Below are 115,343 nucleotides of genomic sequence, written 5' to 3'. Positions count from 1 at the left end.
TCGTGAAAAAATTGATTTAACCGAGAACGTTTCTTTAGCCTATGGGTATGAAGGATTCTATTGGACACAAGAAAAAGATTGGCTGTACATTACTTATGATTATAATGAGGGCGATGTGGAGTTAGATAGTGATCAAAAAGCACAGTTGTATTCAAATGAAGTCCGTAATCATTTACGTCGTTTGCTAGTCCCTTTCTATGAAAAAATGGCTAAAGCTGAAACAGCTATAGATGGGGCGACGATTCTTTATGAATTTTTAGTTGAAAGTGGCGTTGAACAAGAAGTTAATTTCTGGCGTCGTTTCGCGATTGAAGAAGGAAATCTTGAAGAAGCCAAAATTCATGAACAAACTTGGCAAGCATTAATGAATTTGCTAGATGATTACGTGAATATCTTAGGCGATATGCCATTTGATTTTAAAGAGTTCACAACAATTGTGACGACTGGTTTAGAAGGTCTGACGTATAGTAAAGTGCCGACAACGTTAGATCAGGTGACATTATCATCCATTGATATGATTCATGAACAAAAAAATAAAGTGACCTTCATGGTAGGGATGACAGATACCACTTTCCCTAAAAAGATTGAAAATAAAACATTGTTATCAGATGAAGAACGTCAGTTGGTTTCAGGACATCTAGAAAATGGTAAATATTTAGCGAAGGAGACAAAGGCGGATTTAGCTAAGGAACCGTATATCGCTTACTTAGCTTTTCACTCAACGGCTGATAAACTTTACTTAAGTTACCCAATGGGGATAGAAGGCAGTAAAGATGTCAAAGTTTCACCTTACATGCAACTGATTGCTAAAGGATTATCTATTCCGATAGAGCGAAAAGGGAACCAAGTAACTCCTGAGAAGTTTGAAATAGAGCGCATTAGCACGTATCGTAATTTAATTAGTGACTTACTGCGATTAAAGAAAGAGGCACAAGCAGCAGGTGAGTTTTTAGCGCCGGAGTACGTTGCCTTGGAGAAACAATTATTGAAAGACCCTGAGTATCAACAGTTGAGTCAGAAATTATTTGCTAGCTTGGTAGCTAAGAATATTACTGAAACCTTAAATCAAGAGATGGTGGATGCGTTGTATAGTTCAACTATCCACGGCTCTGTCTCGAAAGTTGAGAATTTCCACCAATGTCAGTACAAATACTTTATGACCTACGGGTTGAAGCTGAAAGAACGAGATACATTTGAATTAAGTCCAGCAGCTACTGGAGATTTTTATCATGATGCATTGGATCAATTATTCAAAGTCTTGATTCGTGAGAAATTAATGCTTAGTGAGTTAACTAGTGATGATTTAAACAGTCTAACAAACGAAGTGTTAGAAAATGTGTTAGGTGAAGATAAATTTACTATCTTGTCAGCAAGTCCAAGAATGAATTATATTCGTTACCAACTAAGTCAAACAATTAAACGTGTTAGTGAAACCTTAAGACAACAAAGTTTACGTACTGGCATGACAACAGTTCAAACTGAAGTCATCTTTGGTCAAATTGCACAAACAAAAGGATTAGAAGGATTGAAGATTGACCTACCTAATAATAAAGCTTTAGATATTCGCGGGAAAATTGATCGTTTAGATCAAATTCAAGTAGGCGATCAAAACTATTTAGCTGTAGTCGATTATAAATCAAGTCGTCATAGCTTCGATTATCGTGATGCTTATTTTGGATTAGCGATGCAGATGATTACCTATTTAGATGTGGCACTTCAAAATGCCGCTACATTAGTAGGAAGCGAGCAAGCTAAACCAGCAGGTGCATTTTATCTTCAAGTGAAGAATCCGACAGTTGATGGTAGTTTAGCCCCTGAAAAAGCTCAAGAAGAGTTATTAAAAGAGTTTAGTTATAAAGGGCTATTACTAGAGGATGAGCAACTATTAAATAATTTAGACCGAACATTAGATGAAAATCCTCGTTCAAGTGTTTTCCCGTATTACGAGAAGAAGAATGGTGATTACTCATCAAGTCAATTTGTTTCGGAACAAGATATCCAATTATTAATTGAAAAGAATAGAGAAAACTTTAAAGAAGCAGGAACCGAGATTTTCAAAGGTGAAACAAAATTGAATCCAGCTTATCGAGATAAAACCCGCTTAGCATGTCAATTCTGTAATTACCGTAGCATTTGTCAGTTTGATGTCTTGTTAAAAGAAAACAACTACAATCGTGTGGAGCCGTTAAAAAAAGAGGATGTCATGGCTCGTTTAAAACCAAAAGAAACTGAAGAATAGAAAGGAGAGGAACCCAATGTTAAATCAGCAAAAAGAAACACTAGGGGGAATCCCTTTAAAACCTGATAATAGTCACTTTACTGATGGTCAGTGGCAAGCTATTTATGATGCAGGAGATAATATCTTGGTATCTGCTTCAGCAGGATCTGGTAAAACAACGGTTTTAGTCCAACGCGTGATTGAAAAAATCAAGAGTGGCACGAACGTTGATGAATTGTTAATTGTGACTTATACAGAAGCGGCAGCTAAAGAGATGAAAGGTAGAATCCAAGCGGCTGTTCAATCAGCAATTACGGATGAATCAAACCAGGAGTTAAAACGTCATTTGGTGGAACAATTAAGTTTAATTCCAACTGCCCACGTAAGTACCTTACATGCTTTCTGTTTACAAGTGATTCGCAAGTATTATTATTTGATTAATATCGATCCCGTCTTTCGTTTGTTGACAGATGAGACAGAAATGATTTTACTAAAAGAAGACGTTTGGGATAAAGTTCGGAATGACTTGTATGCTGACCAACAAGAAGCCTTCTATCAATTGACAGAGAACTTCTCTAATGACCGTAATGATGACGGCTTAACGAAGTTGATTTTTGCCTTATATGATTTTGCACGCGCTAATCCAGACCCGCAAGCGTGGTTGGAGTCTTTAGGCAAAGCTTATAAATCTTCTGGTAAAATGGCAGATTTAGGCATCTACCAAGAAATCTTAAAACCGAAGATTTTACTGGAAGCCGAGCAGTTAGTCGTTCAAGGACAAGAAATGGTGAGATTATCTGAAGGGGAAGAAACTCTTCAGAAGCCATTTGAATGCGTGAGTGAAGAATTACCTGTTTATCAGCAATTACAGACATTGTTACTTGCTGATGATCTTGAGGCTGTGTACAGTCTAATCAATGAAGGTGTCGTGACAAAACGCTATCCTGGTTTACGTAATTTAGAACCAGAAGAAAAAGCAATTAATGAGCAAATTAAACAGTTGAGAACTAGCAATAAAGACATCATCAAAAATTGGCAGGAGGGGATTTTCAGTTTAGAACCTTCTGTTATGCTTACAGTGATGAAAGAATCGCAAGAACTGGTTGATTATATGGCAGGAGTTGCTAGTCAATTCGACATGGCTTATCGAGCACGTAAAGAGGAGCTAAACTTAGTTGATTTTAATGATTTAGAACACTTTACCTTACAAATATTAGCTGAACTAAAAGATGGTGAGTGGCAAGGGACAGAAGCTTCAAATTATTACCGTAGCCTCTTTAAAGAAGTCTTAGTGGATGAATATCAAGATATTAACCAATTACAAGAAAGTATTCTGTTTTGGTTGCGACAACCGACTTCAGGATCAGGAAACTTGTTCATGGTGGGGGATGTTAAACAATCTATTTATTCATTCCGTTTAGCTGATCCAACCTTATTCATTAATAAATATAATAAATTTGGTGAAGGTGAAGACGGACGTCGAATTATTTTGGCAGAAAATTTCCGTTCTCGCGGTGAAGTGTTAGATTTTACCAATTTAGTTTTCCAACAATTAATGGATCCTAAATTAGGTCAACTGGCTTATGATTTACCTGCTCAATTAGTGACAGGCTTTACAGGTTATCCTGAAAACGATCAATTTAAACCGGAGGTCTTAATCTTTGAAAGCCAGACTGATGATACAGAGCAAGACGTCTTAGATGTGGATGACAGCTTTCAAATTGATGATAAGACAGAAGGTGAACTTCGTTTAGTTGGGAATAAGATCAAAGAGTTATTCCAACAAGAGTTTCCAATCTACGATAAAAAAACTCGAGAAACGCGTCCGATTAAATATAGTGATATTGTCTTGTTATCACCAACTAAAAAGAATAATCTAGTTCTTTTGGATATTTTTAAAGAACTGGGAATCCCATTACAGGTGAATGATACTCAAAATTATTTTCAAGCCACAGAAATTAAAATTATGATGGCACTGTTAAATGTTATCGATAATCCGTATCAAGATATTCCGTTAGCAGCCGTCTTGCGTTCGCCAATTGTTGGTTTGAAAGAGAATGATTTAGCCTTTATCCGTTCACAAGATGCAAAAGGGACGTTCTACGAAGCCTTCAAAGCTGCTTTGAATATGGAAGAGGATCGCTATAATAATGAACTGTTAGAACAGCTAAATTTATTCAATAGCCAATTATTGATGTGGCGTGAAATGGCTCGTCGTAAAGAGTTAGTTCAGTTAATTTGGTCAATCTATAATGAAACAGGCTTCCTGGATTATGTTGGTGGAATGCCTGCTGGGAAACAACGCCAAGCTAATTTGCATGCTTTGTATCAACGAGCCGCTAGCTATGAAGAAATGAGTTTCAAAGGCTTGTTCCAATTCGTACGGTTCATTGAAAAGATGGCTGAAAAAGATAAAGACTTAGCAGAGCCAACTGATTTAAGTGATAATCAAGATGCTGTTCGTGTTATGACGATTCACGCTTCAAAAGGATTAGAGTTTCCTGTTGTCTTTGTCTTAGATTTAACTCGTCGTTTTAACTTGATGGATTTAAATCAACCTTACCTATTCGATGTGGAATTGGGGGCTGGAATTAAATATCTAGATTCTCGGGACCGTCTAGTTTATAAAACATTACCATTCCTTGCCATTCGTGAGGCTAAACGCAATAAGTTGTTATCAGAAGAAATGCGTAAGCTATACGTGGCCTTAACGCGTGCGGAAGAAAAATTATTCCTCGTTGGGTCATATAAGAATCAAGAAGAAACCTTTAAAAAGTGGTCACTAGCAAACGAGAGTGAATCATTAGTATTATCTGAACCAGCTAGACTGAAAGGTCGCTCTTTGATGGACTGGATTGGTCTTACATTAATGAGACACCCTAAAATGTCTGAGTATCAATCAGAATTTGCGAGTCCCAAGATTTCAGAACTTGAAAATCATTTAGGAACTTTTGAGTTAACCTTCAGTAATCTAGATGATTTACGAGTGCAGTCGCAAAAATTAGACAGAACTAAAAATGAAGAACAGATCTTAACAACGGCTGAGAAAATTACGAAACTAGATACGCAAGCTTTAGAATGGGCTAAAAACCATTTAGCTTATTCTTATGAGTTAGAACCAGCTACTCGTACAGCTAGTTACCAATCCGTTTCTGAGATTAAGCGTGTATTTGAAGATCCAGATAACGCTGAGTTGTTAACGTTAGATTTAAGCGAAGATAAACCACAACATGTGAACCGCTACGTGAATGATGAGCTAGCTAAACCCGCCTTTTTATCAGAAGTGCAAGAGGCGACAGGCGCTGAAGTAGGAACTGCTACGCACTTATTGATGCAGTTATTACCGTTAGATAGCACTCCAACGATAGATTCTATTGAGTTGCTAATAGCTGATTTACAAACAAAAGAGCTGATTTCAGAGGTAGTTGCTAAGAAAATAAATCGTCAACAGATAATCAACTTTTTCCAAACGGATTTTGGTCGTCAATTACTTGAGCGACACGACAACGTCAAACGAGAAGCGCCATTCTCCTTGTTGTTAAAAGCCAATGACATTTACCAAGACTACCCAAGTCAAAGTGAGGACACTCTGTTAGTTCACGGGATTATCGATGGTTATATTGAAACAGAAGAGGATTTAATTCTTTACGATTTCAAAACCGACTATGTTCCTAATCGTGAAGACCTTACTGAATTTAAAAATAAATACAGTGGTCAAATGAAGCTGTATCGTCAAGCTTTAGAAGAATCTAAAGGACGTAAAGTAACAGCTATAAAATTAGTTTTATTAGGAGTCAATCAAGTAATCGATATGTAAAAGGATGAGCTGACAGCTCATCCTTTTTTGTGTTGTAACTGATGACTAGACCAGTTATAATTATTTATAAGACAAAGTCAACCTATCAGTTATTTACTATTAATAAATCATTAGACCAATTGAAAAAGAGAGTGAGGAGTAAACATGACGAATAAAAACATACCCATTTATATTCAAATTCACGATCAGATACGTGAGGAAATTGAAAAAGGAAAGTGGGCTGTCGGTGATCGTTTGCCTTCAGAAAGAGAACTAGCGCTTGCGTTTAATGTTAGTCGCATGACTTTGAGGCAGGCCGTTCAAACATTAGCTGATGAAGGGATACTCGAAAGAAGAATCGGCTCAGGAACCTATGTCGCTAGAGAAAAAGTCCAAGAAAGAATGACTGGTACGACTAGTTTCTCTGAGATTATGTTAGAACAAGGGAAAAAACCTTCAAGTAAGACAGTCTCTTATTTTGTGACAACTCCGAGTTCTAGTGAAATGGAAAAATTAAACCTTGCTGCCGATGAACCTATTGTTAGAATGGAGCGGATTCGTTATGCTGATGGCTTACCGATTTGTTTTGAAGTCGCCAGTATTCCAGCGAGATTGGTAGAGGAGTACCCGAAAAAAGCTATCACTGATTCCTTATACCAAACATTGACAAAAGATGGGCAACATTCAATCGGGAAAGCCGAACAAAAAGTTACTGCTGTTGTTGCCTCAGAAAGAATAGCAGAGTTATTGGAAATAAAAAAAGGGGAACCAATTTTACGAGTGAAACAAATTTCATTTTTGTCAGAAGGAGAAGCTTTCGAGTATGTTAGGTCACAATACGTGGGAAGTCGCTTTGAGTTTTTCTTAGAACGTTAATTATTAAGCACCTGAAAAGGTGTTTTTTTGTTATCGAAATACAAGAAAACCCTTTCATTCTCAAGAAATGTTTTGTATAATATGTTTGAGTTTAGGTTTACCTAAAAATATTTCTTGGAGGACTTACAATGATTTTATCAGATATGACATTACGACAGAAAGCAGTAGTTTCGGAAGTGAATCACCCTGATAAACAAATGCAACAACGATTAATGGATTTAGGATTTTACCCTGGTGGAAAAATCAAGCTAGTTTTAATCAGCCCAAAAAACGATCCGAAAGCCTATGAAGTGAGAGGAACTGTCATAGCGATTAGAAATGAAGATGCAAAATTTATTAAAGTGAAAGTTGGCGAATAAACAAATGGTTGAACAATTAACATTAGTCAATGAAAACAATGGCCATGTGGTCGCTTTAGCAGGGAATCCCAATGTTGGTAAAAGTACGGTCTTCAATCAATTGACAGGTTTGAAACAACATACGGGTAACTGGCCAGGTAAGACAGTCGGAATTGCTGAAGGAACCGTGGAGCATGAAGGTGAATTTTATTGTCTGGTCGATCTACCCGGAACGTATTCTTTATCATCAAATTCAGAAGAAGAAGAGGTTGCCCAAGATTTTATTCAATCAGAGCAGTCTGTCGCAACAATTTGTGTTTGTGATGCCACATCTCTTGAGCGTAATTTAAACTTAGTCTTACAAATTATGCAGATGTCAGATAAAGTCGTTGTCTGTATCAACTTAATTGATGAGGCACGTAAAAAAGGGATTCATATTAATATCGATAAGCTACAATCACTACTTGGTGTCCCTGTTGTCGCAACAGCTGCGAGACAGAATGAAGGTCTAGATGATTTAATGGTGGCTTTAAGTGACGTGGTTGTTGGCGACATTAAGATGAACCCTTATATGAAAGAAGCTCTGGCATCGTTATCTGATGACCCAGAAGAAAACACTAAAGCTTTATTGGATCGCGCTACAGTAATCGCGGATGACGTCATTGAATTAGATAATGAAGATTACAATAGACGCGACCGGAAATTAGACAAGATTCTAACACAACGAGCAACAGGGTTACCGATTATGATTTTATTATTAGTGGTTGTTTTTTGGTTCACTATACAAGGTGCTAACGTTCCGTCAGACGCTTTAGCTAAAATGTTTAGTACGATTGGGGACTATTTAAATCAATTCGCTCATTATATTCACATGCCAGAGTGGTTGAGAGGCGCATTAATTGATGGGGTGTACAATGTTCTATCAACTGTTATTTCAGTAATGCTACCACCAATGGCAATCTTCTTCCCAATTTTTACTTTATTAGAGGATTTTGGCTATTTACCACGTGTTGCTTTTAATTTAGATAGCTTCTTCGCTAAAGCAGGCGCTTGTGGTAAACAAGCATTAACAATGTGTATGGGATTCGGTTGTAATGCAGCTGGTGTGACAGGTACAAGAATTATTAATTCACCACGCGAAAAATTAATTGCTATTGTTACGAATAATTTTGTTCCGTGTAACGGGCGTTTCCCAATCTTGATTTCGATCATTACAATGTTCTTCGTAGGGAGTTCAGTCACACTGGGTAACAGTTTAAAATCAGCCTTTATGTTGGCAGCTGTGGTTATTCTTGGTGTGTTTTCTACATTTTGGATATCCCAATTACTATCAAAAACCATTTTAAAAGGGATCCCTTCATCATTTACATTAGAGTTGCCGCCTTACCGTAAGCCGCAAGTAGGTTCAGTGATTGTGCGATCAATCTTTGATAGAACATTATTTGTCTTATGGCGTGCTATGGTTGTTGCAGCACCGGCTGGTTTAGTTATTTGGGTAATGGCCAACATTATGGTCGGTGATCAAAGTATTCTTGCGTTGATTACCGATACAATCGATCCTTTCGCTCGCTTAATGGGCTTAGATGGAACCATTTTAATGGCCTTTATTTTAGGCTTGCCAGCCAATGAAATTGTTATTCCAATTATGGTGATGGGATACTTAAGCAAATCAACATTATTTGAATTTGAATCACTGGATCAATTTAAACAATTATTATTAGATAATGGTTGGACGTGGTTAACAGCTGCGAACACAATTCTTTTTACGTTATACCACTGGCCTTGTTCAACAACCTTGATGACTATCTACAAAGAAACGAAAAGTCACAAGTGGACATGGGTTTCATTCTTAGTTCCAACAATTATGGGTATTGTAGTGACGATGCTGACAACTTTCTTAGCACATTTATTCAATCTAGTATAAATAAAAAAAGGCCACCTGAGAGGGTGGTCTTTTTGTTTAGTTAATCAATTAGTAATTCTGGTTTAACATATTCTTTACCAAAGGCTTCTGCAACACCTTCGAAAGTAACATAACCTTGTTCAGTATTTAATCCTAACATCAATGCAGGATTATCACGTAAGGCTTGTTTATACCCTTTATTTGCTAATTCTAAAGCAAATGGTAATGTTGCATTTTCTAAAGCTAGTGCTGAAGTTCTCGGTACAGCACCAGGCATATTGGCAACAGAGTAGTGGACCACACCATGTTTTTCAAACGTAGGTGCTTCATGGGTTGTGATGCGATCTGTTGTTTCAAAAATTCCTCCTTGGTCAATAGCGATATCGACTAGGACTGAACCTGGCTTCATTTGTTCAACCATGTATTCTTTAACTAGTTTAGGCGCTTTAGCACCAGGAATTAAAACGGCACCGATAACTAAATCGCTATTACGAACTTCTTCTTCGATGGTTGCTTCGTTAGAAATCTTTGTTTTAATCAGGTTGCCAAATTCCATATCTATTTCACGTAAACGTTTTGGTGAAATATCCATAATAGTGACATCAGCACCAAGACCAATGGCAACTTTCGCTGCATTTGTACCAGCAACGCCACCGCCAACGATAGTTACTTTTCCACGATCAACCCCAGGAACACCTCCAAGTAAGATACCTTTACCGCCGTGTACTTTTTCAAGGAATTGTGCGCCAATTTGTGAAGCCATACGACCTGCTACTTCTGACATTGGAGCAAGTAGAGGAAGAGAACGGTCTGGTAATTGAACAGTTTCATAGGCAACACCCGTTGTTTTTGCCTGTAACAAAGCTTCTGTCAGTTCTGGTTCATTTGCTAAGTGTAAGTAAGTGAATAAAAGCAAGTCTTCTCTGAAAAATGGATATTCAGCAGGTAGGGGCTCTTTTACTTTAATCACCATTTCTTGTGACCAAGCTTCCGCAGCAGTTTCAACAACTGTTGCTCCAGCTGTTTGATAATCTGCATCAGTAAAGCCAACGCCCGCACCAGCTTGTGTTTCAACGAATAGTTCGTGGCCGCTACGTATTAACGTTTTAACACCAATAGGAGTTAAGCCAACTCTATTTTCGTTGTTTTTGATTTCTTTCGGTAATCCAATTTTCATATCTTCGCCTTCTTTCTTTTTATGGTAGGTTAAGTATACTTTTTTTACACTGAAAAAGAAAGCGTTTTCACAAATTGATCTATATATTTATAATAAAAAAACACCTCCGCAAAGGGATGTGCTTTTTATTGACGTTTATTTAAACCAAAAGGGACGCGGTTTTCGGTACCAGCTTTAATTCGTTTAATATTTTCACGATGACGCATAAAGATAAAGATTGTGATACCAAAAGCAAATAATGTCAGTGATAAATTGAACTCAGGTAAAATAGTTGGCCAAACAAATGGCAAAATAATAGTTGATAAAGTAATTAAGACAGCACTGATCATGCTAGTTAAACTAACCATACTAGTAATCATTAGCGTTATAATAAAAATGCTTGATGACCAAATAAAGAACAGCGGACTAAATCCGAGTAACATGCCTGCGCTAGTTGCAACAGCTTTTCCACCTTTGAAGTTAGCAAAAATAGGAAACGTATGACCTAATATTGCTGCTAAACCAACCCATAAAGGATTGATATTTAGACCAAAAATCATAGGTAAACAGGTGGCTAGTGTCCCTTTTAAAATATCCATTATTAAGACAGCTGTTCCAGCTTGCCGACCTAACACTCGAAACGTATTGGTTGTGCCTGAACTTTTACTGCCAAACTCACGTAGATCTTTATTAAAAAACAACTTCCCAACCCATACGCCAGAGGGGATTGAACCTAATAAATATGCTAGTAAAAAAATAGCGATTAATTTCATTTGAATAGACTCCTTAACTTATAAGACTGAAAATTATTTTAACATGAAAAGGATTGCTAAACAATTGAATTAAGAGTATTAGATAACGGTAATTTAATTTCTGCGAGGAAAACTAGTTTAAAATTGTTACTCTGTGTTAAAATAGAGCAATAATAATTAAGGGGGAGTGAGATGAAGGAAGGTTTAATTAATCAGTCTACGTCAAAGGCTATAAAAATCAGTCAATCCACAATAACAACCTATTTCTCCTGTTGGATAGTGATGCCTATATTGATTTATGGAACCTCTCTGGGATTTATTAATCAAACTCCTATCTTATTAGCTGCGGAACTTATCGCTATCAGTTCCTTATTGTTATTGGCAGATGTAGTGAACGATCCATCTAGAGTTAAGACTTTATCGTTTGGCTTTATTTTATTAGGTGCAGCTATTTTCAGCCGCTTGTTATCGGTTTGGTTACCAGGAGTAAATGCTATGGCTGCTATTGTTATGTTGACAGGTATTTATGGAGGTAGCCGTTTAGGACTTTCAGTAGGTATGGCTGCACCATTCTTAACAAACATGTTCTTTATTCAAGGAGCTTGGACACCGTTTCAAATGTATGCTTACGGAATGCTGGGGCTAATAGCGGGAATTCCTTGGATTGCTAGGCAATCACGAACAAGTATAGTGATTATGACATTGTTTGCAATTATTATGGGAGTTGCTTTTTCATTATTTATGGATTCTTGGACATTGATTTCTTTCGGATCAACAGGTTCACTCAATTATTATTTAGTCTTGGTGATGCAAGCTATTCCCTTTACAATAAAATATATGATTAGCAATGGTATTTTTATCAATCTATTAAATCGACCAGTCCAATGGCTAGTTAAATTTATAGAAAAACAATAGAGGAGTGTTGAATAAAATGAAAAAAGTAGTAACAGGGTTATTTAGTTTAGTAGTAATCTTTATGATGGTTGGGTGTCAACCTAAAACAGAAAATAAGATGACTGAAAATGATATTTCAATTAAAGTATCTCTTGTTGAGGACGGCAAGGAGTTTAAATCAGAAACAATTAAAGTAGCTGATGGCGAAAATTTAGAAACAATTATGATGGATCATTATGATGCTAAGTCAGAACAAGGAATGGTAACAGAAATTAAAGGACGCCAACAAATTGCTGATGATATGAAATACTGGATGTTCGATGTTAACGGTAAACCGTCCGCAGTAGGAGCAAATGCTTATGAAGTAAAAGATGGCGACTTAATCGAATGGAAATTAAATAAATTAGAAATGTAAAAAAAGACTGTCCATTGACAGTCTTTTTTCTTAACTTCTTTCTTGAATGGTAAGAGAACGAATTAATTGTGGGAACCAATCATCTAATTGACTTGTTTGATAACCAAGTGACGTTAAATATGCCGCAGATAATGGTTCATCATACTTTGATAAAGGAGCAGCTTCTTGTGTTAAGTCGTAACAAATATTCAAAGATGATAACTCTGTCCCTGAAAGTAAACGAGATAGAAAGTCTTTTGTTGTATAGATTTCATCCGAGGCGACATTAAGTGGACCGCTAGTTTTATTTTCAACAATAAACTGAATAACTTTTGGGATTTCTGATGCTTCAACAAAACTATAACGACCATCTTGACGCTTAAAGTTGATTTCTTCATTTTGCAAAGCGTGACGAACATAGTAGTGTAAACGTTCAGTATAATCGTCGTCATCTAGAACTACCGGGAAACGTAAGTAAGTTTTCAAACCGTGGTAGTTAGTTTCTAAGTAACTTTCACATTGGCGTTTGCCTTCGCCGTAGCTCACATCTGATGTAGGGGTGAAGTTATAATTAGTTGGATCAAAGTCTTTTTCAGTGAAACCTGCTTCAGGAGCAGCTCCTTCATAAACAGCTAAACTAGAAGTGAACAGGTAATGACCAATATTGTCAGCATCTAGTTGATCGCAAATGATTTTGCTATCTTCCCATGTAAAAGAGATATTATCAAAAACCACATCCCATTTCTCTTTATTTAAAGAAGCCCAACCTGGGTGAGTGGCATCACTACGATCAAGCACCACACGATTGACTAATTCTCCTAAGTCATCTGTTGATTTCCCACGAGTTGCGATTGTCACGTCATAACCAAGGTCTAGAAAGTGGTGAACGACTTTCTGTCCGAAGAAACGTGTACCGCCAAAGACTAACATTTTTTTCATCTTAACAGCTCCCTTTTGATTGATTACTTCTATTATACAAGATAACTTGCAGTTGGACAGTATCTACTCTATAATAAGTTTTTTCTTTTCAATTTTAACTAATTAGAGTATGATAAATCATGGTGTAGCTAAAGCCTACGTATACTGTGCTATGATAGACAGTAAGTTAGAAGTAAGGGAGAGTACTGTAATGAGTAAAAAAGTAACGAATGATTATAATGATTCTTCCATCCAGGTTCTAGAAGGACTAGAAGCAGTTAGAAAGCGTCCAGGGATGTATATTGGGTCAACTGACTCACGCGGATTACATCATTTGGTTTATGAAATTGTTGATAACGCAGTGGATGAGGCCTTATCAGGTCATGGTAACGAGATTGAAGTGACAATCCATAAAGATAATAGCATTAGCGTGCAAGACTATGGACGTGGAATGCCAGTAGGAATGCATGCCTCTGGAGTCCCAACTGTTCAGGTTATTTTCACTGTGCTGCATGCCGGTGGTAAATTCGGTCAAGGTGGTTATAAAACGTCAGGCGGTTTACATGGTGTGGGTGCCAGTGTAGTAAACGCCTTATCATCTTGGGTTGATGTTAAAATCGTTAGAGATGGCATTGAATATGAAATGAGCTTTAAAGATGGTGGGAAACCAGTTGGCACTCTGAAGAAAGTTGGTAAAACGACTAAGAAAAATGGAACATTTATCCATTTCTTGCCAGATGCAACTATTTTCTCAACAACTAAATTTTCATATGATACATTAGCTGAGCGTTTACGCGAATCAGCCTTCTTGTTAAAAGGTGTTAAAATCACTATTCGTGATGAACGACCTGAAGAAGTGGTGGAAGAAGTTTTTCATTACGAAGAAGGAATCAAAGAATTCATTGCATATTTAAATGAAGATAAAGACAACTTAACCCCTGTTATCTATTTTTCTGGTGAAAAAGAAGGAATCGAGACTGAGGTTTCTTTCCAATACAATGATGGTTACTCTGAAAGTATTTTGTCATTCGTAAACAACGTTCGTACAAAAGATGGTGGTACCCATGAAGTTGGGATGAAGACAGCCTTAACTAAAACCTTTAACGAATATGCTCGTAAAGTTGGGTTATTAAAAGAAAAAGATAAGAACCTAGAAGGTAGTGACTTCCGTGAAGGATTGACGGCAGTTGTTTCAGTGCGTATTCCGGAGAATTTACTGCAATTTGAAGGTCAAACGAAAGGTAAACTCGGAACACCGTTAGCACGATCAGTAGTCGAATCGACTATTAGTGAACAAATGGTCTTCTATTTACAAGAAAATAGCGAAATGAGCCAAATGTTGGTTCGTAAAGCAATTAAAGCTCGTGAAGCAAGAGATGCTGCCCGTAAAGCTCGTGAAGAAAGTCGTTCAGGCAAGAAAAAACGTAAAGGCGAATCATTATTATCTGGTAAGTTAACGCCAGCTCAATCACGTAATCCAAAGCGCAATGAATTGTACTTAGTAGAGGGTGACTCTGCCGGTGGTTCAGCAAAACAAGGACGCGACCGAAAATTCCAAGCAATCTTGCCGTTACGTGGTAAGGTTATTAATACAGAAAAAGCTAAATTACAAGATATCCTGAAAAATGAAGAAATCAATACAATGATTTACACAATTGGTGCCGGCTACTCGCCAGATTTCTCATTAGAAGATTGTAACTATGATAAAGTTATCATCATGACCGATGCAGATACCGATGGTGCGCACATTCAAACACTATTACTAACATTCTTCTATCGCTTTATGAAACCTTTAGTTGAAGCTGGGAAGGTTTATATCGCTTTACCGCCGCTTTACAAGGTATCAAAAGGTGTAGGTAAAAAAGCGCAACAAGAATACGCTTGGACTGAAGATGAGTTAGCAGCTATTACTGAGAAGTACGGTAAGGGCTATATGATTCAACGTTACAAAGGTCTTGGTGAAATGAATGCGGATCAACTATGGGAAACAACCATGGATCCAGAAACTCGCACCTTAATTCGTGTGACCTTAGATGAAGATGAGGGTGAAGCAGGAAGTAATGAACGTATTGTATCGACCTTAATGGGTGATAAAGTGGAGCGTCGTCGTAACTGGATTGAAAATAATGTTGCTTTCACTTTAGAAGAAGAAGGTAGTATTTTAGATACCGTTGATGAAGACGAGCATGATGTAGTTGGGACACCAACTATTGAGAACGAAGAAGATATTTTTGATGATGCTCGCGAAGAAACATTGGAGCACATTGAAGAAGATAACGAAGATAAAAATGAAGAGGTTGAGAAGCCTATCTCAGAACGTGTTATTATTGAAAATTACCGCGACACAGTCGTGGAAGAATTAAGTCTATTTGATTTAGATGAAGAGTAAGGAGGCCAAAAATACGATGAGCACACGCGATGATATACAAAATTTAGCATTAAAAGATGTTATGGGCGATCGTTTTGGTCGTTACTCTAAATACATCATTCAAGAACGTGCTTTACCAGACATTCGTGACGGGTTAAAACCCGTTCAACGACGTATCTTGTTTGCTATGGACCAAGATGGTAATACCTTTGATAAAGGATTCCGTAAGTCGGCCAAATCCGTTGGTAACATCATGGGTAATTACCATCCACATGGTGACAGCAGTATTTACGAAGCGATGGTTCGAATGAGTCAGGACTGGAAGTTACGTGAAGTCTTGATTGAAATGCACGGTAATAACGGTAGTATGGATGGTGATCCGGCTGCCGCAATGCGTTATACAGAAGCACGTTTATCAAAATTAAGTAATGAATTATTGGAAGATATCGAAAAAGAAACAGTCGATTTCGTCTGGAACTTCGATGATACTGAAAAAGAGCCAACCGTTTTACCTGCTAAATATCCAAACTTGTTAGTTAACGGATCAACGGGTATCTCTGCTGGTTACGCGACAGAAATTCCAACACATAACTTAGGTGAAATCATTGATGGGACAATCCATTTAATCGACCATCCTAATGCAACGCTAGATAAGTTAATGACCTTTATTCCTGGACCTGATTTTCCAACAGGTGGAATTTTGCAAGGTAAGGAAGAGTTGAAGAAAGCTTATGAAACAGGAAAGGGACGTGTTGTTGTCCGTTCTGTCACTAAGATTGAACCACTTAAAGGTGGTAAACAACAAATTGTCATTAATGAAATTCCTTATGAAGTTAATAAAGCGAATTTAGTTAAGAAAATGGATGAAATCCGTATCAACAAAAAAGTTGATGGGATTGCTGAAGTTCGTGATGAAAGTGACCGTAATGGTTTACAAGTTGTTGTGGAATTGAAAAAAGACACAAATGCAGAAGGTATTTTAAATTATTTATTTAAAAATACTGACCTGCAAGTCAACTATAACTTCAATATGGTAGCGATTGATAATCAACGTCCGCATCAAGTGGGATTAAAACGTATTTTAGAATCGTATATTGGACATAGACGCTCGGTAATTTACCGTCGTAGTGAATTTGAATTAGCAAAAGCTAACAAACGCCAACACATCGTATCTGGTTTAATTAAAGCTTTATCGATATTAGATGAGGTCATTGCAACAATTCGTAGCAGTAAAGATAAAAAAGATGCCAAAATGAATTTAGTAAAAGCGTACGCATTTACTGAAGAACAAGCGGAAGCGATTGTATCTTTACAACTTTATCGCTTAACTAATACGGATATTACGGCTTTAGAAGCAGAAGCGACTGAACTAGCTGAGACAATTGCTCGTTTAACTGAAATTCTAAATGACGAAAAAGCCTTGTTGAAAGTCTTGAAAGCAGAATTACGAGATGTGAAGAAAAACTTTGCCAATGATCGTAAAACAGTTATCGAAGATGAAATTGAAGAAATTGTTGTTGAAACTAAGATTTTGATTGCTCAAGAAGAAGTTGTAGCAACAGTGACTCAAGAAGGCTATATCAAACGTAGTAGCTTACGCTCATTCAGCGCTTCTAGCCCAGATGAGCTTGGCATGAAGGAAACAGACACGTTGATCTTTGCGAAGCAATTAAATACGCTGGATCACTTGTTAATTGTGACGAATAAAGGAAATATGATTTATCGACCTGTTCATGAATTACCAGACTTACGTTGGAAAGATGTAGGAGAGCATTTATCTCAACAACTATCAGGTCTTGAAGTTGATGAGAAAGTCGTAGCAGCTTTCGATTATACTGAATTAGCAACTAATAAATCATTTGTCTTTATTAGTCGTGGCGGTTTAATTAAACAAACTAAAATGAATGAATTTGATGTTTGGCGTACTTATAAAGGCCGTCCGACATTATGTATGAACTTAAAAGATTCATCTGAAGAAATTGTTAATTGTTATCTTGTTGACGAAGCCATTGAATATGATGTCTTCTTAGCTAGTCATAGAGGTTTCGGATTGCGTTATCCGCTTAACGAAGTGCCGACAGTGGGTGCCCGTGCAGCAGGTGTGAAATCAATGAATTTGAAAGATGGAGATTACGTAGTTAACGGCGTCTTAATTGAACCGGAAGCTAAAACATCAATTAGTATTGTGACACAACGAGGTTCCGTTAAACGAATGATAGCGCAAGAAATTGCACCATTAAGTCGAGCAAAACGTGGATTAATGATTATTCGCGAATTGAAAACAAATCCACACCGCATTGTTTATGTTGCTTTGAGTGATCAAGGAACATTCGAAGTAGTCATGCAAAATAACACGAAATACGAAGTTTCCAAGATGGACCATCAAATTAGTGATCGGACATCTAACGGCTCATCATTAGGTGATGAGAAAAAAGATGGCGAAGTATTTGAAGTTCATTCATTAACTGAAGTCATCTTAAAACAAACAAAAAATAATTAAAATAAGCCTCTTGTAGGCTTATTTTTTATTCTGTTATAGAAAAGGTACTGAAAACGCGGTCGTGTTATAGTACAGTTTTTCACAAAAAAGAAACAGAGTTAAGAAGGTCTGAACACCTCATCTTAAATAACGAAAAGGCTGATACAAGCGTTTTGTTTGCGTTTTCTTAAAATAATAAATAACAATTATAAAATAATACAGTTTTTTATCGGTTTATAGTTGTGATTTTTTTAACTTGTGTTATACTGAACTTGTAAACCTGTTATATATAATTTTATGATGTTTATGGATTGTATAATTTAAAGGAGGCAACAAACAATGGAAGCATGGAATGGATTTAAAGGGAAACAATGGAAAAACGAAGTAAACGTTCGCGACTTTATTCAAGCGAACTACACTGAGTACACAGGGGATGACTCTTTCTTAGAGCCAATCGCACCAAGTACTGACAAATTATGGACTAAATTACAAGTATTATTTGATGAACAACACGAAAAAAATGGTGTATACGACATGGATACTAATGTCCCTGCAACAATTACATCACATGAACCTGGTTACTTAATTAAAGAAGAAGAAAAAATCGTTGGTTTACAAACTGACGTGCCATTGAAACAAGCATTCATGCCATTCGGCGGAATCAACATGGCTAACAACGCTTTATCAAGTAATGGTTATGAACCAGATGCTGAAATGACTCACATTTTTACTGATTACCGTAAAACACATAACCAAGGTGTTTTCGATGCTTACACGCCAGAAATGCGTTCAGCTCGTAAAAATAAAATCATCACTGGTTTACCAGATGCTTACGGACGTGGCCGTATCATCGGTGACTACCGTCGTTTAGCTTTATATGGTATTGATTACTTAATGGAACAAAAAGCTAAAGATCACGCTAACACTGGTAACAAAGTAATGACTGATGACGTTGTTCGTTTACGTGAAGAAATTTCAGAACAATACCGTTCATTAGGACAAATCAAAGAAATGGCAGCAGGTTACGGATTCGATATCTCTAAACCAGCTACAAACGCTAAAGAAGCTATCCAATGGTTATACTTCGGATACTTAGCAGCAATTAAATCTCAAAATGGTGCAGCTATGTCTATCGGTCGTATCTCAGCATTCTTAGATATCTATATTCAACGTGACTTAGAAAACGGTGTTATCACTGAATTCGAAGCGCAAGAAATGATCGACCACTTAATCATGAAACTACGTATGGTTAAATTCGCGCGTACGCCTGAATACAACCAATTATTCTCTGGTTACCCAATCTGGGCTACTTTATCAATTGCTGGTATGGGATTAGATGGACGCTCATTAGTGACTAAGAACGATTTCCGTATCTTACACACATTAACTAACATGGGACCTTCTCCAGAGCCAAACTTAACTGTTTTATATTCTTCATCAGAACCAGAAGGATTCAGAACTTATGCAGCTAAAATCGCTAAAGAGTCTTCTTCAATTCAATTTGAAAATGATGACTTATTACGCGCTAACTGGGGATCAGATGATGCAGCAATCGCTTGTTGTGTATCTTCAACAGTTATGGGTAAAGACATGCAATTCTTCGGAGCTCGTGCTAACTTAGCTAAAGCAGTTCTTTACGCAATCAACGGTGGGGTAGACGAAATGACAAAAGCTCAAGTAGCTCCTAAATTCCGTCCGATGACTGGTGATACATTAGATTACGATCAATTCATCGAAAACTACAAAGATATCATGGATTGGTTAGCTGAATTATACGTTAACACACTTAACGTTATTCACTTCATGCATGATAAATATGCATATGAAGCGCCACAATTAGCCTTCATGGATAGTGACTTAAAACGTACTTTCGCGACAGGTATCGCTGGTATTTCACATGCTGCCGATAGTTTAATGGCTATCAAACATGGTAACGTTGAAGTTATCCGTGACGAAAATGGTTTAGCTGTTGATTACAAACCAACAACTGAATTCCCAACTTACGGTAACGATCAAGAAGAAGCAGATGCTACTGCTAACTGGATCTTAGAATACTTCATGACTCAAATTAAACGTCAACACACTTACCGTAACTCAACACCAACTACATCATTATTAACAATCACTTCAAACGTAGTTTACGGTAAAGCTACAGGTAATACTCCTGATGGTCGTCGTGCTGGTAAACCTTTAGCACCAGGTGCTAACCCATCTTACCAAGATGGTAAATTCCTTGGAGAGAAAAATGGTCTTTTAGCATCATTAAACTCAACTGCTCGTTTACAATACACTAACGCATTAGATGGTATTTCAAATACTCAAACAATTAACCCTAACGGTTTAGGTAAAGATGACGAAACTCGTATCAACAACCTACGTAACGTTATGGATGGATACTTCGATAAAGGTGGTTACCACTTAAACGTGAACGTATTTACTAATGAATTATTATTAGATGCGCAAGCTCACCCAGAGAAATATCCAAACTTAACAATCCGTGTATCAGGTTACGCAGTTAAATTCCGTGATTTAACTCCTGAACAACAAGCAGACGTTATCTCAAGAACTTCACATGACCACATGTAATTCTTGGTAACATCTGATATAATCAAGACATATTAGAGGGGTGGCTATCTAGTCATCCCTTTTATGATAAGGATGTGAAAGATAATGACTCAACCAGTTACAGGTCGTATCCATTCGACAGAAAACTTTGGAACAGTTGATGGACCAGGCGTTCGTTTTATCATCTTTACACAAGGTTGCCGCATGCGTTGCGAATTTTGCCACAATCCCGATACTTGGGAAATTGGCAAAGGGCGTGAAGTGACAACAGATGAGATGATTGAAGAAGCTTTAAAATACCGTAGTTACTGGGGAGATAAAGGTGGGATTACTGTTAGTGGAGGAGAACCTTTACTACAAATCCCATTTATGACTGATCTCTTCAAAAAGGCGAAAGCTTTAGGTATTCATACAACTATTGATACTTGTGGTAAACCATTTACGTTGGAAGAGCCTTTTATCAGTGAATTTGAAGAATTATTAGAGTATACTGACTTAATCTTATTTGATATTAAACATATTGACGCTGAAGGTCATAAAGCTCTTACTAAAATGTCTAATGATAATATTTTAGAAATGGCGCAATATTTATCGGATAAAAATCAGCCAGTTTGGATACGTCACGTCTTAGTGCCGACACGAACTGACTATGATGAATTCTTAATTCGTTTAGATGAGTTTGTTAAGACGCTTAAAAATGTTGATAAGTTTGAAGTGCTGCCTTATCACACAATGGGTAAATTCAAGTGGGATGAATTAGGCTTAGAGTATCCACTCGAAGGGATTAACCCTCCTGAAAAAGAGCGCGTTGAAAATGCTAAAAAATTATTGCACGTTGATGATTACAAAGGTTATGAAACCCATAAAGCTAAATAAAGACCTCAATTGAGGTCTTTTTTATTTTTGGTTATTTATAGATTGGTATAGACGTTATAAGATGATTAAAAAAGTATAGTTTACTTTTAAAATAAGAAAAATACTTGGTATAATAATTAATAACGTTTAAACTAACGAATAATGGTATAGGTGGTAATGTTGTGGATATTAAATATTTAGACTTATTAGCCAAAGAATTTCCGACTAAAAAATCAGTTATTACAGAAGTTATTAATTTGAATGCGATTTTAGCACTACCAAAGGGGACCGAACACTTTATAAGTGATGTGCATGGTGAGTTTGAAGCTTTTCAACATATTCTGAAAAACGGCTCTGGAAGAATCCGTCAAAAAATCGCTTATTTATATCATGATGAATTAGATTCTACTGAACAAAATTCCCTAGCTACACTTATTTATTATCCTCAAGAAAAAATTAACCTAACGAAAGACCTGATAGACAACGATGAAAAATTAAATGACTGGTATCAAAAACAGTTAATTAGATTGGTTACTGTTGCCCAAGAAGTGTCTTCTAAATACACACGATCAAAAGTAAGGAAAGCTATTCCGCAAGAGTATAGCTATGTAATTGAAGAACTACTGTTTACACCCAGTCGACAAAAACAAATGTCAGGTTATTACAATAATGTCATCGAAACAATTGTGACACTTGGAATCGCTGATGACTTTATTGTTGAGATGAGTTGTCTAATTCAGCGTTTAACCATCGACCATTTACATTTAGTGGGGGATATTTACGATCGTGGTCCAGAACCTGACAAAATAATCGATTCGTTAATGTCATATCATTCTGTGGATATTCAATGGGGTAATCACGATGTACTTTGGATGGCGGCGGCTTTGGGTTCAACAGTTTGCCAAGCGAATGTTTTACGCATTTCCTCGCGCTATAATAATCTGGATATCATCGAAAAACAATACGGTATGTCAATCCGATTTTTAGTGGATTTTGCTAATAAAACTTACCCTAATCCCCATGAGAGTTTTTGGCCAAAACTAGCTGATGAAGACAGTGATATGCCACATGAAAAGCAACGAGAATTAGCTAGTATTCAACAAGCAATGGCGATGATTCAGTTTAAACTTGAGGGCCAAATTATTGAGAAGCAACCTGATCTGAATATGAGTGAGCGGTCTCATTTTTCTAAAATTGATTTCAACTTATATAACTATGTTCACAACGGAAGAACTTTTCAATTAAATCAGCAAGATTTCTTATCAGTCAATCCAAAAAATCCACTGACATTGACAGAGGAAGAGTCAAAGGTAGTGAGAAATTTATCCGAATTATTCAGTTTATCGGATAAATTAAGAAAACATGTCGATTATTTGTTTTCTGTAGGAAGTATGTATCTCGTTTATAACGGAAATTTACTCTATCACGGCTGCATTCCTCTTGATAGTAAAGGAGAGTTTAAAGAATTTAAATTTAATGACGAAAGTTATTCTGGGAAAGAGTTATTCGATTTTTTTGAAACAGTATTGAGAGAAAGTTACCAAGCTTATAGTAATGGGTGCAAGTTATCCGATGACCAATTAGCTCTTCTATGGTACTTGTGGACAGGGGAGTTATCGCCATTGTTCGGTAAAGATAAAATGACAACGTTCGAACGTTACTTCATTCAAGACAAAGAGTCTCATGTTGAAGTTAAAAATCCTTATTACTTTTTGCGAGAAGAAGAAGAAACTTGCGATAACATTCTAATAAATTTCGGGTTAAACCCCGACACTGCTCACATTATTAATGGTCATACTCCTGTTAAAGAAGTTAAAGGTGAGTCACCAATTAAGAGTGATGGAAAATTACTTGTAATAGATGGTGGTTTCTCAAAACCGTATCAGTCAACAACAGGAATTGCAGGTTATACTTTATTATTTAATTCTTACGGGATGGAAATAGCAGTTCATCAAGCTTTTTCAGGGTCGGATGAAGCTATTTCAAAAGGACAAGATTTAATATCGGTTAAGCGTGATATTTATCAACCTTCTAATAGAATTTTAGTTTCCCAAACAGACATCGGACGATCGTTGCAAGAACAAATATCTGACTTATTAGATTTGAAAACAGCATACGACCAAGGTATTTTACAAGAAAAGAGTAATTAAAATAGTTGTTTATTAGTAAAATATGGTATAATTGACCCTATTAAAGGGAGGTTGAAGAACGTGAAAGACAATCCTAATAAAATGATTTCTGCCAGAGCATACGCTTATTTTTTACAATTAGCAGACACATTAAATTACACTAAAACAGCACAATTGTTAGGTATTTCTCAACCAGCATTGACTCAACAAATCAAAAAACTCGAAACTAGTCTTGATGCACCGTTATTTCAAACAATCGGCAAACAATTATGTTTGACTGAAGCAGGTGTTATCATGCGTGAATCAATCGAAACAATATATGATGTATTAACAGAAGCTAGCGAAAAAATCCATGATGAAAACTTAAGTACGAGAGGGAAGATTACGATTGGTATTTCTGCGTCAGTAGAGGACCGGGTCTTCACTAATTTTATTACGGATTACTTCAAACAATATCCTGATGTTGAAGTAACGTTGTTCATGGTTGGCCGTAAAGAAGTTTGGGATTATTTAGAAAAAAATAAAATCGACATTGCAATTTTGTATTTACCAACAGATGTCCTAAACAAGTGGAAGGGTTACGAGTCAGTGAACATTATTCATGATGAGTTGCTATTTATCCACCACAACCCAGAGCTAACTAAAAAGAAATCAATTAGTTACCATGAAGCCCAACGTTTCCCTTGGGTTACTTATCCTAAAAACTACTTTGTTTCACATGTGATTCAAACAGCATTTGAAAGGGAAGAAGTGACTCGTCCCACAAGCGTGGCACAATTTACTAAACCACAACAAATGTTTAGATTTAGTAATGAAACAAGTGTTAATACTGCTTTACCACGTTCTTTCTTTAAAGCACACCAAGAAGAAGGTGAATTACGAGCATTACCATTTAATCCACCAATCGCTATGGACTTATCATTTGTCTATCGCAAAGAAAAATTAAATGTTCCTCGTGTTAGTCACTTCTTGAAAGTATTCCAAGAGTATGTGGAAGAGGAAAGTTACTTAGATCGTTTAAAAGAAAATAATTAATTTAATTACAAAGGAGTTTTTATTATGTCAAAAGTTTTAGTTTTCGGTCATCAAAATCCAGATACAGATGCCATTACATCAGCAATCTCGTTCGCTTATTTACAAACTAAATTAGGAGTTGAAGCAGAAGCTGTTGCTTTAGGTGAAGTAAGTGAAGAGACAGCCTACGCTTTAAATCAATTTAACACGCCAGCGCCACGCGTTATTGAAAATGCTGGTTCAGAAACCAAACAAGTAATGCTTGTCGATCACAACGAAGCGCAACAAAGCGTATCAGACATTAAAGATTTAGAAGTATTAGCAGTTGTCGATCACCATAGAATTGCTAATTTCGAAACGGCAAACCCATTATTCTATCGTGCCGAACCAGTTGGTTGCACAAATACAATCATCTTGAAAATGTACAAAGAAAAAAACATTGAAATTCCACAAAACATTGCTGGATTAATGTTATCAGCAATTATCTCTGACTCATTATTATTCAAATCACCAACTTGTACTGATGAAGATGTAGCAGCTGCTAAAGAACTTGCAGAAATTGCTCAAGTTGATCTTGAAACTTACGGATTAGAAATGTTAAAAGCTGGAACAAACCTATCTGACAAATCTGCTAACGATTTATTAACAATGGATGCCAAAAGTTTCCCAATGGGGACAAAAAATGTTCGAATTGGCCAAGTAAATACAGTGGATGTTGCAGAAGTATTAGGTCGTCAAACTGAACTTGAAACAGCGATGACTGCTGTGAACGCATCAGAAGGATTCGATTTATTCGTACTAGTTATTACTGATATCTTAGAAAGTAACTCAGCTATATTAGTAGTTGGTGATGATAAATCACCTGTTGAAAAAGCGTTCAACGTCTCATTAGTCAATAACACAGCCGAATTAGCTGGTGTTGTGTCACGTAAGAAACAAGTCGTGCCACAGTTAACCGAAGCTTTTAAATAATCAACAAACAACTACCTGTTAAAGGGTAGTTGTTTTCGAGTCAAGGAAAGGAATAGGATATGAACATTCAGATGACCGCACCTAAGTTAAGTCCATTGACAGCTGAACAATTTATGCGAGTAAATGACTTGTACTATGAACTTAGTAAGTGTGACGTAGCCGAAAAGAATTTCAAAGATTTGAAACGCCGTTTTCCTGATTGGGAAACAATGGCCGAAGACCTTGATTTGTTTGTATCAGAAGGTCTTATCGAACGGTATGATCGACGTTATCGTTTTTGTATTCCAACAATACTTAGCTCGGAGTTATCTAAATTAAATAATGAAACGACGCAACTAAAAGGCGCTTGCGATCAATTATCTGAAGGGACTATTCTAAAGTTATTATTATCTTTAGATGAACAACGTTCGAACCTTTATTTTATTTCTGATAAAAAATTAGCATCTGATTTTAAGTTAGCGCAAGTTTCAGCTGAAACATACACTTTTGTTGATTTAACAAGAGACGATGAAGTAGTAGGATTAGCAAGTTACTTCGTTACCCAAAACTATGAGCATTCACCTGAAAAAGAAGTCCGTTCATTAATTGGTGATGTCGATCACGATTTCTTTTTAATATTCGCTGAACGAACTTATAAACAATCACTTGAAAAGAAACCATTTAAAGAAACTATTTTTAGTAAAATTCTAGCTTTATTTAATTACGTTAAAATAGAGCCTCTAACAGGCTTGATAAGTGCCATGGTTAATGTGTCACATTATGATGAAAGACTGTTTAAAAGCACATTAAATAATGTAATAGAAGCCTTGTTTGAACAGCCCAATCAAATGGATATCCAGTCTGAAATAAGGTACTTATTATTCCGCAATGAACTATTAAGCACCTTAGAGAAAAAGACCTATATTATAGCAACAAGAAATGAGGAACCACATGATTAAACGTGCGAGACAGCAATCAAATAAAATTGAAAACACAAGCCAAACCATTCAACACGAAGCCAAAGAAAGTTTGCGGTTGAATAAATATATTAGCGATAGCGGGTACTGTTCTCGTAGGGAAGCGGATCGTTTAATCGACGCTGGAAAAGTGACCGTGGATGGTGAGTTAGCACCGATTGGATTGCGTGTATTACCAGGGCAAGAGGTTGCGGTAAATGGAAAAGTAGTTAGAGTGCGTCAAGAAAAAGTTTATATCGCACTAAATAAACCAGCAGGAATTACTTGCACCACAGATCAAGCAATAGAAGGCAATTTAACTGACTTTATGAACTATCGTGAAAAAATATTCCCGATTGGACGATTAGATAAGGATTCAACTGGGTTATTATTAATGACAAGCGATGGTGATATTGTTAATAAAATTCTTCGCGTAGAAAATGGTCACGACAAGGAATATCAAGTTATGGTTGATAAAAAATTCGATCAAAAATTTTTAGATAAGATGACCCGTGGTGTTGAGATTTACAACCCAGTTGCTGACCGTCAACAAGTGACAAAACCTTGTGAGATTGAACCAATTGGCGCTAAAAGTTTTAATTTAACGCTACAACAAGGTTTAAACAGACAAATTCGTCGCATGTGTGAAGCTTTAGGGTATAATGTAATTAACCTTAAAAGACGTCGGATTATGTCTGTTGAATTAGGTAATTTAGCAGAAGGACAGTGGCGTTACTTGACTAAGGCTGAATTAGAAAGCATTAATAAAGCGATACAGTAATCTATATAAAACATTCAAAGGGGTCGTTAATATGTTTAAGTCTTATGCAGATGTTTCACCTGAAGAAAGAATCACCGTTTGGAATAATGGATTTTCTGATTACCTAAGACCAATCAATATGACGTCGGAACAATTAGATCACCGCTTATCAAGTCTAAAAATGTCAGAAGACGATTCAAAAATTTATTATATTGATAATCAACCAGCAGGTATTTATTTATATGCCGATGGTACCTTCAATGGAAAGAAAATTTCTTGGTTAGGTGGTATGGCAGTCGATCCAACATTCCGTGGTCAACAAGTTTCTCTGCGGATGTTAGAAGAATTTGAGCGTGTATCTAAAGAAAATAATGTCGAAACAATGTATTTAGAAGCGATTGACGGTAATGATCGTGCTATTAATATTTACTTGAAATTTGGCTTTAAAGCACTTAATAAGGTCTTGTTTTTAGACAGTGATGTGACGTACATTGCTAAAAATACTGTGACTGTTAAAGAGATCACTGACTTATCAGAAATCAATGTAGTTGAAGCTGTTGATTTAGCATGGCAAAACAAATCAATTCACGGATATGATTGTTTAGCTTGTTATAATGAGTCAGATTTAATTGGCTATGTCGTTGGAGCAAAAACCGGTGAAAACTTCGTTATCAATCAAATTGAAATAAACAAACCGGAAGTTCATACAAGTGCTGTGCTTGGCGCTTTACAAGACAAATACCAACCTGTAAAATGGGTAGGTAGTAACTTGTTAGCAGATAATGAAACGGTTCAATCATTATTAGATAACGGGTTTACTGAAACGTTGTCACAGCATCAATACATTAAAGAAGTTTAGTGGAGGGAAATACCATGTCAGAAAACCATCATGATAATCATGCACACATTGCATACAAACTAATTTGTTTAACGGTGATTCCAATTTTGGTGATGATCGGTATGTCATATTTAACCTATCAACCTAGCGAAGAAACAGTCGTAATTCCGGTTGAAAGTCCCGTTGAAGACGCTAAGTAATAGTTAGGCTGACTATCAACTATATTAAGAGATAGTCATTTATTAAAGGAGAAAAACACATATATGTTAATTGGTCGAATAGGAATCATTATTTTAATGATTGCTTTAACTGCCTTTTTCGTTGCGGCGGAATTTGGATTAGTTAAAATTAGAAAGAGCCGTCTTGAATCACTAGAACAAGGTGGTAATAAAAATGCAACTTTAGGATTATATATTATTGATCACTTAGATGAATATTTAAGTGCTTGTCAGTTAGGTATTACCTTGACATCACTTGCCATCGGTTGGATTGGTGAAAGTACTATGGAGGAGTTATTACATCCGATTCTTTCATACTTACCAGTTCCTGATAGTGTTTTAAAAGTAATTTCATTAGTCTTAGCCTTCTTATTGATTACATTTGTTCATGTGGTGATTGGGGAGTTAATTCCGAAATCATTAAGTATTACCAAAACTGAAAAAGTAGTTCTAAGTGTGGTTAAACCATTACATTATTTCTATAAATTTACTTATCCATTCATTTGGTTACTTAATTCATCAGCTAATGCTATTGGTAAAATCTTCGGATTTACATTAGCAGGAGAAGGTGAGGAAACGCATTCTGAAGAAGAGTTACGTCTGATTGCTAACCAAAGTTTCATCAACGGTGAAATTAACGAAGATGAATACGAATTTTTAAATAATGTCTTTGAGTTTGATGAATTAATCGCTAAAGAAATTATGGTCACACGTGTCGATATGGAAACAATTAACGAAGGAACCTCAGTTGAGGATGCTTTGAAGTTTGCGATTGAAAAAGGGCACAGTCGTTTCCCGGTTATTCGTAAAACTAAAGATGATGTCATCGGCTATGTTACTATGCAAGATTTAGTAAAGGTTTATTTAGATGAACCTGCAGCTATAATTGACGGCATTATGCAAGAGCCAATTATCGTTATTGATTCAATGCCAGTTAAGATGTTATTAGCTGAAATGCAAAAAGAACACAAACACTTTGCAATCTTATCTGATGAATACGGTGGTACAAGTGGTTTAGTTACAATTGAAGACATCATTGAAGAGATTGTTGGTGATATTCAAGACGAACAAGACCAGGAAGAAGATAATATCGTAGAAGTAAAACCTAAAGTCTTCATGGTTAATGGTAAAACACCGTTAACTGAGGTTGAAGATTGGTTTGAAATTGAATTTCCTGACGATCTTGATAGCAACAGTTTAAGTGGTTATATCACAGATACATATCAACGTGATGTTAAAGTTAATTTTGTGTGCCAATATGAAGGTTTGAAATTTACTGTGTTGAAAATGGATAAAGTTAATATTAGTAAATTACGGATTACAGATTTACGATCAACAAAAAAAGAAGACTAAATTAGTCTTCTTTTTTATTTAGTTATAAAGTAGAAGTTTTTAGGTTCTTAATGATAAAATAAAGGAAAAAGGGGTTGTAATATGCTAAAAACAATTGATGTCTCAAATTTATTAGGTGTTTCGGTATCCACTATTAGGTATTACGAAAAAATAGGAATTATACCACCGATTGCGCGGGATGATAGGGGTTATCGAATTTATGACACAATCACCTTAAACCGAATTTATTTAATGAAATGTTTACGTGACGCAGGCTTATCTATTCAGTCAATGCAAGAATTTTCAGAGTTAAGCCAAGGGGCTTAAATGATCGTGGTAACCAGAAAGCTGTGCTAAAAAAACAGCTGAAAGAATTAGATCAAAAAATTGAAAATCTTCAAGAAACACGTAAATTGCTAGACTATAAAATAACTACCTTTGATGAGCACTTAGCTCAATTTATTACGGGTCAACGAACAGCAGATAATAGTGAAAAATTATGGCAAATTTCTTTATAAAACGACTTGCTATAAAGTGCGCTTTAGACCTTATACTAAGCATAGCTATTAATTCAATAGCTATTTTTAAAATAAATTTGATTGGAGTGAATGAGATGAAAACACTGTATTTAATGAGACATGGTCAAACACTATTTAATCAACTTCATAAAATTCAAGGTTGGTGTGATGCCCCTTTGACCCCGCTAGGAATTGAACAGGCTAGGGTGGCCAGCAGTTACTTTAAAGAGCATCAGATTACTTTAAAAAGTGCCTATGCCTCAACATCTGAACGTGCATCTGATACTTTAGAGCTAGTGACTGATTTACCATATAAGCGCTTGAAAGGCTTAAAAGAATGGAATTTCGGTCGGTTTGAAGGCGAGCCAGAATTTTTAAATCCTAAACTGCCATATGGTGATTTTTTCGCAGCTTTTGACGGTGAAAAAGAAAATGATTTTAAAAAACGCATCAATAACACACTTTTGAAAATAATGACAGAAGATCCAAACGATAGTATTTTAGTTGTTTCACACGGCGCTGCGTGTGCACAATTCATGCGTAACTGGCAACACCTAAGTCAGATAGAAACTCCAAAAGGAATCAAAAACTGTTGCATTATGAAATTTGAGTATGTTGATGAGCAATTCAAGTTATTTGAAGTAATCAACCATGACTTTAGCCAGTTAGAGAATACTCACATTTAGTAAAGAGAAGGGCAGCTGAAAAGTTTGTCCTTTTATTCCAAATATCTAGTTTACATAATATATATTATATAAAGTTAACTAAGAATTGTGTTATTTGTGGATTGTTTAAGTGCTATTGAATAAACATCGTTAAGCAATCCGAACACCTGGGCATCAACCAGGTGTTTCTTCAGTCTTTTTAAAGGTTTTTCTTTTGATATATTTAATTTATTATTAAATGCTTTAAGTTATTGTCCGTGCAATTAAATTGCTTATCACGATATAAGGTCTTATTAAATAATGATATAACTTATTTTAGGCAAAACATTTTATGTCATTATATTGACGACGATTCTACTGCATTTAAATTTAATTTAACGCATACTTGACTGTATCATGCAATTAAAACATATTTACTAATTGCTAAGCATCTTGCAAAACCCATTAAATAACAACCTTGTTTAATTTACTATAATAAACACCTATATATAATAGATTGTTTCTGCTTAATTGTAGTTATCAATTAATCACAGTCTTAAAATTCTAGACTAAACTGTTGCGAACTTTTATTTAAAGAAATATTAGTTTACATAATATTATTATGCGGTTTTTCGTCTTTCAATTTTAACTGTTGATGTTTTTCACCCCATTTATGCATAGCATCTAAAATTGGAAATAACGTCAATCCATAACTGGTCATGCTGTATTCAACTCTAGGTGGTACTTCGGGAAAGACTTGTCTCATTATAATATTTTCGGACTCTAACTCTCTAAGTTGTTTAGTTAAAACTTTTTGACTGATCTCTGGAATACTTTTATGTAATTGATTAAATCTTACTGGTTCATCTTTTTCAATAAGTGTTAATAAAATTAAAGGTTTCCATTTGCCAACGATAATATCTAAAGCACTCCCTACCTCACAATAATTTGGTTCAATCTTCATATAATCCTATCCTTTCACATTAGTATCCTTTAGGTAACTATAGCACATTAAAGTACCTACTTACATTTTGTTAGTAATGTTTATATAATGATAGTATAAGAAATTAGAAAGAAGGTCAAGCCAATGAATAAAATGAATCAATCAATTAATACCCTACCTTTTTTTGATAAGTCAAAAGGGATGGAAATCGGAATTTATAGTTTAGGTGATCACTTACGAAACCCACACACTAACAAATTAATTTCAGCTGGAGAACGGATTAACCAAATCAAGGAGATGGCAATAATGGCCGACGATCTTGGATTGGATGTTTTCATGTTAGGAGAAAGTCATCAAGATGGCTTTGTTTCTCAAGCGCACACTGTAATTTTATCTGCAATTGCTGAAGCAACAACTAATATCAAATTATCAAGTGGCGCAAGTATTATTAGTACCTCTGATCCAGTTCGTGTTTTTGAAGATTTCGCTACAATGGATTTATTATCAGGCGGTCGTATGGAAATTGTTGGCGGTCGTGCTTCCAGAATTGGCTTATTTGAACTATTAGGATATGACGTTAAGGACTATGAAGCTCTTTTTGAAGAAAAATTTGAACTATTACTTGAAATCAATCGTAACTCTCACGTTACATGGAATGGACAGTATAGAGCACCTTTAAATAAAGCTCATGTCATTCCTCGTCCACTGACTAAATCTTTACCAATTTGGAGAGCAGTTGGTGGTGGATTGTCCAGTGCTGCTGCAGCTGGTCGAGCTGGTGTACCAATGAACTTAGCTATGTTAGGCGGACCTGCCGGCAGTTTTAAGCGTACAATAGACGTTTATAGAGAATCTGCTTCGTTAGCTGGTCACGATCCAAAAACACTTCCTATTACAACTTCAGGTTTCTTTTATACTGCTCCAACAATTGATATTGCGATGCGAGAATTTTATCCGCACGTCAACGAAGGAATGTTTCAAGCTAATGGGCAAGGCTTTTCGAAACAAGCCTTTATGCATGCAAAGGATCCCTCAAGTGTTATGAATATCGGCAGTCCTAATGAAATTATTGAAAAATTGATTTCACAACATGAATTATTTGGTAGTCAACGTTATATGGCGCAACTTGATTTTGGAGGTATTCCATTTGAAAAAATCAAACAAAATATAGAAATATTAGCAACAGAAATTATGCCCAAAGTAAAAAAATATACCGCAGAAAAGGAGTAGTTAAAATGAAAATTGCACTATTATCAGGTTCTACAGTTGGTTCTAAGACACGTATTGCGTTGGAAACTACAGCATTAAAAATTCAAGAGCAATTCCCCGATTATGAGGTTAATTTTTTAGATTTAAAAGAGTTAGACATCGAATTTAGTGATGGACGAAACTATTTAGACTATACCGGAGATACTGGGTTGCTGGTTTCAACTTTGATGACAGCAGATGTTATATTTATCGGTTCCCCTACTTTCCAAGCCTCGATACCTGGAAGTTTAAAAAATGTTTTTGACTTGTTGCCACCTAAAGCTTTTGAAAGAAAAATCATTAGCCTTATCATGACGGCCGGATCACCAAAGCATTATTTAGTTGCCGAATCACAATTGAAACCAATTTTAACTTATATGAAAGCTATTACTGTACCTAGTTATGTTTTTATTGAAGAATTAGATTTTAGTAATCAAATAATTGTCAGTGACGACGTTTTAATGCGCCTTGATAAATTAGTTGAAGATACATTTATTTTGGCCGAATCTTACCAACTAATTTGGAAAAAACAAGAAGAACAATATGGATTTTAAAAAAGCGACTAGAATTTTCTAGTCGCTTTTTGATTAGTTATGACAAATCAGCTATCCTCATTTGAAGATCATTAAAAAACTTACCTAGATGAATACCGTCAACTAGTCGATGATTAACTTCAATATTCAAGGGCATTTGCAACCGCCCCTCTTTATTGATATATTTGCCAAAAGTTACTTTTGGAATTGAATCGTCTTTATCTATGTAAAATTGGTTTTTAAACCCTGTAAAGTTAATCCAAGGTACCATAGAAAAGTGGATTAACTGATCTAATGGAAATGGAATATTAGGGAAATACTCTGTTTGTTGATTTGATTCTACTGAAGCAGCGTGACAAAATTCTTTTATATCCCCGACTTTTTTTAATGTTACACCTTTATATAGGTCGCTCCCCGGTTCTAAATCAGTAAACGAAGGAATTAACTCATCATACAAAATAACATTATCACCTTGTATCTTATAACGGAAGTTTTCAGTGTTATTTAAGGCATCTGTTGCTAAATAAACTAAAGCATAGTAGAAAGAAATATTCTGATTTTTACAATATTCCTTGAGGTTAGTAACATCAACATCTGCAGTTATACAGTAAAATGGCACATCTCGACCTGATAAGACCTTAAAATGCTCTTTTCTTGCCCATAGCTCTTGATCAATCACTTTCATAAACGTATCTCCTTGATTAATTTGTAGCTAAATTATAACACGAAAAAACCTAGTGGGGATTATTCACTAGGTCATTTTAACTTAACTATTCTTTTTGACTTCTAATCCCATCATTAATTCTTCATCTGTTGGGATAACAAGAACTTTAATTTTACTATCTTTGCTGTGAATTTCAATTTCATTATCTAGGTTGCGTTGTTCATCTAATTCTAGCCCTAAATAAGCGAATTTGCTTAGAACTGCTTTACGAATTGAACGTGAGTTTTCACCAACACCGGCTGTAAAGATTAACGTATCTAACCCTTCTAATTCAGTGATATATTTTGAAATCTCACCTTGAATACGGTTAACGTACATATCAATTGCAAGCTGACATTGTTCATTACCGTTGTTGGCTTCTGATTCGATCTCACGCAAGTCATTTGATAAACCAGAAACGCCTAATAAGCCAGATTTCTTATTGATTAATTCTACAATATCATTTGGTTGCATATCGTGTTTTTCCATAATAAACGGAATGATTGATGGATCAATATCTCCAGTTCTAGTCCCCATCATCAATCCTGCTAATGGTGTAAAGCCCATTGAGGTATTTAATGATTTCCCATCTTTAATCGCACAAATACTCGCGCCGTTACCAATGTGGCAACTGATGACTTTTGTGTCTTCAGGGTATAATTTGTTCGCCTCTAAAGAAACGAATTGATGACTGGTTCCGTGGAAACCATATTTTCTAATTTGATCTTCTTTATAATATGAAGTTGGTAATGGATATAAATAGTTATAGGCTGGTAGCGTTTGGTGAAACGCTGTATCGAAAATAGCAAATTGACGCATCCCTTGATAATTTTCTAGGAATAAACGGATTGTTTTAACGCTGACCGGATTATGTAATGGTGCTAATCCACTAACAGCTTCTAAATCAATTAAATTATCTAACGTGATTTCTGTTGTTTTTGTAAACTGTTCCCCACCATGAGCAACACGATGACCGACAGCTTTAATTTCATTGATATCTGAAATGATTTCTTGTTCTTTCATTTGTTTTACTAAAAATTCAATTGCTAAATCATGATTGGTAATTTCAAATTCTTCCTTGAATTTTTCTTCATTTTTTTTCGCAGTATAAATGCCTTGCGCTGCTCCAATCTTATCGAATAAGCCGCTAAATTCTGTTTCCATAGTTTCTGATAAAACTTTAAATTTAAGTGATGAACTTCCTGAATTGATAATTAATGTTTTCATAAGTGAGCCACCTTAAGTTCTGTTGAACTTCCTTTCAAAGTTGTATTGTGATGTTTATCACATAATATCTACCTATCTATTATTGTACTTTAACAGTGTTGTGTCAACTTGAATTGAAGCTTTTGCTATAAATTCAAATGAACTCTTTGTGATTTTTAATAATAAAGACTAAATTATCATATTCAACCTCATTTTTTTAGTTTTATCAATTTAATCAGTTCCTTCACTTCTTTATCAGAAGGTATTTTATCTAATACCCCATCAGCAAAATCAATATTCACTTCGTTTCTTATTTTAGAAAATAATTCATCAGGATCCTTTGTTTCTTCGGCAATAATTAATGCTCTTTTTATTAAATCATGATTACCTAATAACGTTTTTTTCTTTTTAAAATAGTCTAAAATACCCATACGACCCCTCTTTTCAATTGTTATTTATATTTATTGTACCATGATTTTAATGGCACTATCTGATAAAACATGATAGTATTATCGCGAAACTACTCTATATAGTTAGGAGAAAACACATGACATTCCAACGTTTTTTCGTTTTATTTATAACATATGCCTTTTCTATTGTGGTTGGGTATATTTTTGTATCACTTCTTCCAATCCATTCGATGATTGTTCAAGTCATTTTAATGACTATTATTGGTTTCATTGTCCTTGCAGCCCCTCTTACATATTTAAGTTTCAAGAAACAAAAATAGATAAAATAAAAAACACCCAATAGGGTGTTTTTTATTTTGCTTTAATTCGTCTAAATGATTGTTCAGATTTACCTGTATGCAATTGCCATGTGTGCCAGAAGACAAATGGAATAGCAATGATAAAGTTGAATGTTCCCCAATATTTCAAGAATTCAGGATTAAACCATGTTGTTGAATTCATAATTTGCGGGAATAGTGTTGGAGCTAAAGCACGGATTAATAAGTGCGTTGCTAGTGTGTAAACACGGGCAATAACATATAACTCCGGACGTCGTTTAATAATTGGGTAAAGCTCTGCTGCTAATAGAATACAAATTGAGCTGGCGAAGAATGTTGCGCCTTCGGCATAAACAAATGCTGCATTCCAAGTTGTATACAAGAAATTCCACATAACTGTTGTATAGACTAACAGATCACCATTGGGTTTATTTTCAAGTTCCCAGAACTTAGGTGCATAAGGAATTGTTAAACAGAGTACAAAACCGGCAAATGCATTTAAGTAGTTCCCCATTTCAATATCTTTAATAGTCGCTTCAAGAATATTTAAGAATAAAATGCCGTATAAGAACCATAACATCCAGTTTTTCTTTAGGGATTCCCAATATTCCCCCATTTTGTTATCAGCATTTGCCACACGAGCAAATCCAAGAACAATTGTTGGTAAGATAACACTTAAAATTTTAAACCAGCGGAACCAACCGTCCACTCCACCACTCATAATCCATAACGGAAATGTTAATAATGTCGCTAACCAGAACCAGCTAGCAAAGCGATAATTTTTTCTCATGAACTCAACAATTAACATCAGAATAATAATGTAAAGAGCCATTGTTGCGCCATACTGTAAAATACTACCTCCCATGTAAATCTCCCCCTATAATAATAATTGCTGTTACATCTTGATTGTAGCATTAATTTATATATATACAAGACAACTAGTTAAACTTTCAACAATAATTAAGTATAAAAACAAGATAAAAGACACCTTCGGACGAAGGTGTCTTTTATTCTATACGCGTTCTTCTTGCGCTTTTTTTGCTTTTGACCAACTGTATAATCCAAATAATGAGTTAATTAAATACATCGAGTACATCACACCAAGGTCAAGCCCAACTTGATTTCCTTGTGAGAAATGAACTAACCACATAGCAGTTTGTAAGAAGTTCATAGCAACCCATGCATAAAAAGTGTTTTTATAATTGATTGCTGTAAAGTACATTGATACTAATCCAAGTGCTCCGACTGCAGCATCTAACCAACCGTTTGAAATAGTTGAGAAGAAAATTAAAAATAAGCCGATGGCAACCGCTGATACGATAGCAAGTTGTTTAGTTGTTAAATCTGTTAATTTATGAGATTTACGTGCGCCAGTAAAGACTAAGTACAGACCAATAATATCAAAAATGATATAGCCGGTTTGTAGAATAGCATCGGCATTCATTCCACCTTGAAAAGCATAGTAACCGAATACTGCAGAACTGATAGCTCCTAAAACAAAATTAAAAGGATTGTTTTTGGCGATTAAATACACACATGTAATCCCCATATAAGTAGCGATAACAGATAGTGGACTTGCAAAGCCGTTAAAAATAAAAATTCCAGTTTGAACAACATACATAAATAATAGCACGAATAATGATTTATCAAATGATTTAGACATAATAATTCCTCCTTTTTTTACCGTTTAAAAGTATACCATATTCAAACAAAATAACAGAAGTAAAAGCTACTAAAAACAAAAAACCTCCCTCTAAAGGAAGATTTTTGTTTAATTATTCAAAGACAAATTGGTTTTGGTATAACTCTGCATAGAACCCTTTTTGTTCAAGTAGCTCTTCATGAGTTCCCTCTTCAATAATTTGACCATCTTTAAGTACAACGATGAAATCAGCATTTAAGATTGTTTTTAATCGGTGAGCAATAACAAAACTTGTACGTCCAGCAATGATATTTTCCATCGCTTTTTGAATACGACTTTCGGTTACCGTATCAACGTTTGAAGTTGCTTCATCCAGGATTAACAAATCAGGATTAGTGATAATTGTACGTGCGATACTAATTAGTTGTTTTTGGCCAACACTAAAGATATTGTTTTCATCGCTAACTTTTGTATCGTAGCCATCTTCCAAACTCATTATAAAATCATGAATATTGGCTTGTTTAGCAGCATCAATCATTTCTTCATCAGTTGCTTCAGGTTTACCAAAGACGATATTATCTCTGATTGTCCCACCAAATAACACAGACTCTTGTAAAACAATCCCTATTTGGTCTCTAAGGCTATGTAATGATATATCACGAATATCTTTACCGTCTAACAGAATCTCGCCGTTGTCGACGTTATAGAAACGATTTAAAAGGTTCATAACAGTTGTTTTACCAGAACCAGTTGGTCCAACTAAGGCAACCATTTGACCTTTGTTCGCTTTAATATTTACATCTTTTAAAATTGGCTTCTCAGGTGTATAAGCGAAGTCAACATGTTTTAATTCGATTGATTCATGAAGACCATCAATATCAGTAACATTTTCACGTTCGAATTCATCTTCCTGATCATAGATTTCATTTAAACGACGCGCTCCTGTAAAGGCAAGTTGCATCATGTTAAATTGTGATGAAATTTGTGTTAATGGCATATAGAATTGTTGAGAATAAATGATAAAGGTAATGATTAACCCTAATCCTTCTGCACGATCCATAGAACCATTAAGCACTAACATACTACCGAAGAAAATCACAATAGCAGAATTTAAGACTGACAACCCTTGCATTGTTGGGAAAAGTAAACCCGAGTAAACTTGTCCTTTATATGTTGCTTTTTTTACTTGGTCATTTAAGACATCGAAACCTGCAATCGTTTCTTCTTCAAGACCATTTGTGATAATTACCTTTTGACCAGAAATTCGCTCATCGATATAGGCATTTAATTCCCCTACGCTATCTTGTTGAATATCAACATTTTTACGAGCTTGTCTGATAATTGTGAAGGCCACAAGGATAGCAATCGGAGCCATTCCTAACGTCACCCAAGTCATTTGAGCGTGCTTACTAAACATCATCATCAAGACACCAATCATCATCGAGATGTTTGTTAACACTTGAATCAGAGCTTGGTTTAACGTGTTTGAAATATTATCTAAATCACTTGTAAAGCGACTTAAAATCTCACCATCTTGGTGAGTATCAAAATAGCGAATCGTCATACGCTCTAATTTTTTAAATAAAGATGTTCTCATGTTATTTGTTGAATGACCTGTCACACCCGCCATCAAGAAGTTTTGCACAAAGGTTGCAATCCATACCAATGCATATAAACTAACTAATTTAGTTAGAACATCTAAGAAAGGCGATTTATCAGCTGAACCAACCATGAAATATTGACCAGCATATTTTGCTAATTCAGTTGTAGCTTGTCCGATAAAGTCAGTTGTTTTTACTTGGCACCATGTTGAAAAGATAATGGCAATAGTAATCACAAGCAAGTGAACTTTATAAGCTTTTAAATGGTTCCAAAAGAAACCAGGAATACTATTTTTTTGTTTCATACTACTCCACCTCTTTTCCTTTCTGAGTATCATAGATTTCACGATAAACAGGACTTGTTGCTACTAATTCTTTATGTGTACCTTGGGCAACTAACTTACCATCATCTAAAACAAGAATCTTATCTGCTTGAACAACTGATGAGATTTTTTGAGCGACGATAAAGGTTGTTGTGTCGTCTAATTCTTTCGCTAATGCTTCTTTAACAAGTTTTTCAGATTTAGCATCTAAAGCACTTGTACTGTCATCAAGGACTAAAACTTTTGGTTTTCCAATGACTCCACGTGTGATAGATAGACGTTGTTTTTGTCCTCCAGAGAAGTTAGCTCCTCGTTCTTCAACGACACCGCTATAAGTATCTACTTGGCGATCGATAAATTCTTTTGCTTGAGCAATTTTAGAAGCATTTACCATATCATCACAATCAGCATCTTTCTTACCGTGACGTAAGTTTTCAGCAATTGTACCTGAGAATAAAATCGCTTTTTGTAAAACCAAAGCAACTGATTCACGTAAGTTCTCTTTCTTAGTATTACGTAAGTCAACATGACCGATCTCAATTGATCCTTCGTTCGGATCATACATTCGCGCAATCATTTGAGCTAAAGTAGATTTACCAGCACCTGTTGCCCCTACCACACCGACAACTTCACCGTGTTTAGCATCAAACGTAATATTTTCTAATGAAGGACGTTCGTCTCCATCGTATTGGAATGTCACATTGTTGAATGACACATCTCCGTTTTCAATTAGCTGACCGTTTTCTTCATCAAAAGTAATAGCAGACTCAGTTTCTAAAATTTCTTTGATACGACCTAATGATACGAAGGCACGTGATGCCATCATTGTCATCATTCCACCAATAATGATTGTCATCATAATTTGCATTAAATATTGAATAAACGATTGGAGTTTACCAATTACTTCTAAATCAACACGCGCTAAATCTGCTGAGAAGAATAAAGTACAGGCAATTGCAACACTTGAAATTAAAGTAAACGTTGGGATCATGATTGAGAATAGGCGCCCAACAATAATTGTGTGTTTCGTTAACTTATTACTAACTTCTTCAAAACGTTCCGCTTCAGCTTCTTCTTGAACGAATGATTTAACAACACGAATACCTGCTAAGTTTTCTTTAGCAATACCATTCACGCTATCTAGGTTTTTTTGGATCATACCGAAGTGTTTACCCATAACGCCGAATAAACCGACAACAGTAATTAAAACTAGAACAACTAATAGAATAATGATCCACCATAATTGTGGCAATGTCATCATTGCTAAAATAAAACTACCGACGAATAAAATTGGAATACGTAGTAATGTTTGTAAAATCATCATCACTAAGTTTTGAACTTGGGTAATATCATTTGTTAAACGAACAACAAGATTACCTGTTGAAAATTTTTCGATATTACTGAAAGAGAAAGTTTGGATTTTTTCGAAACCATCTTTCCTTAAACTAGCCGACACATCACGTGCCATTCCAGCTGAAATCAATGTATTAGCGACTCCTGCTAATAATCCCATCGCTGCAATCGCTAATAGTTTTACACCAAGCGTCATCACTGCATCTTTATCATCGTTTCCGATAGCAATAAAGATATTTTGTAAGACTTTAGGCTGCCATAATTGCGATGTCACAATAACAATTGTTAACAATAATGAGCCTAGTAAATAACTCTTTTTTTCTTTCATTTTATTGATAATTAAAGACATATATTAACCTACTTTCTAAATTGGGTTGATTATAATAGAATACCTATTTTCATGATAATTTTCAAGGATTTTGACCTGGTTTTTAATAAAAAATAAAGCTAACGTTTAAAGTTAGCTTTATTTCTTATAGATCACATAATGACCAAATAATCCAATAGCGCCATAAATTAATCCTAAGATACAAACAGCACTCCAACCACCAATTTGCCATGCGAATGACCCTAATAATGAACCACTTGCACCCCCGACGAAATATGAGAACATAAAAATTGTATTATTACGACTACGATTTTCATCTCCTAAAGATTGGATTCGAGATTGATTGGAAACTTGTGCGCTTTGGGTACCTAAATCTAATAAAATAACACCAATTACTAAACCAACAAGGCTGCTTCCAAATGCCCATAAGACTAAGTACGATCCGGTTAAAATCAAACTTCCTAACCCTACTCCAAATCGTGGACCGCGTTTATCGGATACTTTTCCCATTAAAACTGAAGCTAAAGCGCCAATAACTCCAACTAAACCAATGTAACCAACTTCTTTCGATCCCATATTGTAGACGGGACTTTCCATGTAAAAAATTAATGTTGACCAAAAAATACTAAATGCACCAAACATAAAGAAGCCATTAAACGCACTTTCACGGACAATTCGTTGGCTCGTGAATAACTTGGGTAGTGACTTTAATAACGCCCCATAAGACAAGTTTGAAACAGGTTTGTTTTTAGGAAATATAAATGTTACTAAAATAATCAGAACAACTGATAACCCTACCCCTGAATAATAAACTGAACGCCAACCGAAGTATTCACCGATAAAACCACTAAAAGTTCTTGATAATAAAATACCAATTAATAAGCCACTTGTAACAGTTCCTAAAACTGCACCACGTTCTTCTGGTTTAGCTAATTGTCCTGCAAATGGAATAATCAGTTGCGGAATAATTGATGTTAATCCGATCGCTAACATTAACGGCATTAAAACAGCGTAGCTACTGGTTAAACCTGTTGCGAGTAAAACTAAGCTGACTAAACTTAACATTAATACAATCAATTTTTTGCGTTGGAAAATATCCCCTAAAGGAACAATTAATAGCAACCCAAGTGCATAACCAATTTGGCTTAATGTTGGGGCTAGTCCCATTTGTCCCACTTGCACTCCCAGTTCATTGGCGATCATACCTTCTAACGGTTGCACGTAATAAAGACTTGCGATTGATATACCGCAAACTAAGGCCATGATAAAGGTTAACTGCTTAGTCATTGTAATGGTTTGTTTGGTCATAATAAGACTCCTTCTATTTTGCGTTTGAATGAAAAACGACTCCTAAGAGTCGTTTAATCTTTTAACTTTGGTAATGTAGGAACTGGAATTTTCTTCCGTTCCATCGATTTTACTTCTAATAAGTCTAATAGGAAGACTACTACTGGAATTCCGACTACTAGTCCCCAAACCCCAAAGAAATGCTCAGAGAACATTAAAATGATAAAGATATAAAAAACTGGTAAATCAGTTTTACTACTCATTAGTTTAGGATTTAAGAAATATGATTCAAACATATGAATAATTGCAATCATAATCAAAACATAAACAACATCTTTCACGCCACCCACTGTATAACCGATTAAGGTTAAAGGAATACATGAAATAATAACACCTGCTACAGGAATTAAACTTAATAAGAAAATCATTAATGATAAACTTAGTAATTGTGGGAAATTCATAAAATAGAGCCCCGCAACTGTTAAACCTGTATTGATTAACGCAATAACAAATTGTGCTTCTAAAACCACACCAAAGGTATTGATAAACTTTTTACCAAGATAAGCTACGTCTTTGCTAAACCAGCCAATCTTACTTTTAAAGAATAGTTGACTGAAACTCTTAACCCAATCTTCTTCCATGCAGAAGAAGAAACTTAGCACGAACGACATCACAAATGTCATCCCCATTGAACCGATACTGCTAACGTAATTTAAAATCACTTTAGCCCCAGAACTTAACTGTTTTTGTAAGTCATCAAAACTAATATTTTGACTTATCCACTCTAAAAATTCGTTATTTTGATCAGGTTTTTGATAGAACTTAATAACAGAATCAATCATCATACCAGATTGATTAATTAATTGTGGAATATAAATCGTTGCTGAGAAATAGAGCATCACGATAATCCCGACATATACAAATACAGCCAAAATTCGCTTCGGTATTTTAGTCCACTTATTAACATACCCAACTAAACGAGTAATTAAAAAAGTTAGAATAAACGTTAACAAAATTAAACTCATAATATCTTTAATTAAATATAAAATTGAACAAATTATTATTAAGACGAAGAAACGACGCCACGTGTCATTGGCCTTTATTTTTTCGATTAGCTCCAAATTATCCCCTCCAGTAAATTACTATTAATTATCGCATATTTTTTATAAAAATTATAGGCTGATGCATAAAAAAACCGTCAGTTTGTTTTACAAACTGACGGTTTAGCATTATTCTTTTTCAACTGTTTCGGCAACACCTAAATTAAGATTGTAATGATTCAATTCTTTTACATACAAATCTGCATAAGTTGGAATGCCCTCATCGGTTAAATGAATGCCGTCATCACCTAAAATTTCAGGATGACTTTTAGCGACACTATACCAATCGATTAATTGAACGTTGGAATGAGACTGACTTGCTTCTTCCAACATTTTATTTACTTCTTTTTCCCAATCTCTTGGAACACGTGTGTTCACAATGTAGACATGAGCTTTATTTAATAACTTAAGCAAAGCATTTAAATCAGATTTTTCAAAAGTACTGTTTGACCCTAATTCAATAAAGACCACACTTTCTTTATCGTTATAATTTGAGTACTTCTCTTTTATTAAATCAGACGCTTGAACTAACTGACGTCCCACTACGCCATCAACAACAATACCAGGTACTTTCTCTTCTAAGTCCTCTTTTGCACCAAGTAATACCGAATCACCCAACGCTAAAACCTTAGTAATATCTTCTTTTTTAGCAGGTTTAGTTTCGGTTTCTGTCGTTTCTGTCACTGTAGTCGTCTCTTTAGTTTTTTCAAAGAAAAATTTACCTTTTGATAAGAAATCACTATAAACAAATAATGATGTACTTAGAATCAAAGTTGGTAAAATATACTTTAAAATAGTTAAAGCAATGCGTTTTAAGTTGGATTTCAAAAGTTTAATTGTCCCACGGAAACCATGTCTAATGAACGGTAATTCAATGAATCGGTATGACATATCAGCTGCCAAAATAATTAACGCTAACTGTAGTAACATCAAAAGTGGATACAACGTACCAATTGTTTTAACAGGAGTTGTCAAAACTAAAATTGGATAGTGCCACAAGTAGATACTATATGATCGCTTACCCAACCAAATCAGCCAAGGATGTGAAAAAACTTTTCCTAGGCGACTAGATGGGTGCACAATTGTCGCTAATAATAAAGTGGCTAATAATCCAACAAGGACAAAACCACCTGGGTATAAAACTTTCTTATACTCACTTAGAACGAACGCTAAAGTAATTAAGCCAAGCAGGCTAACAACTCCAACACTATCAATGATTCTTTTTTCCTTCGTATTAAAGTTATCTTCTAATAAATAGAAAGGCCAGATAAATGCTAAACTACAACCAAAAGCCAAAGTAAATAGTCTTGTGTCCGTTCCATAATAAACACGGTCAATTGATTCTGGGTTATATAAGACCCACATTAATCCAATTGACAACAGACCGCTCACTAAGACGGCTTTTAAAACATGTTGGCGTTTTTTTAGCCACTTAAGTAGTGTTGCAAATGCAATTGGCCAGATCAAATAAAATTGTTCTTCAATCGCTAATGACCATAAGTGTTTAAAAGGTGATGGTATCCCGAATGTTTGGAAATAAGGCACATCGTTAAAAATGTACCACCAGTTACTCACATAGAAGAATGACGCTACACCATCTAACCAACTTTTCTCAAAAACTTTTGGATAAAGGAAGAAACAGACTAACAAGACAACTGCCAATAATACCGCAACAGCAGGTATTAATCGTCTAACCCGTTTAACCCAAAATCGTTTTAAATCGATTTTTTGGTGTGAACGCCACTCACTGAGGAGTTTACTAGTTATTAAATATCCGGATAATACGAAGAAAATATCAACACCGATAAATCCTCCGGTGAAAAAAGGAATTTTAAAATGATAAATTAAGACGAAAATAATAGCTAATGCCCTTAAGCCATCTATGCTGGGCAAATAGTTTGTGTGGTTACTGGGTTTTGTCACAGTCTTCCCCTCCCATATGATATTTAGACACCAGTGTCTTTGTAACCATACACATGAAGTTTTAAATTTTTAAGTTATTTTATTGGTTTATTTGTTGGCATACTAACGTGTTATGCCATTAAAAAAGAACACTTATTTAGAAAATAAGGTCCAATAGAGTTAAAAATAATTTGTTTAAGCACTTCCTGTTGTACGTGTTACAGTATATCACGTTTTTTACAATTATGTAACAAAAAATACCAAAACAATACAAAGAAATCTATAATCATTGATATTATGCGTTTTCTGTAATAAAAGACATCAAAAAAGACCTAAAATAGTTTAGGTCTTAATTATTTTCAAGATACAACTCCCAAGTTTTATCAAAAATATCCATACTAGAAAGGTAACTACTTGATAATTCAAGGTAATCACTTACTTCATCGTAATCAGAAGTATGTTTAGGGAACGTAATATCATTTCCGACATTATTTGCAAATTCAGTTATGGCATCTGTCACTTTGGGTCCTCTTAATGTGAGAATATAGTGGTAAAAACTTCGTTTCATATTATTCATCTTCCTCCGTTGCCGTTGGAATATAAACATCAAAACGAATATCATCATCAATAAGGTTGATCTTTTCTGCTTTAATCTTCATATTATTTTTCATTTGGAAATCACTCAAATGTAATACAACTGTTTCATTCTCGGTATCGATTTCAACCCAATTAGGAACGTCAAATTTTTTCTTAGCAAACTTCATAACTTGAGACACTGGCAATGGTAGCTTACCAATTGATAATTCTTTCGCTTTTAATTTAATATCACCATTCTCCATCACGAAAGGATCAAAATATAGGTAAAACTGCATGTCGTATCCTAATAAATCAAAAGTTCCGTTTAATAAGGCTTGATCTTCTAAATAAAATTTATATTTAACACCTGAATCTTTTAAAAAATCATTTAAATAATAACTAATCAAGTTATTGACTTGTTCTTTTTCAAGTTGCACAGAAAAACTTGCATCCGTTATCTCTTCTGTTGATTGTGAGCTATGATACTCTTCCTCACGGTCGCCTCCTAATTGAATGAATAGAAAGACTGCGCAGCCCACTAAAATCCCTAAGAGGACAAGAAAAGCTGTTTTCCAGATGTTCGTTTTTTTATTCTCTATCTCTGTCATTTATTTCACGTCCCATTCTGGTGTGTTTTTTACGATTACTTCTTTAAAACGATTTGCTATCAATTGATAGCCTAAATTATTAGGATGAAAATTATCTTCGGTAGAAATTAAATTATTTTTAGTTTCTTCTTCTTTAAGAGTATCAATAGAAAATTCCTGAGAATTACCCTCTTTTTTAGTATCCTCTTTTAAATCATTCCGACCGTTAGAAAGCTCCTCGTTGATTTCAACAAAGTGAATGTTTTTTTGCTTTTCCATCGCAGCTTGGGCTTGCTTATCCCAATTAGTAACAATATCTTTAAATTCGCTAATATCACTAAACGATAAATTAAAGGGATTGTAAATACCTAACTGATAAATTGGTGCATTAGGATTAAATTGTCGGATCATTTCATACAGCTCTGTTAAGTCAGCAATGTATTTCTTTCCTGGCTCAACAAAGGTTTCTTTATCTAAATGATTGGTTAACTCCTTCGTAATGACGGCCATTAAATCATTACCACCCACGGTTAAAGTGATAAAATCGGCGCTTTTAATTGCTTTTTGGATTCCTAAATCAGAACCAATCCGGTCAATGATTTGTTTAGTCGTGTCCCCTTTTTTTCCGAAGTTCTCAGTTCCTACGGATTTCAAAACAGTTTCTTCAATTAACGCTTTTTTCAAAAGTGGGACGTAGCCCCCTTCTTCAGTTGTATCTCCCACGCCTTCTGTAAGTGAGTCGCCAATAGCTACAAACTCAACTTTAGTATCAGGTTGCTTTTCTTTGCTTACTTTACCAAGTAAAGGTTGGGCTTTGGGAATAACCAGCAACAAGACTGCACAAACAACTATCGCGGGAATTAGGAATGATAGAATTTCTTTTTTGTAGTGTTTTAACTTTGTCATTTTTAACACCTTTCTCTCAACTGATGTAAAAAAGCAGACCTCTAAAGGTCTGCTTCAGCAGTCATTAATCTTTATAGAACATGATCGCGAATGCACCTTTACCAGTATGAGTGGCAATAATTGATGAAGCATCCAAAACAGGAATTTCCATATCTGGGTACATAGTTTGTAATTCTTCTTTGAATTTTGTAACAGTTTCTAAGCCGTCAGCATGTGTAATAGCAATTTTTTTAATAGCAGGTTCATTGGCTAACGTTTCTTTTAATTCGTTAAACCATTTAGTAAAAGCTTTGGCTCCACGACCTTTAACAAGAGTTTCCATGCTTTCAGGTAAGACTTGCATGACTACGCGAATGTTAAATAAGTTAGTGATGACACCAGTTGCACGACTCAAACGGCCACCTTTTACCATGTTATCTAATGAAGCTACCCCAATATATAATTCAGTATTTTCTCTAACATTTTCAACTTTAGCAATAATTTCTTCTGCTGTAGCACCAGCTTCTGCCATTTCAGCAGCTTCAATTACTTGGAATGCTAATCCTTGGTCTGTAAAGTGACTATTAATGACTGTCACATTACTTTGAGAAATTTGAGCTGCTTGTTCTGCAGTATTAACTGTCCCGCTAATTAAATCAGTCATGTGGATAGAAACGATATCACTACCATCTTCACCAAGTTTGTCATACAATTCAACAAACTCACCAATTGGTGGTTGGCTTGTCTTTGGAAGTGCTTCAGCCCCTTCCATCATTGTCATGAACTCTTTTCCTGTTAAATCCATGTCTTTATAAATAACGCCATCAATCATCGTTGACAATGAGATGATTTCAATATTTAATTTTTTTGCTAGTCCTTCAACCATGTTACATGAAGAATCCGTAACAATTTTTACCTTAGACATTTTGCATTCCACCTTTAAAAAGAAAAATTATTAATGTAGAATAGATAGTACATTAATCTGTTGCATTAAGTATAACAGAAAGCGATTTATTTTTCACATATTTGTCGCTAGAATTGGAGAAAACTATGGAAAAATATTCTAAGAAATACGAAATAACGCATGAAGTTTTAAATGCTGTGACACACGGTATCGGCTTTGGTTTAAGTGTAGCAGGACTTGTTCTCTTGATCGTTAAAGGAGTTCAACTACACTCACCAATACATATTGTTGCTTACTCGATTTATGGTGCTAGCTTGATTTTATTATTCCTTGCTTCCACTCTTTTCCATTCTTTAACCTTTACAAAAGCTGAAAAAGTCTTTCAAGTTTTTGACCATAGCTCCATATACTTGTTAATTGCGGGAACCTACACTCCTTATTGTTTACTCACTATTAAAGGAGTTCTAGGCTGGTCACTCTTTATCATCATTTGGTTACTAGCGATTATTGGCATTGTCTATAAGTCCATTTATTTAAGTAAAAAAGGGAACTCTGTTGTTATCTTATATATACTAATGGGCTGGCTTTGTTTAGTTGCTGTTAAACCATTGTATGAAGGTTTAGGATTTAACGGAACAACTTTACTTGTTGCCGGTGGCGTTACCTATAGCTTAGGAGCTATTGTTTATAAATTTCAACAAATTAAGTATATGCACTTAATTTGGCATTTCTTTGTTTTAGCAGCTGCAATCCTCATGTTCTTTTCAATTTATTTATACACATAAAAAAGCAACCACAAGGTGGTTGCTTATTTTTTGGCTTGTTTAATCGTTTCATCAATTAAAACTGATTGCGCATCAACAACTGGGTAGCGATGTTTTGTCACTTCGTTCATCAATGATAGTTCTGTACATCCTAGAATAGCTACATCACAACCTAATGTTGTAGTTACTTGTTCTAAAATATCTTTGAATAATGATTCGTTTAAGAACTTATGCTCTTTGATATCACGATAAATTAAGTTCATCACTTCTTGTTGTAAATCCTCATCAGGTAGAACTAAGTCATAACCTTCTACTGACTCAAACTCTTTAGCGTAAACGCCGGAATCAACAGTCCCTAAAGTTGCTAGTAAACAAACTTTGACTGCCTCACCCTTTTTTTTATAGTTTGCTTGAACGGTTTCAGCAGCTAAACGAGGCATGTGGAAGATTGGCGTCTCCGTCACAGCAGTCAATTCCTCATAAAATGTGTGAGCTGTGTTACATGTTAGAACAAAAAAATCCGGATTTAATTGATCTTGTTGTTTTAAATCTTCCATCAATGCAGCGACTGGACTCTCTGTCGACTTCCCTAAAATATAGGCAGTACGATCAGGAATTTTCGCATGATTAACTAAAATATAATTCAAATAATCTTGGTCAGTTTTGGCAACTGTTCGTTCATTTAGCACTCTTACAAAGCTCTCGCTTGCTAAAGTACCCATTCCGCCTAAAATAGTAAAGAAGTTTTTCATAGAATCTACCCCTTATTTTCTTTAAAGTATTGTTTATAACGCTTGTGATACAAGTGGAAGCTGTATTTCATCAATGCAAAACGTTTAGGACTAGCATCTTTTTTATAAAAGACTGTTGTCCCCCATTTACCATCTTTAATCATCTGGTTTGCTTTGTCTTTAGCTTCGCTCGGTTTAACGTATGTTGTAAAGATTTTCTTCGGAACACCCATCCATAACATGTCGCCATTTCCGTAAATTGTTTCTTCGAACGGAATATCTAAAACACGATCTTGAATGATGTAACGCGATAAGTTATAACCATTTAATGTCACATAGAAACTACTACGTCCTTGACGTAAGTTCATTTCGAATAATTTGTATTCGCCATCACGAGGGTCGTACTTCATATCGAAGTTAGCGAAACCAGTATAGTTAATCGTTTCTAAGAATGATTTAATACGTTTGTAGATATCATCATTATAATCTGGAGCAATAACAACATAGTTACCGATGGCATCTGGTGTTGGATCTTCTAATAAAGGATGACCTAGACACATCATACGAACGTTACTGTCTTTATCAACATAAGCATTTAACACGCGCATGTTTGAATCATCACCAGGAATAAAGTCTTGGCAAATCATTTCAGCCGTGTAACCAGCGTTGTAAACACGACCTAAAATTAAATCGAATTCTGCTTGATCTTTGATAGTGAACGCTTTTTTACGTCCTTCAAAATCAGCATCTAAATACATCACGCTATCAGCTGGTTTAAGCGCTACTGGGAAGTCGAAAGGAACTTTTAATGATTCACCTTCTTTAACCATGTCTTGGGTAACGATTAATGTTTTAGGATATGGTAAATTGTATTTCTCGCAAGTTTCATAGAAACTTACTTTATTTGCTAAAGTCATAAACAGTTCATGATCAATCGCTGTACAAATAAAATCTTTTGATAACTCTTCACGATGTTTAGACACTAACTCTGCATAACCATCTCCACAAGGAATTAAAACATATTGAACGTCATTTTTAGGACGTTGTTTCACAATTTTGCGAATGGTTTCAATAAATGTTGGATCTTCGTGGAAACCCGGAAAGACATTAACATTCACAAGTTTACTGTGTTTAGTTGGTGCTAAAGCAGCTGATGAATAGGCTTCAGAAATAACGCCGAATTCTTCATAAAAAGAACGAGCCATCCCATAAACATTAATATCACTACCTAATAAAATTGGTTGAAATTTATTTTTAATTGTTTCTGTCATATTATAACCCACCTTCGATTAACTTAGTTGCGATTTCTAAATCCCCTTCATAGGGCGTTCTCTCTGTTCCAATAACTTGATACTTATCTGATCCTTTACCAGCTAAAACAATTACATCTTTTTCCGTTGCTGTTTCAAGAGCATGTTTAATCGCAAAAGCGCGGTTCAATTCAGTTAGACGTTCTACCCGATCTGATAAATACGATTCAATTTCTGCCGCGATATCTTTAGCAGATTCAGTTCCTGGGTCGTCACTTGTTAAGATAGCAACATCTGCCAACTCTGATAACACATTTCCGAAATCTTTCCGACGTGATTCCCCTTTGCCACCGGTACTACCAATAACAACGACTAGTCGGCGATCAGCATGTTCTTTTTTTACGAAACTTAGTAAAGTCTGTAGACTTAACAAGTTATGTGCAAAGTCGACGTAGATTGGAACACCTTTATTAGTTGTCACTGTATCCATGCGACCTGGCACTTTAGCTAATTCTAAACCAGTTATCATAGATTCCGATGTTGCACCAACTAAGGCAGTAGCAATCATTGCGCTCAAAGCATTCCCTTGATTAAAGTCACCTAAAAGGTTGATTTGATAATCACCTGAAAGGTTTAACGAATCCTGGGTCGACGTCACAACGAATTTTCCTTTACCTTCTGCTGATGATACAAATGTGTAATCAGCTTCCACTGAGTCATCACCATACGTTGTCACATTAGCCCCTGCTTGTTGACTCACTTCTTCGATAATCTCAACAAAATCTGAGTTGCGATTAATAATGACTTCTTTAGCATGTGTCATAAGTTGACGTTTGCAATAGAAATAATCATCAAAATCTGGATGTTCAATCGTACCAATATGATCCTCTGAAATATTTAAGAAAATCGCCACATCAAAATCCAAACCATAAACACGTTGTGTTTTGTAAGCTTGCGACGATACTTCCATCACCAAGTGGGTCATGCCATTTGAAACAGCCTCTGCCATCATTCGATATAAATCGACAGCTTCTGGTGTTGTTAATAGTGATTTAGTTGCAGTTTTACCATCTAAAATTGTTTCCATTGTTGAAAGCAATGCTGTTTTTGATTGTGTCGCTACATCTAAAATAAATTTAGAGAAGTAAGCAGCTGTAGTTTTACCTTTTGTTCCCGTGTAGGCAATAATTTTTAAATCGTCTTGAGGATAATTATAAAAGGCCATACTAATAACAGCCATTGCTTTTTTGATGTCTGTTACAACAATCCCGATAGCGTCCGTCTCAAGTTCATAATTCTTTTCAGTCACATAGAAACTAGCTCCCTGCGCTAACGCTTGTTCTAAATAGTCCACCTTGAAAGCTAAACCTTTACAGAAGAACAAACTACCTTCTGTAACAGCTCGCGAATCGTAAGTGATATGTTTAATAGTTTTATCATCTAAGTCTGCAGTTGGCGTAAAGTGCCATACGCCGTTCGAAATATATTCTTTTAACAACTGATGTTCAGTTAATAAATTAATCATTTGGTTAAACGATAACATAGTGTCTTCACACCTCTCTTTATATTTCCTAATTATACCATAAGAAATCTTGAAAATAAAAGCCAAACTACTGTTATTCTATGACAATAAAAAACCACAAATCCAAAGATTTGTGGTTTTAATTAATTTAAGCAACAGTTGGTTTTTCGCCATCAATGAAATAGATTTTATACCACGTTAAGAATGTGAAGATTGTCCAAATTTTACGACGTTCATCATTTTTCTCGTTGTAGTTATCATCTAATAATTCAATAATTTTAGCTTGGTCAAAGAATTCTGAAACAAAGTCTTGAGAGAAAATCTCACGAACTTGTTGGTAGAACTTCTCTGTTCTCAACCAATCTTTGATTGGAACTGGGAAACCAAGTTTTTCACGATCCGCCCACTCATCTGGCAAGTGACGATTCGCAGCTTTACGGAATGCATATTTAGTATTTTCAGCATTCAACAAGTGTTTTGTTGGAATGCGTTGCGCTAATTCCATCATACGGACATCTAATAACGGCACACGTAACTCTAATGAATGAGCCATGCTTAATTTATCAGCTTTCAATAAGATGTCTTTCGGCATCCATTGGTGTAAATCTAAGTATTGCATTTTTTTAACTTCAGATAAGTCTTTAACTTTTTTGTATTGACGATCAACGATTTCTTTTGTCGATACACTATTTTGATAATCAGCAGTTAAGAATTCATCAGCATCATTGTTTTTGAAAACTTCCGCTTGTCCAATGAAGAAATCTTCAGCTGGCGCAAGTGATGTATACAAGTGCATACTACCTTTGAAATCAGGTGCTTTTTTAATTGAGCGCGCAATTGAATAGCGAGCTGATTTAGGTAATTTTTTCAATTGTTCTGCTAAAACACGAACAGGTTTAGAACGTGTGTTAAAACCATAATTTTGGTAACCAGCAAATAATTCATCGGCACCTTCACCAGAGAAACAAATCGTCGATGTTTTAACAGCCATTTCAGCTAAGAAATAAAGCGGCACACATGAAGGGTTTGAATCTGGCTCATCTAAGTGGTATTGGATTAATGGGAAATAATCAAAGGCTTCTTCACCGGTTACAACTTTAGATGTGTTGTTTAAACCTAATTTGTCAGATAAACGTTTCGCTTCGTGAGACTCATTATAAGACTCATCACCGAAACCGATTGAATACGTATTTTCTGGACGTAATACCGCCGCTACATAACTTGAGTCTACCCCGCTTGATAAGAAAGCTCCGATATTAACCTCACCTGTTTTATGAGCTTCAACTGATTCTGATACTGCTTCTTCAATTAAATCAACAGCTTCTTCAAATGACATCTTATCTTCAGTGAATTCAGCATCCCAATATTTTTCAATCGTTAACTGACCATTTTTATACGTGTAATAATGACCTTCTGGAATACGATAAACATCTTTGAAGAATGTTTCTTCTAAAGCTGAATATTGGAATGTCATATATGGTTTTAACGCTTCTTTATTTAATTCTTTGTTGAAATCAGGGTGTTTTAAGAAACTCTTGATCTCTGAACCAAACATAAATGTTCCATTCATTTCAGCGTAATAATAAGGTTTGATACCGAAGTGGTCACGAGCACCAAATAATTCTTGAGTGTTGCGATCCCAAATGGCAAAAGCAAACATACCACGCAATTGTTTGACAATATCAACACCATATTCTTCATATCCGTGTAAGATAACTTCCGTATCAGCCGTCGTTTTAAACGTATGGCCTTTAGCAATTAAATCTTCACGTAACTCTTTATAATTGTAAATCTCACCATTAAAAATGATGACTTTACTATCATCTTCGTTAAAAATTGGTTGTGACCCACCACTTAAATCAACAATACTTAGACGACGGAAACCTAGGGCAACTTGGTCATCACAAAATTCACCAGAACTATTCGGTCCACGGTGAACGATTGTACTCATCATATCTTCAATAATCGCTGATTTATTGTCTTTAGCATTTACAAATCCAACAATTCCGCACATATAAACATCTTCCTATCTTTGTTCATTATTTTATATTAATAATAGTTTAACTATATCTTTTGGAGTATATCATATTTTATTTTCACCATCAATTAATTGACTGGATAAGAATCTCTTAAGATTCAAGAAAAAAAGACCAAAACCGGTCTTATTTTTCAAAAATTTCAAAACGATGAGCAAATTTATTTTTCTCATCAGGTTCATTTTCAGTTGTATCTATTAATGACCAACCCATTAAGTTTAAATCAGGGAAATAAGCATCGCCCTCAAATTCCGACTCGATAACCGTCCGATACAAACGGTCACATAACGGTAAAAACTGTTGGTAGACTTTAGAACCACCTGTAATAAACGTTGTGCCATCATATTTTTCAGCATAGGCTAAAACTTCATCACTGCTGTGCATCACAATGGCATTGTCAGCTACGTATGATTTATCCGATGTTAGAACAACCGTTTGACGATTTGGTAAGGCGCGTTTGCCCATACCTTCAAAAGTCGTCCGCCCCATAACTATAGTATGACCTTCTGTCGTTCTTTTGAAGAATGCTAAATCATTCGGTAAATGCCATGGCAATTTACTTTCTTTTCCAATTAAGCCATTTAAATCTTGTGCCCAAATAGCTGCTAACATAGTTTTACCTCCTTACACCGCAATCGGTGCTTTGATTGAAGGATGTGGATCATAACCTTCAACTGTAATATCTTCTACATCAAAATCAAAAACAGATGTTTTTTCCGTGTTTAAAACTAAAGTCGGGAAATTGCGAATATCTCTTTCAAGTTGCGTTTTCATTTGTTCAAAGTGATTACTATATAAATGAGCATCACCTAATGTATGAACGAAATCACCCACTTCAAGACCTGTTTCATGAGCAATCAAATGCGTTAATAAAGCATAACTAGCAATATTAAACGGCACACCTAGGAAGACATCGGCACTACGTTGATATAGTTGACAACTCAACTTACCATCTGCCACGTAAAATTGGAACATTGTATGACATGGTGGTAACGCCATTGATGGGACATCTTCAGGATTCCAAGCTGAAACTAATAAACGACGTGAGTCAGGTGTTGTTTTAATCATTTCAATAACATCTTTCAATTGGTCAATCGTTTCACCAGTGCTTGTGCGCCAGTTGCGCCATTGTGAGCCGTAAATATTTCCTAGCTCCCCATATTTAGCAGCAAATTCTTCATTTTCAAGGATGTTATCACAGAATTTTTTTAGTTCAACTTGATAAACATCATTAAATTCAGGGTCTGTTACTGCACGACGACCAAAATCTGTCATATCAGGACCTGTATAATCAGTGCTTTTTACATAACGTTCAAAAGCCCACTCATCCCAGATGTGATTGTTGTGTTGTAGTAGATAACGAATATTAGTGTCACCTTTTAAGAACCATAGTAATTCGCTTTTAATTAAACCGAACGGCACACGTTTGGTTGTTAATAACGGAAATCCTTTACTTAAATCAAAACGCATTTGATGACCAAATATACTTTGAGTCCCCGTTCCGGTACGATCGGTCTTAACAGCACCTGTTGCTAAAATCTTTTCTCCAAGTTCTAAATAACTTTTTTCCATTCTATTCACCATCCACTTGTCATATTTTATGCAAACTCACTTAAGTATTCCCAACGAGAAAGTTTATTTTCTAGGTCTTGTTCACAAGATTCAATTTCTTTTTGCAAATCTTGTAATTTTGTAAAATCACTACCTTGATGATTCATATCTTCTGTCAATGTTTCAATTTTATTTTCTAACTCTTCAATTTCACTTTCAATGCTATCCCATTCTCTTTTTTCATGATAGGACAACTTTGTTTTTTCTTTAGGAGTATCTTCAATAACTTCCGTAATAGCTTTCGGTTGTTCTATTACCATTTCTTTTTCTTTGTTGAACTCTAAGTACTCTGACATATTGCCGTAAAAATTCGTTACTTCGCCTTCACCTTGGAAAACCAATAGCTTTTGTGCAACTTTATCTAAAAAGTACCGGTCATGACTGACAGCAATGACCGCCCCGTTAAACTGACTAATGTAATCTTCCAAAACAGTTAAAGTATCGATATCTAAATCATTAGTTGGTTCATCTAAAAGCAATACATTGGGCTGTGCAATTAATAGTTTTAACAAGAATAAACGTCTTTTTTCACCACCGGATAACTTACCAATAATTGTTCCGTGGCTTGACCGCGGAAACAAGAAACGCTCTAGCATATCAGCAATACTGGCACTAGAACCATCAGCTTGTTTGACTTCCTCAGCTACCTCTTGTAAATATTGAATCATTCGTTTATTCGGATCCATATCTTCATTTTCTTGCGTATAATAAGCTAAATTGACAGTTTCACCAATTTCGTATAAGCCATTATCCAATGGTGTACGACCTGCTAAGATATTTAATAATGTTGATTTCCCAGCACCATTTTTTCCGGTAATGCCAATTCGATCGCTACCTTGCACAAGTAAATCGAAATCTTTAATAATCACTTTTTCATCAGCAATGGTATAATCACCATTTTTTATTTCTAAAACTTTTTTACCTAGTCGTTGACTGCCTAACGACATGTCAACAGAGCCGTCTTCTTTGACTTGTTTTAGGTTATCTTTCAAGTCGTGGAATCGCTCTTTACGCGCTTCTTGCTTTGTCCCACGCGCTTTAACTCCTGCCCGCATCCATGCTAGTTCTTGTCTATACAGCTGATGACGTTTGTGTTCTTGAGCACGTGCCACTTCTTCTCTTTCAGCTTTGGCTTCTAAATAAGACTGATAATTACCTTTGTATTCATGTAAATTACCAAATGATAATTCAAAAATCCGGTTAGTCACACGGTCTAAGAAATAACGATCGTGAGTTACCAAGACTAAAGAACCGTGGTAGTGTGCTAAATAAGACTCTAACCATTCAATTGCTTGATAGTCTAAATGGTTAGTTGGTTCATCTAGTAGTAATAAGTCAGGCTCTTGAATCAAAATCTGAGCTAATCCCACACGTTTTTTCTGTCCACCAGATAATGAACCGATTGTTTGATGCAAGTCACTGATTCCTAATTGCATTAAAATTGTTTTAGCGTTGGTGTCAGCTGTCCAAGCATCTTCTTTGTTCATCCACTCTTCTGCTTTAGCATAAGCCGCTTGGAACTCAGTTGAGCTGCCATCTGTCGCTAAATTGAATAAAGCCATTTCATAATTTCTAACAGCTCTTAATAAAGGAGAATCGCCTTGGAAAACAGCTTCCGCAACTGTTAATTCTGCCGAGAATTCCGTAGCCTGTGATAAATAACCAACGTGATAATCTTGAGGACGTTTAAATACGCCTTCGTCACCACCGTCTTGATCAGCCAAAATATTTAATAAACTTGTTTTACCCGTTCCGTTAACACCGATCAAACCAATTTTATCACCTGTTCTAACAGTAAAAGAAAGTTGATTAAACAAGGTTTTCTCACCATATGTTTTTGTTAAATCCGTCACTCTAAGTTCCTTCATTTTCCAATCAACCTTTCTAATTTAGTTAATTAATTTTAACAGAAATAGACACCTCTAGCAAATTTAGAAATTACTCTGACTATTTTAAAACAAACAAAAAAAGCCTGAATTATCAGGCTTTTTTATTAGAATTTATCTGAATAAATATCTGTTACCGTCTTAGTCGGATCAATCACGATATATAATTTACCTTCAGCAGAAATCTTCGTGCTTTGGTATAAGTTATCTAGTCCTTCTTGTCCTGGTGTTGCTTTATCTTTGTATGGGAAATAAATTAAATCTTCTTCACCGTTATCAAAGATGATGACCATTTTTTCAATATCTTGATATTTAAGCGCACGTTCGAACATGCCTAGTTCTAAACCACCTAAGTTAATGTCGTCCGTTTGCACATGGTCCGCTTCTTCATGGATTTCAATCTTGAACGCTTCGCAAGGGTTAATTTTTTCAAACTCGCCACCATTGATACGGCCAAAACTTGTTGTGATTTGTTTAATCCATAAATCACCAATATTTTCTTTTTTGATTGTCCATGTTTCTTTATTTCTAAAATAAAATCTGAATCCAGTCATTTCTTTTGCCATCGTGAATCACTCCTTTATTTTGTTTACAAGTTCAGTATATCACAAAGTCAAAAGAAGTAAATAGAAATTTGATAATTTTTTCACAAAGATTTTATTTTAAATTGATTTTCGATAAAAAACGCTCTACATCAACAATTGCACGCTTGTGTGTCCCAGTTGCAATGACGTTTTCTGAAACAACAGCTTCAAATGAAAACTCGACTATACTTTTAGTTTGTTCAATTGATAAAACATTGACCACTACGGTTTCATTGATAGTTGAAGCTTTCAAATGGGCTAATTGAATATCTACGCCAACTGTTGCTTGACCTTCTTCTAATCTACCTGCCACAGAATCTTGACAGGCATTTTCAACAAAGGCGATGACTGCTGGTGTTGCAAGGACAGCCAGTGTACCTGATCCCATATTTTCTGCAGTGTGTTTTTCTTCAGGTTTGTATTTTTTTTGGAACGTCATAAAATGCCTCCTATTGATTATGATTTATAATAAACTCAACAATACTATCTTTATCATTTTTTAATTGACCAATTAAAACTTCACGTTGAATAGCAGATAGATTTTTCCCAACCCAAGGACCAGCCGGCTTTTTCAGTGCTTGAATCAAATACTGCCCATCTACATCTAAGTCTTGAATTGATTTAATTGGTAGGTTCTTGTACAGTTCAACAACGGAATTTACATCGTACTCTTGATTCAAATACATTAAACTTTCCTCTATTAACAAGGCGTCATCTAAACCAATTTGATACAACATTTCATTTGACCAAGAAGCAGCCTCTCTGTATAACAAACCAACAAGTAAATTTTGAACTGATTTTATTAGATTATTCGACAGCTTCCACTGTTTTAACCAAGGTTTAACTTCTGATTTTGATAACCCTAACGAATAAACTAAGAATAACCAAGCTTGTTTTTCTTGTTGAAAAGCAACTTCTGGTAATTGGATTAATTTTTCAAGGTCAGCTGACCTTTCTTTTAAACCTGGACAATACTGATATGCTTCACTCTTTACAAATGATTCAATTCCAGATTTCCTTCCTTTTGATAGAAGTAATTTACTAAATTCAATTTGTATTCGTTCAATCGAGATTTTTTCTAATAAAGGCGCAGCTTCTTTAATTGCTTTAAATGTTTGCTCTTCTATTGAAAATCCTAATTGACCGGCGAATCGCAACCCGCGCATCACTCTTAAGGCGTCTTCGTTAAACCTTTCAATTGGCACTCCGACCGCTCGAATAACTCGGTTTTCTAGGTCAGTCATACCATCAAATAAATCCACAACTTCACCGGTTTGATTCATTGCGAAAGCATTAATGGTGAAATCTCGCCGTTTTAAATCCTCATCAAGACTCCTAACGAAAGTTACTTGGTCTGGTCGCCTAAAATCCTGATAAGTTGACTCAGTTCTGAATGTCGTGATCTCATATTGACCATCATTAACAAGAGCTAAAACTGTGCCGTGTTCTATTCCCACATCAATCGTTTTAGGAAATATTTTCTTAACCTCTTCTGGATAAGCGCTTGTGGCAATATCAACATCATGAATAGGTTTATTTAACAAGACATCACGAACGCTACCACCGACAAAATAAGCCTCGAAACCTTCTGCTTCTAAAGCTTGTAAGACGGGTAAAGCATTTAAAAATTCGACTGGTAGATTATTGATTATCATCTATTTGACTCTTTTCCTTTATTTTTTGCTTTTGTAGTTGTTGAGTTAGTGCTCTAAACGTTTTCTGATCACCCGCATCTAAGGCTCGGTCAATCTGCTCTAGTAATTGTTTCTCATTCGCAAAATCAGTTATTTCTTTGACTGATGTTTCAATTAGTTGTTCTAACTGCTGGCTTAACTGCTTGTTCCAAGCATCAAATGGATTATCTTCTAAAACACTTAGGTACAAATCATTTTCCCAACTTTTATCAAAAATAACTTCTACATAAAGAGTTTCTTTCCAATTTAAGCGAATCTCATGAAAGATTTTTTCATGATCAGTTATTGTTTTTTTATTCAAAACTAATGAAAAACAATTATCGGGCTGACTACTTTGAATGATTGTCATGCCACGTGGTGTTTTATCAGCCTTTTCAACAAATTTAACATTTTCCAGAATAGTTGGATGGTCTTTCAAATAGGTTAATAGCCAGTAAGCTTCACGTCTGGTAAAAATACTATGGGTAATAACCCAATCGAGAAAAGCCACTTTTTCGTTTGTTTTAACCATCCAATCCCTCCTACCTTAATCTTCTAATAAATCTAAAACTTCTAAATCATTAGGCTCCATTGTCAAGTATTCTTTAAATAAGACATTCGCTTTTTCCGACTGTCCTTCTTCACGAAGGAATAAGCCATAGTCCTTCAAGAAATCTGGGTCATCTTTTAGTGTTGGGTATGCTTCTTCATAATACTTCCCTGCTTCTGCATATTTTTCCAAACCATTATGTGCTTGTGCTAACGTCCAATAAACTTGCCCTTGGCTACTATTAGCTAATTCGGATAATGTTTCAATTGATTCCTCAAAACGTTCATCAACAAGCAACAAGTTCGCTAGCTTAATCAATGAAATTTCTTTATCTTCTTCTAAAGTAATCGCTTTTCTTAAATACTCTTCCGCATCAGGAATTTTACCTAGCCTAAAAGCATTATCCGATGCCAGGTGATACAAGTCTAGCGAGTATGGGTTTTGCGTTAGGCCTTCTGCAATCACCGCCTCTGCTTCTGGGTTGCGATCTTCATCTAATAGACAACTTGCTAATGGCAAGTAGACTCCTTCATAACTTGGATTTAAAGTTTTTAATTGTTCTAATAGTTGAATCGCTTTTTCGTTTTCTTTTAATTGAATATAAGTAATCGCTAATTGGAATAAACGATGATCTGTTTGTTCTTCAGTATTCGCTTTCTCCAAATACGGTAACGCCTCTTCAAACTCACCTAACATACTTAATGCTGAACCAATACGGTCATCAACACTAACGCCTTCCGGTAATTCAGATTGGTTTAATTTTAAATATAGATCGGCAGCTTCTTGGAAACGATCCATCGTGAAATAAAGTTCTGCTAAGGCTAAATCTAAAACAGGTTCTTCCGGCAAGATTTGTTTTGCTTCTTTAATTTTTTTCTCACTAACTTCTGGAACACCAAGAACCTGATACAAGTCAGCTAACACTAACAAACTTTCAACGTAATAATTATCATCTTTTGGAATAGCTTGTAAATAACCAAATGCTTCATCTGTTTGATCATTTTCGATTGCGATTTCTGCTAATGAAATAAGCAGGCTACCTTCATTTGGGAATGATTCTAATAATTTTTCAAAAATAGTTTGTGCTTCTTCTAAAAATCCCGCTCCCATTAATTGGCCACCTAAGGCCATTAACATATCTGGTTGATCCTCTTTTAAAGCGGCTTCAAATTCTAATTGCGCTTCAACTAAATCGCCGGCTGATAACGCTTCTAACATCAATTCACTGTGTGTCATGTTTTCTATCCCCTTTTCTAAAACTACTCTTCTCAAAATTTCGTTACCGTTCTTTTCAGAACAAAAGTTTTATCATAATTCTTATTCTAGTATACGTGAAATAGCAGCTAAAAGCACTAAAAAAAGACTATCGAGAAACTCTCGATAGTCTTTTCACTGTCAATTATTTAACAGCATCTTTCAAGGCTTTACCTGGTTTGAATGCAGGTACTTTGCTTGCAGGAATGCTAATTTCTTTACCAGTTTGTGGGTTACGTCCTTTGCGGGCCGCGCGATCGCGAACTTCAAAGTTACCAAAACCGATTAATTGAACTTTCTCACCATCAGCAAGTAAATCTTGGATTGTTGAGAATACTGCATCAACTGCAGTAGTAGCATCTTTTTTAGTTAAGTCAGCTTTAGCTGCAACTTTTTCGATTAATTCTGCTTTGTTTGCCATTGTATAATTTCACCTCCTGTTTAACAGGTGTTTTTTAAACACCTCAGATAATCGTTTTTAAAAACGATTTCGAACTATTGAGGACATCAATATTTCATAACAAAATATATCATAGGAAACCTTTTATATCAAGGATAAACCTATTTTCTATAGTTTTTTTATCATTTTTTTAGATTTGATTAAAAAACATTGCAGAATAATATTTGATGTGATAGAATGCCTAACCTTACGCTATTTACGACGTCTAGCGATGATGTGAATTGGCGTTCCTTCAAAAGTAAAGGCTTTTCTGATTTGATTTTCTAAGAAACGGGCGTATGAAAAATGCATTAGTTCTTCTTCATTTACAAAAACAACAAATGCTGGCGGTTTAACCGCCACTTGTGTTGCATAAAAGATTTTTAGACGTTTCCCTTTATCCGTTGGTGTCGGATTAATCGCTACAGCATCCATAATAACATCATTTAACAATGATGACGGAATACGTAAGTTTTGGTTCATACTTACTTTTTCGATCATTTCAGGTAACTGGTTTAAACGTTGTTTTGTTTTAGCTGACACAAAAATAATTGGTGCGTAGTCTAAATACTTGAACTCTTTACGAATCTCTTCTTCAAATTCTTTCATTGTATTTGTTTCTTTTTCGATGGCATCCCATTTATTAACAACAATAACCATCCCTTTACCTGCTTCATGAGCAAAGCCGGCAATACGTTTATCATATTCACGGATGCCTTCTTCAGCGTTGATAACCATTAGGACAACATCCGAACGATCAATCGCACGCATCGCACGCATCACACTATATTTTTCAGTTGTTTCATAAACTTTACCACGTTTACGCATACCAGCAGTATCAATCATAATAAATGGCTGACCAGTATCTGATGTAAACTCAGTATCGATAGCATCACGTGTTGTACCAGCAACATTAGAAACGATAACACGGTCTTCGCCAAGCATCGCATTGATGATTGATGACTTACCAACATTTGGGCGTCCGATTAAACTGAAACGGATAATACCATCGTCTTCTTCTTCAACTTCTGTTTTAAAATGCTTGACTGCTTCATCTAAAACATCACCTAAACCAATACCATGGCTTCCTGATACTGGGTATGGATCGCCTAAACCTAATGAATAAAACTCAAAAATATCATTACGCATTTCTGGATTATCCACTTTATTGACTGCTAAAAGAACAGGTTTACCAGATTTATAAAGCATTCTTGCAACCATTTCATCGGCATCTGTGACACCTTCGCGTCCGCTAGTTAAAAGAATAATAACATCGGCTTCAGAGATAGCTATTTCCGCTTGATATTTTATTTGATCCATAAATGGCTCGTCACTTAAATCGATTCCACCTGTATCAATAATACTAAATTCACGCCCTAACCATTCACCTGTTGCATATAAACGGTCACGAGTAACACCAGGAGTATCTTCTACGATCGAAATACGTTCTCCTGCAATTCTATTAAATATTGTCGATTTACCGACATTCGGTCGGCCGACAATTGCTATTGTTGGATTTGCCATGTGACAATCCCTCCTTCTTAATTCAAAAGCTCTTTAGTAGTTTACCTTATACGGCTCTCTCTTACAAGTTAATCGGCGATAAATCGCTAGCCAAACAAATAAAAACAAGCCTAGCTTATTGCTAGACTTGTTAGATAGGTCTTATTCTTCTGTTGATTCAACTGAATCTACTACGATATCACCTAAAGTGAAACCAGAAACTGCTTCTGGCATTTCGAAATCTTCTTCCACTTCTTCCACTTGACCTTCTTCAACAGGTTTTTCTTCCAAAGCTTTAATACTTAGAGCAATACGACGATCTGCCGGACTGACTTCAAGTATTTTCACTTGGATTTCTTCCCCTTCTTTCAACACTTCATGAGGTGTTACAACATGTTGATGAGAAATTTGAGAAATATGAACTAACCCTTCAACTCCTGGTGCAATCTCAACAAAGGCACCAAAACTTGTTAAGCGTTTGATTTTCCCAGTTACAACATCACCTTCAGAAAACGTTTCTGAAACCTTTTCCCAAGGTCCTGCAACTGTTTCTTTAATTGATAATGAAATACGTTCTTTCGCTGTATCAATAGACAAAATTTTAGCTTCGACTTCTTGTCCGACTTCTAAAACATCTTCCGCTTTAGAGACGTGAGCATGAGAAATTTCAGAAATATGAACTAACCCATCAACTCCGCCTAAATCAATAAACGCACCAAAGTTCGTCAAACGTGCTACTTTTCCTTTAACGATATCACCGGCAACAAGTTTTTCCATTAACTCAGCTTTTTTAGCTGCTTGGTCTTTCGCCAGAATATCTTTACGAGATAAGATTAAACGATTTTCAGATGGTTCGATTTCTTTTACAACAAACTCTAAGGTTTGTCCTTTATAAATAGAAAAATCAGAAACAAAATTCACATCAATCATTGAGGCTGGTACAAAACCGCGAACACCAAGGTCAACAACTAATCCGCCTTTAACAGCATCAGTTACTGTTCCTTCAACTGTTTTACCAGCTTCGAAGTCAGCTTCAACCTGTTCCCAAATTTTCTTAGCTTCTAATCTACGTTTTGATAACAAATAGCTGCCGTTTTCTTTATCTTTGCCAATTGAAGTAATGACAACTAGATCAAGAATTTCACCAACTTTTACTAATGACGAAATATCATCAGTTGGGAAAGCAGATAATTCTTTAACGGGAATCACACCTTCAACACCCGTACCTAAGATACTTACAATTGCTTGTTTATCCTCAAGGACTAAAACTTCACCTTGAACTAAATCACCAACATTTACCTCTTGAACGCTTTCAAGTGCATTTAACATTTCAGCATTTTCTTGTGCTGTCAAATCTAAATTGTTTTCTGTCATGACCAATGGCCTCCTTAACAAATAAATTATTTCAATTTTCATTGTATATTAAAAATCGGAGGATTTCTAGTAAATCACTCCGATTTTTTCATTCAATAACTAAGCATTAACAACATTTTCAATGGCATTGACAACATCTTCAATACTCATTCCGGTCGTATCAATTTTAACCGCATCATCAGCTTGAACTAATGGTGAAATTTCACGTGTCGTGTCCTTAAAATCTCTTTCTTCAATTTCTTTTTTTAATGTTTCAAAATCAGTCATGATTCCTTTACTGATATTTTCTTGGTAACGACGTTCTGCACGTTCTTCAACGCTAGCAACTAAAAATATTTTAACTTCGGCATTTGGCAAGACTGCTGTGCCGATATCGCGCCCATCCATTACGATGCCACCATGTTTACCGTACTCTTGTTGACGCTTAACTAAATCAACCCGCACTGCTTCTTGCGCGGCAATTTGAGAGACGTTATTTGTTACCTCAGGTTGTCTAACCGCTTCTGTAACATCAGCCCCATTCAGGAAGACCAATTGACCATTTTTACCTTGTTCAAACCCAATTTCGATTGACGGTAATAACGCTGCTACTTCATCAGCCTTCTCAGGTGAAATACCGTTGTTCAAAACAGCTAAAGTAACGGCTCTGTACATGGCTCCTGTATCAAGGTAAATATAACACATTTTTTTTGCTAAAATTTTTGCAACAGTACTTTTACCAGCTGAAGCTGGTCCATCAATTGCAATGCTTATTTTATTCATAATTAACTCCCTTTATCATTCATTTCTTTTATTAATTATACGCTAAGCTAAAAAAAAAAGAAAGTTACCTACTGGCAACTTCCTTTTAAAGCATGACTATTTAACTCGGATAACTTGTCCGATTTGTAAACCTGTTGGGTCCACATCTGGATTTAACGCAAGTAATTCATCAGCTGTTAAACCGAATGCTGGTCCTACGGTATCGAATTGATCACCAGGCTGGATTGTATATGTTTCTTCAGCTGGTTTTTCATCTTCTTTTTTATCTTCAGTAGGTTTTTCTGTCTCAGGTTTTGTTTCAGCTTCTGTTTTTTCAGTTTCAGCTTTTTCTTTTTCGGCTTTTTCTTTCTCAGCCTTTTCTTTAGCAGCTTTATCTTCATCTTCTTTTTTCGCAGTTGTTTCTGTGATTTCGATTGGTGAAGTTTTTTCTTCTAAAGGTTTTTTGCCTTGATTAAACATGAAAATCAACAGTGCTGCAATCGCTAATAATAATAATACTAGAATTGTGATAAAGGCACTATCACCTTTCTTTTTACTACGTTGTTCTGAACGGGAAGCAGGTACTGCTGTCTCGTTATTTTCATCATAAATCGGTTGTTCCCAAGGTTCTTTTTTATCTGTCACGTGAAGCCCTCCTATTATTATATAGCCAATATAGACCTACTATTCATATTAAGCATATCCGAATCGATTGCAAAAGTATAGTAATCACTTTATATTAAATAAATTCTTTAACTTTTGCTCCCACTGTAAACTTTGATCGTCTTCGTCAAAGTTTTTATCGGAACTCTTATCTAACATTTTATCACAAAACCCACAATTGTCGCAACAATTCTCTTGTTTCAACTGTTTTTTTTCTTGGAAGTGTCTAAGTAAAAAAGATCGTCGACATTCTTTTGTATGCAAATACGTTAAAATGTTCATTAGCGCCAATTTCTTCTCTTCCAATTTTCGTTCTAATTGCGACGTTAATTCTGCTTGACTGAATAATTTTGCAACAATACTCTCCTGCCATTTTAAATATAATTCTAACTCTTCATCATATGATAACTTTGTAATATCCGGGTATATTTTTAAATGTTCAATAGCTTCAGATAATTCTTGTGTTTGAAAGGCATATAATCGTTCATCACCTGGTTGGTAAAGGATAACTGAAAAGCTTTGCTTACCATCACGACCTGCTCGACCAGACTCTTGGGCATACGCTTCTAAACTGCTTGGTAAATGATAGTGAACAACATAGCGAATATTTTTTTTGTTCACTCCCATGCCAAAGGCTGACGTTGCGCATAAAACATCTAACTCATCCTTGAGAAACTGTTGTTGAATCAAACTCCGTTCTTGAGCAGTTTGACCACCGTGATAATAGCTTACTCGCATCCCTGTCTTTTCTGACAATTCTTGGGCGACTCTTTCTGCTTCTTTTTTACTTGAAAAATAAATAATCCCAGGTCCGATATGGTAATCGATTAACTCAACAAGATAGTTAATTTTATTAACTGGCTCTTCAACTAAATAAGCGATATTTTTTCTGTTGACGGATTCACGGATAATCGCTATTTCACCATTGTCAAACAACTTATTTTCAATATCTTTTGTAATCTCATCATTGGCTGTCGCAGTCAATGCTAAAATCTTTACTGGTTTTATTTTTCGAACCGCCACATTTAATTGCTCATATTCTGGTCTAAAATCAATTCCCCATTGTGAGATACAGTGCGCTTCGTCCACAACTAATAAAGAGAGATTAATCGCCTGTAACTTTTTAATAACGTCATCCTTGTTCAAGGCTTCTGGACTAATGAAAATAAATTTATATGACGCTAGATTGTTTAATACCCATTTCTTTTCCACGATTGATAACTGACTGTTATATGCTACCACACGTTTTTCACCTTGTTGACGTAATTGCATCACCTGATCTTCCATCAAAGAAATTAGCGGAGACACTATTAATGTGAGACCTGAGAATAAATAACTTGGAAGTTGATACGTTAAACTTTTCCCGCTAGCTGTTGGTAAAATTGCTAAAGTATTTTTCGATTCAAGAACACTTAGAATAGTTTCTTCTTGGCCTGGTCGGAAGGTTTGATGACCAAAGCGCTCATTCAGCATTTTTTTATGCATACTATTTTTCCTCCCGTAACAGTTCAATTTGATAGATTCTAAATGATAAAAACGAAACGATCGGCTCTGTTTCTATGACATCACCATAACGCCATACTTTGAAATCGCTGTTTAAAGAGCGATATGCGTCTAGTTTTTCTCTTTCTTGTTTAGGGATTAGTTCAAAACTAGGAAGCGTATCAGACAAGATTAACCCTTCAATTATATGATCAACAACTGTACTTCTTTTCAATTGCCGACGTAACATAATCTCTGTCACTGATAGCCCTTTCTCATACATGCGATAACTTTCTGAGGCACTGTGATTGCCCGAAGAATCATGAGTTAATTTGAACAAACTAACAAACAACGGAAATGATTGTTTAGCCATCAAGATGGTCGTTATCATTTGATGCATCAAATTAGTTTTGGCTAAATACTGTTTTAACGGTCTGTTAGAAAGATCTTTACGAACTTGGTTATATGTCTTACCAATTTGGTTATGGCCTGTTAACAACGCTATTGTCCCCTCAGGTAAACCAGGTAACAACTCAACCCACTCTTGATAAAGTTGTCGATTAATTTCCGGGTAATTGACTATTTTAGTTTGTAACCAAAGTTTAGTGCGATGCTGTTTGAAACTATTTAATTCCACCGGTAAATACTCTTTTTCATGGTAACTAAGTTCAGAAATCACCTGAGTCGTAAATAGCAGTTGATCAAAAAACTCTTGAGCGGTATTGCAAAAAGTAACACCATTTAAAGCTGTCACTTCAAATTCTTTCTCTGTTTTCAAGCGTGAACCTGCAGCAGTGATAACCGCGACATTATCAGTAATCAGCATTAAATAATCCTTTGAAACTAATGCGTTCACCGCTGCCTGATACTGCTTAGTTGTTAGTTTAGGAAATAACCCAAAATGCTTTAATAAGCCGTTTAAATAACCAAACATCAATACTGAACTAGTTCGCTTACCTTTTAATAACTGAAATAAACTGGTGACTCTTAACTTGTCACCAGCAGTAAATAAGGATAGTATATAAGTATTCAATTCGTTCAATGCAAACACCTCATTTAGGAGTGATATTTTGAAAACAACTATTATCCCAGAAAAATGTATCGCCTGTGGCTTATGCCAAGTCTTAGCACCTTCTGTATTTGATTATACCGCTGAAGGGATTGTTATCTTTAAACAAGATTCTAACTCTTTAGACTTAGATGTCTCAGATTCCCTTCAACAAGAATTAATGGCAGCATATAAAGAATGCCCTACACGTGCTATTATCGTTGAAAAATAAAAATAAAACAAGAAAACACCTCACTTTAAAAGTAAGGTGTTTTTTGTTATTTACATTTTTTTTGTTTACTAATCAGAGGGATAACCTTCTGATGGATTAGCATAAACACCATACTCACTAATGTTCCTTTTACCAAATTGAAAGGTACAACCCCATACAAGACATATTTGCTGACACTCATGCCAATATCAAACCCTGCAATCTTGCTATACAGCGGAATAATTGCCACGGCATTTAGAACCGACATAACCACTGTCATAATAACTGTACCTGTCACAAATGATGTGATTAGATTCTTAGTCGTTTGTTTCGTCTTACTCAAATAATAAATCGGTAAAACAAAGCTTAAAGCTGCAATAAAACTCGCTGCATCTCCAATGAAAGCTGCTGGTTCACCACTTGTTAACATGTGTAGTAACGATCGGACTAAAGCTGTTAAAATGCCTGCTACTGGACCGAACACATAGGTGCTAATCAAGATAGCAATTTCGCTAAAGTCAACTTTCATAAATGGAAAAGCGGGAATAACTGGAAAGGCAATTAATAACAGGATATAAGCAATTGCTGCTAACATCGCTGTCCCTACCATTTCCTTCGTTTGATTCTTTTTCATGATATCCTCCTAGAAGGATCCATCTCAGGTGAAGCATTTGATCATTTTTCATGTGACTAACTGTTTTCCTAGAAAATAAAAAAACTACTTTCTACAGGAAAGCAGAAAATAGCATAGTCTTATCTGAAATATCATCAAATAAGCTCTATCTTCTCTTATCCAGACTTTACTGTCGGTATTGGAATTTCACCAATTCAGCCATTGCCGAAGCAACAGGTCGTGGACTTTACCACCGGTCGGGAATTACACCCTGCCCTGAAGACGAACCTTAATTATTTAATTGTTCGTTATTATTATAGCAATTACAAATCTAAAATCAATAGTTTTGCCTGAGAAAGTTAAATACATCACAATCTTTTTTGAACAAAAAAAACCACTTCTATCCCATTAGATAAAAGTAGTTAATTTTATTATAAAACATTGATACCGACAACACCATTCCCCGCGATTGAAGGAGGTAACATCATTGTAACTGCCGCATGTTCTGCAGTGATAAGTTCAACTTTATCCCCTTCGACGATTTCTTTAACATCCGTTTTGATACCACCGACTTTTAATTCGTCAGTGTAAATATTCACGCCATCATTAAACATAGCTGCTTCTTCACCTTTAACATCTGTTAAGAATAATGAATGTAATTGACCATCTTCTGTTTTATTAATTGATTTTACTACTGCTCTATAAGTGTGATCTGTTTTACCAGCTTTAATTTTAACAACCTCTTCAGTCTTAGCTTGATTACTTTGATCGGCTTTTTTATTTGTCATATACATATTAAATAATAAACTTCCACCAACACCAATTAATAAAGCAGCAAATAACAGCTTATTAATACTTGATTTGTTCATTATTTATCCTCCTCTACTATTTAGTTAATTCCATTAATGAGCTAATTTCTTTACGACTTAACGCACGGTATTGACCTGGTTTTAAACCAACTAAGTCAAGATTTCCATACAACTCACGTTTTAATTTTGTCACTGGGAAGCCCACCGCTTCTAACATTTTTTTAACTTGATGGTTACGTCCTTCATGAATGATTAACTCAACAATTGCTGTTTTCTTTTCGTTATCCGTTGAAATAATTCGATATTGAGCTGGAGCTGTTTTCCAGCCATCGATTTTAACCCCTTTAGTCAGTGGTTTTAAATCATGAGGGAATGGGACACCTTTAACTTTTGCAATATAGGTTTTATCAACTTCATGCTTTGGATGTGTCAGGGCATTGGCAAAATCGCCATCATTTGTTAATAATAACAAACCTGTTGTGTCGTAATCTAAACGACCAACTGGGTAAATGCGTTCTGAAACACCTGGTAAAAAGTCAGTTACCACTTTGCGCCCTTTGTCATCAGACACCGCAGAGATAACACCTCTAGGCTTGTACAACATAAAGTACACATTCTCTTCTTGAGTAATTGGAACACCGCTAACCGCAATTTTATCGCCCTTAGCAACCTTCACACCCATTTCAGTGACAATTTTGTCATTAACTTCAACTTGACCTTGGCGAATTAATTCCTCGGCTTTTCTTCTTGATGCAACACCGCTTTGAGCAATAACTTTTTGCAATCTTTCCATTAGTTTGTCTCCTCTACTGAACTATCAGACTCATCTGCATTTTCAGTTTTATTTTCAAGTCCGTCTAAATCTTCTTTAAAATTATCGAAGAACAAGTCGCTTGGAATTTCTTTTTCAATCTCATCTTCCATCTCTTCAATAGACGGTAAGTCTGTCATATTTTCCAAACCGAAATAATTCATAAAGTATTCTGTTGTGCCATAAAGAATAGCACGACCTGGACCGTCAACACGTGATTTTTCTTCAATCAATTGACGCGCCACTAATTTTTGAACAGCCGACGATGACTGAACCCCACGAATCTCATCAACTTGCATTCGTGTGATAGGTTGTTTATACGCAATAATCGACAAGACTTCTAAAGCTGACTGAGACAAGCTATTAGATAGTGGTGATTGAGCGTAATCTTTGATTAACTCAGCGTAATCTTTTTTAGTCGTTAAGATAAAGTGATTGCCGACTTCTAAAATATGTAATGCTGATGCATCATTATCTAAATGACTTGCTTTTAATTCTTCAATTCCTTTGAAAATCGTTGCTGTTGGCTCATCAATCAAAGAAGCAAGCTCATCTAATGAAACTCCCTCATCTCCTGCAACAAATAACAACGCCTCAATTTGACCCGTAATTTTCATCTGTGTCTCCTACTCTATATCATTCGCTTCATCAGCTGACTCATTAATAATTTGTTGATTGTACATCATAATTGGTTCGTAATTATCATCCTGTTTGGCAATAATTTTACGTGACTTGATTAACTCAAGCAATGCCATAAAGGTCGTCACAATTTCACTCTTAGTATACGTTACAAATAACGAACCAAAAGGAATACCGGTTTTAGCTGGTAATTCCTTCATCATATTCGCAATAAATGTCATCTTATCATCAACAGACTCTTGGTCGTTTGTGATAGTTGTTTCTTGTGGTCCCAAATGCTTACGACGCTCTAAGATATCATGAAAGGCTAAGAATAAATCAATGGTACTGACTTCACCTGGTTCTAACGGCTCCATCTCTTCTTTGTATTCACTTAAGTCAGAAGGTTCTTTCGTGTAATATTGACCACGCTCTTCTTCTTTAACTTGTAAGACAGTCGCTGCATATTTAAACTTACGATACTCCAGCAATTGAGCAACTAACGCCGCACGTGGATCATCTCCGTCTTCTACAAGTTCACCATCTTCATCTAAGATTAGTTCTTGCTTAGGCAGTAACATTTTACTCTTAATCGACATTAACGTCGCTGCCATGACAATGTAATCACCGGCAACTTCTAACTGTAAGATTTCCATGCTTTTTATATAATTCATATATTGAGTTGTGATATCCGCGATTGGAATATCATAAATATCAACTTCTAGTGTTTTAATCAAATGTAATAATAAATCGAGTGGTCCCTCAAAGACATCTAATTTAACATTTAATTTCTCCATGATTCCACTCCTTTGGTAAAAATTTATTATAACATAAAAAATAATGAATCCGCTATGTTTCTAAGCTCTCGGGAAGTGATCTTTATAGACATCTGACATTCGTTGTTTCGTAATGTGTGTGTAAATTTGAGTAGTGGAAATATCAGCATGCCCTAACAATTCTTGAACAACTCGCAAGTCAGCTCCGTTCTCAAGTAAATGGGTGGCAAAACTATGGCGTAACGTATGGGGTGTGACTTCTTTTTCAATTCCTGCTTTTTTAACATGTGCAACAAGATTCTTCCAAATACCTTGACGACTAAAGCCCCGACCGTGATGGTTTAAAAATAAGTAGGGTTCGTTCTGTCCTAGTCTAACCAGTAATGGACGACTCTTTTCCAGGTAGATATTAATCCAGTTAATGGCAATGTCACCTAACGGAATAATTCGTTCTTTATCCCCTTTACCGATTGTTTGAATTAAACCAAGGGATAAATGGAGATCAGATAATTTTAGGTTGATTAATTCGGTTACACGCAACCCTGTAGCATACATGACTTCCAAAATCGCTCGGTCACGAATCCCAAATTTATCCGTCGTGTCTGGCGCTTCTAAAATTTCTTCGATTTCCTTTAAAGACAAGCTCTTAGGCAACTTCTTAGCTTTCTTAGGCGTTTCAATATGTTGCATAGGATCATTATCCGTATAACGCTCTTGTCTTAAAAACTGATGGAACTTCCGTAGGCTAGTGATCATTCTTGTAATAGTGGCTGATGATTTATTTTCATCATTCATCGTCTTTAAAAAGCCTAACACAAAATAACGATCTACTTGTTCCCAACTCGTTATATTTTCTTGTTTTAAATAATCAAGATACTGCATCAAGTCACGTTGATAGCTAACGATAGTATTCTCTGATAAGCCGCGTTCAATTTTCAAATAATGCATATAATCATTTAAATTATTTTCCACAGACTCACCCCTAACTTTCTTCCTATCATTATAACGTAGTTGAATACTGGCAATCAACTTTGAAAACAAAAAAACAAGACCTAAGCCTTGTTTTGACATTCCTTACAAACACCGTGGAACGTTAGACGGTGATCGCTTACTTTAAATTTAAATTGTGATTCAACCGTTTTTTCTACTTCTAATAGTAAGTCTTCTTCGACTTCTTGAATACTACCGCATTCTAAACAAAGCAAATGATGATGGAAATGCTTGGCACCTTCTTTACGTAAGTCATAGCGTGCCACACCATCATTAAAACTAATTTTATCGACAACTTTCAATTCTGTCAGCATTTCAACTGTCCGATAGACCGTCGCCAAGCCGATTTCCGGACTCTTTTGTTTAACTAACATATAGATTTCTTCTGCTGATAAATGATCTTTATCATTTTCTAACAACACTAAGACTGTCGATTCGCGTTGCGGAGTTAGCTTATAGCCACCATCATGGAGCTGTTTTCTGATTTTTGCTAATTTTGCTGATGTGTCCATGACTTCCTCCTTAATTAGAACCATTCTAAAATAACATCTTAATTCGTCAAGCTCATTTGTAACCATTATAATCTATGGTCCACTCCAATGCAATCATTCTCAATTAGAAATTAAAACAAAAAAAGCAGAGACAAAGTCTCTGCTTTAAAATCATTAGTTAGCGTTTTTAACGTCTTGGAATGATTTAGAATCAACGTAAACTTCTTCTTTAAGAACGTTACGTTTTTTAGTTTTAATTGTGTAGATGTGGTAAACAAATACTGCAATGTTGATTACTAATGCAGCGAAGCTTAGTACGAATAATGCTGTTGTACTGTGTGAGCTCTGAACTGCAAATTGTGACTCACCTACGAACGCTGGGAATGTCATTGTAAACATCATCCAGAATGCTAATGTGTGAGCACGGTGTTGTAACCAAGCACCTTTTTTGATGAAAAATGCAGGAATAGTACATGATAATAATAACGCTAAACCAGCATAGAATGAGTGATCTGATACACAGTTATAAACATAAGCGAAGTTCCAAACATCATAAGCAATGATCCAGAACCACATTTGGTCAGCCCAAACCATGTCTTTTTGTTTGTTTTTACTTACTTGGATACCCATCCAACCACAGATAGTAACGATGTTTAAGATACCAGCGATACCATTCATAATGTTCCAGCTACCTGAAATCATACGAACGCCATCTACCATACCATCAACGTGCATGTTATAAACTTGGAAGTCACGGATAACTGCTTCCATAATGTTGAAAGCTAAAATAAACGGTGGGAACATTAACAAGTATTTGCTTGCTGTTGATCCTTTAACGTAACGGATATACCAGAAACCTAGACATCCTGCTAAAGCTGAATAAACTTTAACCCAGTGGAACCAAGTTCCTGTACTACTACCAGGACCAGCAGTTGTTGGCCAAACAAAAATCGTTAAGACGATTGGCACAACAGTGAACATAACTAATGCAACCCATTTGTTAAGGCGGCTGATTTCATTCAGTCCGATTAACGCACCTAATACGACAAACCACATAAGAGCTGATTGCCAAGGCATACTTTCAAAGAAAAACATATAAATCTCCTCCTACAAATAAAATAATGTATGTAATAATTTCTACACCCTTAGAATACGCCCTTTAAAAATAAAGAATATAGACAAAAACACGATAATGCACAGTTTTTGTGCACTATCGTGTTTTTGTACTAAAAATAGTTGATTATAAATAATGTTCTGCTACTTTTTCGATCGTCCCCACAGTCATCCGCTCAATTCGGTCGACTAAATCACGTTTCTCTTCACGTAAGTTAATAACTAGCCAATGAATAACTTGCGCGACAATCGCTCGCCCGTAAAAATCGGCAATCTCTTTGCGTGTTTGGTCTTTAACATCACACATCGCTGGATTATCAACCATGATAGATAACAGCATACTATTTGTAATTTCATACAAAAAATTCTCTAATCGATCACGACTTAAAGAGTGAAAAGTATTTAAACAAAACGCTTTATTTGCTTCAGTGTAATCCAATACTTGCATTAAACCTTCTTGCCATGTATTGATCCCTTGAAAACGACCCAAACCATTCACGACTTCATTGTCATAGGTCCAGGCTAATAGCTCATTAATATCAGAAAAATGATAATAAAAGGTATTACGAGATACTTTGGCATATTCAGTTACATGATTCACTCTGATTTTATCTAGCGGTTGTGATTTCATTAAATCTTTTAACGCTAACGACAGTGCTTGTTTCGTCACATATCCTTGTCCCATAACTACCTCCTACTACTCTTTACTCTTGTTCTTCTGTTTGTTCTAGCAAGATGGTAAAGCCATCTTCTTGTTTCACTTTACGCGCTTTTAACAATGAACCTAAAGCACGTTTAAATTGACCTTTTGAAATAGCAAACGTTGCTGTAATTTCTTCTGGTGCTGATTTATCTGTAAAAGGAATCTTGCCCTCTTTTGATTTCTCTAAGAAAGTTAAGATCATCATGGCGTCATCTGAAATAACTTCATGAGCTCTTGGTTTGAATGACACATTTAGGATACCACTTGGTGCTACACCGATCACACGTGCTTTAGCTACTTCACCAATACGCGGTTCAATATAACGCTCTGACGGGTGTAAGAAACCTAAGTAGTTATCTTCTGTAATAACATAAGTTCCAGCTACTTTTAAGCGGTACGCTGTTACCATCACATCTTTATTTTTAAACTCATCTTTGCTTGTCATTGGCACATGACGGCCAATTTCATTAAAGTAACTATCTTCAGCAAGTGTTGCCCATAAACGGTCTTTGTTATCGACGGTTAGTGACACCATTAAACGGTCTCCTTTTTTAGGCCACAACTCTTTCATCGTTGGTAATTCATCCAAAGACACAACCACTTCTTTATCCGGTAAACCAATATCAACGAATGCTCCTAAATCTTTACGCGTCGCGATGACTTCAGCAAAGCCAAAAACACCTTGTTGAATCGTCGGAATGTTTGTCGTAAATTTATTATCTTGTTTCGGTCCGTTATAACCAAAACCTTCAACGGCGTCACCTAGTTGTTGCTCGCCTTCTGTTTTATCTAATTTAAACGTCACACCGTCTTTTTGGACGAAGTATGATTTCTCATTTTCATCTGTTACTAACCCGGTGAAAACTGTTCCTAGTAAGTTTTGCATGTTAATCTCCTTTAATTCTCGATGATTTATTATAACACAGGCTAATCAGCATTTGGTAGTTACCCCAAATAAAAAAACAGCCTACAAGCAGCTGTTTTAATTTAATCCAAAGCTATCTAAATATCTAACTTCGCCAGACACATCTTTCAAACCATTGGGGACTAATTCTTTAATCAAGTAATAGTCATCAGGTACATCAAGTGTTGTTGTGACATGATATTTTTCAGCCGGCACATAGCCAAAGCGATTGTAGTACGCTGGGTCACCCAAGATACTAATGGCACGATAGCCGTTTTCTATGGCGCGCTCTTCTAAGGTTTTAATTAAGTCAGCTCCATAACCTTGATTACGTTCTGATTTTTTGACAGCTAATGGCGCTAAGGCTAGAAAACCTGTTTCATCACCAATCACAATGTCACTTAGCATGCCATGACCAACAACCGCTTTGTTCTGTTCATAGACCACTTCAAAATCTTCTTCGTAAGTAATTTCATCTCTTAATCTAGCAATTAATTGATCTTCATCAGCTTGAGGATTTTCTTCTAAAAAAGCTTCTTTCACAAGTATTCCCACTTTTTCAAATTCATTAGGTTTAATTGTTCTAATGCTCATAATACTCTCCTTTATCAAAAAACACAGACTCACAAAAGTCTGTGTTTGATTGTTTTATCTAATACCTAACGCAATACGGGCGTAACGTGACATTCTATCTGTTGTCCAAGCTGGATACCAAACAAGCTTCACTTCAGTACCAGTGATTTCCGGTACATCTTTCAATGCGTCGTAGATGTTTTGTGTTAGAACATCTGCTAAAGGACAGCCCATTGTTGTTAACGTCATTTTAACGGTACAAAAACCATCTTTCGCTAAGTCTACTTCATATATTAAACCAAGGTTCACTACATCGATTCCTAACTCTGGATCGATAACGGTTTCCAAGGCTGTTAAAATACGCTCTTGTATTTCTGCTACTTCTTCTTCTGACCAGTTGTTTTCTTCAGCCATAAAAAGCCCTCCCTTATTTCTATTCTTACTTATCATAACGGTTCTAGCACCGTTTGTAAATTCTCTTGTCTGCATTAACAAAATAAAAACTGGCAACCGAAGTTACCAGTTTAAATCTTATGAATGTAATTCTTTTAAATAAGCTCTTTGTTGATCTTCGTTCCAATATTGCCCTAAAACACGTTGTGTTGGGACGATATTAACGAACGCTTTTTCATCAATTTCATAAACATATTTTTCTAAGTCGTATAATTCATAACGGCTGACAACTGTCATGATAACTGTGCTACTACTATTAGAAAAAGCGCCTTTAGCATCTAACAACGTCATACCACGAGGGATATTCACTTTTAATTTATCAACCACTTCTTGCGATTTACTTGAAATAATGAACGCAGTGACTTTCTGACTACTAGTGTGTAATTTATCAACCACAACTGATAAACAGTAGATTGACAAGATTGTATAAATTGCTGTTTGCCAATCATACATCAACCCAGCCACGGCAATAATCACTAAGTTTTGTAAGAACATCAAGCTTGCGACTGAACGTCCTGTTGTTTTAGCAATCACTAGCGCAACAATATCCAGTCCACCTGTTGTAAAACCAAACTTTAAACACAATGCCGCACTAATCCCGACGATAACCCCACCTACAAGTGAGTTTAATAACGTGTCTTGTGTTACTGTGACAACCGGAATAATCATTGTTGACAATGACATTGCTACAACTGCTAAGAAACTATACACCGTTGCAGATTTCCCAAGCTTTAACCAACTTAATAAGAAAATTGGAATGTTTAAGACAAAGATTAAAATCCCTGTTTCAAATTGCATTCCCAAAAACTTATCAAATGCTCCAGAGACTAACTGGGCAATACCAGGTAAACCTGAAGAAAAGACGTTAGCTGGGATTAAGAACATATTTAAAGCTACACCCGCTAATATACCAGATATAACAATAACAACTAATTTAACGAATACTTCATTTTTAAAAATCCATGCAGCAGAATTTTTCATTTCTGTTTCCTCCTTTTATTTTCTCTCTCATAGCATAGAATATCAGTTTACTTATAGGAAAGAAAGGCTTTTGCAAAATAATTTGTCCTGCTTTAATCAAACGTTAATTCATGCTATATTGAAACCGTAGACAAATTAAAAATAACTCATTGGAGGCTTAATATTATGGCTAAAGATCCTAGCTTTGACATTATCTCAGAAATCAATTTAGAAGATGTAAAAAATGCTTTACAGGTTGCAAATAAAGAAATCAAAAACCGCTTTGACTTTAAAGACTCACTTGCAGAGATGTCTCTTGAAGGTGGTAAGTTACTACTTGTTTCAGAAGACGACTACAAGGTCGAGCAACTGAAAGATGTGCTTTTCAGCAAACTAGTAAAACATGGTGTTCCTATTAAAAATATTCAATTCTCTAAAAGCGAGCACGCTCTTGGTGGTAATGCCCGCCAATATGGTGAGCTTGTCAGTGGGATTGAACAAGTTAATTCGAAAAAAATTATCAAAGCAATCAAAGATTCTAAACTTAAAGTTAAAGCGACTATCCAAGATGAACAAGTTCGTGTCTCAGGTAAAAGTCGTGATGACTTACAAGCGACAATCGCGTTACTCCGTGATCTAGAGTTGCCCATCGAATTACAGTTTACTAATTTCAGATAACATTTACCTGCCAATTAGGCAGGTTTTGTTTTATAAAAGATAAGGAGTTTAGATATGCCTGTTTTAGTTTCCATATTAATCGTGCTACTCATCATTATTCTCATCGCATTATTTAGCATCAGCGGATTTTTGTTTCATCACCTAACCTATAAGAATAGTCATTGGTTTTCAAAAACAGCTCACGGTATTATTAATCCAAATGACGCCACTACTTCAAATGATACTCAGTTAATTTATAATAAAGAACTGATTCACTTTTGGGACAACTTTGATGAATCCGTCGAAATAACCTCTTTCGATCACTTAAAGCTATTCGGAAGAATCTTTTATGCTATACCTAAATCAAATAACTGGGTCATCCTTGCTCACGGCTACCGTAGTAACGGCTATTTTGATAGTGCTCCGATCGCTCAGGAATTAGTTAAGAACGGTTTTAACTGTCTAGTCATTGATCAACGCGCTCATGGTCAAAGTCAAGGAACTAGAATCACATTAGGTAAAAATGAAAGCCATGACTTGGTAGCTTGGACTACTTTTCTAAAAGATAACCAAACTGTTGAACAGTTATTCTGGTTTGGCGATTCCATGGGTGCCGGGACTGTTTTAATGGCCAGTCCTCAAGCACATACGTTAGGCATGACAGGGATTATTGCTGATTGTGGCTATTCAGATGTTCCGACTTTATTCCGAGATATTTTAACAAATCGTTTTAAAGTGCCTGATTCTCTGCCGCTGCTGACGATTATTAATCTTATCAGTCGTTTACGCTTAGGTTTTAATTTTAAAGCTATTTCACCAAAAACTAATTTAGAAAAAAATACGGTCCCTTTGCTTTTGATACATGGCCAAAAAGACCTCTTCGTTCCTGCTTATATGAGTTTGGAAAACCAAAGCGCTACTAATGGCCCTGTTGAAACACTATTTATTGAAGATGCTGGTCATTTTCAATCACACATTATTGCACGCGACGAGTACTTTAAAACTCTTATAAATTTTATAACTAAATCATCTTAAAAAGAACTCATATAACTGAGTTCTTTTTCTTTACTAAAAGTAAGCAAGATGATATATTTTATTAGTTATTTTATAACAAATGATTTAATCTAATGGAGGTTTACTATGGTAAAAAATAATAACTTCAACGAGATCGTAAGAGGTCGTCGTTCTATCCGCAAATATGATACAAGCGTTAAAATCGATCGTTCAGAGATGGCGGAAATTTTAGAACTAGCTACTACTGCTCCTTCTTCTATTAACATGCAGCCTTGGCGTTTTGTCGTTGTAGACTCTGAAGAAGGAAAAGCAAAACTAGCTCCTTTAATGAGTTTCAATTCCCAACAGCATGACACATCTGCTGCCATGATTTTAATTTTTGGTGATTTACAAAACTTTGATAATGCCGATAAAATTTTATCGCAAGCTGTTGACGCTGGCTTAATGCCTGAAGAAGTCAAAGCGAAACAACTGGCAACATTCACACCTATGTATGAAAAAATGTCACGTCAAAGAGCGACAGAAACTGTTCTAATAGATGGTGGATTGGTTTCAATGCAACTAATGTTAGCGGCGCGCGCTTTCGGATATGACACAAACGCGATTGGTGGTTTTGACCGCGATAACCTAACAGCAACATTTGACTTAGATCCTGAACGCTACGTTCCAGTAATGGTTGTGAGTATCGGGAAAGCTGATGACACTGGCTATCAATCATTAAGATTACCACTTGATGACATTACAACATGGGCATAAAAAAAGAGTTAGCAATTAATTGCTAACTCTTTTTTTGACGTTATATTTATTAATGGCAATTGTCACAATAAATGATAATGCTACAACAACTGCAAAAGCACTTGCTGGAATTTCAATACCAATACTTGGGATACTCAAGAACAATTTAATTCCAATAAAGAAAATCAGGAAGTACGCCATTCCTTCTAACTCTGGAATTTTATCCATCCAACGAGCAATAATATTTGCAATACCACGCATAGCAAGAATTCCTACGAAACCACCTATCAAGATAACAACTGGATTGTCTGCAACTGCCAACGACGCTAATACAGCATCTACCGAAAAAGCAATATCCATTAATTCAATCGACAGGACTGTTTTCCAAAAGCTTCTTTCTGCATCGCCCTCTTTAATTTCAACTTCCTTATTAGGTTTAAAAAAATGTGCATACGCTAAGTAAACTAAATACAAAGCACCTAACACTTTGATTTGCCACAGGTTAATTAAGTACGTTCCTAAGCCAATAGCGATAAATCTAAAGATGTAGGCTCCCCACAAGCCATAAGTTAAGGCTTTACGGCGATCTTTTTCATCATCTAAGGTTTTAGTCTGCGCTGCTAAAACAACGGCGTTATCTACCGATAGTAAACATTCCATAATAATTAATGTCGCTAACAACATCCACGAACTTGATGAGCTAAAAAATTCTACCCAATTAGCCTTGTCGAAGAACGGTGCATATAATTCTGTTATAATATTCAAACTCTTTCCCACTTCCTAAGTTTCTAATAAAGACGAGACTTAGTATCTCATATTTCAAGGGAAATTTCATTAAATCTGTTTATTATTTTTGATATTTATTACCTTTAATTTTATTATCAACATCAGGATACACATTAGAATTTTGCTGAACAACATATGTTGCATCCGTATTTTCCATAAATTGTAAATAGCCATTCAAGCGTAAGAATGTTTCTTTCGGGAAGCTGTAGTTCGCTACTAGTTGCTTTAATGCTTTAATTGCTTCGGCTAGTTCAAGCACTTCTTCATCAAAAAAGTTTTTCACTTTCACATCTTCTGGTTTCATAATATTAGTTAAACTTTCCAAGTATTCATAGCTTGTTTCCTCAAATAAATTGCGTTGTAAATAGGTCATTGAATATCCTGCAAAAATCGGTGTCACTAAATACTCTGTTCCTTCAAAATTTTTACGTTCGACCACTGTGTAATCATTGTCTAATAAATAAATGGTACTAAATGCTGTCATTGTCCTTCTCCTTTTTATTTCATCATAAATCTATTGTAGCGGATAATTACCTCCGACAAAAGGAAAAGAACGTCCGATTAACATCAGACGTTCTTTTATTTTATTTAGCTGTTAATGTATTGTATGTTTGTTTTCTTGAAACTGGAGCACGTAAGACTTTATCACCTTCAAATAAATCTGGTGTCATATCAAGACGTTGAATTTGTCCATCTTCAAATGTTCTGACAGTTAATGCAATATTTTTAGGGTCTAAACTATAAGCTGATGTGTATTCAGTGTAATGAACCGCATCTTCTCCTTCAATCATTTCACCTGGTGTACGAACAATTCCGTAAGGTAAATCAAATTGATTTAACAAGTTATACACGCGGTGCAACCCTTCTTCTGAATCTTTAGGTTGAACCATTAAGTTTCTTAAAACACCCGCACGAGCGAAACGTGATTGCGGTGTAAAGTCGCCTGGCAAACCAAAAACTCCACTACCTTTACCTGCTGATAAAGCCATAGTTGTTCCAATTTCACGTGGCTCATTTTTGTAATAATCTAAGCCAACATAATTTTGTAGATTTTTTAAATGCCAATCCATATGTGGTGTATTAGTAAAAACCATTGCTGTATTTTCAGTAATAGTAAAGCCGTCATAGTTATCTGGTTCCACTGCAATTGAAGCACCTGTATTATCGTAGAAAACATAATGTTGAGGTTGTGCCACACCTAAAACGTTTTTTACGTTTGCTGCTTGGACATCATTGTTGATGTTAGCTTTAACTTCTTCAACTGAACCGTAGTTAGCTAAGATGTAAGTAACAACTTCTTCACCACGCATGGGTGTTTTACCAGCTGCTTTAATATCTTCTAATTCAGCGTACTTATTATAGTCATTTCCGAAATAGAACGAACCGCCTGCTAAGCCTTTTTCGTTTACACCATCCATGATCATCTCTGTTTCTTCAGATTGATCAACTAACGACGCCATCTCTGGATTAAGAGCTTTTAATTGCTCACCTAAATTCATATCCTTCATTTTACCATCCATTACGATAGCCGCAGTTGCATATTTAAACGTCACTGGACTTAGTAATTGATTTGTTGAAACATACCCTCTAGGAATGATTGCTGCCTGAACGGGTAATGGCATAGCGTATTCTTGCGTTCTTCCGAATACTGTATTACCATCTTTTGTTAAAAATCCTACACCTGTACACATATTTTTTTCCTCCTTCTAACTACCAGACCAAAATCTGATGTTGCTTTAAGCTATTACCATTTTAACACCAGATGACTTATTTAAACTAATAATATGCGTTAAATAAACAAGAATTTCACAAAAAAATCATATTTACTCCCATTCTACGTCGACTAATTCGACTTCTTCAACAAATCCTTTTCCTTGTTCCAGCTCTTCTTTATGTTCTGTTAGAATAAATCCCTGCCATTTTATCATACCACGATCATGATAATCTTCTTCAACTTTCAATATCACGTTGATGCCCTCCTAATAATCGACTTCTTTTTAAATAAGTTCCAGATTCCTTTAAGCTGTTAGCTGTAAACAAGGCTGTTTTACCAAACTGTTCTTTCACTTGGTCCATGACTTGATCTAACTTTTCATTTTTTTCTTGTTCCTCAGACGTTTCAAATAAATTAAGTTGCGGAAATACAGGATCACCTAAGTGGCTGAAACTTATACTGATATTACGAAGCGGTCGTCTCTGCTCGTTCACTCGATATAGATGTAACAAGTGATTTGTTAAAACAGCTGTTGTATCTGTCGGTTCAATTTTTAATTGTCTTGTTAAAGCGCGTTCTCCTGACTGACGAGGGAAACCTAATTGTAAACTAACGCAACTTGTAAACTGTTTGTGCTCTCGTAAGCGTTGAGATAGGTTGGCAGTCATCTCTCTAATAATTAGCTCAATATCCTCTTTTTTATGATAATCTCTTTCTAGAACCTGACTATTTCCAATTGACTGACTCTTAGTTACCAGACCTTCCTTTTCAGAAATCACACTGCGGTCAATACCATGAGAATGATAATAGAGTTGCCGCCCAATTGCTCCCATCTTGTTACGGATTAAATCACGGTCAACTTGTGATAAATCATAAACTGAATAAATCCCTAAACTTTGTAATCTTTTAGCCGTCCGGTTACCAATACCCCACATATCTGTAATAGTTGGGATACCCCAAACTTTTTCTTGAACATCCTCATAATGCCATTCAGCGATTTGACTTGGTGTCTCTTTCGCTTCGTTATCTAACGCTAGCTTGGCTAGTAACGGATTATCTCCTATGCCAACCGCCACAGCTAAATTTAATTCACGCCAAATATGATCCTGAATCTGACGAGCAACTTGCCACGTTGTCTGCCCAAAAAGGTGTTTACTATTGGTAATATCAATAAATGCTTCATCAATGGAATACGGATGAACATCTTCCGGTGCAGCGTATTGTTGAAATATTTGATTAATCAACTGGTTCACCTTAACATATAAACCCATACGTGGTGGCACAATCATAATTTTGTGATACTTCGGAAAGTCGAACTTTCTTGATCCTGTTTTTAGTCCATACTTTTCCTTAACTAAAGGGCTAGCAGCTAATACTAAGCCACCTTTCTTATCTCCTCTACTCATGACAACTAACTCACTCTTTAAAGGGTGTAAACCATGCTTAACAGATTCTACTGAAGCAAAAAATGACTTAACATCGATACATAAGACATCCCGACGTTGTTCTTCAGAATAATCAAGCCGCTTCATCCCCTTCACCCCTTTCAATACTATAACAACAGTTTACAAACGTATGTTCGTTATGTAAAGGGGAACACGAGAAAAAATACATCACTTGCTATAATCTCAATTACCGTTATAATTTACATAAGAGATTAGTCCCGAATGAAAGGAAGTTTACAATGAGTATTACAGAAACGATTAAAGATATCCGCTCTACAAAAGGTTGGGATATTCAAACTTTTAGCCGCGAGATTTTAGTATCTCAAAAAACAATTACTGACTGGGAAAACAACATTGGCTACCCCACTCATGGCCAATTATTGCGTATTGCTAAAGCCACTGGAATTCCTGCTGATGAATTATTAGCTAGTGATCATGAGTATTCCGAACAATTAATGGCTGATAAAAAGAAACTTCAATGGCAAGGTATTATCTTTACTTTAATGTTAATGTCTGGTGTCATCTTACTAGGATCTGCCATTTTCGGATTCTTAGCCACTGGTGAAATCTTTTGGATCCCTGCAGCTATTGGCGCCTTCTTATTAGCAGATGGTAGCTTACTTGCTAAAAAATACTTTGAACGAAAATAAAAAAGAACCTCTATAATAGAGGTTCTTTTTTATTTGATTAAACGATCTCTTCCTGCTTGTAAACCTATGACTAAAAGCGCCACTGTTACAAAGAATAAGAAAATTAACGAGCTCATCCACGTATTTGTCATATCATGTAAGAAACCAAAGACAAATGGACCACAAGCTGCTAGTAAATAACCAATTGCTTGTGCCATACCAGAAATGCGTCCTGCATCATGCGAACTTGTTGTCCGAACACTGAAGAACATCATTGCTAAACTGAATGAGAAGCCTCCGCCCGCTCCAATAGCGGCAACAGACAAGCCAATAATCCAAACATTACTTGAGAACATAATTCCAAATAATCCTAGGAATAATAAGGCACTCCCAATCACTACTAAACTACGTTGATCACGACGACGTCCCGCAATAATTGCCACGATAAAGTTTAACGGCACAATAAACAATTGCATTAACGCTAATAACCAGCCTGATGTTTCTCCGCTAATAGCTTTTTCAGAAAAAATTTCTGGCATCCAAGCCAACAAGCTGTAGAAATACAATGACTGTAACCCCATAAACCAACTTACTTGCCAAGCCAAACGAGATTTTAATAAATTCACATCACTTGAACGTGTTTCCTCAACTTTGGCTAAAGTTTGATTTTTTAATTGCGGGAACCAGAATAATAATGCTATTACTGTAAAGATCACCCAAACTCTTAAAGAACCTTGCCACGTTAAACCAAAAGATTCAACTAAAGGTAAACTTAAACCTGAGGCAATGGCACCTGCAACATTCATAGCAACCGAGTAGATCCCTGTCATCAAACCAAGATTATCAGGAAAATCACGTTTGATTAAACTAGGAACCAAGACATTTCCGTGAGCAATTCCAATACCAATCATTACTGTTCCAAAAAATAAACTAAAGATACCTGGTAATGAACGAACAATAATACCGGCACCTAGGACAATTAAAAAGAAAAATAAGGTTCTTTCAATTCCAAAACGAGCCGCACTTCTAGGGGCTAAAATCGACGCTCCTGCAAAAGCTAACAGTGGTGTTGTGGCGATCATCCCTGCCACACTACTGGATAACTGATACGTATCACTGATATGACTAATCAATGGCCCAACCGCCGTGATTGGCGCTCTTAAATTGGTTGCTATAAAAATAATTCCTAAGACTAATAGAAATTGTTGTTTTGAAATCTTTTCTGACATTCCTTGACACCTCAATCTTTTAATATAAACACAGACTTGAGGATAACGCTATTTTCACAAAGAGTCAACCAAACAATCTGAGATAAAATAGTTATACTAAATAGATTTTGTGAAACAAATCAATCGATTCGCTTCGACAAAGCCTAATTTTAAATGCATAGCTAAACTTTCTGTATTATCTAACTCACAATCACTGGCAAACTCCTTACATCCTTTAACAACTGACCACTCTTCACATTTCTTACATAGTTCTCGAGCTACACCTTTTAGCCGATATGGTTCTTTGACAAAGATCCCCTCTAAATAACCTACTGGATTACTCTCAGTCCCCTCCACATAGTCATGGCGTAACTGACATTGTGCAAAAGCAACTAATTCATCATCAATCTCTTCCCCATATATAATTGCTTCCTTATTCGTAAGTAATTCGCTAAACTCTTCTCTTAATTCATTTTGATCGTTATCAGGCCACAATAACAAAGCTAAAGTCACAACTTCGTCGACTCGTTCTTGATTGATTTTAATAATCATCTCTATCTACCTCCTAGGTCCTTAATTTATTATCGCGTATAACAAACGATTTCTGCAACTAATAGCCTTCTTGACAGTCTATCTAATCTAGTCTAGACTAAGGGTAATTCAATATTATCTTGATTGAGTGCAGTAGTTTTCTTGTCCCTATCTCAGAGAGTCGACGGTTGCTGAAAGTCGATATATACAAGCTAAACGAATTACGCTTCTATTAATAATCAAGGGTTTCATCAACCATACTGATGTGAAGAGGTATAATCAGTGATTATACAATTTGGGTGGTACCACGGAATAAACATTTCGTCCCTACAGGCTTTCTTAGCTTGTAGGGACTTTTTTATTACCAAAAATAAAGGAGAGAAAAATAATGACAATTATCGATGAACTACTATGGCGCGATGCCATCAACCAACAAACAGATGCTGAAGGTTTACAAGAGTTAGTAAAAGAGAAAAAAATTAGCTTGTACTGTGGTGTTGACCCGACTGGCGACAGCATGCATATTGGACACTTGATTCCCTTCATGATGCTGAAACGATTCCAACTAGAAGGTCATCACCCATACATCGTTATCGGTGGTGCTACTGGAACAATTGGCGATCCCAGTGGTCGTACCTCAGAACGCCAACTACAAACAATGGAACAAGTGCAACATAACGTTGATGCCCTATCTGCACAAATGGAAAAGTTATTTGATGTTAAAAACGATAATGGTTTAACAATGGTCAACAACTACGATTGGACTCATAACTTAAGTTTATTAGACTTCTTACGTGATTACGGTAAAAACTTCAATATCAATACAATGTTAGCAAAAGACATTGTATCTAGTCGTTTAGATACTGGGATTTCATTTACTGAATTCACTTACCAAATCTTACAATCAATGGATTTCTTACATTTATACCAAAACCACGATGTCCAATTACAAATTGGTGGTGCTGATCAATGGGGAAACATTACTGCTGGTTTAGATTTAATTCGTAAAAAAGAAGGTGCTGAAGCTAAAGCCTTTGGGTTAACTATTCCCCTAATGCTAAAAGCAGACGGAACTAAATTTGGTAAAACAGCTGGTGGTGCTGTTTGGTTAAACCCTGAAAAAACATCACCATTCGAGTTCTACCAATTCTGGTTAAACCAAGATGACCGTGATGTGGTTAAATACTTAAAATTCTTTACCTTCTTAACACAAGATGAGATTGCTGAACTAGCTGAAAAAGTTGAAACAGAACCTCATAAACGTGAAGCTCAAAAAACTTTAGCAGCGGAAATGACACGTTTCGTACACAGTCAAGAAGCTTTGGATGATGCTTTGTTAATCACCCAAGCCCTATTCTCTGGTGAAGTGAAACAATTAACAGCTGATCAGATTGCCGAAGGATTTAAAAACATGCCATCAGCTGAAATCAACTTAACTGATATGAACTTAGTTGATTTCTTGATTGAAGTTGGCATTGAGCCTTCTAAGCGTCAGGCACGTGAAGACATTACCAATGGCGCTATCACAGTTAGCGGAGATAAAATTCAAGACCTAGACTACATTGTCACTGAAGACAATTCATTTGATGGTCGCTTTATCTTAATTAGAAAAGGTAAAAAGAAATACACTTTAATCCACTTAACAAAATAATAAAAAGACCACCCTCTCAGGTGGTCTTTTTTTATGCTCTGGGATGAAAATTACGATAGCTATGTTGCAGTTTCTCTTTGGTCACATGAGCATAAATTTGGGTTGATGATAAGCTGGCATGACCTAATAGCTCTTGAACTGTTCTCATATCTGCTCCGTTATTTAAGAGATGTGTCGCAAAGGTGTGGCGTAACATATGGGGATGAATATCACTAGTTAAGCTACTCTTTTTAATTAATTCTTTTAAGACATAAGTAATACCAGCTGGTGTAATTTGATCCCCACGATGATTCACAAAGACATAATCATGTTGTTTTTTATTCTTAGTTAATAGTTCTTGACGACACTCTTTTAGATATTGCTGAAGCGCTGCTTCGCTATAAGAACCGAAAGGAACGTAACGTTCCTTATTCCCTTTACCATGTATCAATAAGACGTTTAAACCAAAGTCTACATCTTTTAGCGTTAAGTTAGCACACTCACTAACACGAATACCTGTCCCGTATAAGATTTCAAGTAGCGCTTGATCTCTTAACGCTAATGGTGAGTCGCTTTCTGCTGCTTCGAATAAAGCGTCCATCTCTTTTTCATAAAAGAACCGTGGTAAACGCAACTGATGTTTACGCATTTGCACATAACTAAAAGGATTTTCTTCAATTACTTCTTGCCTTAACAAAAACTGATAGAAGGAACGCAGACTAGAAATTTTACGCCCAGTTGTATTACGACTATATTGTTTATCGTGTAAGTAAGCAAGATACACACGAATGTCCTGATAACTCACTTTTAAATAGTCGCTATCGCCTGACTCTTCTAAGAATTCAAAAAAGTCACGAATGTCATCGCCGTATGCTTTTTCTGTTTTATCTGAATACTGTCTTTCTACCACGATGTAGTCCATAAATTCCTGTAACCAATCTTTTTCAGCCATCTTGTTCCCTCCTCTCAACTTTCTCTAGTATAGCAAAGATTTCCTTAGAAAAACAAAAAGACTACCTCAGTCGGCAGTCTTTTTTTATTATTTTGTTAATTTAGCAGTTGCTTCTAACGCACGATCAGCAATTGCTGTGTAACGTTCTTTTTTGTCTTTAATACGTTCTGGTAATTCTGGGAAAATACCAAAGTTGGCATTCATTGGTTGGAAATGTTTTCCTTCCGTATGAGTGATGTAATAAGCCATACTTCCCACTGCTGTTTCACGAGGGAATGTCATTAACTCTTCACCTTTTGCCATACGAGCCGCATTCATCCCTGCTACCATTCCACTTGCTGCACTTTCAACATATCCTTCAACACCTGTCATTTGACCAGCAAAGAATAAATCTGAACGCTTGCGTGATTGGTAAGTTGGTTCTAACAACTCTGGAGAATTCATAAACGTATTACGGTGCATCACACCATAACGAACGATTTCAGCATTTTCTAAGCCTGGAATCATTTGGATGATACGTTTTTGTTCGCCCCATTTTAAATGAGTTTGGAAACCAACAATATTGAATAATGATGCAGCTGCATTATCTTGACGTAATTGAATAACCGCATATGGTCGTTTATCTGTTTTCGGATCTTCTAAGCCAACAGGTTTTAAGGGACCGAATAACATTGTTTTTTCCCCACGGTTAGCCATTACTTCAATCGGCATACAACCTTCAAAGTATTTCTCTTTTTCAAACTCTTTTAGAGGTGCTACTTCAGCGTTGATTAGCTCTTCACGGAAGGCATTGAACTCTTCTTTATTCATTGGACAGTTTAAGTAAGCAGCTTCACCTTTATCATAACGAGATTTCAAGTAAACTTTATCCATATCAATCGTTGCACGATCAATAATTGGTGCCGCAGCATCATAGAAGTATAGCCCTTCTGATTCAGTAAACTCTTTAATTTCCGCTGCTAAGGCTTCAGACGTTAACGGTCCTGTAGCAATCACTGTAATCCCTTCTGGAATTGATGTAACCTCTTCATCCATAACAGTAACATTAGGATGGTTACGCAATTTATCTGTGACCATTTCTGAGAATGTATCTCTATCAACAGCTAAAGCGCCACCTGCTGGTACAGCAGTTGTATCAGCTGCATCCATAATCAATGAATTAAACTGACGCATTTCCTCTTTTAATAGTCCCACAGCATTAGTTACGCTATTTCCACGTAATGAATTTGAACACACTAACTCCGCAAAGTTTTCTGTGTGGTGAGCTGGTGATTTTTTGATTTTACGCATTTCGAATAAATTAACTTTTACTCCTGCTTCAGCAGCTTGCCAAGCAGCTTCACTTCCGGCAAGACCGGCTCCAATTACGTTTACTGTTTTTGTCATACTGATACCCCTTTATGATAAAAGCTAAAGGCCTGAGGAGTCTCAGGCGTTTGCTTGTTTATTTTTGAATTGCTTCTTTGTAATCACAATCACTACATTGAACTTGTTTGCCGCCTTTGGCTTTTTTCTCAATTAAGTAATGTTGACACTTCGGACAGTCACGTCCTACTGGTTTATCCCATGATGTGAATTCACATTCAGGATAACGAGCACAACCGTAGAATAAACGGTTCTTTTTAGATTTACGCTCAATCACTTCGCCTTCTTTACATGTTGGACATTTCACACCGATTTCTTTAACGATGGCTTTTGTCACACGACAATCAGGGAAATTACTACAGGCATAAAACTTACCGAAACGACCCAATTTGATGACCATTGGATGACCACATTCTTCACAGTCAAAACCAGCTGGTTCATCTTTAATTTGAATTTTTTCAATTTCAGTTTCAGCTTTTTCAAGTTCTTTAGAGAATGGTTTGTAGAAACGATCGACAACATCTACCCAATTTTCTTGAGCTTCAGCAATTTTATCTAAATCTTTTTCCATCTCGGCCGTAAAGTTAATATCTACGATACCTGGGAAAAATTCAACAATCATTTTATTAACGATTTCACCTAATTCAGATGGTTCAAAACGTTTACTTACTAACTTAACATAGTAACGACGTTGAATGGTTTCAAGTGTTGGTGCATAAGTTGACGGACGACCAACCCCATTTTCTTCTAAGGTTTTAATTAATGTTGCTTCGCTATAACGTGCTGGCGGTTGTGTGAAGTGCTGTTTATTTTCTAAATCAGCAGCTACAACAGTTTCACCTTCAGCTAAATCAGGTAAGATATTTTCCTTCTCTTCTGTTCCTTCATCATTACCTTCCACATAAACTTTCATAAATCCGTGGAACTTAATTTTAGAACCATTAGCAACAAACGTGACATTATTTTGAGTTAAGGTTACTTTCATGGTATCTAAAACTGCTGGCGTCATTTGACTAGCTACGACACGTGACCAAATTAAACTGTATAACTTAAATTGGTCCTTGTTTAAATACTCTTTAACCGATTCAGGTGTTCTCATAATGCTTGATGGACGGATTGCTTCATGGGCGTCCTGAGCACCTTTTTCTTTAGCGCCAGTAGGTTTGAATCCTAAGGCATACTCTTTACCATATTTATCGGTAATGTAGCTGACAGCTTCATTTTTAACCGTATCAGACAAACGTGTAGAATCAGTACGCATATACGTAATCAAACCAACTGTCCCTTGTTTTCCTAAATGAATTCCTTCATAAAGTTGTTGCGCCACCATCATTGTTTTACGTGTTCTGAAGTTCAATTTACGCGCAGCCTCTTGTTGTAAGCTACTCGTTGTAAATGGTTTAGCTGGATTTCTTTTACGTTCTTTTTTCGTAATTTTTTCAACAGTGTAATCTTTACTTGTTAAACGATCACTCACCGCTTTAACATCATCAGCATTAGTTAACTTAGTTTTCTTGCCATCAACACCATAAAAATTAGCTTTAAATTTCTTACGCCCTTTAACAAAGTTTCCGGCAATTGACCAGTACTCTTCTGGTTGGAATTGGCGAATTTCTTCTTCACGATCAATAATGATTTTTAAAGCAATCGATTGAACGCGACCTGCACTCAAGCCTTTTTTGATTTTTTTCCAAAGAATCGGACTGATTGAATAGCCAACTAAACGGTCTAAAATACGACGAGCTTGTTGTGCATCAACTAAGTCTAAGTTGATTGAGCGTGGTTCTTTAAAGGCAGCTTTAACTGCTTCTTTTGTGATTTCGTTAAATACCACACGATTTTTATCATTTAGGTCTAGCTCAAGGAGATGTGCTAGATGCCAGGCAATGGCTTCCCCTTCTCTATCCGGGTCACTCGCAAGATAGACTTTGTCAGCTTTTTTAGCTAACTTTTTAAGTTCTTTAATAACAGGCCCTTTACCACGAATCGAGATATAACCAGGTTCATAGTTATTCTCAACATCGACACCCATTTTACTCTTAGGTAAATCACGGATGTGTCCCACACTTGCTACCACTTTATAATTTCTTCCCAAATATTTTTCAATTGTTTTCGCTTTTGCTGGAGACTCCACGATCACTAAATATTTATACGCCATTGAATTAACGACCCCTTTAATTTTTTCTTATTGCTTGGTTATTTAATGTTTCTATCTCTTAATCTTTTCAATCTTATGCCATGACCTTGGGGTTTGTCAACAATCAGCGCATTATATAGTAGAAAAATTAATAAATATAGGTTAATTCATCAAAAATATCCTTTGCACAAGTAATTGCTTTAGCACCATCATTGATTAAATCATGACACCCTTTTGATTGTTCTGTCATCATCTGCCCTGGCACAGCAAAGACTTCTCTGCCCATGTCTAAAGCTAATTGAGCTGTTATTAATGAGCCACTTCTTTCTTTCGCTTCAACCACACAAAGTCCTGCTGATAATCCCGCGATGATGCGATTACGTTGGGGAAAATGTTCTTTTCTTGGTTTGCTGCCTCGTGGATACTCACTGATAATTAATTGTTTGTCGCTAATTTCTTGTTGAAGTAACTCATTTTCTTTGGGATACACAATATCTAAACCATTTCCAATCACCGCAATGGTTGCGCCGTTTGCTACTATAGTCGCTCGATGAACGCAACTATCAATCCCTTTTGCTAAACCACTTACTAATGTGTAACCTTCCGCAACAATAGCTGGAACTAAATAATTCACCACACGCTTTCCGTAAAAGGTCGCTTCACGAGACCCAACCATACTGATACAAGGTGTTTGTAATAAGTTTAGTTGTCCTTTATAAAAAAGAAGTGCCGGTGGATGATAAATCTCACGTAAAACTTGAGGATAACTGTCATCAAAATAAGTAATGAAGTTTTCTTTCAAATAATTTCGGTAGACTCGTTCGCTTCGCGATAACAAACTATCATAACTTCTTCGAAATCGTTTTAAATTCTGTGGTGCAACTTCAGCAATAGTCGCAATGTCATGAATGGTATAAGATTTTTCAGGATGATTCATAATCTCTGACATGACCTTAATTCGTCCTTGATGATTTAAGCCTTTTAACTGGTTTAATCGATAAAATAAATATCTTGTTGTATTCAAAAAAAGCCCTCCTTCACTATCTAATTAAAAGATATGTGAACCAGAACTTATTCCATTAAATCATGTCTTTAATTGGCGCAAATGTCTTGCGGTGGATTGGTGTAATCCCAAGTTTTTCTAAACCATCTAAGTGTTTTTTTGTTCCGTAACCAGCGTTACTAGCAAAATCATATCCTGGATATTGCTGATCGTAATCTTTCATCATCTGATCACGAATTTCTTTAGCAATGATACTTGCCGCCCCAATCGATGTACTTTTAGCATCTCCTTTAATGATACTTTCAAAAGGAATCCCAGCTTCAGGTAGAGGCATCGCATCAATTAATAAAAAATCTGGTTGGATTTTTAAATTTTGAACCGCTTGAACCATAGCCAGTTTTGTCGCTTGATAAATATTAACCTCATCAATCACTGCCTCATCCATCACACCAACACCAATCGCTAAAGCGTGTTCTTCAATTAAAGACACTAGCTCACCACGACGTTTTTCGGATAGTTTTTTAGAGTCATCTACCCCTGGTAACTCAAGTCCCGGTGGTAAGATTACCGCAGCAGAAACGACTGGGCCTGCCAAAGGGCCACGACCGACTTCATCAATCCCAGCAATTAATTGATATCCTTGGGCTAAAAATTGACGTTCATAAGCTAATAACTCATAAGCACGTTCTTTAAGTTTGAGCGCTTTTTCTTGTTTTTTTTCCCAACTGCTTAGCGCTTGTTGAACAGCTTTTCGTTCATCTTTTTTTAATTCTAAAATGAAGCTATCTTGAGCATCTTCAATTAAAGTTAAACGCTCTTTGATTGCTTTAATCGTTAGTGGTTTCTCCATTTAATTCCTCTTTCATTTCTGAGTAGCGATCCAAAGTAAAAGTGCCTAACATACCGCTACGAATTTCAAAAATAATTTTTTCGCTGGCACGTTCATAATCATCTCTAAAGCCACGTTTTTTCGTAATTAACAGTAATAATTCAACCCCTTCAAGAGCTAAATCTTCATCCGTTAAATCATAACGTTTTTTCAATGCTTCTGGATAATGTTTCGAGAAGAACTCTAAAGCATACAATGCTAAATCATCTAAGTGTAATAAATTATCTTTAATAGCACCAGTCAGAGCTAATTTCTTACCAATTGTTTGATCTTCAAATTTTGGCCATAAAATACCGGGTGTATCTAACAACTCTAAATCATTCCCCGCTTTTAGCCACTGTTGCCCTTTTGTAACTCCTGGCTTATTACCTGTTTTAGCAATATTTTTCTTTACTAATCGGTTCATCAATGTTGATTTTCCAACGTTTGGAATACCAATCACCATTGCACGAATAGCTTGGGGCTTCATACCGCGAGCTTGTTGGCGGTCACGTTTTTCTTTTAGAATTTCTTTACATGTGGGAACAATATTCTTAATTCCTTTTCCTTCATGCGAGTTAATAATTAGTGCTGTGTAACCTTTGTTTTCAAAATATTGACGCCACTTTTGCGTCTCATGCGGATCCGCTAGATCGCCTTTATTTAATAAGACTAAGCGTGGTTTTTGCTGAACAATTTCATCCATCATTGGATTACGACTTGATAATGGTAATCTTGCATCAACAAGTTCAAATACAATGTCAACATATTTTAATTTTTCAGTGACCTCACGGCGAGCTTTCGCCATATGTCCTGGGAACCATTGAATTGTCATAAATTTAACTCCATTCTATTTTCTATTTAATTGTGCCAACATGTTTTAATGGGTAATAAACAAATCTGGCCTTACCAATAATATTTTTTTCATTAATTGTCCCGATTGAACGGCTGTCTTGACTTAACAAGCGATTATCTCCCATCACAAAATAGGCATCTTTGGGAACCTTACCACCATCAAGCGTCTCAGCAGTATCAAAATTAGCCGTATGACGTTTGGAATCATCACTTAGCTCTTGATTCGGCCAAAAGGTTTCAACCATTAGCTCGTTATTAATATACAGCTGATTATCTCTAAAAGCTAATCTTTCACCCGGCATACCAATCACTCGCTTGATGTAGATTTGTTGGTCATCGCCTTTAAAGATAACCGTATCAAAACGATTAATTTTAGATATTTTTTCATACACAATTTGATCATCAGGATGTAAACTATTTTCCATAGAATTCCCTTTAACAGTCATCGGAATGAAGATGAAGCCTCTAATAATAAAGACAATCAATGCCGCTAAAACAACCATTTTGCCATAATAAAATAAAGGACTAACAATTTTATCTTTCAATGCTTTAACTCCCATCTATTGAGCTAATTTACTAGAAATTAATTCAATGCCTTTATCCACAACACGGTTATCACTGATTATTTTTTCAGCAATCAGCTGCTGAATCTTGAGTGCTGTTTCTTTATCAATAATCCCTGTTACAGGTAACCCTTGAGTTGTTTGTAATTCACGAACAGCAGCGGCAGTTGCTTCAGTAAATTGCTCATCATCAGCTGTGACATTATAGCCTAAAAGTGCTAATAAATGATTAATATTTTGCAAACTAGAACCACTCATCCCTAATTGATAGGTTTGTTCGGTACTGATTATTTTTAAATCATCATATTCTTTGAAATCAATTTCTGCTGTTGGTTTAATTCCTTTTTCATGAATCCATTCATCTTTAGGCGTTAACCATTTACTTGTTGTTAATTTTAAATCACTTTCTTTTGAAATTGGCGCGACCGTTTGAACTGTTCCTTTACCAAAAGTCGTTTCACCGACTAGTGGAATATCTGCTGACTGATTCAAGGCTGCCGCAAAAATTTCTGAGGCACTAGCACTTTTGCTATCCATTAGAACAACAGCTGGTTCAAATATTTTAAAGCCATCATCTAAGTCTTTTCCAGCAATTATTTGATTTTTCTTTTTAGTCTTATCTTCAAACTTAACGATTGTTTCGCCATCCTCTAAAAACATGCTAGACATAATAGCAACTTGGTCCAATAGACCTCCCGGATTTTGACGAACATCAAACATAAAGCCTTTTGCTCCATCTTTTCTTAAATCTTCGACTACTTTTTTGAATTCATCAGCAGTGTGACTTGAGAAAGAATTGATTGTAACATGTCCAATTTTTTTATCGCTAGGAACCAATTCACCTTTGACTGTATCTATTTCAATAGCTGAACGCGTTAACGTAACATCAAACGTTTCATTATCGCGGTTAATCGTCAGTGTTACTTCAGTATTCTCCTCACCGCGAATGGATTGAACAACCTCTGTTAACTCTTTATCTGTAACCTCTTCCCCATCTACGGCAGTAATGACATCCCCCGCTTTTAATCCCGCTTTTTGGGCAGCTGAATCTTTCATTGGTTCCTCAGCAATAGTCACTTGCTTATCCTTGATTGTCATAACAGCCCCAATCCCTTGGAAACTACCTGAGATAGAATCATCTAAATCATCCGCATTTTGACCTGTAAAGTAACCTGAAAACGGATCGTCTAAAGCTTGCGTTAGCCCTGATACAGCCCCATCAATAAGGTTGTCTTGATCTATCTCACCAACGTAATTATCTTTAATTTCTTGATAGGTTTTAGTCACTTTTTCTAAATCAGCAAAATCAGGATAACTTGCTAAATATTCTACTATTGGTTGTTGTCTATCTCGATTGATTGCATAGACACCGCCGCCTGCAATTAATGCCATCGCCAATAAAGATAAGACGTACTCCTTATATGAAACTGCTGGTCTTTTTTTATTATGATGTTTATTTTTATTCATCTAGTCACATACTTTCTTTAGCCAGTATTATATTAACCTAGTTTAACATATTTAGGCCTTGAACGCTTTTAGAATAACTATAAAATAAAAAAGCTAGAGGAACATCCTCTAGCTTTTTTATGATTATGCTTTCGCAGTTACACCACTTGTGATCACACCTAAACGAGGATCAACAGTGACTAAAATATTATTTTCAATTGTTGTTGTCGCGTTTGTTGCAGCAACGACTACTGGCGTACTTGTTGCAATCCCCACAACAGCAGCGTGTGAAGTTAAGCCACCTTCTTCAACGATTAAAGCTCCTGCTTTTTCAATCGCTGGCATGTAGTCTTTATCAGTTGTTTTCACAACTAAAACACAACCTTCAACAGCTTTTTCATTAGCTTCTTCTGCTGAAGTAGCCACGACAGTTGTACCCACATAAGCTTCACGACCAACACCTTGGCCTTCTAATAATTTAGAACCAATTAATTGGATCTTCATTAAGTTAGTTGTGCCGCGTTCACCAACTGGAACACCAGCAGTGATAAGGATTAAGTCACCCTCTGTTGCAAAGCCAGACTCTAATGACACTTCTGTTGCTAATGTAAACATATCATCTGTTGAAGCTGGTTTTTCAGTAACGGTTGGGAATACTCCCCAAGCTAATGCTAAACCACGTGCTTTACGTTCATCAAATGTAATCGCAACAATGTGTGATTTTGGACGGTATTTAGAAATCATACGAGCTGTGTGACCTGATTCAGTCGCAGCCACAATTGTTTTAATTCCTAAGTTACGTGCTGTATGACCAACTGATTGACCAATCGCTTCAGTCATATCGCCATTCACGTGTGCTTTAAGAGCAAAGGCATCTTGGTCTACCAAAGCTTCTTCAGTTCTAACAGCAATATTATGCATTGTTTGAACAGCTTCTAATGGGTAATCTCCGGCAGCTGTTTCACCAGATAACATAATCGCATCTGTACCATCGTAGATGGCATTAGCCACGTCACTTGCTTCCGCACGTGTTGGACGAGGATTTTTTTGCATAGAATCTAACATTTGTGTTGCTGTGATAACCACTTTACCTAATTGGTTACATTTTTTAATCATTAATTTTTGAGCAACTGGGACTTCTTCAGTTGGGATTTCTACCCCTAAGTCACCACGGGCAACCATTAAACCGTGTGAAACTTTTAGGATATCATCTAAATTATCGATACCTTCTTGGTTTTCGATTTTAGAAATAATTTGGATGTGAGTCGCATCGTGTTCATCTAAGATACGCGTAATTTCCAATACGTCAGATGGACGACGAACGAAACTTGCAGCGATAAAGTCAACATCATTTTTGATACCGAATTCAATATCTGCCGCATCTTTTTCTGTAATACCAGGTAAGTTGATTGAAGCACCAGGTACGTTAACACCTTTTTTGCTTCCTAGTAAACCTTCATTAAGGGCTTTTGTAACAATTTCATTAGCAGCTGTATCGATTTCAACAACTTCTAAGTCAATTAAACCATCATCTAATAAGATGTGAGTGCCAATTTCAACGTCTTTGATTAAGTCTTCATAAGAAACTGAGAATTTCTCAGGTGTTCCTTCAACTTGACTCATTGCAATACGGACTGTTGAATCTTTAACGATGGTAATTTTTTGACCACCTGCCATATCGTGAGTTCTGATTTCAGGACCTTTTGTATCTAAAAGAATTGCGACACGTTTACCTGAAATTTTTGACGCTTCACGAATGTTTTTAATGCGAGCACCGTGTTCTTCAAAGTCTCCGTGTGAGAAGTTTAAACGACAAACGTTCATTCCTGCATTCATTAATGCAACTAGAGTTTCAACTGTTTCACTTGCTGGTCCAATCGTACAAACGATTTTTGTTTTTTTCATAAATAAAACGCTCCCTTAATTTAATGGTTTTTATCTAATTCACTTAATTAAAAAGTAATTTCATTGTTCATTGTATAAAGAGTTAAATCTGGATGATGTTTTTGATTTTCTAACGTATCAATAATGTCAGAGGCAATAATTTCTTCGTTGCGGATTCCAACACATAGTCCGCCTTTTCCTTCTTTCAGTAATTCGACAGCTTTCCAACCGAACTTACTTGCCAGAACACGATCGCGAACTGATGGTGCACCACCACGAACAACGTGACCTAATACTGATACACGTTCATGGAAATCACCTTCTTGAGATAACAAGTCTTTAAACTCTTGTCCACTCATAACACCTTCAGCAACCATAATTAAACAGTGACGTTTGCCACGTTCACGGCTTTTAGAAATTTTAGCTGCAATTTCTTTGATGTCGAATTCACGTTCAGGAATCACGATATAATCAGCACCTGCTGCAACACCTGCCCAAAGAGCGATATCGCCTGCATCACGACCCATTACTTCAATAATGAAGGTACGAACGTGAGACGTTGCTGTATCTCTTAATTTATCCACCGCTTCTAATACAGTGTTTGACGCTGTATCAAATCCAATTGTATAGTCAGTTCCAGGAATATCATTATCAATAGTTCCAGGAATACCTACTGTTGGATAGCCGTGTTTTGTCAGTGCCAGTGCACCGTGGTATGAACCATCTCCACCGATGACAACTAAACCTTCGATACCGAATTTTTTAAGTTGCTCAATCCCTTTTAATTGACCTTCTTCTGTCGCGAATTCAGGATAACGAGCAGAATATAAAACTGTCCCACCACGTTGGATAATATCCCCAACATCTGAAACATCTAACTTACGGATATCGCCAGCAACTAAACCAGCATAACCGTAGTTGATTCCATAAACTTCCATACCTTCATAGATCGCTTTACGAGTCACTGCACGAACTGCAGCGTTCATACCTGGTGCATCCCCACCACTTGTTAAAATCGCAATACGTTTCATATCATCCACCTCAATATAATTTGATTAATGTATTAATTACTTAAATTCCACCATTAGTTTACCATCTTTTATGATAAAAGTCTTTTGTTAAACGAAAATTCGCTGAAAAAAAACTGAAAAGTTTTTAATAATCGAATTTAACGCACAACAACGTTAGTCTCACCTACCAGCGTTTTCAACTCTGTTTTCAATTCTAGGCTATTTTTAACCCAATGAGATTCAGGCAAAATGATTTTTTTATGAGTGACATCATCGATCACCATAACTGGAACTATCCCATGATGATTTTCACAGGTCGTTTTGACCGTATCAATCAGCTCACTTGATGTTAGTTTGATATAGCAAACCTCATCAGCAATCTTATCTTGATAATCTGCAGTATCCTCAACAGACTGGGCTAGCATTTGCAACTCTTGATTATAGCGACTTTTCTCAGATTTCCCGGTAATGATTAAAATCTTATCAATCGCTAACTTTTCTGATACATGGCGATACAATTGCGGAAAAATGGTAATTGATAATTCTCCACTAGCATCATGTCCATCTACAAAGGCCATTTGCTCCCCTTTTTTCGTACGGATGACATTCACTTTACGCACAAATAACATAATTGTGGCGTTCTGATCAGCGGTTAACAAATCAATCGAGCGAACTCCTTTAATCACTTTTAGTGCCGGATAGGCATCGACAGGATGACCTGACAAGTATGTCCCTAGATACTCTGCTTCTTGTTCAAGTTTTTCTGGAACAGAATAATCGTTAATCTCTTCTTTTTTCAAGCTTAAGATTGAAAGCAAATCCATACTCCCACCACTAATGGCAATATTTTTAATGAGACCGCTCAAATCATCCACTAATTGATGACGATTCGGATGTAACTCATCAAAACAACCACTGTAAATTAACGGTAAAATCGTTTCTTCTTTTAACCAACGTTGATCAACCCTTAATAAGAAATTATCCAAGGACTTGAATGGTCCATCGGCTTGTCTAACAGCAACGATATTTTTGATGAAATCAGCACGTAAGCCTTTTATGGCGCTTAGACCAAAAATGATCTTTTCTTTCGTTAAATAAAAACTGAATTGACTTTGATTGATATCTGGTCCAGCAATTTTTAAGCCCATCCGTTTGGCATCATTAATATATTCTTTTATCTTTTCTTGATTATGACGAACAGAATGTAACAGTGACACAAAGAATGCAGCTGGATAATGAACTTTCAAGTAGGCTAACCAATAGGCAATAAATGAATAAGCCATCGCATGCGAACGGTTGAAACCATAGTTGGCAAAACGTTCAATATAGTCATAGACTTCATTCGCCACTTCTTCAGTATAGCCTTGTTGTAAGGAACCTTTTACAAAGTGTTGACGTTCCTGATCGAGAATCTCTTTTTTCTTTTTACTAATAGCACGGCGGAGAATATCCGCTTCCCCATAACTAAAACCAGCCATCTTAGACACGACTTGCATAATCTGCTCTTGGTAGACAATAATCCCATATGTCACATCTAAAATATCTCGCAAGCTATCATGAGGATAAGTGATTGGTACTAAGCCTTTTTTACGCTCAACGAACAAGTCAATATTTTCCATTGGTCCTGGACGATACAAAGCATTCACGGCAGCGATATCTTCAATTGAAGTTGGGCCTAATTTTCTAAGAACATTTTTAATGCCCGCAGATTCAAATTGGAAAACGCCAACTGTTTTCGCTTGTCTAAATAATTTCAGAGTCTCTTCATCATCCATTGGAATTTCTTCTAAAACAATTTCTTCTTTATAGACACGACGAATTTTATCTAAGGTATTATCTAAAATGGAAAGATTTCTCAAGCCCAAGAAATCCATCTTAAGCAAACCAATCCCCTCAACATCACCCATCGTAAATTGCGTTAATGGTATATCGTTGGAACCTTCTTGTAGGGGCACTAACTCTGATAAGTTTTGGTCACAAATAACCACACCTGCTGCATGTGTTGAAATGTGACGTGGCAAACCTTCTAATTTAGAGGCCACCTCAAAGATAAGTTGATTCCGTTCTGATGACTCCACTAATTCGCGAAGCTTTTTGGATTCAGAGAACGACTGCTCTAGAGTGATTTTTAACGTATTTGGAATAGCACTTGACCACGCATTTGATTCATTTTGACTTAATCCAAATACACGACAAACATCACGCAATGCCATTTTAGCAGCCAATGTTCCAAAAGTAGCAATTTGAGCTACATGATGATGCCCGTATTTTTGATTAACATAAGCTAACACTTCTTCACGACGGTTATCAGGAATGTCTAAATCAATATCAGGCATGGTGTAGCGTTCTTTATTTAAGAAACGTTCAAACAATAAGTTATATTGAATCGGATCCACATCTGTAATATTGGTTAAGTAAGAGACCAATGACCCAGCTGCCGAACCACGACCAGGTCCTATCACAATCTTATTGTCAGCGGCAAAATTCATAACATCCCAGATGATTAGGAAATAATCAACAAAGCCCATTTCTTCGATGACAGATAATTCATAGTCTAATCTTTCTTGATAACGGCTATCTGGATTCGTCACTCTTTTAAGTAAGTTAGTAGAGCAAATCTCGCGTAAATAGCTCGCAGGGCTTACTCCTTCAGGTAACTCATAATGTGGCAATAAGGTTTGATTAAACTTCATCTCAAATTGACACTGAGAAACTATTTTCTCAATATTAGCCAACGCGACTTCCAAACCAGCCTGTTCATAAGCCTGTTTCATTTGCAAACTAGTTGGCAAATAACGTGTGCCAGTCTTTTGAACCGTATCACCCGCTAATTGCGAACCTTCCTCTAAATGGTTTAAAACGGTTAATGAAAAAGCATCACTTGGGTTCATGTAACGAACTTGATGCAACGCTACAGGTTGCATACCTGCTTCATACAAACGTTTCGCCCAACTACTTGCTAAATCAGGATTATCACCAAGCAAACTAATCCCGCCGTATACTGAATTTTCATCGGCATGTTGAGTTAGCTGTGCTAAATGGGTTCTAAATTCATTATCACGTTGCTCTTTGAAAAATTTAAACAACTGTGATGAGTGATCATCTATAATAACAATTAGGTTATTTAAATAAGGTAAAATGCGTTCGAAAAATAAACTTTCATTAGCATATTCTTCCATTTTCATTGTTGAAAGAACCATTAAATTTTCGTAGCCTTTTTGGTTTTTAGCAATCAAAATTAACAGCGTATCTACTTCGTCTTCAAGTGAATAACGTGTTTCAAGAGTTAAACCAATCAATGGTTTAATTCCCGCTTCTTTTGCAGTCCGATAAAACTCTACGACACCATGCATAACATTCAAATCTGTAATAGCCATTGCTTGATAGGCATCTGCTTTAGCACGGGCAATTAATTCTGGAATACGAACAGTACTTTTTAATAATGAATATGACGTGATAACTTGTAATTGTGCCTTAGCCAAAGTGAGCCCACCTTCCCAGTTTATTAGTGTTTTTAGTATACCATGAACCAACAAAAAATTCTTTTTTCAACCTAGTTTTTTTCATTAAATACTTTGTTTAAAGACTATAAGTATGCTAAAATTAATTTTGAAAAGAGGTGTCGTGCAATGCGTTATGCAGTCGTATTATTTTGGTCATTGATCTTAGGTCAAATTATTGCCTATCTTGGTGCTCAACTAAATCATGGAATGTATAATTTCCCACAAGCTGTTATTGGATCAATCTTCCTAGCAGTCATCGTTGTCTTAGTTGGCGAGATTTCTCAACCTAAAAAAAAGAAACTTACTAAATAAAACAAAAAAAGAAGCCTGCGGGCTTCTTTTTTATTTGTATTGAATTTTCTTTCCGAAAGTTCCTTTGAAATTGACAAACGATAAAATAATATTAATCACAATAAAACCGGCAGTCCCAATAAAAACGCTTGAATAGCCAAATCCTGCTGCAATTGTTGAACCAACTAAAGGTCCAAGCACTTGTCCAAAATTTTGAAACATTTGATTGTAACTAAAAATCCGACTAACTCCTTCTTTCGGAGAAATTTTACTAATAATCGCATTAATTGATGGCATCAACGCCCCAGTAGAGAAGCCCATTAAAAATCGTAAGACACCTAATTGAAACGGCGTTTCTACAAATGCCATAGGTAAAATACAGACGAGGAATAAAACTAGTCCACCCATCAAGACATTTTGGTTACCATAACGGTCCCCAATTTTCCCTAAGAATGGTGAAGAAATAAAGGCTGACACTCCAGCTACCGACACGATCATCCCTGAGACAAATAAAATATTATCTGCATCTCCTCCTAATTCTCGAATATAAAGGGTCAAGATTGGAGTAATACTCGTTACACCTAATTGTAAAATTAAGGTTGTTGCAAATAAACCGTATAAAATAGATGGCTTTTTAATCATTTTCATTAAGTCTTTTGCTGGAATAGCATCTTTTTTCTGAATCGGTGTAAAATCTTCCTTAACAAAAATAATCGTAAGAATTGTCGTAATTAATAAGACGGTTCCCGTGATGATGAAAACATTTTCCATCCCGACATGCTCTGCTAAATAACCACCAATCATTGGTGCAATTAAACTACCTGCAACTGTCCCTGTTGCTAAAGTACCAATAGCCCAACCATTTTTTTCTGGCGGTGCTTGCGAAGCAATCATAGCTGTAGCGTTTGGGACATACCCAGATAAGACACCTGTCATGAAGCGCATCACTAATAACCAAAAAACGTTTGGGACAAAAGCAAGCGCCCCCATCGTAAAAGTCATACCAGCAGCAGCGCGAACCATCATTAATTTTCGGCCTTTTCGATCTGCTAAACTACCCCAAATCGGTGCAACCAAGGCAGATGCTAATGCTGTGACACTTATCGCTAACCCTGCATAAAATTCAACTTGATCAGTTGGTGCTCCCAGTTGTTCGATATAGACTGGTATAAACGGCATCACTAAACTGAAGCTCGCTCCTGTAAAGAAACACCCTGACCAAGCAATATATAAATTTCGTTTCCAATCAATCTGCAACTAGTTCACCTCCTATTTTATTTGAATTCCTTAGAGCCCACAATTTTCTTAAACCGCTTAAAACTTACATTGATATCACGTAGCTCTTTTTGATAGTCTAACCCTGATAGAACACTTTGACAATCAGCAAATAATTTTTCACTGGCACCTGTTTTACCAGTATTATAAAGGTAGAAGACTTCACACACTTGAACGACTAGCTGTAAATATATTTGTGATTTAGGAATTGCTATTGATTGTAACTTTACAAACCATTGGTTCCCAATCTGTAAAGCTCCCTCTTCATAGGATAACATGATGTAATTACTTATCAAGTCAACAAGCAGCTGGGTATAACCAGCCATTTTCTCATAATGATGCAACTGTTGGAACGCTTTATTGATTAATTGATCGATTTGTTCCCCGTTAAAGAGGTGCGTCGTCAAAGACAATATCTCAATATGAAATAATAACCAAGTTGGTCGATTAATTAAATAATCAAAAACAAGTTGACGTTCTGAATCATCAATCGCTCTTTGTTTTTGGATATGACTTGGATTATAGGCTAACCATGCTTTTGCTAATAGAACAAGCATCTTATCATCCTTATTTAATTTATCTTTACCTAAGTTAGCTACTCGCTCCACAAGACGTTCATTATTTGTTCTAACTCCACGTATAAATAATTCTGATAACGCCTCTTTTGTATTAGACTTTTTCTCAATCAGGTTCAAAAACTCAGTGACCGTTAAATTCAAGCGTTCTAAGACTTTTATAAAGGTATCAAACTGCAGCATGACTTCGCCTTTTTCAAAACGAATCGCAAAACTCTTCACTATTAAACCATCATAAAAATCCTTTTGTAAGCTGCCTTGGGCAATTCTTAACTCACGAATGAACGGACCATAATTTTCCATTTTCACGCCTCCTTAAGTTAATAAAAAAACAAGTGACTAGGTCACTTGTCCTTTTTAAACTTAACTTGTTATTTCCCACAGCAAGCAAAAACAATTGCATTTTCACCAATATGAGTACCAATAACTGGACCAATCTGACCGATTTCAATATCAATCCCTGGAATCATTTCTTCCATTTCTTTTTTCTCTAATTCAGCAATGGCAAGACTATTCGCATGGATAATAAAGAATTTCAGTTCATTTTTACTTTTCTTTTGACGTTTAACCATAATATCTTCAGCACGAGATAAGGCTTTTTTTGTCGAACGAATTTTTTCTGACAGAACAATGCTGCCATCTTCAAATTTTAAGATTGGTTTGATTTTTAATAAGCTACCGATTAAGGCAGCGCCATTTTTAAGGCGACCACCACGTACTAAGATATTCAAGTCATCCACGACAAGATAAGCTTCGACATCTTCACGCATCTTATCTAACTTGGCTAAAATAGCTTCAGCAGATTCATCCGCTTCTGCCATTTTTAAGGCTGTTTCAACCATGTAACCCATTGGCATACTTGTGATTTTAGAATCGAAAGGATACACTTTTAACTCTTCAATTCCTGGTGCCATAGCAGTTAAATTGTTAATGAATCCTGAAATTCCTGAAGATAAATGAATGCAGATTGCTTGTTCATAACCTTGTTTTGCAATATCTGAAAACATCTCTAAGACCTCACCGATTGAGGGTTGTGAAGTTGTAGGAAACTCTTTACTATTATTCAATAACTCATAATAAGCTCCTAGCTCAATATCAATACCTTCATTATAAATTTTACCATCTACAATCACTGGGATTGGAACGATAAATAAGTTTGGATTATTTTTTAACTCTTCACTTAGAAAAGCTGTACTATCTGTTATAATTGCCGTTTTCATAATTATTTCCCCTTTTTTTCAAGCTCAGATAACATTATACTACAAATTATTAATTTTCGGTAAGAATTTGTATCTGCTAATTCGATAAGAAATCTGCTATTGCAAATGTATTGGATGCTTCATCAATTTCTAATACACTTCCTGCATGTTCATAAGAACCATAGCTCCATGACCCTTCAACGGGTACAGCTAATTTTTCTAAAGGCTTAGCGACTCCAAATATGAAATCTTTTCCGATAGTAGCATATAGTCTGTTAGGAACATCGGTACTAGTATAACCTTGAACTTTTCCCATTGCTTTAGGCAATCTGAACGCATTGAAAACTGATAGACCTTGATCAAAAACAGCATTCATTACTTGTTGCTGACGTCTAACACGTCCAAAGTCACCTTCTTCATCTTTTCTAAAACGCGCATATTGAAGTGCTTTATGACCGTCCATAATTTGAGGACCTTTCGCAATATCCTCGCCATCAACATCTAAGTCTTTTTCAGCGTCAATTTTAATACCATTTGGTAATAACGTATCCACAATTCGAGAGAATGAAGCAAAGTTTACAATCGCATAATATTGTACATCTACGTTAAAATTTTCTTTAAGCGTTTGACGAACTAATTCAGGTCCACCATAAGCGTAAGCAGCATTTAACTTATTATAGCCATACCCAGGAATATTAACGTAAGTATCACGCATAAATGAGACTAACTTTGGTGTTCGTGATTTTTTACTATAGTGGGCTACCATAATTGAATCTGAACGACCTCGATCTGTCCCTCTTGAATCACTTCCAAGTAACAAAACATTAGTAGAACCGTCATGATTATTTTGCCCATTAAAATCTGTCACTTCAATTTGGCCAAACTCACCATCAGATTTCGCTTCACTATTCCCTTTAATAAATTGGAAAGTGGAAAAACCAATCACTAATAGCAAGATAACTCCAATCGTTTTAATAAAACGTTTAAAGGAACTTTGTTTCTTTCTTTTTTTCGGTTGTTGCTCTTCCTCATAAAATTCTTCATTATTATTATCTTCAGCATCTTTGCCATGGTATTTTTCCATTCTTGACATCAATGACACCTCTTTTATTTTATTTGATGTTACTATCATAGGTCATTTCCGTTATAAAACAAAGAAAAAGACAGAATGTTTAAGATAACTTTAACATTCCTGTCCTTGTAATTTTTCTCTAATTTCAGCCGTGATTTTTTTTAATGGTTTATGGTTGGTATTTTGTCTAAAGGTTGCGACTTTTTCATAACTAACTTTTCGATCGAAGAATAATTTTTTCAATTCGCCTACATCACCTTCGGCTAAAGGTCTTGCACGACGTTTGTTCTTATTAATACGATAGTTAACGACACTAAAGCTTGCATGTAAAAAGACTACTGTTTCAAATTGCAGTAATAGTTCGACATTTTCCGGACGGGTCGCAATGCCACCACCCGTACTGATGACCCCTTCATAACTTCTTAACTCAGCTAGTAGTTTGGTTTCTTCCAGCCTAAAGGCTTCTTCTCCCGATTGTTCAAACAAATCCTTGATAGGCATGCCAATACGATTGACCAATTCTCGGTCCATATCCATAAATGGCAAACCAAGTTCTTTCGCTAAAATTCGTCCTATCGTCGTTTTCCCTACTCCCATAAATCCTACAAGAACCACTTGCATGTTATAAACCACCAATCATGATATTTTCTAAATCTTTAAAAAAGTTTGGATATGAAACTGCTACGGCATCAGCTTGTTCTAATTCAACCTCACCTACTTGAACTAATAAAGCTGCGATAGCTAAGGTCATGCCAATCCGGTGATCTCCATGACTTGAAACTTTCCTTGCTGTTAACTCTGTTTTACCTTTAATAATCAAGCCGTCTGATGTTGTTTGGATATCTGCCCCTAGCTTTCTAAGTTCAGACGCTGTCACATCAATCCGATTTGTCTCTTTATGTTTTAATTCTTCTGCATCAGCAATAACCGTTTGACCTGTCGCTTGTGTCGCAAGTAGCGCAATAATTGGCAATTCATCAATCAAACGAGGGATAATCTCACCTGAAATAGTAATCCCATGTAAGTCGCTACTTGAAACGGTCACTGTGCCAATTTGGCCAATCGAATCAGTTACTTCAACAGTTATTTTTGCACCCATTGCTTTCAAAACATCAATAATGCCTGTCCGCGTTTCATTTAATCCGACATTCGTTATTTTAACACAACTATTTGGGATAATGACAGCTGCCACCATAAAAAATGCAGCCGATGAAATATCACCAGGTATATTTAGTCCGCCAGGCGTTTTTAACGGTTGTTGCCCCTTAATCGTGATAGAAGTTCCAGCATTTTTAACGTCGACACCAAATTGTTTAAGCATTTCTTCCGTATGATTTCTTGATTTAACTTGTTCTCTAACCACGGTTTCACCTTGCGCGAAGAGACCTGCTAACAAAATCGCTGACTTCACTTGTGCACTAGCGACCGGCATCGTGTAGTCAATCCCTTTTAAGTCACTAGTACCAACTGTATTGATTGGTGCATATTCCGTTCCATTTGCCCCCGAAACTGTTGCACCCATTTCTCTTAGTGGTCCCATTACACGTTCCATCGGTCTTTTGACTAAAGACGAATCACCGGTGATAGTTGTTTCGTAAGGTAAACTAGCGAGGATACCTAACCCTAAACGCATAGTTGTTCCAGAATTTCCAACATCAATCGGTTGAGCTGGTCTAGAAAATTTGCGATGACCATCACTGATGACTTTCACCTTTTGGTCAACTATTTCAATGACCACACCTAATTCACGAAACATCTCAATTGTTGCCAAACAATCTTCCCCGGCCAGGAAACCTTCAATCTGGGTTTCTCCTGTTGCTAAAGAGGCCAACATCACACTTCTGTGAGAAATAGATTTATCCCCTGGCACACTAAATTCGCCTTTTAACCCTTTACTCGCTATCTTTAGTTGCAACAGAATCCCTCCTTAAAAGTTTTGGCACGCTTGTCGATAGTCCTTGATTTGAGCTTTTAACTGATCAAACTGATCAGCATCAAACTTATCTAAGATGGCTTCTGCAAAAACCGTTGCTGTCACATTTTCAGCAATGACACTAGCTGCCGGAACCGCACAAGCATCTGAACGCTCAATGCTGGCCTGATAAGCTTCTTTTGTTTCGATATCTACGCTTTGAAGTGGTTTATATAAAGTCGGGATTGGTTTCATCACGGCATTCACAATCACTGGTTGCCCCGTTGTCATTCCGCCTTCAAAACCACCTAAATGATTAGTTGTTCTTGAATAACCATTGTTCCATTCAATTGGATCCATTCCTTCTGAACCTGGGTGCGCAGCTAACTCAAAGCCATCACCAAATTCAACACCTTTAATCGCATTAATACTTTGGATGGCGAAAGCTAATTTAGCATCTAATTTTTGATCCCATTGAACATAGCTACCTAGCCCAACGGGTAAATTATTAACTTGAACAGAAATCACACCACCTAGTGTGTCGCCGTCTTGTTTGGCTTGATCGATTGCCGTTCTCATTTTGACAGCTTGTGATTCATCTGGGCAACGTAAGTCTGAGGATTCAATCGTTGAGACACTTTCTTCATTCATTTCATAGGAGTCAATCGAGATCCCACCAATTGATTTAACAAAGCCCATAGTAGTGATATCTAATTCACTAAGTAACTTTTTAGCAACGGCACCAATTGCCACACGCATAGCTGTTTCACGAGCTGACGAACGTTCTAAGACATTTCTTAAATCACGGTGTCCATACTTCATTCCGCCAACTAAATCAGCATGACCCGGTCTTGGTTTCGTCACTTGGCGTTTTAATTTTTCTTTTTCAGTCACAGGAGCTGTACCCATAACGGATTGCCAATTCTCCCAATCTTTATTTTGGATGATTAACGTTAAGGGTGACCCTAATGTTTTACCATGACGAAGTCCTGACGTGATTTGAACTTTATCTGATTCAATCTTCATACGACCGCCACGACCATAACCAACTTGACGTTTTGCTAACTCGTTATTAATATCTGACTCGTTTAAGGGTAAACCTGCGGGCAAGCCATCTATTATAGCTGTCAATTGTGGACCATGTGATTCACCAGCTGTTAAATATCTCATGCGTTCAGTTCCTTTCTGATATAATCTTTGACCGTTTCAAAAGAAACATCTAGTGTTTTGGCATTCCCTATTTCAGAAACATAAACTAGACGTAGTGCGTTCCCTTTATTCTTTTTATCACCTGACATAGCGGTTATGATTGCTTCAGCATCTAAACCGCTCATAGTTATTGGTAATTCAAACTTAGTAAGCAAGTCCGTTAGTTCTGTCATAAACTCTTTTGGTGTATAACCATAACTAATCATAGCTTCGGAAATTCGAACCATACCTATCGCGACCGCTTCACCGTGACTAATTCCTCTTGACTGTAATGTCGCTTCAACTGCGTGACCAAAAGTATGCCCAAAGTTTAAAATAACTCGTTGCCCAGCTTCTTTTTCATCAGCTTCGACAACACTTGCTTTCAGTTCACAACATCTTGCAATAATCGATTCTGATTGATTTAAAAAGTCTTCAATTGAGTTTAATTTCTGTAAGTCAGTCCACAAATTAACATCCAGAATAGCCGCTGTTTTAACAACTTCTGCTAGTCCTTCACTAATTCTTTCTCTAGGTAAAGTTGTTAATGTTTGCGGATCAATTAAAACGCCCGCTGGTTGATTAAAGACACCCACTAAATTTTTAATACCCACCGTATTAACAGCTGTCTTACCACCAACGCTACTATCGACTTGAGCTAGTAAACTAGTTGGCATTTGAACGTAACTAATCCCACGCATGTAAATACCCGCCACAAAACCAACCAAGTCACCAACAACGCCACCACCAAGAGCTACTACACCATCAGTTCTTGTCATGTTTTCTTCCGCTAACCACTGACATAATTCTTCAGCTCTAGTAAAAGATTTTGACGCTTCACCAGCTGAAATTGTTTTGGTTACTACCCTATAACCCGCCTCTTCAACTGACTGACAGACTTTATCTAAATAAAAAGATGCTACTTCTTCATCAGAAATAATTGCAACTTTTTTATCCGTTGACCAAATTTTAGAAAGCCATGAGCCACATTTAGATAACAAGCCTTTTTCAATACTGATTTGATATGATTCATTTGGTAAGTTAACAGATACATTCATGACTTTCCTCCTTTATTTTGACTGTCTCAATTTTTTGATTTTCTTCATCGTTGGTTCTAAAATAGCAACTTCTTTCATCATTTCTAAATAATCAGCTTCATTTAAAGATTGTGGACCATCTGACCAAGCTTTATTTGGATCAGGGTGAATCTCAACAATCATTCCCGAAGCTCCTGCTGCTAAACCAGCTAAAGCCATTGGTTTAATGCATTCACGAACTCCAACACCGTGACTTGGGTCAACAATAATTGGTAAGTGACTTAACCCTTGGATAATTGGCACAGCACTTAGATCAAAGGTATTACGCGTCATTTGTTCATACGTACGAATACCACGCTCAATAAAGATAATATTTAAGTTGCCTTGAGCCGCAATGTATTCTGCAGCATGTAACCACTCGTTAATCGTTCCAGAGATACCACGTTTCAACGCGACCGGTTTCCCAGTGCGACCAACGGCTTCTAGCAAACGGAAGTTTTGCATATTACGCGCGCCAATTTGAATAATATCTGTATATTGGCAAACTAAATCTAAATTCCCTTCGTCCATGACTTCAGTAATCATTTTTAAGTCATAGCGATCAGCTGCTTCACGCATGAGTTGCAGACCTTCTTCACCAAGTCCTTGGAAATCATAAGGCGATGTTCTTGGTTTAAAGGCGCCACCACGAAGGACTTTGGCACCTCCTGCTGCTGCCATACGAGCCGTTTCAAATATTTGTTCACGACCTTCCACTGAACAAGGTCCTGCCATCGTGACATACTCATCGCCACCAATTAATAAACCATCAACATTGATGATTGAATTTTCAGGGTGAAAGTCACGACTGACTAATTTATAGCTACTGTTTAATTTTTCTAATTTATAATCTAGTGGAAGAGTTTCTAAAAAGTCTAAATCTGATTCCTCTTTAGTTCCTAAGACACCAACAACTACTTTTTGGCCCTCACTTAAAACAGACTTAAATCCTTTATCTTTCAAA

110 protein-coding genes, 1 riboswitch and 1 other annotated feature (2 of these 112 only partly in view) are annotated in these 115,343 nt (G+C 36.0%); of the genes, 33 read left to right on the top strand and 77 right to left on the bottom strand.

Annotated features, from left to right (window positions below):
* The 5 genes from G7081_RS05980 to feoB all read left to right on the top strand — a co-directional run.
* Positions 1–2,239, top strand: the 3' portion of a protein-coding gene (locus G7081_RS05980) for a PD-(D/E)XK nuclease family protein (protein WP_166008044.1). The gene continues 1,316 nt to the left of window position 1, outside the view; only the last 2,239 of its 3,555 coding nucleotides appear in the window; the start codon falls outside the window, past its left edge; the stop codon is at positions 2,237–2,239.
* A 16-nt stretch (positions 2,240–2,255) separates the two neighbouring features.
* A complete protein-coding gene (gene addA, locus G7081_RS05975; protein ID WP_166008043.1) occupies positions 2,256–6,035 on the top strand; it encodes a helicase-exonuclease AddAB subunit AddA in 3,780 nt (1,259 codons plus the stop codon).
* Positions 6,036–6,179: 144 nt separating this feature from the next.
* Positions 6,180–6,890: a GntR family transcriptional regulator gene (locus G7081_RS05970; protein WP_166008042.1), complete on the top strand. Its 711-nt coding sequence runs from the start codon at positions 6,180–6,182 to the stop codon at positions 6,888–6,890.
* A gap of 128 nt (positions 6,891–7,018) precedes the next feature.
* Positions 7,019–7,249 (top strand): FeoA family protein, encoded by a 231-nt coding sequence (locus G7081_RS05965; RefSeq protein WP_166008041.1) that lies wholly within the window; start codon positions 7,019–7,021, stop codon positions 7,247–7,249.
* 4 nt (positions 7,250–7,253) lie between these two features.
* Positions 7,254–9,152 carry a ferrous iron transporter B gene (gene feoB, locus G7081_RS05960; RefSeq protein WP_166008040.1) on the top strand — a complete coding sequence of 633 codons (1,899 nt, stop codon included), beginning with the start codon at positions 7,254–7,256 and terminating at the stop codon, positions 9,150–9,152.
* Between the two features lie 40 nt (positions 9,153–9,192).
* Here the strand turns inward: feoB and ald are convergent, their stop codons facing one another.
* On the bottom strand, positions 9,193–10,308 hold the full coding sequence (gene ald, locus G7081_RS05955) for an alanine dehydrogenase (RefSeq protein WP_166008039.1): 1,116 nt from the start codon (positions 10,306–10,308) through the stop codon (positions 9,193–9,195).
* Positions 10,309–10,433: 125 nt separating this feature from the next.
* Complete coding sequence (plsY, locus tag G7081_RS05950) at positions 10,434–11,060, bottom strand: glycerol-3-phosphate 1-O-acyltransferase PlsY (RefSeq protein WP_166008038.1); 627 nt, start codon at positions 11,058–11,060, stop codon at positions 10,434–10,436.
* 261 nt (positions 11,061–11,321) lie between these two features.
* Between plsY and G7081_RS05945 the strand changes: the two genes are divergently transcribed.
* A complete protein-coding gene (locus G7081_RS05945) occupies positions 11,322–11,954 on the top strand; it encodes a DUF6580 family putative transport protein (RefSeq protein WP_166008037.1) in 633 nt (210 codons plus the stop codon).
* Positions 11,955–11,970: 16 nt separating this feature from the next.
* Entirely contained in the window at positions 11,971–12,348 is a 378-nt protein-coding gene (locus G7081_RS05940) for a DUF4430 domain-containing protein (RefSeq protein WP_166008036.1), read from the top strand.
* Positions 12,349–12,378: 30 nt separating this feature from the next.
* Here G7081_RS05940 and G7081_RS05935 read toward each other — a convergent pair whose 3' ends face one another.
* A complete protein-coding gene (locus tag G7081_RS05935) occupies positions 12,379–13,266 on the bottom strand; it encodes a Rossmann-fold NAD(P)-binding domain-containing protein (protein WP_166008035.1) in 888 nt (295 codons plus the stop codon).
* Positions 13,267–13,456: 190 nt separating this feature from the next.
* Between G7081_RS05935 and parE the strand changes: the two genes are divergently transcribed.
* The 15 genes from parE to G7081_RS05865 all read left to right on the top strand — a co-directional run bounded on the left by parE (position 13,457) and on the right by G7081_RS05865 (position 30,914).
* Entirely contained in the window at positions 13,457–15,634 is a 2,178-nt protein-coding gene (gene parE / locus G7081_RS05930; RefSeq protein WP_166008034.1) for a DNA topoisomerase IV subunit B, read from the top strand.
* Positions 15,635–15,650: 16 nt separating this feature from the next.
* Entirely contained in the window at positions 15,651–18,113 is a 2,463-nt protein-coding gene (parC, locus tag G7081_RS05925; protein WP_166008033.1) for a DNA topoisomerase IV subunit A, read from the top strand.
* Positions 18,114–18,431: 318 nt separating this feature from the next.
* Positions 18,432–20,678 carry a formate C-acetyltransferase gene (gene pflB, locus G7081_RS05920; protein ID WP_166008032.1) on the top strand — a complete coding sequence of 749 codons (2,247 nt, stop codon included), beginning with the start codon at positions 18,432–18,434 and terminating at the stop codon, positions 20,676–20,678.
* 84 nt (positions 20,679–20,762) lie between these two features.
* Complete coding sequence (pflA, locus tag G7081_RS05915; RefSeq protein WP_166008031.1) at positions 20,763–21,533, top strand: pyruvate formate-lyase-activating protein; 771 nt, start codon at positions 20,763–20,765, stop codon at positions 21,531–21,533.
* Positions 21,534–21,694: 161 nt separating this feature from the next.
* A complete protein-coding gene (locus tag G7081_RS05910; RefSeq protein ID WP_166008030.1) occupies positions 21,695–23,662 on the top strand; it encodes a fructose-1,6-bisphosphatase in 1,968 nt (655 codons plus the stop codon).
* A 60-nt stretch (positions 23,663–23,722) separates the two neighbouring features.
* A complete protein-coding gene (locus G7081_RS05905) occupies positions 23,723–24,676 on the top strand; it encodes a LysR family transcriptional regulator (protein WP_238786669.1) in 954 nt (317 codons plus the stop codon).
* A 24-nt stretch (positions 24,677–24,700) separates the two neighbouring features.
* On the top strand, positions 24,701–25,627 hold the full coding sequence (locus G7081_RS05900) for a manganese-dependent inorganic pyrophosphatase (RefSeq protein ID WP_166008028.1): 927 nt from the start codon (positions 24,701–24,703) through the stop codon (positions 25,625–25,627).
* 59 nt (positions 25,628–25,686) lie between these two features.
* On the top strand, positions 25,687–26,565 hold the full coding sequence (locus G7081_RS05895) for a DUF1803 domain-containing protein (protein ID WP_166008027.1): 879 nt from the start codon (positions 25,687–25,689) through the stop codon (positions 26,563–26,565).
* A complete protein-coding gene (locus G7081_RS05890; RefSeq protein ID WP_166008026.1) occupies positions 26,558–27,343 on the top strand; it encodes a pseudouridine synthase in 786 nt (261 codons plus the stop codon). The genes G7081_RS05895 and G7081_RS05890 overlap by 8 nt, the downstream gene beginning before the upstream one ends.
* 31 nt (positions 27,344–27,374) lie before the next feature.
* The gene (locus G7081_RS05885) at positions 27,375–28,181 is read left to right on the top strand and encodes a GNAT family N-acetyltransferase (protein WP_166008025.1); all 807 of its coding nucleotides are present in this window, start codon (positions 27,375–27,377) and stop codon (positions 28,179–28,181) included.
* A 14-nt stretch (positions 28,182–28,195) separates the two neighbouring features.
* Positions 28,196–28,360 (top strand): hypothetical protein, encoded by a 165-nt coding sequence (locus tag G7081_RS05880; RefSeq protein ID WP_166008024.1) that lies wholly within the window; start codon positions 28,196–28,198, stop codon positions 28,358–28,360.
* Positions 28,361–28,423: 63 nt separating this feature from the next.
* Positions 28,424–29,731, top strand: coding sequence for a hemolysin family protein (locus G7081_RS05875; protein ID WP_166008023.1), 1,308 nt, complete (start codon positions 28,424–28,426; stop codon positions 29,729–29,731).
* Between the two features lie 81 nt (positions 29,732–29,812).
* Positions 29,813–30,037 carry a MerR family transcriptional regulator gene (locus G7081_RS07730; RefSeq protein WP_420824498.1) on the top strand — a complete coding sequence of 75 codons (225 nt, stop codon included), beginning with the start codon at positions 29,813–29,815 and terminating at the stop codon, positions 30,035–30,037.
* 23 nt (positions 30,038–30,060) lie between these two features.
* The gene (locus G7081_RS07725) at positions 30,061–30,228 is read left to right on the top strand and encodes a MerR family transcriptional regulator (protein WP_420824497.1); all 168 of its coding nucleotides are present in this window, start codon (positions 30,061–30,063) and stop codon (positions 30,226–30,228) included.
* 95 nt (positions 30,229–30,323) lie between these two features.
* Positions 30,324–30,914 carry a histidine phosphatase family protein gene (locus tag G7081_RS05865; RefSeq protein ID WP_166008402.1) on the top strand — a complete coding sequence of 197 codons (591 nt, stop codon included), beginning with the start codon at positions 30,324–30,326 and terminating at the stop codon, positions 30,912–30,914.
* Between the two features lie 565 nt (positions 30,915–31,479).
* Here the strand turns inward: G7081_RS05865 and G7081_RS05860 are convergent.
* Complete coding sequence (locus G7081_RS05860; RefSeq protein ID WP_166008022.1) at positions 31,480–31,836, bottom strand: winged helix-turn-helix transcriptional regulator; 357 nt, start codon at positions 31,834–31,836, stop codon at positions 31,480–31,482.
* A gap of 123 nt (positions 31,837–31,959) precedes the next feature.
* Here G7081_RS05860 and G7081_RS05855 point away from each other — a divergent pair, with 123 nt between their 5' ends.
* Positions 31,960–33,045, top strand: coding sequence for an LLM class flavin-dependent oxidoreductase (locus G7081_RS05855; RefSeq protein ID WP_420824496.1), 1,086 nt, complete (start codon positions 31,960–31,962; stop codon positions 33,043–33,045).
* A 5-nt stretch (positions 33,046–33,050) separates the two neighbouring features.
* Positions 33,051–33,617 (top strand): NADPH-dependent FMN reductase, encoded by a 567-nt coding sequence (locus G7081_RS05850; RefSeq protein ID WP_166008021.1) that lies wholly within the window; start codon positions 33,051–33,053, stop codon positions 33,615–33,617.
* A gap of 37 nt (positions 33,618–33,654) precedes the next feature.
* Here the strand turns inward: G7081_RS05850 and G7081_RS05845 are convergent, their stop codons facing one another.
* The 3 genes from G7081_RS05845 to G7081_RS05835 form a co-directional block, all read right to left on the bottom strand.
* The gene (locus G7081_RS05845; RefSeq protein ID WP_166008020.1) at positions 33,655–34,281 is read right to left on the bottom strand and encodes a chloramphenicol acetyltransferase; all 627 of its coding nucleotides are present in this window, start codon (positions 34,279–34,281) and stop codon (positions 33,655–33,657) included.
* A gap of 81 nt (positions 34,282–34,362) precedes the next feature.
* Positions 34,363–35,526: an acetate/propionate family kinase gene (locus G7081_RS05840; RefSeq protein WP_166008019.1), complete on the bottom strand. Its 1,164-nt coding sequence runs from the start codon at positions 35,524–35,526 to the stop codon at positions 34,363–34,365.
* 188 nt (positions 35,527–35,714) lie between these two features.
* Positions 35,715–35,936 carry a hypothetical protein gene (locus G7081_RS05835; RefSeq protein ID WP_166008018.1) on the bottom strand — a complete coding sequence of 74 codons (222 nt, stop codon included), beginning with the start codon at positions 35,934–35,936 and terminating at the stop codon, positions 35,715–35,717.
* Positions 35,937–36,052: 116 nt separating this feature from the next.
* Here G7081_RS05835 and G7081_RS05830 point away from each other — a divergent pair, with 116 nt between their 5' ends.
* Positions 36,053–36,235, top strand: coding sequence for a hypothetical protein (locus G7081_RS05830; protein ID WP_166008017.1), 183 nt, complete (start codon positions 36,053–36,055; stop codon positions 36,233–36,235).
* A gap of 31 nt (positions 36,236–36,266) precedes the next feature.
* Here the strand turns inward: G7081_RS05830 and G7081_RS05825 are convergent, their stop codons facing one another.
* From G7081_RS05825 to G7081_RS05775, 11 genes are all read right to left on the bottom strand, one after another.
* Positions 36,267–37,097, bottom strand: coding sequence for a hypothetical protein (locus G7081_RS05825; protein ID WP_166008016.1), 831 nt, complete (start codon positions 37,095–37,097; stop codon positions 36,267–36,269).
* A 147-nt stretch (positions 37,098–37,244) separates the two neighbouring features.
* Positions 37,245–37,895 carry a nicotinamide riboside transporter PnuC gene (gene pnuC, locus G7081_RS05820; RefSeq protein ID WP_166008015.1) on the bottom strand — a complete coding sequence of 217 codons (651 nt, stop codon included), beginning with the start codon at positions 37,893–37,895 and terminating at the stop codon, positions 37,245–37,247.
* Positions 37,896–38,007: 112 nt separating this feature from the next.
* Positions 38,008–39,780 (bottom strand): ABC transporter ATP-binding protein, encoded by a 1,773-nt coding sequence (locus G7081_RS05815; RefSeq protein WP_166008014.1) that lies wholly within the window; start codon positions 39,778–39,780, stop codon positions 38,008–38,010.
* 1 nt (position 39,781) lies between these two features.
* Positions 39,782–41,500 (bottom strand): ABC transporter ATP-binding protein, encoded by a 1,719-nt coding sequence (locus G7081_RS05810; RefSeq protein WP_202982256.1) that lies wholly within the window; start codon positions 41,498–41,500, stop codon positions 39,782–39,784.
* Between the two features lie 117 nt (positions 41,501–41,617).
* A complete protein-coding gene (locus G7081_RS05805; RefSeq protein ID WP_166008013.1) occupies positions 41,618–42,787 on the bottom strand; it encodes an MFS transporter in 1,170 nt (389 codons plus the stop codon).
* A gap of 53 nt (positions 42,788–42,840) precedes the next feature.
* The gene (locus tag G7081_RS05800) at positions 42,841–43,887 is read right to left on the bottom strand and encodes an AI-2E family transporter (protein WP_166008012.1); all 1,047 of its coding nucleotides are present in this window, start codon (positions 43,885–43,887) and stop codon (positions 42,841–42,843) included.
* Positions 43,888–43,995: 108 nt separating this feature from the next.
* Positions 43,996–45,789, bottom strand: a complete 1,794-nt coding sequence (locus G7081_RS05795; protein WP_166008011.1) for an acyltransferase family protein — start codon at positions 45,787–45,789, stop codon at positions 43,996–43,998.
* A gap of 328 nt (positions 45,790–46,117) precedes the next feature.
* On the bottom strand, positions 46,118–46,336 hold the full coding sequence (locus G7081_RS05790) for a YozE family protein (protein WP_166008010.1): 219 nt from the start codon (positions 46,334–46,336) through the stop codon (positions 46,118–46,120).
* A 1-nt stretch (position 46,337) separates the two neighbouring features.
* Positions 46,338–46,952, bottom strand: coding sequence for a YpmS family protein (locus G7081_RS05785; protein WP_166008009.1), 615 nt, complete (start codon positions 46,950–46,952; stop codon positions 46,338–46,340).
* Positions 46,953–47,837: a GDSL-type esterase/lipase family protein gene (locus tag G7081_RS05780; RefSeq protein ID WP_166008008.1), complete on the bottom strand. Its 885-nt coding sequence runs from the start codon at positions 47,835–47,837 to the stop codon at positions 46,953–46,955.
* Positions 47,838–47,901: 64 nt separating this feature from the next.
* Positions 47,902–48,741: a DegV family protein gene (locus G7081_RS05775; RefSeq protein WP_166008007.1), complete on the bottom strand. Its 840-nt coding sequence runs from the start codon at positions 48,739–48,741 to the stop codon at positions 47,902–47,904.
* A gap of 125 nt (positions 48,742–48,866) precedes the next feature.
* Here G7081_RS05775 and trhA point away from each other — a divergent pair, with 125 nt between their 5' ends.
* The gene (trhA, locus tag G7081_RS05770; RefSeq protein WP_166008399.1) at positions 48,867–49,505 is read left to right on the top strand and encodes a PAQR family membrane homeostasis protein TrhA; all 639 of its coding nucleotides are present in this window, start codon (positions 48,867–48,869) and stop codon (positions 49,503–49,505) included.
* A gap of 23 nt (positions 49,506–49,528) precedes the next feature.
* Here trhA and G7081_RS05765 read toward each other — a convergent pair whose 3' ends face one another.
* The 19 genes from G7081_RS05765 to G7081_RS05675 form a co-directional block, all read right to left on the bottom strand.
* Entirely contained in the window at positions 49,529–50,236 is a 708-nt protein-coding gene (locus tag G7081_RS05765) for an aspartate/glutamate racemase family protein (RefSeq protein WP_166008006.1), read from the bottom strand.
* A 5-nt stretch (positions 50,237–50,241) separates the two neighbouring features.
* The gene (locus G7081_RS05760) at positions 50,242–51,486 is read right to left on the bottom strand and encodes a carboxylate--amine ligase (protein ID WP_166008005.1); all 1,245 of its coding nucleotides are present in this window, start codon (positions 51,484–51,486) and stop codon (positions 50,242–50,244) included.
* A 1-nt stretch (position 51,487) separates the two neighbouring features.
* Positions 51,488–53,008, bottom strand: a complete 1,521-nt coding sequence (locus tag G7081_RS05755) for a UDP-N-acetylmuramoyl-L-alanyl-D-glutamate--L-lysine ligase (protein WP_166008004.1) — start codon at positions 53,006–53,008, stop codon at positions 51,488–51,490.
* 127 nt (positions 53,009–53,135) lie between these two features.
* Positions 53,136–55,001: an asparagine synthase (glutamine-hydrolyzing) gene (asnB, locus tag G7081_RS05750; protein ID WP_166008003.1), complete on the bottom strand. Its 1,866-nt coding sequence runs from the start codon at positions 54,999–55,001 to the stop codon at positions 53,136–53,138.
* A gap of 148 nt (positions 55,002–55,149) precedes the next feature.
* The gene (locus G7081_RS05745) at positions 55,150–55,635 is read right to left on the bottom strand and encodes a dihydrofolate reductase (RefSeq protein ID WP_166008002.1); all 486 of its coding nucleotides are present in this window, start codon (positions 55,633–55,635) and stop codon (positions 55,150–55,152) included.
* A 12-nt stretch (positions 55,636–55,647) separates the two neighbouring features.
* Positions 55,648–56,595 carry a thymidylate synthase gene (locus G7081_RS05740; RefSeq protein WP_166008398.1) on the bottom strand — a complete coding sequence of 316 codons (948 nt, stop codon included), beginning with the start codon at positions 56,593–56,595 and terminating at the stop codon, positions 55,648–55,650.
* Positions 56,596–56,621: 26 nt separating this feature from the next.
* Positions 56,622–58,502, bottom strand: a complete 1,881-nt coding sequence (locus tag G7081_RS05735) for an ABC-F family ATP-binding cassette domain-containing protein (protein WP_166008001.1) — start codon at positions 58,500–58,502, stop codon at positions 56,622–56,624.
* A 125-nt stretch (positions 58,503–58,627) separates the two neighbouring features.
* A complete protein-coding gene (locus G7081_RS05730) occupies positions 58,628–59,086 on the bottom strand; it encodes a hypothetical protein (RefSeq protein ID WP_166008000.1) in 459 nt (152 codons plus the stop codon).
* Between the two features lie 91 nt (positions 59,087–59,177).
* The gene (locus G7081_RS05725; protein ID WP_166007999.1) at positions 59,178–59,543 is read right to left on the bottom strand and encodes a thioesterase family protein; all 366 of its coding nucleotides are present in this window, start codon (positions 59,541–59,543) and stop codon (positions 59,178–59,180) included.
* A gap of 10 nt (positions 59,544–59,553) precedes the next feature.
* Positions 59,554–60,759, bottom strand: a complete 1,206-nt coding sequence (locus G7081_RS05720; protein WP_166007998.1) for a CCA tRNA nucleotidyltransferase — start codon at positions 60,757–60,759, stop codon at positions 59,554–59,556.
* Positions 60,746–61,309, bottom strand: coding sequence for a YpiB family protein (locus tag G7081_RS05715; RefSeq protein WP_166007997.1), 564 nt, complete (start codon positions 61,307–61,309; stop codon positions 60,746–60,748). The genes G7081_RS05720 and G7081_RS05715 overlap by 14 nt, the downstream gene beginning before the upstream one ends.
* Before the next feature lie 15 nt (positions 61,310–61,324).
* Complete coding sequence (locus G7081_RS05710) at positions 61,325–62,563, bottom strand: tetratricopeptide repeat protein (RefSeq protein WP_166007996.1); 1,239 nt, start codon at positions 62,561–62,563, stop codon at positions 61,325–61,327.
* A gap of 163 nt (positions 62,564–62,726) precedes the next feature.
* The gene (locus G7081_RS05705) at positions 62,727–63,002 is read right to left on the bottom strand and encodes an HU family DNA-binding protein (protein WP_166007995.1); all 276 of its coding nucleotides are present in this window, start codon (positions 63,000–63,002) and stop codon (positions 62,727–62,729) included.
* Positions 63,003–63,233: 231 nt separating this feature from the next.
* Positions 63,234–64,544 (bottom strand): ribosome biogenesis GTPase Der, encoded by a 1,311-nt coding sequence (der, locus tag G7081_RS05700; RefSeq protein WP_166007994.1) that lies wholly within the window; start codon positions 64,542–64,544, stop codon positions 63,234–63,236.
* 141 nt (positions 64,545–64,685) lie between these two features.
* On the bottom strand, positions 64,686–65,897 hold the full coding sequence (gene rpsA, locus G7081_RS05695; protein WP_166007993.1) for a 30S ribosomal protein S1: 1,212 nt from the start codon (positions 65,895–65,897) through the stop codon (positions 64,686–64,688).
* A gap of 99 nt (positions 65,898–65,996) precedes the next feature.
* Positions 65,997–66,659 (bottom strand): (d)CMP kinase, encoded by a 663-nt coding sequence (gene cmk / locus G7081_RS05690; protein ID WP_166007992.1) that lies wholly within the window; start codon positions 66,657–66,659, stop codon positions 65,997–65,999.
* 96 nt (positions 66,660–66,755) lie between these two features.
* Positions 66,756–67,283: an SAG1386/EF1546 family surface-associated protein gene (locus tag G7081_RS05685; protein WP_166007991.1), complete on the bottom strand. Its 528-nt coding sequence runs from the start codon at positions 67,281–67,283 to the stop codon at positions 66,756–66,758.
* 84 nt (positions 67,284–67,367) lie between these two features.
* A complete protein-coding gene (locus G7081_RS05680; protein WP_166007990.1) occupies positions 67,368–68,786 on the bottom strand; it encodes a RecQ family ATP-dependent DNA helicase in 1,419 nt (472 codons plus the stop codon).
* 1 nt (position 68,787) lies between these two features.
* The gene (locus G7081_RS05675; protein ID WP_166007989.1) at positions 68,788–69,825 is read right to left on the bottom strand and encodes a helix-turn-helix domain-containing protein; all 1,038 of its coding nucleotides are present in this window, start codon (positions 69,823–69,825) and stop codon (positions 68,788–68,790) included.
* A gap of 28 nt (positions 69,826–69,853) precedes the next feature.
* Between G7081_RS05675 and G7081_RS05670 the strand changes: the two genes are divergently transcribed.
* Positions 69,854–70,063 (top strand): ferredoxin, encoded by a 210-nt coding sequence (locus G7081_RS05670; RefSeq protein ID WP_202982255.1) that lies wholly within the window; start codon positions 69,854–69,856, stop codon positions 70,061–70,063.
* Positions 70,064–70,109: 46 nt separating this feature from the next.
* Here the strand turns inward: G7081_RS05670 and G7081_RS05665 are convergent, their stop codons facing one another.
* The 13 genes from G7081_RS05665 to G7081_RS05605 form a co-directional block, all read right to left on the bottom strand.
* Positions 70,110–70,676 carry an ECF transporter S component gene (locus G7081_RS05665; RefSeq protein ID WP_166007988.1) on the bottom strand — a complete coding sequence of 189 codons (567 nt, stop codon included), beginning with the start codon at positions 70,674–70,676 and terminating at the stop codon, positions 70,110–70,112.
* 143 nt (positions 70,677–70,819) lie between these two features.
* Positions 70,820–70,943, bottom strand: a riboswitch (FMN riboswitch).
* Positions 70,944–71,086: 143 nt separating this feature from the next.
* Positions 71,087–71,524 carry a hypothetical protein gene (locus tag G7081_RS05660; RefSeq protein WP_166007987.1) on the bottom strand — a complete coding sequence of 146 codons (438 nt, stop codon included), beginning with the start codon at positions 71,522–71,524 and terminating at the stop codon, positions 71,087–71,089.
* A 16-nt stretch (positions 71,525–71,540) separates the two neighbouring features.
* Complete coding sequence (locus G7081_RS05655) at positions 71,541–72,257, bottom strand: pseudouridine synthase (protein ID WP_166007986.1); 717 nt, start codon at positions 72,255–72,257, stop codon at positions 71,541–71,543.
* Positions 72,257–72,892, bottom strand: a complete 636-nt coding sequence (gene scpB, locus G7081_RS05650; RefSeq protein ID WP_166007985.1) for an SMC-Scp complex subunit ScpB — start codon at positions 72,890–72,892, stop codon at positions 72,257–72,259. Before scpB ends, G7081_RS05655 begins: the two co-directional genes overlap by 1 nt.
* A gap of 9 nt (positions 72,893–72,901) precedes the next feature.
* Complete coding sequence (locus G7081_RS05645; RefSeq protein WP_166007984.1) at positions 72,902–73,690, bottom strand: segregation/condensation protein A; 789 nt, start codon at positions 73,688–73,690, stop codon at positions 72,902–72,904.
* A 60-nt stretch (positions 73,691–73,750) separates the two neighbouring features.
* Entirely contained in the window at positions 73,751–74,617 is an 867-nt protein-coding gene (gene xerD, locus G7081_RS05640; RefSeq protein ID WP_420824513.1) for a site-specific tyrosine recombinase XerD, read from the bottom strand.
* 104 nt (positions 74,618–74,721) lie between these two features.
* Positions 74,722–75,171: a ferric iron uptake transcriptional regulator gene (gene fur, locus G7081_RS05635; protein ID WP_166007982.1), complete on the bottom strand. Its 450-nt coding sequence runs from the start codon at positions 75,169–75,171 to the stop codon at positions 74,722–74,724.
* Positions 75,172–75,324: 153 nt separating this feature from the next.
* Positions 75,325–76,245, bottom strand: coding sequence for a DUF5692 family protein (locus G7081_RS05630; protein WP_166007981.1), 921 nt, complete (start codon positions 76,243–76,245; stop codon positions 75,325–75,327).
* A gap of 145 nt (positions 76,246–76,390) precedes the next feature.
* Entirely contained in the window at positions 76,391–76,948 is a 558-nt protein-coding gene (locus G7081_RS05625) for a TetR/AcrR family transcriptional regulator C-terminal domain-containing protein (protein ID WP_166007980.1), read from the bottom strand.
* 19 nt (positions 76,949–76,967) lie between these two features.
* Entirely contained in the window at positions 76,968–77,852 is an 885-nt protein-coding gene (locus G7081_RS05620; RefSeq protein ID WP_166007979.1) for a CvfB family protein, read from the bottom strand.
* A gap of 96 nt (positions 77,853–77,948) precedes the next feature.
* Complete coding sequence (locus G7081_RS05615) at positions 77,949–78,464, bottom strand: GNAT family N-acetyltransferase (protein ID WP_166007978.1); 516 nt, start codon at positions 78,462–78,464, stop codon at positions 77,949–77,951.
* Between the two features lie 54 nt (positions 78,465–78,518).
* The gene (locus G7081_RS05610; protein ID WP_166007977.1) at positions 78,519–78,857 is read right to left on the bottom strand and encodes a metal-sulfur cluster assembly factor; all 339 of its coding nucleotides are present in this window, start codon (positions 78,855–78,857) and stop codon (positions 78,519–78,521) included.
* Positions 78,858–78,974: 117 nt separating this feature from the next.
* Entirely contained in the window at positions 78,975–79,877 is a 903-nt protein-coding gene (locus G7081_RS05605; RefSeq protein WP_166007976.1) for a YitT family protein, read from the bottom strand.
* A gap of 165 nt (positions 79,878–80,042) precedes the next feature.
* Here G7081_RS05605 and G7081_RS05600 point away from each other — a divergent pair, with 165 nt between their 5' ends.
* The 3 genes from G7081_RS05600 (at position 80,043) to G7081_RS05590 (ending at position 82,283) form a co-directional block, all read left to right on the top strand.
* On the top strand, positions 80,043–80,534 hold the full coding sequence (locus G7081_RS05600; RefSeq protein ID WP_166007975.1) for a YajQ family cyclic di-GMP-binding protein: 492 nt from the start codon (positions 80,043–80,045) through the stop codon (positions 80,532–80,534).
* Between the two features lie 54 nt (positions 80,535–80,588).
* On the top strand, positions 80,589–81,548 hold the full coding sequence (locus G7081_RS05595) for an alpha/beta hydrolase (RefSeq protein ID WP_166007974.1): 960 nt from the start codon (positions 80,589–80,591) through the stop codon (positions 81,546–81,548).
* A 105-nt stretch (positions 81,549–81,653) separates the two neighbouring features.
* On the top strand, positions 81,654–82,283 hold the full coding sequence (locus G7081_RS05590; protein ID WP_166007973.1) for a nitroreductase family protein: 630 nt from the start codon (positions 81,654–81,656) through the stop codon (positions 82,281–82,283).
* Positions 82,284–82,298: 15 nt separating this feature from the next.
* On the opposite strand, the gene G7081_RS05585 is transcribed toward G7081_RS05590, so the two are convergent.
* The 5 genes from G7081_RS05585 to G7081_RS05565 all read right to left on the bottom strand — a co-directional run bounded on the left by G7081_RS05585 (position 82,299) and on the right by G7081_RS05565 (position 86,294).
* Complete coding sequence (locus tag G7081_RS05585) at positions 82,299–83,027, bottom strand: TerC family protein (protein ID WP_166007972.1); 729 nt, start codon at positions 83,025–83,027, stop codon at positions 82,299–82,301.
* A gap of 82 nt (positions 83,028–83,109) precedes the next feature.
* Positions 83,110–83,532, bottom strand: a complete 423-nt coding sequence (locus G7081_RS05580) for a hypothetical protein (RefSeq protein WP_166007971.1) — start codon at positions 83,530–83,532, stop codon at positions 83,110–83,112.
* A 100-nt stretch (positions 83,533–83,632) separates the two neighbouring features.
* Entirely contained in the window at positions 83,633–84,739 is a 1,107-nt protein-coding gene (locus tag G7081_RS05575) for a linear amide C-N hydrolase (protein ID WP_166007970.1), read from the bottom strand.
* A 132-nt stretch (positions 84,740–84,871) separates the two neighbouring features.
* The gene (locus tag G7081_RS05570) at positions 84,872–85,015 is read right to left on the bottom strand and encodes a hypothetical protein (RefSeq protein WP_166007969.1); all 144 of its coding nucleotides are present in this window, start codon (positions 85,013–85,015) and stop codon (positions 84,872–84,874) included.
* Entirely contained in the window at positions 84,999–86,294 is a 1,296-nt protein-coding gene (locus G7081_RS05565) for a Y-family DNA polymerase (protein ID WP_166007968.1), read from the bottom strand. Before G7081_RS05565 ends, G7081_RS05570 begins: the two co-directional genes overlap by 17 nt.
* 152 nt (positions 86,295–86,446) lie before the next feature.
* Here G7081_RS05565 and G7081_RS05560 point away from each other — a divergent pair, with 152 nt between their 5' ends.
* Positions 86,447–86,857, top strand: a complete 411-nt coding sequence (locus G7081_RS05560; RefSeq protein WP_166007967.1) for a helix-turn-helix domain-containing protein — start codon at positions 86,447–86,449, stop codon at positions 86,855–86,857.
* A 29-nt stretch (positions 86,858–86,886) separates the two neighbouring features.
* Here the strand turns inward: G7081_RS05560 and G7081_RS05555 are convergent, their stop codons facing one another.
* Positions 86,887–88,065 carry a CynX/NimT family MFS transporter gene (locus G7081_RS05555; RefSeq protein ID WP_166007966.1) on the bottom strand — a complete coding sequence of 393 codons (1,179 nt, stop codon included), beginning with the start codon at positions 88,063–88,065 and terminating at the stop codon, positions 86,887–86,889.
* 96 nt (positions 88,066–88,161) lie between these two features.
* The gene (aac(6'), locus tag G7081_RS05550) at positions 88,162–88,596 is read right to left on the bottom strand and encodes an aminoglycoside 6'-N-acetyltransferase (protein ID WP_166007965.1); all 435 of its coding nucleotides are present in this window, start codon (positions 88,594–88,596) and stop codon (positions 88,162–88,164) included.
* Positions 88,597–88,706: 110 nt separating this feature from the next.
* Positions 88,707–88,907: a binding site (T-box leader), on the top strand.
* Between the two features lie 56 nt (positions 88,908–88,963).
* On the opposite strand from aac(6'), the gene tyrS reads away from it, so the two are divergent.
* On the top strand, positions 88,964–90,226 hold the full coding sequence (gene tyrS, locus G7081_RS05545; RefSeq protein WP_166007964.1) for a tyrosine--tRNA ligase: 1,263 nt from the start codon (positions 88,964–88,966) through the stop codon (positions 90,224–90,226).
* Positions 90,227–90,257: 31 nt separating this feature from the next.
* Here tyrS and xerC read toward each other — a convergent pair whose 3' ends face one another.
* The 11 genes from xerC to dnaE all read right to left on the bottom strand — a co-directional run bounded on the left by xerC (position 90,258) and on the right by dnaE (position 105,770).
* The gene (gene xerC, locus G7081_RS05540; protein WP_166007963.1) at positions 90,258–91,157 is read right to left on the bottom strand and encodes a tyrosine recombinase XerC; all 900 of its coding nucleotides are present in this window, start codon (positions 91,155–91,157) and stop codon (positions 90,258–90,260) included.
* 87 nt (positions 91,158–91,244) lie between these two features.
* Positions 91,245–92,543 carry a methylenetetrahydrofolate--tRNA-(uracil(54)-C(5))-methyltransferase (FADH(2)-oxidizing) TrmFO gene (gene trmFO, locus G7081_RS05535; RefSeq protein WP_166007962.1) on the bottom strand — a complete coding sequence of 433 codons (1,299 nt, stop codon included), beginning with the start codon at positions 92,541–92,543 and terminating at the stop codon, positions 91,245–91,247.
* Positions 92,544–92,601: 58 nt separating this feature from the next.
* Positions 92,602–94,680 carry a type I DNA topoisomerase gene (gene topA / locus G7081_RS05530; protein WP_166007961.1) on the bottom strand — a complete coding sequence of 693 codons (2,079 nt, stop codon included), beginning with the start codon at positions 94,678–94,680 and terminating at the stop codon, positions 92,602–92,604.
* 127 nt (positions 94,681–94,807) lie between these two features.
* Positions 94,808–95,683 carry a DNA-processing protein DprA gene (gene dprA, locus G7081_RS05525; RefSeq protein WP_166007960.1) on the bottom strand — a complete coding sequence of 292 codons (876 nt, stop codon included), beginning with the start codon at positions 95,681–95,683 and terminating at the stop codon, positions 94,808–94,810.
* Positions 95,684–95,738: 55 nt separating this feature from the next.
* The gene (locus G7081_RS05520) at positions 95,739–96,512 is read right to left on the bottom strand and encodes a ribonuclease HII (RefSeq protein WP_166007959.1); all 774 of its coding nucleotides are present in this window, start codon (positions 96,510–96,512) and stop codon (positions 95,739–95,741) included.
* Entirely contained in the window at positions 96,490–97,365 is an 876-nt protein-coding gene (ylqF, locus tag G7081_RS05515; protein ID WP_166007958.1) for a ribosome biogenesis GTPase YlqF, read from the bottom strand. Before ylqF ends, G7081_RS05520 begins: the two co-directional genes overlap by 23 nt.
* A 22-nt stretch (positions 97,366–97,387) precedes the next feature.
* Positions 97,388–97,930, bottom strand: coding sequence for a signal peptidase I (lepB, locus tag G7081_RS05510; RefSeq protein WP_238786628.1), 543 nt, complete (start codon positions 97,928–97,930; stop codon positions 97,388–97,390).
* A 15-nt stretch (positions 97,931–97,945) separates the two neighbouring features.
* Positions 97,946–99,415, bottom strand: a complete 1,470-nt coding sequence (locus G7081_RS05505) for a S41 family peptidase (protein ID WP_166007956.1) — start codon at positions 99,413–99,415, stop codon at positions 97,946–97,948.
* A 123-nt stretch (positions 99,416–99,538) separates the two neighbouring features.
* Positions 99,539–101,299: a pyruvate kinase gene (gene pyk, locus G7081_RS05500; RefSeq protein ID WP_166007955.1), complete on the bottom strand. Its 1,761-nt coding sequence runs from the start codon at positions 101,297–101,299 to the stop codon at positions 99,539–99,541.
* Between the two features lie 47 nt (positions 101,300–101,346).
* Positions 101,347–102,309 carry a 6-phosphofructokinase gene (gene pfkA / locus G7081_RS05495; RefSeq protein ID WP_166007954.1) on the bottom strand — a complete coding sequence of 321 codons (963 nt, stop codon included), beginning with the start codon at positions 102,307–102,309 and terminating at the stop codon, positions 101,347–101,349.
* A gap of 137 nt (positions 102,310–102,446) precedes the next feature.
* Positions 102,447–105,770 (bottom strand): DNA polymerase III subunit alpha, encoded by a 3,324-nt coding sequence (dnaE, locus tag G7081_RS05490; RefSeq protein WP_166007953.1) that lies wholly within the window; start codon positions 105,768–105,770, stop codon positions 102,447–102,449.
* A 147-nt stretch (positions 105,771–105,917) separates the two neighbouring features.
* On the opposite strand from dnaE, the gene G7081_RS05485 reads away from it, so the two are divergent.
* Positions 105,918–106,103, top strand: a complete 186-nt coding sequence (locus G7081_RS05485) for a YjzD family protein (protein WP_166007952.1) — start codon at positions 105,918–105,920, stop codon at positions 106,101–106,103.
* 30 nt (positions 106,104–106,133) lie between these two features.
* Here G7081_RS05485 and G7081_RS05480 read toward each other — a convergent pair whose 3' ends face one another.
* The 9 genes from G7081_RS05480 to aroF all read right to left on the bottom strand — a co-directional run.
* A complete protein-coding gene (locus G7081_RS05480; RefSeq protein WP_166007951.1) occupies positions 106,134–107,339 on the bottom strand; it encodes a multidrug efflux MFS transporter in 1,206 nt (401 codons plus the stop codon).
* Positions 107,340–107,356: 17 nt separating this feature from the next.
* Positions 107,357–108,235: an Rgg family transcriptional regulator gene (locus tag G7081_RS05475; RefSeq protein ID WP_166007950.1), complete on the bottom strand. Its 879-nt coding sequence runs from the start codon at positions 108,233–108,235 to the stop codon at positions 107,357–107,359.
* 68 nt (positions 108,236–108,303) lie between these two features.
* Positions 108,304–109,152: a DegV family protein gene (locus tag G7081_RS05470; protein WP_166007949.1), complete on the bottom strand. Its 849-nt coding sequence runs from the start codon at positions 109,150–109,152 to the stop codon at positions 108,304–108,306.
* A gap of 76 nt (positions 109,153–109,228) precedes the next feature.
* The gene (locus G7081_RS05465; protein ID WP_238786627.1) at positions 109,229–110,224 is read right to left on the bottom strand and encodes an LCP family protein; all 996 of its coding nucleotides are present in this window, start codon (positions 110,222–110,224) and stop codon (positions 109,229–109,231) included.
* 90 nt (positions 110,225–110,314) lie between these two features.
* Positions 110,315–110,824 (bottom strand): shikimate kinase, encoded by a 510-nt coding sequence (locus G7081_RS05460; protein ID WP_166007948.1) that lies wholly within the window; start codon positions 110,822–110,824, stop codon positions 110,315–110,317.
* A gap of 1 nt (position 110,825) precedes the next feature.
* Positions 110,826–112,118 carry a 3-phosphoshikimate 1-carboxyvinyltransferase gene (gene aroA, locus G7081_RS05455; RefSeq protein ID WP_166007947.1) on the bottom strand — a complete coding sequence of 431 codons (1,293 nt, stop codon included), beginning with the start codon at positions 112,116–112,118 and terminating at the stop codon, positions 110,826–110,828.
* Between the two features lie 12 nt (positions 112,119–112,130).
* A complete protein-coding gene (gene aroC / locus G7081_RS05450) occupies positions 112,131–113,285 on the bottom strand; it encodes a chorismate synthase (RefSeq protein WP_166007946.1) in 1,155 nt (384 codons plus the stop codon).
* Positions 113,282–114,361: a 3-dehydroquinate synthase gene (aroB, locus tag G7081_RS05445; protein ID WP_166007945.1), complete on the bottom strand. Its 1,080-nt coding sequence runs from the start codon at positions 114,359–114,361 to the stop codon at positions 113,282–113,284. Before aroB ends, aroC begins: the two co-directional genes overlap by 4 nt.
* Positions 114,362–114,373: 12 nt before the next feature.
* A protein-coding gene (aroF, locus tag G7081_RS05440) for a 3-deoxy-7-phosphoheptulonate synthase (protein ID WP_166007944.1) crosses the window boundary here: on the bottom strand, positions 114,374–115,343 show its 3' portion. Its footprint extends 59 nt past the window's final position; 970 of the gene's 1,029 nt are visible here — the last part of the coding sequence; its start codon lies off the right edge, out of view — the gene reads right to left on this strand; it ends in the stop codon at positions 114,374–114,376.

The organism is Vagococcus coleopterorum, assembly GCF_011303955.1.
Lineage (GTDB): Bacteria > Bacillota > Bacilli > Lactobacillales > Vagococcaceae > Vagococcus_D > Vagococcus_D coleopterorum.
Note: the sequence above shows the minus strand (reverse complement) of the source record. Positions and strands in the feature narration are given on the sequence as shown.

What these genes read in the sequence shown, in the direction of transcription:
- G7081_RS05965 (WP_166008041.1), top strand. Translation starts at nt 7,019, where the DNA reads ATGATTTTATCAGATATGACATTACGACAGAAAGCAGTAGTTTCGGAA.
- G7081_RS05855 (WP_420824496.1), top strand. Translation starts at nt 31,960, where the DNA reads ATGAATAAAATGAATCAATCAATTAATACCCTACCTTTTTTTGATAAG.
- G7081_RS05830 (WP_166008017.1), top strand. Translation starts at nt 36,053, where the DNA reads ATGACATTCCAACGTTTTTTCGTTTTATTTATAACATATGCCTTTTCT.
- addA (WP_166008043.1), top strand. Translation starts at nt 2,256, where the DNA reads ATGTTAAATCAGCAAAAAGAAACACTAGGGGGAATCCCTTTAAAACCT.
- feoB (WP_166008040.1), top strand. Translation starts at nt 7,254, where the DNA reads ATGGTTGAACAATTAACATTAGTCAATGAAAACAATGGCCATGTGGTC.
- G7081_RS05660 (WP_166007987.1), bottom strand. Translation starts at nt 71,524, where the DNA reads ATGAACAAATCAAGTATTAATAAGCTGTTATTTGCTGCTTTATTAATT.
- G7081_RS05735 (WP_166008001.1), bottom strand. Translation starts at nt 58,502, where the DNA reads ATGAAGGAACTTAGAGTGACGGATTTAACAAAAACATATGGTGAGAAA.
- G7081_RS05725 (WP_166007999.1), bottom strand. Translation starts at nt 59,543, where the DNA reads ATGACGTTCCAAAAAAAATACAAACCTGAAGAAAAACACACTGCAGAA.
- G7081_RS05850 (WP_166008021.1), top strand. Translation starts at nt 33,051, where the DNA reads ATGAAAATTGCACTATTATCAGGTTCTACAGTTGGTTCTAAGACACGT.
- parC (WP_166008033.1), top strand. Translation starts at nt 15,651, where the DNA reads ATGAGCACACGCGATGATATACAAAATTTAGCATTAAAAGATGTTATG.
- pflA (WP_166008031.1), top strand. Translation starts at nt 20,763, where the DNA reads ATGACTCAACCAGTTACAGGTCGTATCCATTCGACAGAAAACTTTGGA.
- G7081_RS05765 (WP_166008006.1), bottom strand. Translation starts at nt 50,236, where the DNA reads ATGAAAAACTTCTTTACTATTTTAGGCGGAATGGGTACTTTAGCAAGC.
- G7081_RS05805 (WP_166008013.1), bottom strand. Translation starts at nt 42,787, where the DNA reads ATGACCAAACAAACCATTACAATGACTAAGCAGTTAACCTTTATCATG.
- G7081_RS07730 (WP_420824498.1), top strand. Translation starts at nt 29,813, where the DNA reads ATGCTAAAAACAATTGATGTCTCAAATTTATTAGGTGTTTCGGTATCC.
- G7081_RS05730 (WP_166008000.1), bottom strand. Translation starts at nt 59,086, where the DNA reads ATGGCAAAAGAAATGACTGGATTCAGATTTTATTTTAGAAATAAAGAA.
- G7081_RS05845 (WP_166008020.1), bottom strand. Translation starts at nt 34,281, where the DNA reads ATGAAAGTGATTGATCAAGAGCTATGGGCAAGAAAAGAGCATTTTAAG.
- asnB (WP_166008003.1), bottom strand. Translation starts at nt 55,001, where the DNA reads ATGTGCGGAATTGTTGGATTTGTAAATGCTAAAGACAATAAATCAGCG.
- aroC (WP_166007946.1), bottom strand. Translation starts at nt 113,285, where the DNA reads ATGAGATATTTAACAGCTGGTGAATCACATGGTCCACAATTGACAGCT.
- G7081_RS05485 (WP_166007952.1), top strand. Translation starts at nt 105,918, where the DNA reads ATGCGTTATGCAGTCGTATTATTTTGGTCATTGATCTTAGGTCAAATT.
- G7081_RS05785 (WP_166008009.1), bottom strand. Translation starts at nt 46,952, where the DNA reads ATGACAGAGATAGAGAATAAAAAAACGAACATCTGGAAAACAGCTTTT.
- G7081_RS05970 (WP_166008042.1), top strand. Translation starts at nt 6,180, where the DNA reads ATGACGAATAAAAACATACCCATTTATATTCAAATTCACGATCAGATA.
- G7081_RS05475 (WP_166007950.1), bottom strand. Translation starts at nt 108,235, where the DNA reads ATGGAAAATTATGGTCCGTTCATTCGTGAGTTAAGAATTGCCCAAGGC.
- der (WP_166007994.1), bottom strand. Translation starts at nt 64,544, where the DNA reads ATGGCAAATCCAACAATAGCAATTGTCGGCCGACCGAATGTCGGTAAA.
- G7081_RS05705 (WP_166007995.1), bottom strand. Translation starts at nt 63,002, where the DNA reads ATGGCAAACAAAGCAGAATTAATCGAAAAAGTTGCAGCTAAAGCTGAC.
- G7081_RS05575 (WP_166007970.1), bottom strand. Translation starts at nt 84,739, where the DNA reads ATGTGTACAGGTGTAGGATTTTTAACAAAAGATGGTAATACAGTATTC.
- G7081_RS05610 (WP_166007977.1), bottom strand. Translation starts at nt 78,857, where the DNA reads ATGGCTGAAGAAAACAACTGGTCAGAAGAAGAAGTAGCAGAAATACAA.
- G7081_RS05720 (WP_166007998.1), bottom strand. Translation starts at nt 60,759, where the DNA reads ATGATAATCAATAATCTACCAGTCGAATTTTTAAATGCTTTACCCGTC.
- G7081_RS05565 (WP_166007968.1), bottom strand. Translation starts at nt 86,294, where the DNA reads ATGAAGCGGCTTGATTATTCTGAAGAACAACGTCGGGATGTCTTATGT.
- G7081_RS05860 (WP_166008022.1), bottom strand. Translation starts at nt 31,836, where the DNA reads ATGAAGATTGAACCAAATTATTGTGAGGTAGGGAGTGCTTTAGATATT.
- parE (WP_166008034.1), top strand. Translation starts at nt 13,457, where the DNA reads ATGAGTAAAAAAGTAACGAATGATTATAATGATTCTTCCATCCAGGTT.
- G7081_RS05890 (WP_166008026.1), top strand. Translation starts at nt 26,558, where the DNA reads ATGATTAAACGTGCGAGACAGCAATCAAATAAAATTGAAAACACAAGC.
- G7081_RS05780 (WP_166008008.1), bottom strand. Translation starts at nt 47,837, where the DNA reads ATGACAAAGTTAAAACACTACAAAAAAGAAATTCTATCATTCCTAATT.
- G7081_RS05810 (WP_202982256.1), bottom strand. Translation starts at nt 41,500, where the DNA reads ATGTCTTTAATTATCAATAAAATGAAAGAAAAAAAGAGTTATTTACTA.
- ald (WP_166008039.1), bottom strand. Translation starts at nt 10,308, where the DNA reads ATGAAAATTGGATTACCGAAAGAAATCAAAAACAACGAAAATAGAGTT.
- scpB (WP_166007985.1), bottom strand. Translation starts at nt 72,892, where the DNA reads ATGAAAATTACGGGTCAAATTGAGGCGTTGTTATTTGTTGCAGGAGAT.
- pyk (WP_166007955.1), bottom strand. Translation starts at nt 101,299, where the DNA reads ATGAAAAAAACAAAAATCGTTTGTACGATTGGACCAGCAAGTGAAACA.
- G7081_RS05825 (WP_166008016.1), bottom strand. Translation starts at nt 37,097, where the DNA reads ATGGGAGGTAGTATTTTACAGTATGGCGCAACAATGGCTCTTTACATT.
- plsY (WP_166008038.1), bottom strand. Translation starts at nt 11,060, where the DNA reads ATGAAATTAATCGCTATTTTTTTACTAGCATATTTATTAGGTTCAATC.
- G7081_RS05880 (WP_166008024.1), top strand. Translation starts at nt 28,196, where the DNA reads ATGTCAGAAAACCATCATGATAATCATGCACACATTGCATACAAACTA.
- G7081_RS05775 (WP_166008007.1), bottom strand. Translation starts at nt 48,741, where the DNA reads ATGTCTAAGGTAAAAATTGTTACGGATTCTTCATGTAACATGGTTGAA.
- rpsA (WP_166007993.1), bottom strand. Translation starts at nt 65,897, where the DNA reads ATGACAGAAAACAATTTAGATTTGACAGCACAAGAAAATGCTGAAATG.
- G7081_RS05935 (WP_166008035.1), bottom strand. Translation starts at nt 13,266, where the DNA reads ATGAAAAAAATGTTAGTCTTTGGCGGTACACGTTTCTTCGGACAGAAA.
- G7081_RS05755 (WP_166008004.1), bottom strand. Translation starts at nt 53,008, where the DNA reads ATGTTATCGTTTAACCAAATGATTAATTTATTAACTGAACATCAGTTG.
- xerD (WP_420824513.1), bottom strand. Translation starts at nt 74,617, where the DNA reads ATGCATTATTTGAAAATTGAACGCGGCTTATCAGAGAATACTATCGTT.
- G7081_RS05875 (WP_166008023.1), top strand. Translation starts at nt 28,424, where the DNA reads ATGTTAATTGGTCGAATAGGAATCATTATTTTAATGATTGCTTTAACT.
- G7081_RS05465 (WP_238786627.1), bottom strand. Translation starts at nt 110,224, where the DNA reads ATGTCAAGAATGGAAAAATACCATGGCAAAGATGCTGAAGATAATAAT.
- tyrS (WP_166007964.1), top strand. Translation starts at nt 88,964, where the DNA reads ATGACAATTATCGATGAACTACTATGGCGCGATGCCATCAACCAACAA.
- G7081_RS05620 (WP_166007979.1), bottom strand. Translation starts at nt 77,852, where the DNA reads ATGCAAAACTTACTAGGAACAGTTTTCACCGGGTTAGTAACAGATGAA.
- G7081_RS05580 (WP_166007971.1), bottom strand. Translation starts at nt 83,532, where the DNA reads ATGACAGCATTTAGTACCATTTATTTATTAGACAATGATTACACAGTG.
- ylqF (WP_166007958.1), bottom strand. Translation starts at nt 97,365, where the DNA reads ATGACAATTCAATGGTTCCCAGGACATATGGCGAAAGCTCGCCGTGAG.
- xerC (WP_166007963.1), bottom strand. Translation starts at nt 91,157, where the DNA reads ATGGCTGAAAAAGATTGGTTACAGGAATTTATGGACTACATCGTGGTA.
- topA (WP_166007961.1), bottom strand. Translation starts at nt 94,680, where the DNA reads ATGGCGTATAAATATTTAGTGATCGTGGAGTCTCCAGCAAAAGCGAAA.
- G7081_RS05590 (WP_166007973.1), top strand. Translation starts at nt 81,654, where the DNA reads ATGGTAAAAAATAATAACTTCAACGAGATCGTAAGAGGTCGTCGTTCT.
- trmFO (WP_166007962.1), bottom strand. Translation starts at nt 92,543, where the DNA reads ATGACAAAAACAGTAAACGTAATTGGAGCCGGTCTTGCCGGAAGTGAA.
- G7081_RS05740 (WP_166008398.1), bottom strand. Translation starts at nt 56,595, where the DNA reads ATGGAAAAAAGTTATTTAGAACTTGGAGAAAAGATTTTAGCAACAGGT.
- aroB (WP_166007945.1), bottom strand. Translation starts at nt 114,361, where the DNA reads ATGAATGTATCTGTTAACTTACCAAATGAATCATATCAAATCAGTATT.
- cmk (WP_166007992.1), bottom strand. Translation starts at nt 66,659, where the DNA reads ATGAATAAAATAAGCATTGCAATTGATGGACCAGCTTCAGCTGGTAAA.
- G7081_RS05745 (WP_166008002.1), bottom strand. Translation starts at nt 55,635, where the DNA reads ATGTTAGCAGCTATTTGGGCACAAGATTTAAATGGCTTAATTGGAAAA.
- G7081_RS05895 (WP_166008027.1), top strand. Translation starts at nt 25,687, where the DNA reads ATGAACATTCAGATGACCGCACCTAAGTTAAGTCCATTGACAGCTGAA.
- G7081_RS05595 (WP_166007974.1), top strand. Translation starts at nt 80,589, where the DNA reads ATGCCTGTTTTAGTTTCCATATTAATCGTGCTACTCATCATTATTCTC.
- G7081_RS05655 (WP_166007986.1), bottom strand. Translation starts at nt 72,257, where the DNA reads ATGGAAAGATTGCAAAAAGTTATTGCTCAAAGCGGTGTTGCATCAAGA.
- G7081_RS05835 (WP_166008018.1), bottom strand. Translation starts at nt 35,936, where the DNA reads ATGGGTATTTTAGACTATTTTAAAAAGAAAAAAACGTTATTAGGTAAT.
- G7081_RS05790 (WP_166008010.1), bottom strand. Translation starts at nt 46,336, where the DNA reads ATGAAACGAAGTTTTTACCACTATATTCTCACATTAAGAGGACCCAAA.
- G7081_RS05760 (WP_166008005.1), bottom strand. Translation starts at nt 51,486, where the DNA reads ATGACAGAAACAATTAAAAATAAATTTCAACCAATTTTATTAGGTAGT.
- G7081_RS05605 (WP_166007976.1), bottom strand. Translation starts at nt 79,877, where the DNA reads ATGAAAAATTCTGCTGCATGGATTTTTAAAAATGAAGTATTCGTTAAA.
- G7081_RS05885 (WP_166008025.1), top strand. Translation starts at nt 27,375, where the DNA reads ATGTTTAAGTCTTATGCAGATGTTTCACCTGAAGAAAGAATCACCGTT.
- G7081_RS05555 (WP_166007966.1), bottom strand. Translation starts at nt 88,065, where the DNA reads ATGTCAGAAAAGATTTCAAAACAACAATTTCTATTAGTCTTAGGAATT.
- G7081_RS05945 (WP_166008037.1), top strand. Translation starts at nt 11,322, where the DNA reads ATGCCTATATTGATTTATGGAACCTCTCTGGGATTTATTAATCAAACT.
- G7081_RS05505 (WP_166007956.1), bottom strand. Translation starts at nt 99,415, where the DNA reads ATGAATAAAAATAAACATCATAATAAAAAAAGACCAGCAGTTTCATAT.
- G7081_RS05865 (WP_166008402.1), top strand. Translation starts at nt 30,324, where the DNA reads ATGAAAACACTGTATTTAATGAGACATGGTCAAACACTATTTAATCAA.
- G7081_RS05460 (WP_166007948.1), bottom strand. Translation starts at nt 110,824, where the DNA reads ATGCAAGTGGTTCTTGTAGGATTTATGGGAGTAGGGAAAACGACGATA.
- G7081_RS05940 (WP_166008036.1), top strand. Translation starts at nt 11,971, where the DNA reads ATGAAAAAAGTAGTAACAGGGTTATTTAGTTTAGTAGTAATCTTTATG.
- G7081_RS05665 (WP_166007988.1), bottom strand. Translation starts at nt 70,676, where the DNA reads ATGAAAAAGAATCAAACGAAGGAAATGGTAGGGACAGCGATGTTAGCA.
- G7081_RS05715 (WP_166007997.1), bottom strand. Translation starts at nt 61,309, where the DNA reads ATGGTTAAAACAAACGAAAAAGTGGCTTTTCTCGATTGGGTTATTACC.
- fur (WP_166007982.1), bottom strand. Translation starts at nt 75,171, where the DNA reads ATGGACACATCAGCAAAATTAGCAAAAATCAGAAAACAGCTCCATGAT.
- pflB (WP_166008032.1), top strand. Translation starts at nt 18,432, where the DNA reads ATGGAAGCATGGAATGGATTTAAAGGGAAACAATGGAAAAACGAAGTA.
- G7081_RS05815 (WP_166008014.1), bottom strand. Translation starts at nt 39,780, where the DNA reads ATGAAACAAAAAAATAGTATTCCTGGTTTCTTTTGGAACCATTTAAAA.
- G7081_RS05680 (WP_166007990.1), bottom strand. Translation starts at nt 68,786, where the DNA reads ATGCATAAAAAAATGCTGAATGAGCGCTTTGGTCATCAAACCTTCCGA.
- pnuC (WP_166008015.1), bottom strand. Translation starts at nt 37,895, where the DNA reads ATGTCTAAATCATTTGATAAATCATTATTCGTGCTATTATTTATGTAT.
- G7081_RS05615 (WP_166007978.1), bottom strand. Translation starts at nt 78,464, where the DNA reads ATGAGCATTAGAACAATTAAACCTAATGAATTTGAAAAAGTGGGAATA.
- G7081_RS05520 (WP_166007959.1), bottom strand. Translation starts at nt 96,512, where the DNA reads ATGGAGAAACCACTAACGATTAAAGCAATCAAAGAGCGTTTAACTTTA.
- G7081_RS05560 (WP_166007967.1), top strand. Translation starts at nt 86,447, where the DNA reads ATGAGTATTACAGAAACGATTAAAGATATCCGCTCTACAAAAGGTTGG.
- pfkA (WP_166007954.1), bottom strand. Translation starts at nt 102,309, where the DNA reads ATGAAACGTATTGCGATTTTAACAAGTGGTGGGGATGCACCAGGTATG.
- G7081_RS05630 (WP_166007981.1), bottom strand. Translation starts at nt 76,245, where the DNA reads ATGTTTTTCTTTGAAAGTATGCCTTGGCAATCAGCTCTTATGTGGTTT.
- G7081_RS05470 (WP_166007949.1), bottom strand. Translation starts at nt 109,152, where the DNA reads ATGAAAACGGCAATTATAACAGATAGTACAGCTTTTCTAAGTGAAGAG.
- G7081_RS05840 (WP_166008019.1), bottom strand. Translation starts at nt 35,526, where the DNA reads ATGAAAACATTAATTATCAATTCAGGAAGTTCATCACTTAAATTTAAA.
- G7081_RS05900 (WP_166008028.1), top strand. Translation starts at nt 24,701, where the DNA reads ATGTCAAAAGTTTTAGTTTTCGGTCATCAAAATCCAGATACAGATGCC.
- G7081_RS05600 (WP_166007975.1), top strand. Translation starts at nt 80,043, where the DNA reads ATGGCTAAAGATCCTAGCTTTGACATTATCTCAGAAATCAATTTAGAA.
- trhA (WP_166008399.1), top strand. Translation starts at nt 48,867, where the DNA reads ATGGAAAAATATTCTAAGAAATACGAAATAACGCATGAAGTTTTAAAT.
- G7081_RS05710 (WP_166007996.1), bottom strand. Translation starts at nt 62,563, where the DNA reads ATGACACACAGTGAATTGATGTTAGAAGCGTTATCAGCCGGCGATTTA.
- G7081_RS05625 (WP_166007980.1), bottom strand. Translation starts at nt 76,948, where the DNA reads ATGGGACAAGGATATGTGACGAAACAAGCACTGTCGTTAGCGTTAAAA.
- G7081_RS05645 (WP_166007984.1), bottom strand. Translation starts at nt 73,690, where the DNA reads ATGGAGAAATTAAATGTTAAATTAGATGTCTTTGAGGGACCACTCGAT.